The following is a 113,024-nucleotide window of genomic DNA, read 5'->3' on the forward strand; positions in this document are numbered from 1 at the left end:
TCCAGGTGGCGTACTCGGTGCCCAGGTGGCCGTCGTCCAGGGAGAGCTGGTCGATCAGGCCCTTGGAGAGCCAGGCGCCGATGCGGTCGGGGTCGAGCAGCGGGTACTTCTTGGTCATCTCGGTCTTGCAGGCGTCGTTCGCGCCGCAGCCGAACAGCGGCACCACCGTGTGCGCCGACAGCTTCTTGCCCGGCACCGCGGTACGCAGCGCGACCGTGGCCTCATTCACGAACTTGTCCAGCTCGTCCGCCGTCGCGAACGTCTTGTTGTAGCCGAGCTGCGAGGTGAACCGGATGCCGATCACCCCGGGTTGCGTGGCGACCAGCGCGGCGATCTTCTTGACGCCCTCGGCCAGCTTGCCGGCCTTGTAGTCGTCGGCCAGCTCGGTCTCGATCCACAGGCGCATGGTCGTCTGGACGGCGGCCTGCGCGGCCTTGCCGGCCGGGGTCTCCTGCGCGGACTCCTTCTCGGCGGCGCTGATGCCGGTGGGGTCGACGTAGCCGCACTGGTCGCTGTTCTGGCACTCAGGCGTGCCGCCGTCCTCGGCGCCGGGGACGTCCGGGGAGTCGACGTCGTGCATCTCGCCGTCGCCCTCGGAGTCGGTCGGGCAGGAGTTGCCCTCTTCGGTGCAGTCCACCAGGATCGAGTTCGAGGGACCGGCTTCCTGCATGTGCTCGCCGTCGTTGTCCAGCCAGAACTTCGCGATGTCCGCGGCCTCCTCGGGGGTGGCCAGCCACCGGCAGACGACGTACGCCGGGGTGTCGGCCGACATCAGGTCGTTGCAGCCTCGGGGGTCGTCCTCCGACCACGCCGGGACGCCGACACCCAGGAGCGAGAGGGCTAATCCGATGACGAAGATCTGCCGCAGCCGCTTTCGCATGGCACCTTTACTTCCAGGGGATGATCGTGGGCATATCGCACACTATCCGGACGATCAATAACGTTCAATGAGATCTATGGCTTCTTCACGCACTATTCGACGCGAAGTAGCCGCGCTTGTTACGAGAACTCAGTCGTCCACCTCGACCCACGTCCAGCCGGCGCCGCCGGGGTCGGCGCGTACCGCCCGGGTGCGCCCCGCCGCCACCTTCACCCATCCCGGCTGCGGAGGCTCGGCGGGCACCGGCACCGGATCGGTGTCCGCGCCGAAGACGGCCGGCCGTCCCTTGACGGTGATCGCGGGCCGCCCGCCCGTCAACGGGCGCCGATCGCCCTGGGGAGCGGGCGGGAGTGAGGGCCTCTCGCGGGGCGGCTCGACTTCGTGAACGCTCGCGGACGCGGCGGGGGATCGGGCGCGCAGCGGCCACCAGTTCGCCGGGCCCAGCAGCCGCAGGGCGGCGGGCACCAGCAGCAGCCGCACCAGCACGGCGTCCACCGCCACCGCCACGCACAGACCCACCCCGAGCAGCCTCACCACCGCGATCCCGGCCGTCGCGAACGCCCCGCCGGCCGCCACCGTCAGCAGCGCCGCACCGATGATCACCTCCCGCGGCTCCGCCACCGCGGAGTTCCCCGTACGCGCCTCCGAGACCAGGAACACCTGGTGGACGACCGACAGCCCGAACGCCACGACCCCGATCAGCAGCGCGACGGAGACGTCCAGGGGGCCGGCGAAACCCAGGAAGCCGCTCCGGAACACCCACCCGATCACCCCGAACGACGCAGCGGCGGACAGCAGGCTCGCGATCACCGCCGGAACGGGCAGCACCAGCGACCCGAAGGCGAGCGACAGCACCGCCGCCATCGCCGAGCACACCACCACCGCCAGCCACGGCAGCGTGCCGGAGAGCCCGGCCAGGAGGTCCAGCCGCGCCGCGACGGGCCCGCCGACCACGACCTGCCGGACGTCCGGCCCCTGGGCCGCGGACCTGATCGCGGCGACCAGGTCCCCGGCCTGCGCCGACAGGGGATCGAGGTCGTGGCGGACGGCCAGCCGCACCGCGCGGTTCGGCCGCGAGAGGCCCGCCGTCTCGACCCCGGTGACGTGCGGCAGCCGCTCCAGCCGCTCCGTGATGGGGCGGACGTCGAGCGCGGTGACGGCGGTGCCGTCCAGCGGCTCCACCACGACGTGCACGTCGATCGGCGACAAGGCGTTCCTGGCGAAGTCGCGCTCGATCGTCTCGGTCACCCGGCGGCCCTCGGAGGCGGCGGGCAGCGCCCGGTGGTCCGCGTTCCCGAACTCGACGCGCAGCAGCGGTCCCGCCAGCGCGACCAGCACGATCGTCACCGCCACCAGGTACACGACCGGCCGGCGCGCCACGCCGTCCCACAGCCCGCCGTCCCGCCGTACGGACATGGGCCTGACGCGCAGCGCGTCCACGCGCCGCCCGAGCACCCCCAGCAGGGCGGGCGCCACGAGCACCGCGACCACCGAGGCGACCAGCGCCACGGCCGCCGCCGCCAGCCCGAGCGAGCCCAGGAACGGCTGCGGGAACAGCGTCAGCCCCAGCAGCGACGCGGCCACGCTCACCCCGGCCACGCCCACGGTCCGCCCGGCCGTGGCCACCGTGCCCGCCACGGCCTGCTCGTTCGACGCGCCGCCCCCGATCTCCTCCCTGAACGCCCTGAGCAGGAGCAGCGAGTACGCCGCCGCCAGCCCGAGCCCGAGGAGCACGACGGCATAGAAGGAGTAGACGGACACCCCGGGCAGCAGCGCCAGCGCGCCGAGCACCGCGAGCAGCCCCACGACCAGCGGCAACAGGGCCGCCACCAGGCTCCCGAACACCACCACGAGCAGCACCAGCAGCACCGGCGCCGCGACCGCCCCCGCGCGGGCCAGGTCGGCGGCGGCCTCGCCGTCGAGCTCGGCCTGCACCGGCACCGGCCCGCCGACCGCGACGCGCAGGTTCTTGACGGCCCTGAGCCGCGCCGCCACCGCCGCGTAGCTCGCCCGCTTGGCGCCCTTCAGCGTGACGATCGCGTACGTCGAATGCCCGTCCCTGGACACCATCGCCTTCGACCCGGTCGTCCAGTACGTGACCACCCCGCGCACGTACTCGGCCGGCAGCCCCCGCAGCGAGTCGTGCACCGCCTTCTTGTAGCGCGGGTCGCGCACCTTGACCGCCGGGTGCCGGTAGAGGACAACCACGTCGGGGCTCTGGCCGGCGTACCACTCCGCGCTCCAGCGCGCGGCGGTCGCCGAGTCGGCGCGCGGGTCCTCGAAGCCGCCGCCCACCGCCTGCCCGGACAGCGCCAGCGGCGCGACGAGCAGGGCCGCCACCAGGCTGAGCGCCAGCAGCGTCCATCTACCGCGATAGACCAGCCGCCCCAATGGAGTCCCCTCGCCGACAGCAGGGTCCTAGCAAATTACGGGAGATCGAGGCTGGATTCTTGCCAAACGCGCACATATTCCGCTTCCAGTCTTGTCAGCGGGACCCAATATTCAGGCGACATCGGCGAGAGAACTCGGCAGAATGGCGGGGTTTGACTGTTTTCAGGGGGGCGTGCCGGTGCACAGTTATCTCAGCGATCTCGGGTTGCTCCGGGATCGCCGTTTCGCGCTGCTGCTGTCGGCGCGGACCCTGTCGGTCCTGGGCAGCGCGTTCGCCCCGGTGGCCCTGGCGTTCGGCGTGCTCGGCCTGCCCGGCGCCACCGCCGCGACCCTGTCCGTCGTGCTCACCGCCGAGTCGGTGCCCATGATCGTGTTCATCCTGTTCGGCGGGGTGCTCGCGGACCGGCTGCCGCGCAAGTGGGTGATGATGGCCGGTGAGTCCCTGATGGCGATGGGGTTCTTCGCGCTGGGCGCGATGCTGCTCGCCGGCTGGACCCCGCTGCCCGCGCTGTCCGCGGCGGCGGCGGTGACCGGGGTGGGTATTGCGATCATGTTCCCGGCGCTGACCGGGATCATCCCCGAGGTCGTGCCGCCCGACCGGCTGCAGGCCGGCAACGCCCTGCTCGGCCTGGGCCAGAACGCCTCGCGGGTGGCGGGCGCGGTGCTGGGCGGCGGCACGGTGGTGCTACTCGGCGGAGACGAGGGATGGGCCCGGGGCGGGGGCTGGGCGCTGGTCATGAGCGGCGCGATGTTCGCGGTGGCGGGCGCGCTGCTGGCGCTGCTGCGGCTGGAGCCGGTCGCGAACCGGCGGGAGCGGCACTCGGTGCTGGCCGACCTGCGGGACGGCTGGCGGGAGTTCAGCTCGCGGCAGTGGATCTGGGTGGTGGTCGCGCAGTTCTCGCTGATGGTCATGGCCATCCAGGCCGGTCACGGGGTGCTCGGCCCGCTGATCGCGAAGGAGACGCTGGGCGGGCCCGCGGCCTGGTCGGCGTTCCTGGCGGGCGAGGCGGTCGGGACGATCGTCGGCGTGCTGGTCGCGATGCGGCTGCGGCCGCGCCGGCCGATCCTGGTGGCCGTGCTGCTCTGCCTGCCGCCCGCGCTGCCGTACGTGCTGCTGGGGCTGGACGCGCCGCTCTGGGCGATCGTGGCCGGGGCGTTCGTGCTGGGCGTGTGCTTCGACGTGTTCGGCGTCCTGTGGCAGACCACGATGCAGCGCGAGGTGCCGTCCGAGTCGCTGTCGCGGGTGAGCTCGTACGACATGCTCGGGTCGATGATGTTCGGGCCGATCGGGCTGCTGGTGGCGGGGCAGGCGGCCGACCTGTTCGGCACGGAGGAGACGCTGCTCGCCTGTGCCGTCATCATCGTGCTGTCCACCCTCGCCGCCCTGCTGGCTCCCGGGGTGCGCAACCTGCGCGCCCCGGAGCGGGAGCCGATCTCAAGCTGACCTGAAGTAGGCGTTGGCCCTGGGCTGGAACATCAGCGTCACCGCCCCCAGCACGGCCACCACGTGCAGGATCCGGCTGCCCGCGAAGATCAGCCCCATCGCGTCCGTCCCGGCGACGGCCTCCGCGATCGAGCCGCCGGCCAGCAGCCACTGGACGGGGCCGATCACGAGAGAGAGCGTGCCGAAGACGCCGAGTGTCACGCCGAGGGTCCAGCGTGCCCAGTTCGCCCCGGCCTTGAGCCGCAGCGCCAGGAAGGCGGCCCCCGCGAACACCGCCAGCCGGATCCCGACCTGCGGCAGCAGTTCGGCGACCGTGGAGGCGCCCGTGTACAGCTGCTCGGAGACCACCAGCACGGTCTCCAGCGCCCCGAAGGCGACGGCGACCAGCCAGAGCATGGCGGCGGTGTGGACGACGGGCGGCGGGTCGGCTCTGCGGGGGGTGTCGAGGACGGTGGTCATGGCGTGGCCTCCAAAGGTGAATGACTACGCCTGAAGTGTCCGCTTTCGGGCGGGGTGGGGGCATGCCCGCTGGCCGCCGAGTTCCGGTGAGGCGAGCCCTACCACGCGTGCGCCGGAGGGCAGGCTCAGGCGATGATGAGCCGTACCACGACGCCCGCGCAGTTTCCCGCCACGCAGATCCGCACCGGCACCTCGGAGATGCCCGCGGCCGCGGGCACGCCGCTCACGTGGCCGTCGGGCCCGATGATCACGTCGCGGGGCAGCGTGGCGCGGTCGGTCACGGTGAACGTCGGCAGCACGCCGGACGGGCCGCCGTTGATGCCGATCTCCCCGTTCAGCGGGGTGCCGGCCCGGCCGGGGAAGGTCAGCTCGCGCGGCTCCCACGGCACGTTGCCGAGCACGACGAAGGTGAGCCGCTGGTCCTGGCACGACTGCCCCTCGCACATCCGGACGGCGGCGAGGTACGTGCCGGAACGCTGCGGCTTGCCGTACAGCAGGCCGCGCTGGTCGACCCTGATCCCGACCGCGAGGTAGCCGGGGCGGAACGTGACGCCCTTCGCGGCGGGCAGGAGCTGCTGGTGCACCTCGATGCCCTCGGTGACGTAGAAGGTGTCCTCGACCAGGCTCCCGTGCACGGGGTCGAGGGGGAGTTGCCGGGACATCGGCGTCATGGTGAGCGTGGGCACGGCGGCGGACAACGCGCACACGGCGAAGCCCGCGAGCAGGAACACCCACCACTGCCGCATAGCCACCCCCCGACCTCTCCGGGTACGTACCCTCACCAGCGCGAACAGTCACTGGATAATCAGTCGCATGGCCGCTGAATCCGCTCAGACCCTGGAACGCGGGCTTCGCCTGCTGAGACTGCTCGCCGACGGGAGGGGCGGCCGGACGCCGACCGAGCTGAGCGCTGAGCTGTCGCTGAGCCGTCCCGTGGTGTACCGGCTGCTGACGACGCTGATGAACGAGGGGTTCGTGCGGCGGGACGCCGAGGGGCGGGTGCACCTCGGGTTCGGGGTGCTGGTGCTGGCGCAGGCCGTGCAGCCGCTGCTGCGGGCCGCGGCGGTGCCGACGCTGCGGCGGCTGGCCGAGGCCGTGGGCGCGACCGCGCACCTGACCGTGGCCGAGGGCGACGACGGGCTGGCCGTGGCGGTGGTGGAGCCGTCCTGGACCGACATGCACGTGGCCTATCGCGAGGGCTCGCGCCATCCGCTGACGAAAGGCGCGGCGGGGCAGGCGATCCTGGCGCTGCGCGAGGGGCGTGACGACTACTTCGCGACGGAGGGGCAGTTGCAGGAAGGTGCGCGGGGCGTCGCCGCGCCTGTCACCGGGCTGCCCTGGTTGGAGGCGTCGGTGGGGGTGGTGACGTTCGGGCCGCTCGAGGAGTCCACGGGCCCTCGGGTGGTCGCCGCCGCCGCCGAGCTGGCCGCCGCGCTGGGTTGACATCTCCAGGCCGATGGCGGACGGTTGTTACATATAAAGGACGTATTCGTCCGATAAACGGACATCATGGAGGCAGCGGATGCCGTACTACCGCGTCGTTGGGGAGGTGCCGCGCAAGCGGCACGTGCAGTTCAGACGGCCGGACGGTGGTCTCTACGCCGAGGAGCTGATGGGTGAGGAAGGCTTCTCGTCCGACTCCTCGCTGCTCTACCACCGCTACCTGCCGACCGCGATCGTCAAGGCGGAGGCGGTCACGCCGACGGTGGAGACCCGGCTGGAGCCCAACCTGCCGCTCTCGCCGCGCCATTTCCGCACGCAGGAGCTGTCCAGCGCGGGCGACCTGGTCACGGGACGCATGCTGCTGGCGGGCAACGGCGACGTCCGATTGTCGTACGCCGTCAGCGACCGGCCGAGCGAGCTCTACCGCGACTCGATGGGTGACGAGTGCGTCTACGTGCAGGGCGGCCGGGTCCGCTTCGAGTCCACGTACGGCGTGATCGAGGCCGGTGAGGGCGACTACATCGTCATCCCGACCGGAACGATCCACCGCTGGGTGCCGGACGGCCAGGTCAGCGTGCTGGCCATCGAGGCGGCCGGGCACATCAGGCCGCCCAAGCGCTACCTGTCGCAGTACGGGCAGTTCCTGGAGCACGCCCCCTACTGCGAGCGCGACCTGCGCAGTCCCGCCGAGCCGTTCACGGTCGAGGGGGAGGAGGTGCCGGTGCTGGTGCGCACGCGGGGCGGGCTGAGCCGGCTGGTCTACCGCAACCACCCGTTCGACGTGGTGGGCTGGGACGGCTACCTCTACCCGTACGCGTTCAACATCGATGACTTCGAGCCGATCGTGAAGAAGACGCACGCGCCGCCGCCCGTCCACCAGACGTTCGAGGGGCCGGGGTTCGTCGTGTGCTCCTTCTGCCCGAGGCCGCTCGACTTCCACCCGGAGTCCGTGCCGATCCCGTACAACCACCACAATGTGGACTCCGACGAGTTCATGTTCTACGTGGGCGGCGACTACTCCGCGCGCAAGGGCTCGGGCATCGACATCGGCTCGATCTCGCTGCATCCCGCCGGGTTCACGCACGGGCCGCAGCCCGGTGCGGTCGAGGCGGTGATCGACGCGGTCTCCCGCGGCATCACGACGACGAGCGAGAAGGCCGTCATGGTGGACACGTTCCGCCCGCTCGACCTCGGGCAGGGCGCGCTGTCCTGCGAGGACACCGGCTACGCGTGGACCTGGTCACGATGAGCGTCTACACCGAACTCGTGGACGACGCGGGCCTGTTCCCGCCGACGTCCCTGCACATGGACGAGGCGCTGGCCCGCAACCGGCGCGACCAGGAGCACGGCAGCTCCGTGCTCACGCACCGGTTCCTGTGCCCGGCCAGCCGGCTGCACCGGCTGCGCGACATGGAGTACCGGCCGCGGCGGATCGGGCTGATCCTCGACCAGGAGGAGGTGCCCCCCTTCGACGACCTGCCCGTGGACTTCGTCGAGACCCGGCTGCCGCCGGGCCTGACGATCGAGGCACTGGCTGGCCGGCTCCGGCTGCCGGCGGGCGTGCGGCTCTTCGTGGAGGTGGCGGCGGGGAAGGTGAGCGTCGAGGTGCCCGACGGGGTCGGGCTGAAGGTGCGCTGCGGCGGGCTGACGGCCGACACGTTCCCGTCGGCGGAGCATCTCGCGGCGTTCATCGGGTTCTGCGTCGAGCACGACATCCCGTTCAAGGCCACGGCCGGGCTGCACCACGCCGTACGCCACTTCGACCCCGCGCTGGGCGTCGACCGGCACGGCTTCCTGAACCTGGTGCTCGCGGTCTGCGAGGCCGTGGACGGGCGCGACCCGGTGCCCGTGCTGCGGGCCACGGACGTCGGGCATCTCGTACGGCTCGCGCAGTCCGTACCGAGTGAGACCGCGAAACGGGCGCGGCGGCTGCTGGTGAGCTACGGCTCGTGCAGCACCAGCATCCCCGTCGATGACCTGCGCACCCTGGGACTGATCGCGTGACGGAGGGAAATTTCGTGAGCTGGGGAGTGGACAACCTGCCCTACGGCGTGTTCTCGCGTCCGGGCCAGGCGCCCCGCGTGGGCGTCCGGTACGGCGACAAGGTGCTCGACCTGGCGCCCGCCCTGCACGACGAGGTCTTCGACGCGCCCTCGCTCAACCCGTTCATGGCCCGCGGGCGGACGGCCTGGCACGACACCAGGACGCTGATCCGCAACAAGCTCACCGGCGACCTCGCCGTGACCGAGCGGCACCTGGTCCCGCTGGAGCAGGTGCGGCTGCACATGCCGTTCGAGGTGGCCGACTACGTCGACTTCTACTGCTCGATCGACCACGCGAGCAACATCGGCCAGATCTTCCGGCCCGGCACCGAGCCGCTGCAGCCCAACTGGCGGCACCTGCCCGTCGGCTACCACGGCAGGGCCGGGACGGTCGTGGTGTCGGGCACGCCGGTCAGGCGCCCGCACGGGCAGCTCGGACGCGGGGCGTTCGGGCCGTGCGCGAAGCTGGACATCGAGGCGGAGCTGGGGTTCGTGGTGGGTGTGCCCACCGAGCTCGGCTCGCCCGCCGGGGCCTTCGAGGACCACGTGTTCGGGGTGACGCTGGTCAACGACTGGAGCGCGCGTGACATCCAGTCGTGGGAGTACGTGCCGCTCGGGCCGTTCCTGGCCAAGTCGTTCGCCACGTCCATCTCGCCGTGGATCACGCCGCTGGAGGCGCTGCCCCGCGTCCCCGGCCGTGCCCAGGACCCGGAGCCGGCCGACTACCTGCGCAGGCGGGCGGACTGGGGGCTGGACATCTCCCTTGAGGTCCTGCTCAACGGGGAGGTCGTGTCCCGGCCCCCGTACGCGAGCATGTACTGGACGCCCGACCAGATGCTCGCGCACATGACGGTGAACGGGGCCTCCCTGCGGACCGGAGACCTGTTCGCCAGCGGCACAATCTCGGGGCCCTCGCGCGGCGAGCGCGGCTCGTTCATCGAGCTGACCTGGAACGGGACCGACCCGCTCAAGCTCGCGAACGGCGAGACGCGCTCGTTCCTGGAGGACGGGGACACGGTGACGATCCGGGCCACCGCCGGCGCCGTGATATTGGGGGAGGTTTCCGGAATTATCGTATAGGTGACTCAACGTGCTTGATCGCTGACTCGCCGCTACCCTGATGTCACCCCCCTTCCCTCGGACAGCAGGAGTGACATGCGGCGGGCCGTGCTGACTTGTGTCGCCTTCCTCCTCCTGGTCTGCGGCTGCTCCTCGGCGCCGGCCAGGCCCCCGTCCGCGCCCCCGGTCGTGCGGGTCTCGCCCGCGTTCGACTCCACCCGGGCCCGCACCGACCGCGGCCTGGTGGTCAGGGCCCGCGGCGGCACGCTCAGCCGGGTGCTGGTCTCGGAGGGCGGGGAGCAGGTGCCCGGCCGGCTCGACGGCTCCCACACGATGTGGCGCTCCGCCTGGACGCTCAAGCCCGCGGCCGAATACTCGGTGACGGTCACGGCGACCGGCGCCGGCGGTCCGGCCACGGTCGCAGTCGGCCGCTTCCACACCCGGGCCGCGGTCAGGTCGTTCCAGGTGGCCGCGACGGCGCCGCTGCCGGGCGAGACGGTCGGCGCCGGCATGCCGGTCGTCATCGACTTCGACACTCCGGTGGAGGACAAGGCGGCCGTCGAGCGGGCGCTGGAGGTCCAGGCGCAGACGCCGGTCGAGGGTGCGTGGCGGTGGATCAGCGACACCCAGGTGGTCTACCGCACCCGGCGGTTCTGGCCGCCTCACCAGCAGGTCACGGTCACCGCGCATCTGGCCGGCGTACGCGCGGGCAGCGGCCTCTACGGCACCACCGACTCCACCTTCGCCTTCACCGTCGGGCGCAGGCAGACCAGCACGATCGACACCCGGACCCACCAGATGGTCGTCCGCCGCGACGGTTCGATCGCGCAGCGGATGGCCATCAGCGCGGGCATGGCCACCACCCCCGAATACACCACGACCAGCGGCATCCACCTGACCATGGACAAGGGCAACCCGGTCCGCATGGTCTCCCCGGGGCGCGTCAAGGGCGACCCCGGCTTCTACGACATGCTGATCGACCACGCCGTGCGCATCTCCAACAGCGGCGAATACGTGCACGCGAAGGACAACGTGTGGGCGCAGGGCCGGGCCAACGTCAGCCACGGCTGCATCAACGCCAGGCCCGACCAGGCGGCCTGGTTCTACGACACCTCCCTGCGCGGCGACCCGGTCACGATCGTCGGCACCGACCGGGAGCTCGGCTGGGACAACGGATGGGGTTTCTGGCAGCTCCCGTGGGAGAAGTGGCGCGAGGGAAGCGCCCTGGTCGAAGCCGATCCCGCGGGGGCACGGGTGCCACCGGGATGATTCCGGGATTACGGTAGAGAGGGGGGAACCAGTCGCGAACTCAGGCCCGTTGTCCCATCAGGAGGGCCGGACATGGATGAATGGATCATCTGGGTAATCCTCGCGGTAGTCCTCGGCGTGGCCGAAATATTCACCCTTACGGCCTCGCTCGGGCTTTTGGGTGCGGCGGCTCTGCTCACCGCCGTCACCGCCGCCATCGGGCTGCCCGTCCCCCTGCAGTTGCTCTGCTTCGCCCTGTCGTCCGCCGCCGGTCTGATGGTGCTCAGACCGATCGCGATGCGCCACATCAAGCAGCCTCCGCTGCAGCGGTTCGGCGTGGAAGCACTCGTCGGCAAGCCCGCCTACGTGGTCTCGGAGGTGACGGGCCGCGACGGTCGTGTGCGCATCGGGGGCGAGGAGTGGTCGGCGCGCGCCTACGACGAGACGCTGGTGATCCCCACGGGGGCGACCGTCGACATCATCGAGATCGAAGGGGCGACAGCCCTCGTATATCCCCGGGAGTGACTCATGGATCCGCTGTTGCTGGTCGGACTGCTCGTCATACTCTTCGCGGTGTTCACCGTGCTCAAGGCGGTGCGGATCGTCCCGCAGGCGCGGGCCCGCAACGTCGAGCGCCTCGGCCGCTACCACCGCACGCTCAAGCCGGGGCTCAACTTCGTCATCCCTTACGTCGACCGCGTCTACCCCATGATCGACCTGCGCGAACAGGTCGTCTCCTTCCGCCCGCAGCCCGTCATCACCGAGGACAACCTGGTCGTCGAGATCGACACCGTCCTCTACTTCCAGGTCACCGACCCGCGGGCGGCGGCGTACGAGATCGCCAACTACATCCAGGCCGTCGAGCAGCTCACCGTCACCACCTTGCGTAACGTCGTCGGCTCCATGGACCTGGAGAAGACCCTCACCTCGCGCGACACCATCAACAGCCAGCTCCGCGGCGTGCTCGACGAGGCCACCGGCAAGTGGGGCATCCGCGTCAACCGCGTCGAGATCAAGGCCATCGACCCGCCCAAGACCATCAAGGACGCGATGGAGAAGCAGATGCGGGCCGAACGCGACAAGCGCGCCGCGATCCTCAACGCCGAGGGCCAGCGGCAGTCGCAGATCCTCACGGCGGAGGGCGACAAGCAGAGCCGCATCCTGCGTGCCGAGGGCCAGCGCACCGCCGCCATCCTGGAGGCCGAGGGCCAGTCGCGCGCCATCGACCAGGTCTTCCAGGCCGTGCACCGCAACGACCCCGACCCGAAGCTGCTGGCCTACCAGTACCTCCAGGTGCTGCCGCAGCTCGCGCAGGGCGACGGCAACACGTTCTGGGTGATCCCGAGCGAGGTCACCTCGGCGCTGCAGGGGGTCTCCCGGGCGTTCACGGAGGCCCTGCCCCGGTCGGCGGCGACGCGGGAGGAGGCGCCGGAGACGTCGGAGTTCGACGAGGAGGTGGCCAAGGCGTCGGAGGCTGCGGCCGAGGCGGTGGCGGACGCCCAGGACGCCGAGAGCCCCGACGGCCCGCGCCAGCTCACCCAGGGCGTCGAGGAGCCGTCCCCGTTCCCCGACCTGGACCGCAAGCACACCGAGGCCGAGCGCTGACACCCCGGACCGGGCGCCCGCCGCGAGCCGGTGGGCGCCCCCGGTTGAGGGTCGAGGAGTGAGGCTTCGCGCTCGAGGGTGAGGTGAAGTGGTCGAGGAGTGAGGTCTGAGTCAGACGGGTTCAGGCGATGACTTCGAACAGGTGGCGAAGCCCTGGCAACGTCCCCTACGTTCTGTGGTCACTCGAATGCAACGGGCCAGGCGGACATGGCGAGGGCGGCGATGTGGTGGAGGTCGGTCCGGGTGGCGCCGTCGCGGGACTGGGTGGACATGCCCTGGATGATGGCGGCGTAGAAGGTCGCCAGCCCCGCCGTGTCCGTGCCGGCCGGGAGGCGACCGGCCGCCAGGTCGTCGTCGATGCGTGCCTTGAGCGCCGCCTTGCTGCCTTCCCTGAAGCCGCGTAGCAGCTCCTCCACCTCGGCCGACTCCGGACCGCAGTTCACCGCCGCCGTGATGATCAGGCACCCCGTCGGATGCGAGCGGCTCGAATACTCGTCGGCGGCCTCGCGCAGCACACGTTCGATGGCCTGGCGGCCGGTCGGTTCCTCGGCGAGGGCCCGGGTCGTGAAGGCGCCGTACGTCTCCTGGTAGCGCCGCACCGCCTCCTCGAACAGCCGTCGCTTGTCGCCGAAGGCCGCGTACAGGCTGGGTGGGCGGATCCCCATGGCGGCGGTCAGCTCGGCGATCGAGGTCGCCTCGTAGCCGTGCCGCCAGAACGCGAGCAGCGCGGTCTCCAGCGCTGCCTCCCTGTCGAACGCCCGCTGTCTGGCCATGCCCACATTCTATAGCGATCGCTATGTTATGGTTTCTGTATCGATCGCTAAAGAAAGGTGGGGTGCCGGGATGAAGACCGCGCTCGTGACGGGAGCCAGCAGGGGCATCGGCCGCGCCATCGCGCTGCGCCTGGCCGGGGACGGCTTCCGCGTGGCCGTCAACTACGCCAGGGACGAGGCGGCGGCCGAGGAGGTCGTCGGCCTGATCGAGAAGGACGGCGGCAGCGCGTTCGCCGTGAAGGCCGATCTGGGCGAGGGGAGCCAGGCGCTGGCGGAGCGGCTGAAGGACGAGACGGACGTCCTCGACGTGCTGGTCAACAACGCCGGAATCGGGATGTCCCGGCCCATCGGCGAGGAGACCCCCGAGGCGTACGACCGGCTGTTCGACGTCAACGTCAAGGGGCTGTTCTTCCTCACCCAGCAGCTGCTGCCGCTGATCCCCGACGGCGGGCGGATCGTCAACATCACCTCGGGCGTGGCCCGCATCGCCTTCCCGGAGGGGATCGCGTACGCGATGACGAAGGGCGCGGTGCAGGTGTTCACGCTGGCCCTGGCCAAGGAGCTGGGCCCGCGCGGCATCACGGTCAACAACGTCGCCCCCGGCATCATCGACACCGACACCAACGCGGGCTGGCTGCGCGGCGACCCGCAGGCGCAGGCGTACGCGGCGAGCAGGCACGCCCTCAACCGGATCGGCCACGTGGACGAGATCGCGAACGCGGTGGCCTTCGTCGCCTCGCCGGAGGCGAGCTTCATCACCGGCAGCACCATCGACGCCACCGGCGGCGGAAACCTCTAGGAGCCTCGCATGCCCACGGTCACCCACAGCTCGGGCCCCGTCCACTACCTGCGGGCGGGCAGCGGGCCCGGCCTCGTCATGGTGCACGGCACCGGCGGCGACGCCGTCAGCAACTACGCCCACCTCGTGCCGGAGTTCACCGGCCTGCGCACGGTCATCACCCCTGACTACGCGGGCAGCGGCCAGACCGCCGACCCGGGCGGGGACCTCACGCTCGACCTGCTCGCCGGGCAGGTCGCGGCCACGTTCGAGGGCCCGTCCGACCTCGTCGGCTTCTCGCTGGGCGCGGCCGTGGCCGTGGCGGTCGCCGCCGAGCATCCGGAGCTGGTCAGGCGGCTGGTGCTGATCGCCGGCTGGACGCACGCGGAGGACTCCCGGCTGGAGCTGGGCCTGCGCACGTGGGCCAGGCTGGCGGCGACGGACCCGGAGAGCTTCGCCGCGTTCGGGCCGCTGGTGGCGTTCGGCCCGGAGTACGTGAGCGCGGTCGGCGCGCAGGCTCTCACCGCCGGAGAGCCGCCGCACGGCGTCCGCCGCCAGATCGAGCTGGACCTGCGCCTCGACATCAGGGACCTGCTGCCGAAGGTCACCGCGCCCACGCTGGTCGTCGGCAACACCCGGGACTACCTGATCCCGGTCGAGCACGCCCGGGCGCTGCACGCCGCCCTGCCCGGCAGCGAGTACGCCGAGCTGGACAGCGGCCACGTCGTCCTGCACGAGAAACCGGCCGAAGTGACGACCCTTGTCCGAGAGTTCATCACCCGCGTATCCGCCGATTGACCGTCCTGGTTACGCTCCAGCCTCATGCAGACCAAGAATCTCGCTCTCACCGGGGCCGCCGCGTTGTGCGCGCTGGTCCTGGTGGCACCCCCCGCGCAAGCCGGCGCCGCCTCGGTCACCGTCACCGTCATGGGCACGTCCGACCTCCACAGCAACGTCCTCAACTGGGACTACTTCAAGGACGCCGCGTACGCCGACAGCGCGGGCAACAGCGTCGGCCTGGCCAAGGTCTCCTCGCTGGTCAACCAGATCAGGGCCGAGCGCGGGGCGGACCGCACGCTGCTGTTCGACTCGGGTGACACCATCCAGGGCACCCCGCTGGCGTACTACTACGCCAAGGTCGAGCCGATCACCCAGACCGGCCAGATCCACCCGATGGCCAAGGCCATGAACGCCATCGGGTACGACGCCGTGACGCTGGGCAACCACGAGTTCAACTACGGTCTGCCGCTGCTGGCCACCTGGATCAAGCAGATGCGGGCACCGGTGCTCGGCGCGAACGCGGTCTACGACCGGACGGGGCTGCCCGCGTACAAGCCGTTCGTGATCAAGACCATGAAGGTCAACGGCGACAAGCCGGTCAAGGTCGGCGTGCTCGGGCTGACCAACCCCGGTGTGGCCATCTGGGACAAGGCGAACGTCGAGGGCAAGCTCCGCTTCACCGACCTGGTCGAGTCGGCGAAGAAGTGGGTGCCGGTCATCCGCGGGCTGGGCGCGGACGTGGTCGTGGTGACCGCGCACGCGGGCGACAGCGGCCTGTCGTCCTACGGCGGCGACCTGCCGGTCGAGAACGCCTCCGCGATGGTGGCCGAGCAGGTGCCGGGCATCGACGCGGTGCTGTTCGGGCACGCGCACAACGACGTGCCGCAGCGGTTCGTCACGAACAAGGTCACCGGTCAGCAGGTGCTGCTGACCGAGCCGGGCAGGTGGGGCCAGCGCCTGTCGAGGCTGGACTTCCAGCTCACCAAGCAGCACGGCAGGTGGGTGGTCACCGGCAAGTCCGCCGCCACGATCAACACCAACACGGTCCAGGAGGACCCGAAGATCGTCCAGCTGCTCAAGCCGCAGCACGACACGACCGTGGGCTACGTGAACAAGGTCGTGGCCAAGTCGGCGCAGGCGCTGTCGGCCGCGGAGTCGCCGTACAAGGACACGCCGATCCTGGACTACATCCAGCAGGTGCAGGTGGAGACGGTCAAGCAGGCGCTGCCGGACAACACGCTGCCGGTGCTGTCGATCGCGGCGCCGTTCAGCCGCAGCGCCGTCTTCCCCGCCGGGGACATCCGCGTCAGGGACGTGGCCGGCCTGTACGTCTACGACAACACCCTGCTGGCGGTCAAGCTGACCGGCGCGCAGATCAAGGACTACCTGGAGTACTCCGCCAAGTACTTCAACCAGCTCGCTCCCGGCGACCCGGTGGACGTGACCAAGCTGACGAACGCCGGCAACACCCCCGACTACAACTACGACCAGCTCTCCGGGGTGTCGTACGACATCGACATCTCCAAGCCGGTGGGCCAGCGGATCGCCAACCTGTCCTACGACGGCGCGCCGGTCCCGGCCGGCAAGGAGTTCGTGGTCGCGATCAACAACTACCGGCAGTCGGGCGGCGGCGGCTTCCCGCACGTCACCGGCGCGCCGGTGCTCTACAACGCGCAGGTGGAGATCCGGCAGGCGCTGATCGAGTACGCCACCGCGAAGGGCACCATCGACCCGAGCGGGTTCGCCGTCCAGAACTGGAAGCTGACCAGGGACGGGGTTCCCGTCTTCTGACCCGCCGTCACAGATAGGACGGCCCCGTGACCCGATGCCTGAACGTCCACCACACCCAGCCCTGGGCGGCCACCAGCAGCGGGATCAGGGTCAGGATCACCGGCACCAGCACGGGGCCGGAGGTGCCGGGCTCCAGCGGCAGCCGGAGCCCGGCCAAAATCCCCACCGCCGTCAGCGCGGCGGCCGTCAGCAGGTAGGTGCGGGCCTCGCCCGCCCCGCCCGACAGCAAGGCCGCCCGCTCCCGCAGCGTCCCGCGCAGCCGCAGGGCCGCGAACGCCAGCCCGTGCGTGGCGAACAGCACGGCCACCACGAGGGCGGACGCCATGCCGACCAGTACGTGGCTCAGCAGCGCCCCCCAGCTCAGCGCCAGCCCCCAGCTCCCGGCCACGATCGCGCCGTCCCAGAACGTCTGCCACCGCGGCCCCGGCATCCGCCCCCGCAGCCACAGCCCCATGTCACGCACGACCCACGAAAGGACCAGCGCCACGACGACCGTGTAGTTGCCGCTCAGCAGCTCGCCCTCCAGCTCGGGGAACAGCCCGGCCAGCACCCCCGCCGTGGCGACCAGCCACACCTCGTTCCCCAGGAAGAACGGCGCGATGGTGGCGATCACCTCGCGGCGCTCGGCCGCCGTCCGGCCCAGGTACGGCAGCACCATGCCGACCCCGATGTCGGCCCCGGCCAGCACGAGGTAGCCGAGCGCGAAGAAGGCCAAGACGAAGATCTCCATGACGGCTCCTCAGAAGCTCAGTGCGGGGGCGGCGGGGGCGCCCAGCGACTCCGCGCCGGGCCCGCGGCGGGCGTGCCTGGCCAGCAGCCAGTAGTTGATCTTGATCAGCACCGCGAACACCGTGGCGAAGGCGATGATCGAGAAGCGCATCTGGGCCGCGGTCACCGGTGACATCGCGTCGGCCGTCCTCAGCAGCCCGAACACGGCCCATGGCTGGCGCCCCAGCTCCCGGAAGATCCAGCCGGCCAGCATGGTCACGAACGGGACCGGGATCATCAGGGTCAGCAGCCAGTGCCACGGCCTGAACCCGCGTACGACGGGCCGGATGAGCATCAGCACGCAGCTCAGCGCCGCGACCGCGGTCATCACCAGCCAGAGCAGCATCATCGTGATGCCCGCCGCCTGCACGGGGCCCGCGGGCGGCAGGTAGTCGCCGGGACCGTGCGCCGCCACCATCTGGGCCTGCGCCTCGGCCAGCCGGTCCGGATCGCCCGTCCACGCCGCCGATTTGGTCGGCTGCAGGGTCTGGAACGAGATCCCGCCGAAGGTCACGGTGAAGAACAGCGCGGGCAGCGCCACACTGATCCCGATGCGCAGCGACTTGCGGAAGAAGTCCTGCTCGGCGGTGCGCCTACGCAGGTGGTAGGCGCTCACCCCGGCCATGAAGAACCCGCCGGTGATCATCGCCCCGCCCATCACGTGCCCGAACGCGATCAGCGCGGCCGGATTGCCCACCATGGCCCCGAGGTCCGCCAGTCGCAGCACGCCGCCGTCCGGCACGTGGCCGACCGGGTGCTGCAGGAAGCCGTTCGCGATCATGATCCAGAACGCCGACGCGTACGCGGTCAGCGTCACGACCCAGATCACCGCCAGGTGGGCCCACCGGTTCAGCTTGTCCCAGCCGAAGATCCACAGGCCCAGGAAGGTGGACTCGACGAAGAACGCCACCAGCGTCTCGATGGCCAGCGCCGACCCGAAGACGTTGCCCGCGTACTCCGTGAGCCCGCTCCACGACAGCCCGAGCTGGAACTCCATGACCAGCCCCGTGACGATGCCCATCGCGTAGTTGATGATGTAGAGCTGGCCCCAGAACCGCGTCATCCGCAGATGCACGGGATCGCCGCTGAAGGTGGCCCGGGTCTGGATGACGGCGACCAGCGTCGCCAGGCCGAGCGTCAGCGCCACGAACAGGAAGTGCGCGCCCGCCGTGAGCGCGAACTGCAGGCGGGCCAGGTCCACGGTGTCCATGCCCCAGAGCGTCCCGGTACGGCTTCGCCCGCCGCGTCATGCCCGGGCGGCAACCCGGCGTACATCCCGGGTCGCACGAGGGCTCCCGGGCTACGACTCAGGGAGTAGCCCAGCCCGGGATGATCATGCCGGCCTCGTACGCGATGATCACGAGCTGGGCCCGGTCGCGGACCGACAGCTTGGTCATGATGCGGCTGACGTGCGTCTTCGCCGTGGCGGGGCTGAGCACGAGCCGGGCCGCGATCTCGTCGTTCGACAGGCCGCAGGCGACCAGCGCCATGACCTCGCGCTCGCGTTCGGTGAGCGCGTTCAGCTCGGGGCCGGGCTCGGGGCGCTTGACCCGGCCGGCGAACTCGGCGATCAGCCGCCGCGTGATCGACGGCGCGATCAGCGCGTCGCCCCTGGCCACGACCCTGACGGCGTGGATCAGCTCGGCCGGCTCGGTGTCCTTGACCAGGAAGCCGCTCGCGCCGGCGCGCAGCGCGCCGTACACGTAGTCGTCCAGGTCGAACGTGGTCAGGATGATCACCTTGACGTTCTCGAGCCGGGGGTCGCCGGAGATCTGCCGGGTGGCCTCCAGGCCGTCGAGCTCCGGCATGCGGATGTCCATGAGCACCACGTCGGGGCGGTGCTCGCGGGCTCCGGCCACGGCCGCCGCGCCGTTGGCGGCCTCGGCGACGACCTCGAAGTCGTCCTCGTCGCTGAGTATGGACCGGAACCCGGCCCGTACCAGGGTCTGGTCGTCGGCGAGCAGTACGCGGATCATCGAGCCCCATTCCCGAGCGGCAGCCGGGCGACGACGCTGAAGCCGCCCTCGGGACGCGGGCCCGCCTCCAGGGTGCCGCCGAGCGCGGTGGCGCGCTCGCGCATGCCCTGCAGACCGAAGCCGCTGCCCCCGTCGTACGTGGCGCCCGGCCCGTCATCCTCCACACGGATCATGATATTTCCGGACGTGTTGTTGATGGTGAGGGTGGCCTGCTTCGCTCCGGAATGACGGGAGACGTTGGTCAGCGCCTCCCTCACGATGCGGGCGGCGGCCAGGTCCACCTCGGTCGGCACGGCGTCGAGCGGCCCCGACAGATCCGTGCGCACCTCCAGCCCCGACGCCGCGACCAGCGCGTCCACCCGGGACAGGCTGTCGGCGGGGGCGGTCGGCGCGTCCTCGTCCACCTGGCGCAGCACGCCCAGCGTGGTCCGCAGCTCGCGCAGCGTCTCCTTGCTGGTCTCCTTGATCGTCCGCAGTGCCGTCTCGGCGTCCTCCGGCCGCTTCCTGAGCCCGTGCAGCGCCGCCGCGGCCTGCACGTTGATCATGGAGACGTTGTGCCCGAGCACGTCGTGCAGCTCGCGCGCGATCCGCAGCCGCTCCTCGCTCGCCCGCCGCCTGGCCTCCTCCTCCTTGCTGTGCTCGGCTTCGAGCGCGCGCTGCTCGACGGCCTGCAGGTAGAGGCGGCGGCTGCGGGTGACGCTGCCGAACGCGACCGCCGCCACCTCCCAGCCGGCGATCATGAGGAACAGGCTGTTCTCGACGTGCCGGACGCCGCTGGTCTCGCCGAGCCCCATGCCCAGCAGCGACGCCGCCCCGATGGCGATGGCCGCGGTGAGGTGGCCCTTCTCGGCCGCCGTGTAGAGGTTGACGAACGGCAGGATGACGACGGGCCCGTCGAGCCCCGCGTACCGGTAGTAGGCGGCGACGCAGACCATCACCAGGAGCAGCGCCCCGACGGGATAGCGTTCCCGCAGCAGCAGGCCGCAGCAGGCGATGATCGGCAGCACCACGTCGAGGACGTTGGTCTGCGTCTGGCCCCTGGTCGCGTAGGTGATGGCCATGCCGACCAGCAGACCCGCGATCACCACGAGTGACACGATCATGCTGGTCGACGGCTTGCGCATGCTCCCATTCTGGGGGGTAATCGCCGGGGCGCATCTGGGTAGAGCACGTAAATGAGCACAAAGGACGACCTGCGGCAGGTCGAAGAGGACCTGGCCCGGCTGAGGGCCGAGAACCAGGACCTCCGCAACCAGAGTCGCGACATGGGCGCGACCGACCAGGTGGAGATCTCGGCGTTGATCAGCCAGGCGGACGAGCAGGAGGAGCTGATCGCTCAGCTCGAGGGCCGCCGCGACTCGCTGCTCAGGCGCCTTGAGTCGGAAGGGGGCGCCTGAGCGCGGCGCCGACCTCGTGCAGGTGGCGTAGTGCCTGCCCGTACGACTCGATCAGGCCGGTCTGGAGGTAGTCGACGCCGATCTCCGCGCAGTACCGCTCGACGATCGGCTGCGCCCTGCGCAGGTTGGGGGCCGGCATGTTGGGGAAGAGATGATGCTCGATCTGGTAGTTGAGCTGGCCGAGCGCCACGTCCGCGAACAGGCCGCCCCGTACGTTCCGCGAGGTCAGCACCTGCTTGCGGAGGAAGTCCAGCTTGTCCTCCGCGGTCAGGATTGGCATGCCCTTGTGGTTGGGCGCGAACGTGCACCCCAGGTAGATCCCGAACAATCCCTGGTGCACGATCAGGAACAGCAGTGCCTTGCCGACCGGCAAGATGGTGAAGACCAGGCCGAAGTAGAGCACGAAGTGCGTGAGGAGCATCGTCAGCTCCGACCCGCGCCGCTTGGCCTCGGGCTTGAACAGGGCCTTGACGCTGGCGATGTGAAGGTGCCAGGCCTCGAGCGTCAGCAGCGGGAAGAACCAGTAAGCCTGATATTTCGCGACAAATCGCGGTAGGCCGATGCTCCTGGCGACCTGCTCCTCCGACCAGACGATCACGGCGGGGGAGACGTCGGGGTCGTGGTCCTCGTGGTTGGGGTTGGCGTGGTGGCGGTTGTGCTTGGTGGTCCACCAGCCCCAGCCGAGCCCGATGGCGAGGTTGCCGATGATCAGGCCCGCGACGTCGCTGGGCCGCCGCGTCCTGAAGACCTGCCGGTGCCCGAGATCGTGGGCGAGGAACCCGAGCTGCGCGAAGACGACCGCCAGCGCGACGGCCACGAGAAGCTGCAGCCACGAGTCGCCGAGCCAGACGAACAGCGCCCAGCCGCCGAGGTAGACGGCGGCCATGATGGTCATCCGGATCGCGTAATAAAAGGGACGCCGGTCAAGAAGACCGGCGTCCGTGATCTGACGGGCTAGTCGGGCGAAGTCGCTGCCTCTGGTGTCGAGCCTGCCGGGACTGGCCACGGGTCTCCTTACAAGTGCGAGGTAGGTGACCCTAACCTTTGCGCATCAGGGACGGATCCGGAAGATAGGCTTTCCGGAGTGATCTATGCCGATATCCCGCTTACCCCGGAAATCCGTGCGGCCATGGCGCTGACCTGGGATGTCACGGGAAACGGCGAACGATTGCACGGTGGCGAAGAATCCGCCGCGTACCGGCTTGACGGCCATGTTATCCGCGTCGGACCGGTGGGGCGCACAGCCGCCGAGAGCGAGTGGTGTCACGCGATCGCCCGCCACGCCGCCGGCACGCTCCCCGAGGCCGTCGCACCCGTGCCGGCCCGCGACGGAGCGACGGTCGTCATGGTGGCGGGCCGCCCGATCTCCTGCTGGCCGTACGTCGAGGGCGAGTGGCCGGACTCCGACGTGCCCGCCCAGCGCGTGGCGGGCGCCCGCCTGCTGGCCAGGCTGCACGAGTCGCTGGCCACGTTCCGCCCGCCGCCGCGTCCGGTGCCCGCCTTCCAGGAGTCCGGCCTGTACGGCGACCCGCCCCGGGACGCCCTCGAACTGGACGACCCCGCCCTCGACCGCTGGCTGGCGGAGTTCCACGCCCGCCACCCGCTGCGCCACCCCCTCCACGGCGACTACTACACCGGCAACACCCTCGCCAGGGACGGCGGGATCGTGGCGGTGCTCGACTGGGACGAGACCTTCGTCGGCGCCCCGGAGGTGGAGCTGGCCGCCGCCGCGCTCGAATGGGGGGACGACGAGCTGGGGCCGAGCCGGGCGTTCGTGGAGGCGTACCACGAGGCCGGGGGCACCGCCGGAGAGCTGGACGAGGAGGCGCTGGCCCAGCTCATCAGGCACAAGCTCCGCAGGGAGTACGCCTACTTCCGGAAAGCCGTGCGCGCGGGGGTGCGGCACGACGAGGACGACCTCGAATACCACCGCGACCGCGTGGCGCTGTTCCACAAATTGCGTCCCTGAAAAGGCCCGGGAACGGGCATGGCAGCGGCTGACAGAGATCTGACAGTGCCCCCAGGCATCGTCCTCGGCATGACACACGTGCTGATCGTCGGCTCCGGGCCGACCGGACTGACCCTGGCCATCGAGCTGGCCCGCAGAGGCGTCGACCTCCGCATCGTCGAGAAGTCGCCGCAGCCGCCCGCGGGCGTGCGCGGCAAGGGCCTGCAGCCGCGCACGCTGGAGGTCTTCGACGACCTCGGCGTGGTCGACGAGATCCTCGCCACCGGCCGCGAGTACCCGAGCCTGCGCAGCTACCAGGGCGACCAGGTGGTCTGGGAGGGCCGGATGGACGAGATCCGCGAGCCGTCCGCCGACGTGCCGTACCCCAACCTGATCATGCAGCCGCAGTGGCGGACCGAGCAGATCCTGCGCGACCGGCTGGCCGAGCTGGGGCACGAGGTCGAGTTCGGGGCCGAGGTGACCGGCTTCGAGCAGGACGAGGACGGCGTGACCGTCACCCTGGGCAGCGGCGAGCAGGTCCGCTGCGCTTACCTGGTGGGCGCGGACGGCGGTCGCAGCGTCGTACGCAAGCAGCTGGGCGTCGGCTTCGTCGGCGACACGTTCGAGAGCGAGCGCATGCTGCTGGCCGACGTCAGGACCGGCGACCTGGACCGCGAGCACTGGCACGTGTGGGGCTCGCCGGCCGAGCAGAAGGTCCACTTCACGCTCTGCCCGCTGCCGAACACCGACGTCTTCCAGCTCGTCGCCCCGTACACCGGGGACGACGACCTGATCGCGCTCGTCGCCGAGCACGCGCCGCACGTGCGGATCGAGGAGATCCTGTGGCGGTCCGAGTACCGCGTCAACATCCGCATGGCCGACCGGTTCCGGGTCGGCCGGGTGTTCCTGGCCGGCGACGCGGCCCACGTGCACACTCCGGCGGGCGGCCAGGGGCTCAACACCGGCGTGCAGGACGCCTACAACCTGGGCTGGAAGCTGGCCGTCGGCACCGAGGCGCTGCTGGACACGTACGAGGACGAGCGGATGGCGGTGGCCGCGCACGTGCTGGGCCTCAGCACCCGCCTGTACCGGGAGCAGGACAACAAGCGCGGCGACGACACCAACCAGCTCGGCCTGGCCTACCTCGGCAGCCCGCTGTCCGTGGGCGAGCGCGGCGGCGAACGGCTCGGCGCGCTCTTCGCCGAGCAGCGCGGCACCGGCTTCCTGCTGCTGGCCGACACGGAGACGGCGTACCCGTTCACGGTGCTGCCGCCGCTCGACGGCCAGGAGGGCGTCATCCTCGTCCGCCCCGACGGCTACATCGGCTATCACGGGGACGAGAGCGGCCTCAGCGCGTACCTCTCCGGGTTCGGGATCGACGCGCCCCTCGCCGACGCCTCGCGGTAGCCGTGCTCGCCCAGCGCGGCCCGGCACCTGGCGGCCAGCTCGTTGACGTGAGGATCGGCGGACTCGCCGATCCCTCTCAGCGCCCGCGCGGCGCCGAGCAGCTCGGCGGACGCCTCCGGCTCCAGGTGCTCGGCCACCCCTTCCAGCACGGTCGCCCGCGCGGTCCTGTCGGAGCACGTGGCCATCAGCTCCAGGGCCCGGCGCAGCGGCTCGCGAGGCTCGCGGACCCGGGCGAGCTCGACGTTCATGTACGCCCTGAGCTGGGCTGACACTTCGACGTCGAGCGCCAGTGCCGTCTCCAGCAGCCGGGCGGCCTCCTCCGGGTGGCCGGTGCGCCTGGCCAGCTCGGCCCTGGCGTGCATGACCCTGGCCACGATCGCCTGGTCGTCGGACCGCACGGCCGACTCCCACGCCTGTCCGAGCGCGCGGGCCGCTCCGGCATGATCGCCCGCCCGCCCTTTGAGCTGGCCGACCCGGATCAGGAACGTCATCGGCCCGAGCGGCGTGTCGAGCCCGGACAGCTCGGCGGCCAGCCGCTCCGGCTCCTCCGCCAGGGTTACCGCCGTGGCGAAGTCCCCGTGGTTCTCCGCGACCAGCGACAACCAGAAGAGCCCGGCCCACTGCCCCCACCGGTCCCCGACGGCCCTGAACCCGTCGACCGCCGGCACCAGCAGGTCCTCGGCCCCGGCCACCGCCCCGTACTCGAACCGCACGATGCCGGTGGCCAGCAGCGCCGCCGACCTCGTCCACAGGTCGGGATGGTCGCGCAGCCGCCCCGACTGCCGCTCGGTGAGGCTCACCACGTCGGCGGGCGTCCCGACCCCGGCCAGCGCCCACGAGTTCAGGGCGGCGGGATGGTCGGACTCCAGCACCGCCTCGGTCGGCGCGAACCCCGCCAGCACCCGGCAGATCCCGTGCGCCAGCTCCCGCCCCGGCGGCGGCGTGTCGCCCACTCTTCGCAGCACCGACGCGGCCTGCTCGTTGATCTCGCGATGCCGGCCGCGGATGATCCACGACCAGAGCCGCGGCAGGATCACCCGGAGCGGGTCGTCGGAGTGGCGCAGCGCCGCGTCCAGGTTGCCCTGCTCGGCGTCCAGCACGGCCAGCCACTTGAGCTGTTCGCCGGTCCGCAGGTGGGGGTCGGCGGTCTCGGCCAGCTCGGTGTAGTAGCGGGCGTGGGCCTGGCGCAGCTCGGGGAGGTCGGCGGCGGCGTACTGCCTGATGGTCTCCAGCATGGTGTAGCGGTCGCCGGAGACCGCGATGAGCGACTTGTCCACCAGCGAGGAGAGCAGATCGAGGTCGCCGCCGCAGACCTGGGAGATCGCCTCGTACGTGGCGCCGCCCGAGAACACCGTCAGGCCCCTGAGCAGCTCGCGTTCGCGGTCGGAGAGCAGGTTCCAGCTCCAGTCGATGACCGCGCGCATGGTGCGGTGGCGCGGCTCCGCCGTACGGCCGCCGCGGAAGGCCAGCCGGTCGCCGAGTTGCCGCACCAGGACGGACAGCGGCATCGTACGCAGGCGCGCGGCGGCCAGCTCGATGGCCAGCGGGATGCCGTCCAGCTCGCGGCAGATCCGCGCTGCCTCTTCCGGCTCTACCCGCAGGTCGGGCCGGGCGGCGGCGGCCCGCTCCGCGAACAGCTCGGCCGCCTTCCCCTCGGGCAGCGGCAGCACGTGGTGCAGGGTCTCGCCGGGGATGTCGAGCGGCTCCCTGCTGGTGGCGAGGATCCGCAGGCCCGCCACCTCGGACAGCAGCGTACGGGCCGTCGTGGCGGCCTCCTCGATCACGTGCTCGCAGTTGTCCAGCACGATCAGCGGCGCGGTGCCGCGCAGGGCCCTGACCGGGTCGGTCGTCCTGAGCGCGCCCTCCAGGGCGGCCCGTACGCCGGTGGCGGTGGCGAGCTCGACCAGCCAAACGCCGTCCGGCACGTGCAGGCCCGCGGCCACCTCCACGGCCAGCCGCGTCTTCCCCGCGCCGCCCGGCCCGACGAGCGTGACCAGCCTGGCCCTGCCGAGCCGGTCCTTCAGCCGGGACATGTCCTCGGAGCGGCCCACGAAACTCGTGAGGCGGGCGGGCAGGTTGCTCTTCGGCTCGGCGTCCCGCAGCGCCTCCAGGTGGGCTTCCCGCAGCTCGGGCCCCGGGTCCACGCCCAGCTCCTCGGCCAGGGCCGCCTTGATCCGCTCGAAGAGCGCGAGCGCTTCTGCGCGTCGGCCCTGGGTGGTGAGGGCGCGCATGAGCAGGGCGTGGAACGGCTCCCGTAAGGGATGCGCGGCAACCAACCCCTCCAACTCCGCCACCAGCCCAGCCCCCCGTTCGGGGTGGTCGGGGTGGTCGGCGGTTGTGGCGCCCTGGGCAGCGGCCGGATCGGTGGTGATCGTCGCGCTCAGGTCGGCGGCGATCCTCGTGGCCAGGGCGGTCAGGCGCAGCTCCTCCAGGCGGGCCGCCGGGGCCGTGGCGAAGGGCAGATCGGCCGCGTCGGCCAGCGCCGGACCCCGCCACAACGCCAGTGCCCGGCGCACGTCACCGGCCCGTACGAGCCGCTCGAACGCCCACGCGTCCACCTCACCCGGCGGAACATCCAGCACGTATCCGGCGGGATGGGACGAGATCACGCCCGGCGCCTCCCTGCGCGCCCTGGACACCAGCGACTGCAGCGCCGCCATCGGATGCGCCGGCGCCTCACCCGGCCACAGGTCGTCGATCAGCCTGTCCGTGGTCACGACGCGTCCGGGGTCGAGCGCCAGCCGCACCAACAGCGCCCGCACCCGGGCACCGCCGACCGCGCCCCCCGCCACCTGAAGCGGCCCCAGAATCCCGACCCGCATCCACCCTCCCCGCCCGGACCCCAGCGTACGCACCCCACACCCTCCCACCGCAGCCCCATCCCCCTCCGCACTTCGGCCGGGGCCCTTGGGGAGGAGGTTGGGTGGCCCGGCTATCGCGCCCGCGCCCCGCGCCCCGCGCTTGGGGGTTTGGGCTTCGGGGTGGGACGGGCGATCAGGGCGTGAGGTGGGAGTCGAGGAGGTCGGCGGGGAGGTGGGGGACGGTGGCTTCGGTGAACTCGGGGAGTCCCACCACCAGCCCGTCCTCCCCGACCCCCAGCCCCGCCTTGGCCGGGTGCTTGCGGATGTGCCGGGGCTCGAAGTTGTAGAAGCTGCCCGTCCCGTAGTCGATCCGTACGCTCTCCAGCGACGGCCGCGCGCTGGCCAGGCACGCCCCCATCGGCAGGCCCAGGTCGGTCGGGGAGGTCAGGGTGTGGAGGTTGCCGGCCACGACCAGCGCGGGTTCGGCGTGGGCCGCCAGCACCCGTTGCGCCATCAAGGCGTCGCGCTGCGACCAGTCGCCCGTGTTCGTCCACCCGTCGAACAAGGTGACCCGCAGCCCCGGCACGGCTCGCAGCACCGCGAGGTGGCCGGCGGTGATGGCGCCGCTGCCGAGCCACCAGAGCGGGTGGTCCAGCCCGGTCCCGTCGGTGAGGTAGCGGTCGAGCTGCGGCTTCAGCTCCTCGGGCCATTCCAGGGCCAGGCCGGTCAGGCCGAGCAGCCGCATGAGCCCGAGGATGACGAGCGGGTTCTCCCTGACCCCGTGCACCTCGCCGAGGAGCAGCAGCCCGCACGCGTCGAGCGACCGTCTGGCCCGGTCGAGCGCCGCCGCCTCGACGGGCAGCTCGTACGCGTCCGGATCGAACTCCGCGACCGCCAGCAGGAGGCCGTCCATCGTGTCGACGCCTGGCATGCCTCCACACTCTTCGCCCGGCCCCTCCCGCGCAACAGGCCGGGTCAGGAGAACACCTTGGCCTTCAGCGCAGGGAAGCGCTGGACCACCCGGAGGAAGACCTTGAACCCCGTCCGGCTCACCCTGCCGCCGCCGACGAACTGCTCGGCCGCGCGCATCGAGTCGCGGACGGCGGCGAAGCCGTACTCGCGCATCCGGGCCTCGTACCCCGCGATGGCCTCAACAGGATCGCCCCCGCTGGTGAGGGCGGCGCAGAGCAGGCGCGCGTCGCGCAGCGCGGTGTTCGCGCCGATGCCGCGCATCGGCGTCATGCTGTGGATGGCGTCGCCGAGCAGGGTGATGTTCGTGGCGGGCCAGGGGTCGATGGGGATCGAGGTACGGATCGGCAGCAGCGTGATCGTGTCGGGGTCGGACCGGCCGACCACCGTGCGCAGGTCGGGGTGCCAGGATTCGATCTTCCGGGCCACGGTTGCCTGGAGCTGCTCGCCCGACATTTCGGAAATGTTGGTGGGGAAGGCGGCGCCGGGCGCGCCGAACGCCCACAGGATGTAGCTGCTGGAGTTGTCCATCAGCGCGCCCTCCTGCTCCGTCACCCCGAACTCGCCGTACGCCACCCCGTCGCCCAGGTCGTGCGGCGCGGTGAAGAACCCCATGCCGCTGGGCGGGATGACGCTGTTCGGACCGTCGAGCAGCCGCGGCGCCACGAGCTTCCTGGTCTCGGCGGTGATCGGGAACTTGCCCGCCACCGTCGTGATCCCCGTGTCCACCCGCTCGGCGTGCGGCAGGTACTGCTTACGCACCCGCGAGTTCCCGCCGTCGGCGGCGACCACGATGTCCGCGGTCGCGCTCGTGCCGTCCGCGAAGAACAGCTCGACCCGCCCGTCGGGGAGCCGCTCGTACCTCTCGTACGTCTTCCCGAACCGTACGACGTCGTCGAGCCCCGACAGCAGCACCTGCCTGAGCGTGATGCGGCTGGCCGAGTGGTGGTCGTCGGCCGGGTCGGCCGCCGTGGGCGCCTCGATCAGCGCGAGCCGACTCAACCGCTCGGTGATGAAGCCGAAGTCCTGCCCGCCGTGCCGCCCGGTCGTGTCGAGGAACGCCTGCCACAGATGCGCGGGCAGGCAGTCGTGCAGGGCGCGGGCGCCGTTCGGGTCGATGTGCACGCGGTAGCCCTGCAGCCGGTCGGCCGGGGTCCTGTCCCGCTCGTAGACGGTCACGTCGAGCCCTGCCTTGCGCAGTCCCTGGGCCAGGCAGAGCCCGCCGATGCCGCCACCGATGATCGCGATGTTCCGTGTCATGGCTCGACTATCATCCATTCGGATGATTCTGTCAACCATCCGGATGGATGATAGAGTGCGGGCCATGAGACGAGCGCCCGAAGAGAAGCAGCGCGACCCCGAGCGCACGAAGGCCCGCATCCTGCAGGCGGCGCTGGAGGAGTTCGCGGCGAAAGGGTTTGCGGGGGCGCGTGTCAGCGAGATCGCCACCAGGGCCGGGGTGAACAAGCAGCTGATCTCGTACTATTTCGGTGGCAAGGAGGGCCTCTATGAGGCCCTGACCGCGCGCTGGCAGGCCGAGGAGAGCGGGTTCGCCGACCGGTCGGCCTCGCTCGGCTCGCTCGCCGCCGAATACGTGCGGGCCAACGCCGCCCGCCGCGACTACGGCCGGCTGATGCTCTGGCGGAGCCTCACCGACGACGGGCCGCCCGATCCTTCCTTCGTCGAGGACGTACGCCGGGATCTGGAGCTCCTGCGCGAGCGCCAGCGGGACGGGGAGATCCCCGCGGACCTCGACCCGGCGGCGGTGCTGGTGGCGCTGTTCTCGATGGCGGCGGCCGGCATCGCGTTCCCGCAGCTCGTCCAGGCGGTGTGGGGGCGGGATCCGGCGTCGCCGGAGTTCGCCGAGCACTATGCGCGGGAGGTCGAGAAGCTCGTGGGCCACCTGCGGGGTTCGTGACGGTCCGGGGTCCGGGCGGTGGTTTCCTTGTACTCATGCCTGATCTCGTGGTGGACGGCAGCGGCAAGCTCTGCGTGCAACTGCTCATCGAACTGCGCGGTCACGTGCGCCAGGCCGGTCCCGGAGCGGTGATCCATCTCATCGCCACCGATCCCGCCGCGCCCGTCGACCTGCCTGCCTGGTGTCATCTGACCGGGCACACGTACCTGGGGCCGGTGCCGGGGGCGGAGCCGCCGACGTACGCGCTGCGCGTGGCCGGGGCCGCCAAGGAGACCGAGGACGCCAAGCCCTGGCACGTGGCTTAAGCGGTTAATTCCCTTACCGAATGGGGTGGCCTAGAGTATGAGGGTTATCCGGTTCAGAGAGGGAGTCCGTGAAGCGACCCACGATCGCCGACATCGCCGGCCGGGCGGGAGTGTCCAAAGTGGCGGTCTCCTACGCGCTCAACGGGCAACCGGGCGTATCGGACGCGACGCGGGCCAGGATCGTCGCCATCGCCGAGGAGATCGGCTGGCGGCCCAACAGCGCGGCGCGAGCGCTCAACGGCGCCAGGGCCAACTGCGTGGGCCTCGCGCTCTGCCGTCCCGCCCGCATCCTGGGCGTGGAGCCGTTCTTCATGGAGCTGATCAGCGGCATCGAGGGCGTGCTCGCAGACCGCTCGTACGCGCTGCTGCTCCAGGTCGTCACGAGCCATGAGCGGGAGAGCGAGGTCTACCGGCGCTGGTGGGGCGAGAGCCGCATCGACGGTGTGTTCCTGGTCGACCTGCACTATTCGGACTCCAGAGTGGTCGAGCTGGAGCGGTTGGGGATGCCGGTCGTCGTCATCGGACATCCCACCGAGTCGGGCTCGCTGTCGGCGGTCTGGTCGGACGACGGCGAGGCCGTGCGCGAGACCGTCGGCTACCTGGTGGCGCTGGGCCACCGCCGGGTCGCGCGGGTGGCGGGGCTGCCGGAGCTGGTCCATACGACCGTCCGCGACCAGGCGTTCGAGCAGGCGTGCGAGGGCGTGGCCGAGCACGTGACCGTGCACACCGACTACACCGGCGAGGAGGGCGCCAGGGCCACCCGGCGGCTGCTCAGCTCGCCCAACCGGCCCACGGCGATCATCTACGACAACGACATCATGGCCGTGGCGGGCATGTCCGTGGCCCAGGAGATGCGGGTCGAGGTGCCGCGCGACCTGTCCATCGTGGCCTGGGACGACTCGCCACTGTCCCAGGTCGTCCGGCCGCCGCTGACCGCGCTCACCCGCGACATCCCCGCGTACGGGGCGCACGCCGCCCAGCGGCTGCTCGCGCTGATCGCGGGCGAGACCGTGCCCCCGTACGAGGACCAGGCGGCCGTGCTCACGCCGCGCGGCAGCACCGGTCCCGCTCACTCCGTGTAGCGGCGGCCTCGGCGCGTGCCGCGGGCGGGGCGGGCGGCTGGCAGACCGCCGTGTCCCGACCCGCGGCACGTGCCGTCCCCTCCTCCGCGGCACAGCCCGGAGCCGCCATGAACTCCCCCCGGCTCCAACCCTGACGGAGTACGCGGAAGAGCGCCTGAGTACCCCTATACCTGAACGAGATGAGACCGTGACCAGGCGTAGTGACCATGATCGGGGCTTAACGGCTGGTCAGGTGGGTAGGCGGGCGATATGACCCGCTGAGGGGGTAACAATGGTCGAGCCGGGCCCATGGATCGAGGGGTACGTACGTGCCTGGAACTCCAACGATCCCGACGACATCGCCGCGTTGTTCACCGAGGACGCCGTCTACTACACCGAGCCGTACAGCTCTCCGTGGCAGGGGCGGGACGAGATCGTCTCGCAGTGGCTCGGGCGGCAGGACAAGCCTGGTGAGACCGAGTTCGGGTGGCATCCGGTGAACGTGGCCGACGACGTCAGTGTTATCCAGGGGGTCACGACATATCCCGACAAAACGTACAGTAATCTATGGGTGATCAGGTTTGTGCCCGATGGCCGGTGCCGTGAATTCACCGAATGGTGGATGCGGCATGATGCCAAATGATGCAATGGGCCGAGCCGTCTTCATCCGAGGAGATCCGTTGAGAGACAACCTCGACCTCGCCGCGAGCGCCCAGGAACTGGCAGACGCCGCCCCGACGGGATCGATCGACCACGCCGCAGCGTCGTCCGTGGCCATCACGCTCGCCACCACTCGCGACATCACCGATGCCAGGAAGACGCTGGACGGGGTCTCCCCGGAAGAGGTCCGGGAGGCGGCCCTGGCCCTCTTCGAACAACTGTCGACCGGCGGCTGACGCCTGGAACCCGGGCTCGGGCGCCGCATCCGCCGCGCCCGAGCTTTCGCATGCCCTGGGACCGGTGGGAGCCGAGCGCGCCAGAGGTCAGGTGGTGAGGCGGGTCCGGATGGCGTGGCGGGCTCGGGAGGGGGCCGCCGGGTCGTGGTGGAGCTGGAGGGCGTGGTTCAGGGCCATGACCGCGCCGAGCAGCTCGAACGCGAGCTGATCCGGATCCGTCCCCGCGGGCAGCTCGCCCGCGTCCACCGCGCGCCCGGCCTCCTTGCGCAGCCGTCCGCGCCAGACGTCGAACCTGGCCTCCACCGCGTCCCGCACCGGCCCCGGCCGGCCGTCGAACTCGTGGGCCGCGGCCACGAAGAAGCACCCGCCGGGGAAGACCCCGCGCTCCAGGTAAGAGATCCACGCCTCGCACAGCACCCGCAGGCGGGTCAGCCCGGGTGCGGCGGGCCGGGCGGGCTCCCAGACCTCGGCGCGGAAGATCTCCCCGGCCCGGTCGAGGACGGCGAGCTGCAGCGCCTCCTTGGAGCCGAAGTGCCCGAGCACTCCTGACTTGCTCATGCCCAGCTCACCGGCGAGGCGGCCGATGGTCAGCCCTTCGAGCCCCTCCGCGGAGGCGATGGCGACCGAGCGCTCCAGGATGGCCGCACGCGTGCCGAGGGCCTCGGCGACGGATCTGCGGGGACTCATGCCGGCAGTTTAGCGTCCGAACGTTCGCTTGCTATAGTCCGGCCTCATGACGGGATCACGACTTGTCGCCACAGGCCACTATCAACCAGCAAAAATCCTGACAAATGATGAGCTGGCGGCCATGGTGGACACCAACGACGAGTGGATAACCAAGCGCGTCGGCATCCGTACGCGGCACGTGGCCGAACCCGACGAGACCGTGACCGACCTGGCCCAGCACGCCGCCGCGAAGGCCCTGACGGCGAGCGGCCTGGACGCCGCCGACATCGACCTCCTGCTGATCGCCACCTGCACCCAGACCGAGCGCGCCCCGAACATCGCCTCCCGCGTCGCCGCCCGGCTCGGCGTGCCCAGCGCGGGGCTGATGGACGTCGGCGTGTCGTGCTCCGGCTTCACCCACGCCCTTGCCGTCGCCGACCACGCCATCCGCGCCGGCGCGGCCACGAACGCCCTGGTCGTGGGGGCGGACAAGATGACGGCCGTCACCGACTGGACCGACCGGACCACATGCGTGCTGACCGGCGACGGCGCGGGAGCGGCCGTGATCAGCGCGGCCCCGGAGGCCGAGATCGGCCCCGTGGTGTGGGGCTCCGCGCCGGAGCTGGGCACCGCCGTACGCATCGAGGGGACCCCGACCCGCTTCTCCCAGGACGGCCAGACCGTCTACCGCTGGGCCACCACCCAGCTCCCCGACATCGCCAGGAAGGCGTGCGAGCGCGGCGGCGTACGGCCGGAGGACCTGGCGGCGGTGGTCTTCCACCAGGCGAACCTGCGCATCATCGAGCCCGTCGCGGCCAAGCTCGGCGCGGTCAACGCGATCGTGGCGCGCGACGTGGTCGAGTCGGGCAACACCTCGGCCGCGAGCGTGCCGCTGGCGCTGTCCAAGCTGCTGGAGCGGGGTGAGGTCCGGAGCGGGGCGCCGATGCTGCTGTTCGGGTTCGGAGGGAACCTGTCGTACGCGGGCATGATCGTCCGCTGTCCCTGACGGGCCCGCCTCGGAAGCTCCCCCTGACGGGCCCGCCTCAGGAGACGCCCGGCGGGGAGGTGGAGTCGCGGATCACGAGCTGGCAGGGCATCTTGTGCACCCCGGGCGTCGCCTTCCCGTCGATGGCGGCGAACAGGTGCTGGGCCGCGGTGCGCCCCAGCTGCTCCAGGTTCATGTCCACGGTGGTCAGGGCGGGCCGGGTCTCCGTGGACAGCACCTCCCAGTTGTCGTAGCCGACCACCGCGATGTCCTCCGGCACCCGCCGCCCGCGTTCCCTGGCCGTCTCCACGAAACCGGCCGCGATCTGGTCGCTGCCGCAGAACACCGCGTCGACCTCCGGCTCGGCCATCAGCAGCATCTCGGCCGCGTGCCGCCCCCACCGCTGCGACCACGGGCCCGACAGCGTCTGCCCCGCCTGCGGCAGCCCCGCCTGCGCGAGCGCCTGGCGCAGGCCCTCCTCGCGGTCGCGGGACGCCTTGTAGTGCGTGGGCCCCGTGATGTGCGCGATCCTGCGCCGGCCCATCGCCAGCAGGTGGTTCACGGCCATGGCGGCCGCGCCGACGTCGTCCGGCACGAAGGACACGTCCGACGGGTCGTCCGAGGGGCCGTAGGCGTACACGACCGGCACCGGCAGGTCCTTGCTCACCGACGGCCGCGGGCTCGTGCTCTCGCCCACCACGATCAGCCCGTCCACCCGGCGCGACAGCAGCGCCCGTACGTGGTGCTGCTCCCTGATCGCGTCGCCGCGCGCGTCGCAGAGCAGCACGGCCATCTCGCCGGCCCCGAACGCGTCCTCCGCCCCGAGGAGCACCGGAATGCCGAACCGGCCGACGCTGTCGGAGGTCAGCAGGCCGACCGTGCGCGTCTGTCCTGAGATCAGCCCCCTGGCCAGGGCGTTCGGCTGGAAGGAGAGCTCCGCCGCGGCGGCGAGCACCCGCTCGCGCGTCGCGGCCCGCACGTCCTGGCGCCCGTTGAGTGCTTTGGACGCCGTGGCGATCGAGACCCCCGCCAGCGAGGCCACATCGGAGATGGTCGCCCGCTTACTCGCCATGTTTCGAAACCCTTTTCGTCACCTGTGAACTGCATAGAACCCTAGCACCCATTGACATGGACTCTTGTTTCTTCTACGTTTCCGAAAACCTTTAAGTCCAGGAGCACAACATGAGACGAAGGCTGGCCGGGATCTCCCTCCTCGGTGTGTTAGCGCTCACAGCGGCGGCCTGCGGCAGCGGCGGCGGTGGTGGTGGGGGCAGCACGCCGTCGGCGGAGAGTCCCGTGACGATCACCATGTGGACCCGTGCGGCCACCCAGACGCAGAGCGAGCGGCTGGTCAAGGCCTACAACAGCAGTCACAAGAACATTCAGGTCAAGCTCACCGTCATCCCGACCGACAACTATCAGCCGCGCATCGCCGCGGCGGCCGGTGCCAAGCAGCTCCCCGACGTGTTCGCGGCCGACGTCATCTTCGTCCCGAACTACACCTCTCAGGGTCTGTTCATGGACATCACGGACAGGGTCGCGAAGCTGCCGTTCAAGGACGGCCTGGCCCCCTCTCACATGAAGCTCGGAACGCTCGACGGGAAGATGTACACGCTCCCGCACACGCTCGACCTGTCGGTCTGGTTCTGGAACAAGGACCTCTACCAGAAGGCCGGGCTCGACCCGGAGCAGGGGCCGAAGTCGCTGAAGGAGTTCGCCCAGCAGGCGACCACGATCCAGGAGAAGCTCGGCAAGGACGGCAAGGTCCACGGCACCTTCTTCGGCGGCAACTGCGGCGGCTGCTACGTCTTCACATTCTGGCCCTCCGTCTGGGCCGCCGGCGGCCAGGTCATGAACGCCGAGGGCACCCAGTCGCTCAACGACCAGGCCGCGATGACCGACGTGTTCAAGATCTGGCGCGACCTGTACGACAAGAAGGTCACCGGGCCGACCGCCAAGGAGGAGCAGGGCCCGACCTGGACCGGTTTCTTCCCCAAGGGCGAGATCGGCGTCATGCCGATGCCCTCCACCACGCTCGGTCTCATGCCCAAGGACATGAAGATCGGCGTCACCCCGATCGCCGGCCCCGACGGCGGCGAGTCCACGTTCGTGGGCGGCGACTCCGTCGGCATCTCCGCCACGTCCAAGAACCCGGACGCGGCCTGGGACTTCCTGTCCTGGACGGTCTCCGACGACGCCCAGGTCGAGGTCATGGCCAAGAACAAGGACGTGCTCGCGCGTACCGACCTGGCCAGCAACAAGTACTCCGCTGAGGACCCGCGCGTGGTGCTGATCAACTCGCTGGTGGCCAAGGGCCAGACGCCGTACGCGCTGCGCTTCGGCCAGACCTTCAACGACCCGCAGGGTCCGTGGCTGCGCTACGCGCGCGAGGCCGTGTTCGGTGACGCCTCGAAGCTCCCGCAGCTCAACGCCGAGATCACGAAGTCACTTCAACAATGACTCTGACGATGAACCGAACCGGGCGGCGGGCGGCGCACTCCGCGCCTTCCGCCCGGTGGCGGAGCAGGAAGGTACAGGGTTGGCTGTACACGGCTCCGACGGCCGTCATCGTGGGCGTGCTCTTCATCGCGCCCCTCGTGCTGGTCGTCTGGATGTCACTGAACCGCTGGCCCCTGCTCGGTCAGGCCACGTTCAACGCCCCCGCCAACTACCTCAAGATCGGCGACAACCCGCTCTTCATCGACGCGATCCTCTTCACGCTCAAGTACACGGCCATCACGACCGTCCTGCTGTCGGCCGTGGCGCTCGGACTCGCCATGCTGGTGCAGGACCGCAAGCCGGGCATCGGCTTCTTCAGGACCGCGTTCTTCCTGCCCGGCGCCGTGGGCTTCGCCGCCGCCGGTCTGCTCTTCTACGGGATGCTGAACAACGACTTCGGCCCCATCGACCCCCTGCTCCAGGCGCTGCACATCACCAGCGAGCCGGTCAAGTGGATCGGCACGCCGAACATGGCGCTGTTCTCCACGATCACGCTGGTGCTGTGGCGCTTCGCCGGGTTCAACATGCTCATCCTGCTGACCGGCCTGCAGGCCATCCCGACCGAGGTGTACGAGGCCGCGAGGAGCGACGGCGCCAACCGCTGGCAGATCTTCACCAAGATCACGCTCCCGCTGCTGCGCCCGACGCTGGCCCTGATGCTGATCCTCAGCGTCACCGGCTCGCTGCTGGCCTTCGACCAGTTCTTCGTCTTCACCAACGGCGGCCCCGACAACAGCACGGTCTCGATGGTCATGGTCGTCTACCGCGACGCGTTCTTCCGCTTCGACCTCGGCGGCGCGGCGGCGCTCTCGGTCGTCCTGCTGGTCGCCCTCGTCGGGCTCAACACGCTGATGATGCGGAGGCTGCGATGAGCCGTTACCTCACGCTGTCCGCCCTGGCGGTGCTGTTCCTGTTCCCCCTGGTGTGGAGCGGCTACGCCTCGTTCGAGGAGCCGGGCAACTACCTGGAGATGGCCCGCTTCGGCGAGGGGCTCGGCACGTACGCGACCAACAGCGTGCTCGTCTCGGTGATGACGGTGGCGGGCACGCTGGTCGTCTCCGCGCTCGGCGGCTACGGCTTCGCCCGCTTCGACTTCCCCGGCAAGAACCTGCTGTTCCTGGCCACGCTGGCGATCCTCATGGTGCCGTACGCGACGATCCTGATCCCGCTCTACGTGCTGCTCGGCTACCTCGGCCTGCAGAACTCCCTGGTCGGGCTCTCGCTGGTGTTCGTCATGTTCCAGCTGCCGTTCGCGCTGTTCATGATGCGCAACGCGTTCGAGGCGGTGCCGCGCGAGCTGGAGGAGGCCGCGCTGGTGGACGGCTGCGGCACGTTCAGGGCGTTCGCCAGGATCCTGCTGCACGCCGTGCGGCCGGCGCTGATCACGGTGGGCCTGTTCGCCTTCCTGGCGTCGTGGAACGACTTCTTCGCGCCGCTCATCCTGCTCAACGACGGCGCGTCGTTCACCCTGCCGGTGGCCGTGGTCAGCATGACGCAGCAGACGTTCGGCGCCATCGACTACGGCATGCTCCAGGCCGGCGTCATGGTCATGGCCTTCCCCTGTCTCATCCTCTTCATCGTGCTGCAGCGCCACTACGTGCGCGGATTCATGTCAGGAGCTCTGCGTGGCTAACCCTGTCCTGCCCTCATCGGGCGTCCTGTCCCCCCTCGGCCTCGACGCGGTACGGCTGCTCCCCGGCTTCTGGGGCGACCGGGCCGCGCTCAACCGCGAGGTCACGATCGCCCACTGCCAGGAATGGGAAGAGCGAGAAGGCTGGATCGGCAATTTCCGGGGCGAGCGGCCCCGCCGGGGGCGGGAGTTCAGCGACTCCGAGATCTACAAGCTGCTGGAGGCCATGGCCTGGGCCGACCACCCGGCGCTGCCCGAGCTGGCCGAGACCGTGGCCCAGGCCCAGGAGGGTGACGGCTACATCAACACCCGCTGGTCCGGCAGCCGCTACACCGACTTCGAGTGGGGCCACGAGCTCTACTGCTACGGGCACCTGATCCAGGCCGGGGTCGCCCGCCTGCGCATGCACGGCGAGGACCGGCTCACCCAGGTCGTGATCAAGGCCGCCGACCACGTGTGCCGCCGCTTCATGGAGGGCACCCAGACCTGCGGCCACCCGGTGATCGAGATGGCCCTCGTCGAGCTCTACCGCGTGACCGGCACCGAGCGCTACCTGGAGATGGCCCGCCGCTTCGTCGAGCGCCGCGGCCTGCCCGCGCTCGCCGACATCCCCTTCGGGCGCATCTACTACCAGGACGACATCCCGGTCAGGCAGGCCCAGGTGTTCCGCGGGCACGCGGTGCGCGCGCTCTACCTTGCCTCCGGCGTGGTGGACGTGGCGGTCGAGACCGGCGACCAGGAGCTGCTGAAGGCGATCGAGTCCCAGTGGGAGCGCACGGTGGCCCGGCGTACCCACCTGACCGGCGGCATGGGCTCGAGGCATGCCGACGAGTCGTACGGCGAGGACTACGAGCTGCCGCCGGACCGGGCCTACAACGAGACCTGCGCGAGCATCGCCTCCGTCATGCTGGCGCACCGGCTGCTGCTGGCCACGGGCGACGTCCGCTACGCCGACCTCGCCGAGCGCACCCTGTACAACATGCTCGCCACGGGGGTGGCGCTGGACGGCAAGTCGTTCTTCTACGCCAACCCGCTGCAGGTGCGGGTGCCGGCGGTGCCGCTGGAGGGGGTCAACCACGCGGCGGAGGGCGGGCTGCGCTCGCCCTGGTTCGACGTGTCCTGCTGCCCGAACAACATCGCCCGCACGATGGCCTCGCTGGCCGCGTACGTGGCCACGACCACCGCGGACGGGATCCAGATCCACCACCACACGCCGTCGGAGATCCGGCACGACGGCCTGGCGGTACGCGTGGAGACCGGCTACCCGTGGACCGGCTCGGTGAGCGTGCGGGTGCTGGAGGGCGGCGAGGGCCGGATCGGGCTGCGCGTCCCCGCCTGGGCCACGGACGCCACGCTCGCCCACGTCCCGGCCTCCTCGCCGGAGGCGCCGCTGGCGGAGAGCCCGGCGGTGCGCCCGGTGGATCCCGGTTACGCCTACGTCGAGGGGCCGTGGCGGGCCGGTGACGAGATCCGGCTGGAGCTGCCGATGGCGCCCAGGTGGACGTTGCCCGATCGGCGGATCGACGCGCTGCGGGGGAGCGCGGCGGTGGAGCGGGGGCCGCTGGTCTACTGCGCCGAGTCGGTGGCCGACGAGCCGGCGCTGGGCGACCTGACCGCGCGGGTCCAGCCGCCCGTGGAGCACCACGAGGCGGACGGCGTGGTGGAGCTGGAGGTGGAGGCGTCGTTGGGTGCCGGCGCCGGCAACGGCTGGCCGTACGCGCCCGCCTCCGACGGGCAGGCGGGTGGCGCCGACGTCAGGCTCCGGCTCGTGCCCTACCACCGGTGGGGCAACCGCGGCCCCGCGACCATGCGTGTCTGGCTACCGATCTAGGAGAGGCAAGTGCGTAAACCGTTGGTGTGCTTAGCTGTGTTAACGCTCACAGCTTCGCTTGCCGCGTCACCTTCGTACGCCGCCCAGGACGACCTGGGGATGCCGGTGTTCACGGGCGCAGACCCGGTGCCCGCCGAACCCGTGGCGTACCACCCCCGCAAGATGATGGAGGAGATCTACAAGAAGGAGAAGGGCGGCGACTCGTACTGGATCGACCGCATGCTGGCCCGCCCCGGCGACGATCCGGCGGGCCCGTGGTTGATGACGCGCGGGCGGGCGCTGTTCATGAAGGAGCACGATCCCTCGGTCATCGGCTTCGGTGGGTTCGTGGCGTATTGGGAGAGCATCGACAACCGCGGCGCGTACGAGGTCTCGCTGGGCACCCAGCTCGCCGAGGACGTCTCCAAGCGCCTGCAGATGCCCAGCCACTGGACCGGGCAGTATACGGGTGACGGCCTGTCGGTCGGGGTGAAGAAGTTCATCACCCACGAGAACGTGGCCGTGACGACGCTGGAGATCACCAACACCGGGTCCGCGGCGCGCTCCGTGCCGATCACCGTGACCTCGCCGTACACCAGGACGCCCGACGGCGACCGCGAGCTGACCGGGACCGTCTGGGCCAAGAACAAGCTGACCACGATCTTCCCCCGGCTCAGCGGTGACGGGCTGAAGGTCTCCGACGGCACGCTCAAGGGCTCGCTGACGGTCGAGCCGGGCAAGACCGTGCGCACCAAGGTGCAGATGGGCTTCGTCACCGACGAGCTGCCCGGGTCGCGGGCCGAGTACGACGGCTACAAGGGCCGCTCGCCCGAGAAGGCGCTGCGGCGCCAGCTCCAGGACTACAACGCCTGGTGGGCCGAGAACCTGCCCTACATCGACGTGCCCGACGAGAACATCAAGAAGTTCGTGTACTACCGCTGGTGGCTCATGCGCTTCAACTTCCTCGACGCCGACATCCCCGGGAACGACTTCCAGTTCCCCACGTCGGTCGAGGGGGCGCTGGGCTACAACAACGCGATCGTGCTGACCGTGCCGATGTTCGTGCAGGACCTGAAGTACCTGCGGGACCCGATCTACTCGTACGGGCCGTGGGTGTCGGCGGGCGAGGTCTCGCGCAACTCCAAGTACACCGACAATCCGGGCGACCCCGAGAACTGGTCGAACAGCTACACGCAGTACATCTCGGCCTCGGCCCTGGAGAGCTACCAGATCCACGGCGGCCAGCCGTCGATCCTGCGCAACCTGGCCCGCTACGCCGAGAAGGACGTGTACGGGCAGCTCAACGCCTATGACTCCAACAAGAACGGGGTCATCGAGTACGACCGGGAGTACATGACCGGCAACGACGCCGACGCGGTGTCGTTCCACTACTACGGGCGGGCGAACGAGCGGCTCGAAGGCGCGTACGTGTACGCCAACGCGATGGCGGCGGCGCAGGCGTACGAGCTGACCGGCGACCCGGGAGGTCGGTCGGGGTCGGTTGGTTGGGGGAACGCAGCCAAGGCGGCCGAGATGCGCGGGGTGGCCGACAAGGTCAAGAACGGCATCCTCACGCTGCTCTGGGACGAGCAGAACAAGCTGTTCAAGCACCGCGACCTCCAGACGGGCAACCTGATCCCGTGGAAGGAGTCCAACAACTACATCCCGTACGCCACCGGGCTCGTGCCGACGGACGACCCGAAGTACCGGGAGGCGCTGCGCCTGTGGACCGACCCGGCGGAATATCCGATCTTCCCGGCGTACACCGCCAACCAGAAGGACAAGGCGGAGGCCGCGGCCGCCGGTAACCCCGGCTCCAACAACTTCTCGCAGATCAACTCCACCCGGAACTTCGCGCTGTTCTCCAAGGCGCTGCGGCAGTACGCCTCGCCGTACATCACCGCCGACCAGTACAAGCAGCTCCTGTACTGGAACGCCTGGTCGCAGTACGTCGGCGGCGACACCCGCTACCCCGACGCCAACGAGTTCTGGGCCGACTGGAACCAGAGCACCAAGTCCATCGGCTACCGCTCCTGGATCCACCACACGATCCTGGGCAGCAGCAACTGGACCGTCATCGAGGACGTCATGGGCCTGCGCCCGCGTTCGGACGGCAAGGTCGAGCTCTGGCCGGTGGACATCGGCTGGGACCACTTCAGCGTCAACGGCATCAACTACCGGGGCCGTGACCTGACCATCGTCTGGGACAAGCCGGGCGACGGCACCAAGCACTACGCCGGGGTGCCCGAGGGGTACTCGATCCTGATCGACGGCAAGCGCAAGGTCACCCTGTCGGGGCTGGCGCACGCCGTCTGGGACCCGGCCACGGGCAAGGTCGAGGGCGGTCAGGTCGTGTACGCCGAGAAGGCCGCCTCGATGAAGGCCCCCGCCCAGGTCGAGCTGACGGGCGACCGCGTCGAGGACCTGTTCCAGAAGGCCGGCGTGGACCTGCGCTCCACCCGCCCGAACCTGGTCAAGTCCGCCACCGCCTCCCACGGCGACCCGGCCGGCGCGGTGGACGGCTTCACGATCAACGAGCCGTACTGGGGCAGCAAGGGCTCCGGCGACGCTCAGGACTGGCTGGCGGCGGACCTCGGCTCGGCCCAGAAGGTCGACCAGGTCAAGCTGTACTTTTACAACGACCGCAAGGCGGGCGGCTACCGCGAGCCCGCCTTCTACACGGTGCAGTACCAGGACGGCGACACCTGGAAGGACGTGCCGGGCCAGGCCAGGAAGCCGGCCCACCCGCGGGCCAACCTCAACGTGGTCCGGTTCCCGGCCGTCACGACGCAGAAGCTGCGGGTGCTGGTCACGCACCAGCCCGGTTACGCGACGGGGCTGAAGGAGGTGCAGGCGTACCTGACGGGCGCCGGCGCCGGCCCGGTCGCGAACAAGGCGCCGTCCGTGGTGGTCGTGCCCGATCCCACGTTCAGCCGCCCGGGCCAGGCCAGGTTCGACGCGGTGGTCAAGGACGACGCGTTGCCGTCGGGCAAGCTCACGACCCAGTGGGCCAAGGTCGACGGGCCGGGCGAAGCGTTCTTCACCAACCCGACGGGCACCGACACGGTGGTCTCGTTCTCCGAGGCGGGCGCGTACCGGCTGAAGCTCACGGCCACGGACGGCGAGAAGAGCAGCTCCACGACCGTGACCGTGACCGCGACGCCCCAGGCCGCGCAGGTGAACGTGGCGCCCAAGGCCACGCCCACGGCCTCCTACACCTCGCCGTGGGAGAAGGTCAACGCGATCAACGACGGCATCGACCCGCCGCGCTCCAACGACGGCGCCAACCCGCGCTGGGGCACCTGGCCGCAGCAGGGCACGCAGTGGGTGCAGCTCGAATGGCCGTCGGCGGTGCGGGTCGACAAGAGCGACGTGTACTTCTTCGACGACGGCGGCGGCGTGCGCGTCCCCGCCTCGTGGAAGATCCAGTACTGGGACGGCGACTCGTTCGAGGACGTCACCGGCGCCGCCTCCTACCCGAAGGCGGCGGACGCCTACAACACGGTCGCGTTCGACACCGTGACGACCTCGAAGCTGCGCGTCCAGCTCGAGGCCGGCGGGGCATCGGTCGGCCTGCTGGAGGTCAAGGCGTACGAGGTCCCGCCGGACTCCGTGCGCCCCGTGCACGTCCCCACCCTGGCCGGCACGCTGCCGAAGCTGCCCGCCACCGTGGAGACCCTCTACGCGGACGGCACCCGCAGCTCGGCCGCCGTCACCTGGCAGCAGGTGACGCCCGACCAGGTCAAGACCGGCGGCACCAGCTTCACGGTCGCCGGCCTGGCCGAGGGCGTGCGCCAGCCCGCCCGGGCCACCGTGTACGTCCGCACGACCGCGGCGGTGACGATCACCTCGATCGCCGAGGAGGCCGTCGCCGCCCGGGCCGGGGTCGCTCCCTCGCTGCCCAGGACCGTCGTGGCGACGTACAACGACGGGTCGAAGGACGGCTCCGTCGAGGTCACCTGGGAGGCGATCAGCCCTGACAAGTACGCCCAGCCGGGCACGTTCACGGTGAACGGTCAGGTGGCGGGCACGACGGTCGCCGCCAAGGCCACGGTTACCGTCGGGTAGCACCGATGCTCCCTGCCCTGGCTCAGCGGCAATCGCGGGCCAGGGCAGGGCCCCGCGGATAACGTCCCGGAAACGCCGTACGGATTCATCCCGATTAAGGGGTCATAATCCTCTTCTACGGGAGGCGTGCCGGGGATCGGGAGAGGCGGAGCGCGGGATGGCTGGGGGATTCGCCGAGGTCGCCGATGACGAGAAGCCGGGACGGGGGGTGAGAGTCGCCTCCGTGATCATGGCGGTGGTGTCGCCGGCGCTCACCGTGGTCGCGCTGCTGATCTGGGCCGGACTGCCCGAGGCGTGGACGCCCGAACGGACGGTGTCCCCGCAGACGGCCGCCGCGCTGACGTTTCCCGCGGTCGGCGCGTTCCTCATCTTCCACCGGCCCCGCCTCAACCTGGCGTGGCTGATGTGCGCGGGCGGCCTGGCCGCCGCCGTCAGCGACTTCGCGCAGGCGATGATGTTCCACGCCGCCGCCGGCGGCGACCTCGTCCTCGCGGGCTACCTGCGGCTGCCGGGCCACCTCGGCTGGGCGGTGTGCGGCGTGACGCTCACGATGGTGCTGCCGCTGTACTCGCCCGACGGCCGCCTGCCCTCGCCGCGCTGGCGCCTCGCCCTGGCGCTGGGCGTGGCCTCCATCACGGCCGACTTCCTGCGTGCCGTGTTCCGCGTGCCGGGGCCCGTCGAGGCGTACCCGTACCCCCAGGTCATCCCGAACCCGCTGCAGATCCCCGCGCTGGCCCCGTACGCGCCGACGGTCTCGGCGATCGCCTGGACGGGCATCTACGTCGCCATGGCGCTGTCGGCGCTGTCGCTGACGGTGCGGTTGCGGCACGCGGACTCCGTCACCAGGCGGCAGATCGGCTGGCCGCTGCTGGCGTTCGCCGGCTACATCGTGTTCCTGGTCGTGGCCGCGTTCGTGCCGGCGCTCACGTGGATCGCGTTCGGCTGGGCGGCGATCATCCCGGTCGCGATGGCGTTCTCGGTGATGCGGTACCGGCTCTACGGCATCGACACGGTGATCAGCCGGGCGTTCGTGGCCGCGGGCGTGGTGGCCGTGGTCAGCGCCGTCTACTTCGGCGCGGGCGCGCTGTCCGGCCTGCTCGTCTCCGGGTACGGCCAGGTGGCCGGGATCGCCGCCGCGCTGTTCGCGGGCGCCTTCTTCCAGCCGCTGCGGCGGGCGCTGCAGCAGGCCGTGGACCGGCTCCTGTACGGCGCCGTCGGCGACCCCGGCGTGCTGGCCGAGCGCCTGACCCAGGCGGTCCGGCGCGGCGACCCGGCCAAGGCGCTGACCTCGGTGGTGAGCGTGCTGCGCGACGGCCTGGCGGTCGAGGGCGTGGCCGTGGAGGTGGCCGACGGTGAGCCCCGCTACGTGGAGAACGGCCGGGTGGGCCCGATTCCCCGCGAGGTGCCGCTGGTCTGGCACGGGGAGCGGGTCGGCCGCCTGCTCGTCGGCCCGCCGGGCCCGCGCCGCTTCCCCGCCGCGCACAACGAGCGGGTGCTGGCCACGCTCACCCCGTACGCCGCGGACGTGGCCCACGCGGTGCGGATGGCGGCGGACCTGCAACGTTCCAGGGAGCGCATTCTGACGACCAGGGAGGAGGAGCGCCGCCGCCTGCGCCGCGACCTGCACGACGGGCTCGGCCAGACGCTCTCGGCCATGGCGATGACCATCAACATGGCCAGGCTCAGCCTCAAGAAGTCCCCGGAGGCCGCCGACGAGCTGCTACGGGAGCTGCACACGGGCATGGGCGCGGTCACCGGGGACATCCGCGAGCTCGTGTACGGCCTGCGCCCGCCCGCCCTCGACGACCTCGGCCTGGTCCGCGCGATCGGCGACCTGGCCGGGCAGTCGGCGCCGCCGGCGGAGGTCGAGGTACAGGGCGAGCTGTCGGAGCTGCCCGCGGCCGTCGAGGTGGCGGTCTACCGGATCATCCAGGAGGCGCTCACCAACGTCCGGCGGCACGCCCAGGCGTCCAGCTGCCGGATCGTCCTGCAGCGGGAGCGGTCGGTGCTGCGATTGCTGATCGCCGACGACGGCAAGGGGCTGCCCGAGGAGCATCGTGCGGGCGTGGGGCTCGGCTCGATGCGCGAGCGGGCGGCGGAGCTGGGCGGGATCTGCGTGGTCGGCGGTGAGCCCGGGGCCGGGACGCGGGTGGAGGTCATGCTGCCGCTCCTGACCGCGCCTCCGGCTGACATGAGCGTTCACTCATGACGTTTGCGCAGCTCAGTATTGGTGTTCATGCCTTGGCCCCCGCATAGTGGGCGCATGAAGTCCTCGCTGAAGGTCGCGGTCGTCGGGGACCGCGACAAGACGTTCGTCCCGCACGTGGCCACCGACGACGCGCTGGGCCACGCCGCCGATCACCTGGGAATCACGGTCGAGGTCCGCTGGCTGGCCACCGAGCCGCTCGAATCCGACCTGTCCGGCGTGCGGGCCGCCGACGCGCTGTGGTGCGCCCCCGGGAGCCCGTACCGCAGCCTGCGCGGCGCGCTGGCCGCGCTCCGGCACGGTCGCGAGCACGGCGTGCCCACCCTGGGGACGTGCGGCGGCAGCCAGCACATGGTGATCGAGTACGCCCGCCACGTGCTCGGGTTCGAGGACGCGCAGCACGCCGAGTACGACCCGTACGCGTCCAACCTGTTCATTTCCGAGCTGACCTGCTCCCTCGCGGGCCGGACCATGCCGGTCACGCTCACGCCCGGCTCCACGGTCGCGGCCCTGTACGGCGAGAGCGAGGTGAAGGAGCAGTACTACTGCAATTTCGGCCTCAACCCGGCCCACCAGAGCGCCCTGCACGAGGGCGGCCTGCGCGTGACGGGCGTGGACGACAGCGGCGAGGCCCGGGTGCTGGAGCTGCCCGGCCACCCGTTCTACCTGGCCACGCTCTTCGTGCCGCAGACGAGATCGCTGCCCGGACGGCCGCACCCGCTGGTCGTGGGGTTGCTGCGCGCGGCGCTATGACGTTCACGCAGCTCAGGATCCTGCTGGCGGTCGCGCGTACCGGCAACATGACCCGCGCGGCCGAGGAGCTGAACACCACGCAGTCCGCGGTCAGCCACGCCCTGCGCGGCCTGGAGAGCGAGCTCGGCCTCTCCCTGCTCGTCAGGGGGAGCCACGGGGTGCGCCTGACCAGCGCCGGGCGGGCCGTCCGCCGCCGCGCCACGCTCATCCTCACCCAGCTCGAAGCGCTGGAGCAGGAGGTGGCCGCGGCGCGCGGGGCGGACACCGGCAGCCTGCGCGTGGGCGTCATCCCCAGCGCCAACGCGCGCCTGCTGCCGCGGATCCTGCGGCTTTACGGTGAGTCGCACCCGCGCGTGCGGCTCACCGTGATCGAGGGGTCGGACGGGGAGGTGCTCGACTGGCTCAGGACCGGCGCCGCCGACGTCGGCACCCTCACGGCCGGCGCCGTGCCCGCTGACATGGCCACCGAGGTGGCGGGGTTGGTCACGCGCCCGCTGGCCACCGACCGGATGCTGGCCGTCCTGCCCAGCGGTCACGCGCTGGCCGAACATGCTTCCGTGCCGGTCGCCGAGCTGGCCAGGCACCCGTTCATCATGTCGACGGGCGGGTGCGAGCCGCTGATCACGGCCCTGGCTCGGGCAGCGGGGACGAGCCTGCGCTGCCACTACCGCGTCCGCGACACCGGCAGCATCCTCGCCATGGTCGCCGAGGGGCTCGGCGTGACCGTCGTCCCCGAGCTGTCGCTGCCCGCCCACCACCCGGGCGTCCACGCGGTCCCTCTCGAACCGGCCTCCGAGCGCACCATCCTGCTGGCCCTCCCGGCCGACCCGCTCCCCGCGGCCACCGCGTTCGCCGAGCTGGCGGGGCTGCTCGGCACTTCCTGAAGAGGGCTTGGGCTGCGGTTTTGCGGGCAGGTTGCACTTGAGCGAACAAATCAAGCCGCAGGGGAGGCGAGATGCGTTCATCCATCCCTCTGGGCCGCATCGGGGGCGTGCGGGTGGGGCTCAACGTCAGCGTGCTGGTGATCGTCGCGATCCTGGTGTTCGGGCTGGGCTTCGGACGGTTCCCCGCGGTCTTCCCCGGCTACCCGCGGGCCGCGTACGTGCTGGCCGGGCTGGCGGCGGCGGTGCTGTTCATGGCCTCGCTGCTCGCGCACGAGCTGGCGCACGCGATCATGGCCCGGCACGAGGGCGTCGAGGTGTCGCGGATCACGCTCTGGCTGCTGGGCGGGGTCGCGGAGCTGCGCGGTGAGCCCCGGTCGCCGGGTGCGGATCTGAAGATCGCCGTGGTGGGGCCCGCGACGAGCCTGCTGGCCGGCGTGGTGTTCGGGGCGATCGCCCTGCTCATCTCTGGCCTGGTCTCCGGGGCGGCGCTGCTGGGCGGCATGTTCGCTTACCTGGCCGGGGTGAACGTGCTCCTCGCCATCTTCAACCTGGTCCCGGCCGCCCCGCTGGACGGCGGGCGGGTGCTGCGGGCGATCCTGTGGGCGCGGTGGCACGACCGGGCGCGGGCGGCGATCGCCGCGGCCCGGGCCGGGCGCTGGTTCGGATATGTGCTCATCGCGATCGGCTTCTTGCAGGTGGTCACCGGGCGTAGCTTCGACGGGCTGTGGCTGGCGCTGATCGGCCTCTTCCTGGTGAACGCCGCCAGCGCCGAGGAGCAGCAGACCCGGCTCGGCACCGCGCTGCACGGGGTCCGCGTGGCGGACGCGATGTCGGGGCACCCCGTGGTCGCCTCGCCGGACGAGACCGTGTCCGGCCTCATCGACCGGGTCGTGATGCGGCACCGGCTGTCCACGTACCCGCTGGTCGCCCCGGACGGGACCTTCGCCGGCCTGGTGACGCTCAACCGGATCCGCCGGGTCGAGCCGGAGCGCCGGGGCACGACCCGGCTCGCCGACATCGCCTGCCCGCCGGAGGAGGTGCCGCGGGCCCGGCCCGACGAGCCGCTGACCGACCTGCTGGCCAGGATGGAGGGGAGCGCCGACGGGCGCGCGGTCGTGCTCGACCCGGCCGGGCGGCTGATCGGCCTGCTGACCCCCACCGACATCAGCCGGACCATCCAGATGGCGGACCTGCGCGCCACGCTGTCGGGGCCGCGCGGCGCCGATCTCGCCCCGCCGTACCACGGCCACCACCGCGACGCCGCGTAGGCCTTAGGGAAGCCGTAAGGAATCCTTAAACGCTGTCCGCCAGGCTGAAGCCACAGAAAGACGGCAGGGCCCGCAGGGCCCTCACGGCGAGATGGAGTGGCGACAATGGCGAGCAAGCTGGTGGTTTCGACCTTCCTGTCCCTCGACGGCATCATGCAGGGCCCCGGCGGACCCGGCGAGGACGACTCCAACGACTTCCCGCACGGCGGCTGGCTGCCGCCGTACGTGGACGAGGGGTTCGGCCGCATCATGGGCGAGCAGCTCGATCGGGCGGACGGCATGCTCCTGGGCCGCCGGTCGTACGACATCCTTTCGTCGTACTGGCCGGACGTGCCCGACGAGGAGGGTGGCGCCAAGATCAACGGCATGCCGAAGTACGTCACCACGAGGACGCCGATGACCGCCGAATGGCGTAACACGCGGGTCCTGGTGGGTGAGGCGGCCGAGACGGTGGCCGAGCTCAAGAAGAGCACCGACGGCGAGATCCTCGTCCAGGGCAGCAGCGACCTCCTCCGCACGCTGCAGCGGGCCGAGCTGATCGACGAGTACCGCCTGCTGGTCTTCCCCGTCATCCTCGGCGAGGGCAAGCGGCTCTTCGCCGAGGGGACCGCTCCGGCCGGGCTGAAGCTCACCGGATCGACCGCCACCGACGCCGGCGTCGTGTACGTCACGTACGAGTGGGCCGGCAAGCCCTCCTACGGCGCAGTCGCATAGTGCGGCTTTGACGCATTTTGATATGTTCCTGATGGGTGTGCCGGGAAGTCTGGTCGGCGATCGTGCCGTCGTTCCCGGAGGTCGCCCCTCATGCTCATCGAGTCGCCATGACCGCCACCGCCTGGGTGGCGGTGGCCGCCTTCCTCTTCGCGTACACGCTGATCGCCACCGAGAAGGTGCACCGGGTCGCGGCGGCGCTCGGCGGGGCGGGGGTCATGCTGCTGATCCACGCCACCGACGGGAGCGCGGCGTTCTTCGACGAGCACACCGGGATCGACTGGAACGTGATCTTCCTGCTGCTCGGCATGATGGTCATCGTCGGTGTCCTGAAACAGACCGGGATATTCGAATATTTGGCGATCTGGTCGGCCAAGCGGGCTCGCGGGCAGCCGTTCCGGCTCATGGCGCTGCTGATCGTGATCACCGCCTCGGCCTCCGCGCTGCTGGACAACGTCACCACCGTGCTGCTGATCGCCCCCGTGACGTTCCTGGTGTGCGAGCGGCTGGCGCTGCCGGTGGCGCCGTACCTGATCGCCGAGGCCATGGCGTCCAACATCGGCGGCGCGTCCACGCTGGTCGGCGACCCGCCGAACATCATCATCGGCAGCCGCGGCGGCCTGACGTTCAACGACTTCCTCGCGCACATGGCGCCGCTGATCGTCGTGCTGGTGGTGGTGTTCGTCGGGCTGTGCCGGTGGTTGTTCAGGGCGTCGTTCAGCTACGACCCCGAGCGGGTCGCGGAGATCATGTCGCTGAACGAGCGGGAGGCCATCGCCGACCGCAAGCTCCTGTGGCAGTCGCTCGCCGTGCTGGCCCTGGTGCTGGCCGCGTTCGTGCTGCATCCCGTGCTGCACTACGCGCCGTCGGTCGTGGCGCTGCTGGGCGCGGGGGTGCTGGTGGCGGCCACCAGGGTGACGACCGAGGAGGCCATCCGCGAGGTCGAGTGGCCGACACTGGTGTTCTTCGCGGGGCTGTTCGTCATGGTGGGGGCGCTGGTGGAGACCGGGGTGATCGGCCAGATCTCGAAGGCCGCCTCCGAGGCCACCGGCGGGCGGCTCGGCCTGACCACGATGCTGCTGCTGTGGGTCTCGGCCGGGCTGTCCGCCGTCGTGGACAACATCCCGTACGTCGCCACCATGAGCCCCATCGTGGCCGACCTCGTCCAGGCCAACGGGGGCAACGGACCCGCCCAGGTGCTGTGGTGGGCGCTGGCCATCGGGGCCGACCTGGGCGGGAACGCCACGGCCGTCGGGGCGGCGGCCAACGTCGTCGTCATCGGCATCGCCGCCCGTAACGGCACCCCGATCAGCTTCTGGCAGTTCACCAAGTACGGGCTGGTCGTCACGCTCGTGACCGTCGCGCTGTCGGTGCCGTACCTGTGGCTGCGCTACCTCATCTGAGCGGCAGCACGTCCACGCCTTGCTCGTCGTCGCCGCGCGGCCCGAAGATGCGGCGCTCGCTCTCCTCGATGCGCACGTCGTTGATGCTCGCCTCCCTTCGCCGCATCAGCCCCGACTCGTCGAACTCCCACTGCTCGTTGCCGTAGCTGCGCCACCACTGCCCGGAGGCGTCGCGGCACTCGTACTGGAACCGGACCGCGATGCGGTCGCCCAGCACGCCCCACAGCTCCTTGCGCAGGGAGTAGTCCAGCTCCCGTTTCCATTTGCGGCGCAGGAAGTCCCTGATCGCGTCGCGGCCGGTCACGAACTCGTCGCGGTTGCGCCACACCGAGTCCTCCGTGTACGCGAGCGCGACGCGGTCGGGGTCGCAGGTGTTCCAGGCGTCCTCGGCGGCCTGCACTTTGACGCGCGCGGTCTCCTCGGTGAACGGCGGGACAGGCGGACGTGACATGGTCGTCTCCTCAGTATCGATCACGTGGTTCCTCCGGTGCCTTCCCGCCGGGGAGACGACGCAAGCTCACAGCGGGAGCAGCTTGTCGAGCGTGATCGGCAGGTCGGTGACGCGTTTGCCGGTGGCGTGGCGCACGGCGTTGGCCACGGCCGCGCCCACGCCCGTGATGCCGACCTCGCCCACCCCGATCAGCCCGAGCGGCATCGTCGGGTCCGGCTCGTCCAGGCAGTGCACGTCGATGCGCGGGACGTCGGCGTGCACGGGCACGTGGTACTCGGCCAGGCTCGCGTTGACGATCCGCCCGCTGCGCGGATCGACCAGCGTCTCCTCCGACAGCGCCAGGCCGATGCCCATCACGATGCCCCCGCGCAGCTGGCTGGCCACCGTCTTCTCGTTGATCACGGTGCCGACGTCGAACACGCCCGTCCAGCGCGAGACCCGTACCTCGCCGGTGTCGCGATCCACCCGCACCTCGCAGAAGTGCGCCCCGCTCGCGGCCTTCACCCACCGGCTGCGGTCGCGCACGGTCTTCGCCATGAACCTCAGCATGCCGCCCCCGGCCGCGGCCTCCAGGTGGTCGCGGCCCGCCCGGGTCAGGATCGCCGCGTACGTCTCGCCTCTGGGCCCCTGGTAGAGCCCGCCGTCGCGGGCCTGCGGATCGCGCACGCCGCGCAGCGGGGAGTCCGGCGACTTGCGCGCCAGGTCGAGCGCGGAACGCCGCAGCTTGCGGCAGGCCTCCAGCACGCTGGCCGCCGCGCTCGCCGTCTGCCCGGAACCGCCCGCCATCGGGCCCGCGGGGAGCTCGGAGTCGCCGATCTCGACGCGTACCGACTCCAGCGGCACCCCCAGCTCGTCCGCGGCGATCTGCGCCTGCACGGTCGCCGCGCCCACGCCGATCTCGTGCAGGCCGCACCGCACCACGACCCCGCCGTCCGCGCCCAGCCGTACGGTGACGCTCGCCGGGAGCTGGAACGCCGGGTGGTACGCCGACGCCACCCCCATGCCGACCAGCCACCGCCCGTCGCGCATCGAGCCGGGCCGCGGATCGCGCTCACGCCACCCGAACCGCTCCGCCCCCACCTCGTACGCCTCGCGCAACATCCGGTGCGCGAACCGTTTGCCGTCCATCGGGTTACGCGCCGGCTCGTTCAGCATCCGCAGCTCGATCGGATCCATGCCCAGCTCGCAGGCCAGCTCGTCCACGGCCGATTCCAGGGCATAGGTGCCGATGGACTCGCCCGGGGCCCGCATGAACGTGTTGGAGATCAGGTCGAGCTGGACGAGGCTCTGGCGCAGGCGGATGTTCGGGGAGTCGTACAGGTGCCGGGAGGCCGAGGTGATCTGCTCGCCGCCGCCGCCGACCCGGCCCGTCCTGGCGACGCTGGTGTGGATCAGCGCGGTCAGCTTCCCGCCGGAGTCCGCGCCCAGCGCGACCCGCTGAGTGCTCGGGGTCCGGCCGCCGACCGTGTGGTAGACACCCGCCCGGGTGAGCGCCAGCCGTACCGGGCGCTTGGTGGCCCGGGCGGCCAGCACGGCGAGCAGCGTGCCCGCCCACACCGAGCCCTTGCCGCCGAACCCGCCGCCCACGTAAGGGGACAGCACGTGGATGTTCCGCTCGGGAACGCCGAACCGCTGCGCGAGATGGCTGCGCAGCCACGTGATGCTCTGCGTGCTCTCGTGCAGGGTCAGGCGGTCGCCGTCCCACACGGCGGTCGTCGCGTGCGGCTCGATCGCGTTGTGGTTGTGCGGCGGCGTGGTGAAGCGCAGGTCCACCGAGACCGCCGCGGCCGCCAGCGCCGCCTCCGCGTCCCCCTTGTCCGCCGCCGCCGGCATCAGCGCGTTGCCCTTCTGCGGGGTGGCGTTCGGCTCCTCGGCCGCGAAGTCCACCACGGCGGGCAGCTCCTCGTACGTGATCCGCACCAGGCCCGCCGCGTGCCGCGCGGCCTCGGGCGACTCGGCCACCACGACCGCCACGGGCTGGCCGTTCCAGTGCACCTCGTCCGTGGCCAGGTAGTTGACCGACGTCCCGATGACCATCGTGCTGAGGTTCAGCAGGCTCCGGGAGGGCGGGGGCTTCATGGCGGGGGCGTTCTCGTGGGTGAGGACCTCGATCACGCCCTTCGCCGCGCGGGCCGCGTCCGCGTCGACGGCGGTGATGCGGCCGCGGGCGATCGTGGAGTGCACGAGGGCGGCGTGGGCGAGGTCCGGATAGTCGTGCTCCGCCGCGAAACGGGCCCGGCCGGTGGTCTTGTCCCGGCCGTCGAGCCGGTCGACGGGGCGGCCGACGTACTTGATGCTCATGCCGGCTCCCTCAGCGTCTCGATGCTCATGCCGGCTCCCTCAGCGTCTCGATGCTCATGCCGGCTCCCTCAGCGTCTCGATGCTCATGCCGGCCCCCTCAACGTCTTGATGCTCATGCCAGCTCCCTCAGCGTCGCCACGATCGTGGCCCTGGCCAGGTCCACCTTGAACGCGTTGCCCGGCTGGACCGTCGCGGGCGCCAGCTCGGCGTCGGCCGCGCGGCCGAACGCCTCCTCGGTCGCCGGGCCGCCGACCAGGACGTGCTCCGCCTCGAAGGCCCGCCACGGCTTGGTCGCGACGCCGCCCAGCGCCAGGCGGGCCGCCGTCACGGTCCCGTCGCGCACCTCCAGCGCCGCCGCCACCGAGACCAGGGCGAACGCGTACGACGCCCGGTCCCGCACCTTGCGGTAGCGGGAGTTGGCCGCGACCGGCGCGGGCGGCAGTTCGACCGCCGTGATCAGCTCGTCTTCGGCCAGCGCGTTCTCGACCTGCGGCGTGTCGCCCGGCAGCAGGTGGAAGTCTGCCAGGGAGATCCGCCGCGTGCCGCGCACGCTCCGCACCTCGACCGTGGCGTCCAGAGCGGCCAGCGCCACGCACATGTCGGACGGATGCGTGGCGATGCAGCTCTCGCTCACGCCCAGGACCGCGTGCCCGCGGGTGAACCCGCCGAGCGCGTCGCAGCCGCTGCCCGGCTCGCGCTTGTTGCAGGCGTGCGCCTGGTCGTAGAAGTAGTTGCAGCGGGTACGTTGCAGCAGGTTGCCGCCGACGGTGGCCATGTTGCGCAGCTGGGGGGAGGCGCCGGCGAGCACGGCCTGCGACAGGACCGGGTAGCGGGCGCGGACGCGGCGGTCGGCGGCGAGCGCGCTGTTGCGTACCAGCGCGCCGATCCGCAGGCCGCCGCCGGGCAGCTCGTCCACCTCGTCGAGCGGCAGGCCGGTGAGGTCGACCAGCGTTTCGGGATGTTCGATGCCCTCGCGCATGAGGTCGATCAGATTCGTCCCTCCGCCCAGGAACTTGACGGCGGGGCCGGCCGCTTGCAGGGCCTCGTCGATGTCGAGCGGCTTCACGTACGTGAACGGCTTCATGGCGCCTCCTGCGCGGCGACGTCCTTGATGGCGTCGAGGATGCCGTTGTAGGCGCCGCACCGGCACAGATTCCCGCTCATGCGCTCCCTGATCTCGTCATCGGTCAGCTCGATGCGCTCTGTCGTGGGGGTGACGGCACTGGGCATGCCGGCGGCGTGCTCGGTCAGCATGGCGACCGCCGAGCAGATCTGGCCCGAGGTGCAGTAACCGCACTGGAACCCGTCATGGCGCACGAACGCCTCCTGCATCGGGTGCGTGCCGTCCTCGCCCTTCGCGATCCCCTCGATCGTGGTGATCTCCTTGTCCGCGTACTGCACGGCCAGGGCCAGGCAGGCGTTGATCCGCACCCCGTCCGCGAGAACCGTGCACGCGCCGCACGCACCCTGGTCGCAGCCCTTCTTCGGGCCGGTCAGCCCGAGGTGGTCGCGCAGCGCGTCGAGCAGGCTGACCCACGGCTCGATGTCGAGGGTCCGGGTGACGCCGTTCACCCGCATTCGTAGCTCTGTCACACGTTTCTCCCCTCCGTAGGATGCCGACGCTAACAGAACGGTGTTTCCTTAACAAGAGAACGTCGTCCTCTAAAGTCTGGTCACCTATGCTGGAGCGCGACATGAAGCGGGGATTCGTCCGGGCCAGGCGGCCGGAGCACAAGCAGCAGCGGCGCGAGGAGATCCTCGCGGCCGCCCGCGATCTCGCCATGGCATCGGGGGTTCGGAACGTCAGCCTGGGGGCGGTCGCGGAGGCCGTCGGGCTGGCGAAGTCCAACATCATGCGCTATTTCGGGACTCGCGAGGAGATCTACCTCATCCTGGCCGCCGACGAGTGGCACCAGTGGGCGGCGGCCGTAACCGCCCGCCTCGATGCCGCGCCGATCGATGCCGCGGCGACCGTCACCACCGGTCTCGGAGCGTCGCCGGACGATGCCGCGGCGACCGTCACCACCCGCCTTGAAGCGTCATCGGACTATGTCGTGGCGGCCCTCGCGGAAACGCTCGCGGACCGTCCGCTCCTGTGCGACATCCTCAGCCAGACCGCGACGACCCTGGAACACAACGTCTCCATCGAGGCGGCCCGCACGTTCAAACGCGCCATCCTGGCCGTCATCGCCGACCTGGGCTCACAGGTCGCCCGGACCACGGGCTTGACGGCCGGCGAAGGGACGGAACTGGTCTCGGTCGCCACCGCCTTCGCCGGGATTCTCTATCCCATCGCGCACCCCTCGCCCACGCTGGCCGAGCTGTACGCCCAGGACCCCGTCATTGCCGCGACCTGCCCTGACTTCCTCCCCACCCTCACCCGCGCCCTCAAGGCCCTCGCCGCAGGGCTGCCCACGCTCAGAGAGGACTGAGCCTGCGGATGGTGACGGTCGGCGTCGATCTCGCCGCGGAGGCGGTGCGAACCGCGGTGGCCTGGCTCGACTGGTCGCCCGGACGCGCGCGGCTCGTCAGGGTGGTCGCCGGGGCGGACGACGCCCTGATCGTCGAGGCGGTCATGGCCGCGGACAAGGCGGGGATCGACTGCCCGCTCGGCTGGCCCGACCTGTTCGTCGACTTCGTCACCGCCCACCGCACCGGTCACGTCCAGGTGCCGCCGGACCTGGCAGGCCGGGCCTGGCGCCGCGACCTGGCGCTACGGGTCACCGACCAGGTCGTACACCAGCAGACCGGCCTGACCCCGCTGAGCGTGTCGGCCGACCGCATCGCGCATGCCACCATGCGCTGCGCCGCCCTCCTGGCCGAGCTCGCCCGCCGAGACCACCCGGTCGACCGCCGCGGCACCGGCGCCGTCGTGGAGGTCTACCCCGCAGCCTGCCTGAAGCAGTGGAGCCTGCCCCACCGCGGCTACAAGCGCACCGCGAACCTCACCGCGCTGGGCCACCTAGTGGACCGGCTCCAGGAGGCGGCGCCATGGCTGGACCTGGGCGACCACGAGCCCCTCTGCCGGGCCTCGGACCACGTCACCGACGCCGTCGTGTCGTCCCTCGCCGCCCGCGCCGCCGCCCTCGGCCTGGTCACCGTACCGACGGGGGAGCAGGCGAGCGCGGCGACCACCGAGGGCTGGATCGCCCTACCCACCACACCCCTGGACCGCCTCGTCGCGACTTGATACGGACAGGCCCAGTAACGGGCCTGGGCGGCCACGGCGTCAAGCAGCTATACAAGTTGCCTACCGGAACGGCATCGGACGGACGGACATCGCGCCGGGTCGCGTGGAGCATGCCCGCATCATCACTGACATTCGGTGTCAGTGATGATGCGGAGACTGTGCGCATGCCCGTTCAGATCCCCCATCGCACGACCATGCGGCTGCTGATCGCCGCGGCCTTCACCACCGCGCTCGGCAACAACGTCCAGCTCATCACCGGGGCGCTGCTGCTGGCCCGGGAGCAGCAGACCATGATGGCCGTGGGCTGGTTGTTCATCGCCGTCGCGCTGCCGCAGGCCGTCCTGTCTCCGTATCTGGGACGACTCGCGGACCGCCTGGATCGCCGCCTCCTGTGGATCGCCTGTGACACGGTGAGCGCGATCGTGGCCCTCGGCCTGCCGCTGTGGCTGGCCGCGGGTGGTGCGGCCGAGGCCGGCATCTATGCCGCGAACTTCGCGCTCGCCCTGGTCAGCGCGATCTTCGTGCCGGCGAGCGCGGCGCTGATCAAGGAGCGGGTCCCTGGCGGCACTGTCCTGCGCCGGTTCAACGGCCGCTACGAGATGGCCACCCAGGCCGGGATGCTGCTGTCCGCCACCGTCGGCGGGCTCGCCGTCCAGGTCTTCGGCGCCGTTCCCCTGCTCGTCTTCAACGCGGCCACGTTCGCCGTTTCCGCTCTTTGCGTGACCGCCGTCGGCCGTACCCGGGTCGTGGGCGGGCCCGCCGACGAGCCGGTGGAGGCCGCGGGCCCGGATCGGCCGCCGCTTCCGATGGGCAGCCTGATCCTTCTGTACGCGCAGGGCAGTGTCGTGGTCACCGTCTTCAACGCCCTCCTGCCGATGTATGTCCTGGTCGAGCTCAATCGCGGCCCGGGGACCTTCGGGGCCATCGACGCCCTGGGCAGCCTCGGCTTCCTCGCCGCCGCCGCCGGATACCGGCTGTTCGCCCAGCGGTACTCCGATCTGCGCATCGCCGTGGCGGGCTTCTTCGCGTGCAGCCTGCTCATCGTCACTCAGGGGCAACTGGGCGTCGCCGGACTGGCCGTGCTGGTCCCCATGGGCGCGTTCGTCTTCGGCCAGGCGAGGATCTCCTCGCGGAATCTGCTGATGGCCCGGGCCGGTCGTACGGACACAGGCCGGGTCTTCGGTCTCGCCAACGGCGGCGGGCTCGCCGCGACCATCGTCGTCATGCTGCTCGTGGCCACCGTCACCGATCACACCAGCGCGGGGGCCGGTTTCGCCACCCTCGGGGCTTTCGCGCTCCTGTCGACGATCTGGGCGCTGGTGCTCCAGCGACGTGCTGCCAGGGGTACGCGATCCGGACTCCCGAGCGCCAGGAAATCACTACGAAACGGAGCTGTGCTATGACCATCCGGACGAACGTACGTGGATGGAGGACCGCACGTGGACGACCCGCTCGGTAATTTCGCGAACATCGACGCCGAGGCGTTCCTGCGGGATTCCGAGAAACGGGTGGCCGACTTCGCCGCGGCGCAGGAAGGGGTCGCGGCGGCGGTCGGGCGGGCGGCGGCCGCCGACGGTCTCATCGCGGTCGAGTGCACCGCGCAGGGCGGGGTGAGCCGGCTGGACATCGATCCGAGGGCGAAGCGGATGAGCGTGCACGAGATGTCCGCGGCGATCCTCGCGGCCATCCGCGACGCCGACGCCGACCTCCAGCGCCAGTTGTCCGCGATCATGGCGGGCGCGTTCGGCGGAGGACTGGACCGCGCCCTGGGCGACCCGGACACCGCCCGGGCGAAGGTCGCGGAGGCGCAGCAGGCCTTCGACCGGATGATGGGTGACGCGATGGGTGAGCTGGATCGGATGCGGAGGAAGCTCGGCTACTGAGCGTCCTGGCCGGCCTCAGGCTTCCTGGGAGCGCCCCGCCGCGTACTGCGGCTTGAGGCCGTCCGTGAGGGTGCGCTCGGTCATCCAGGCGGCCCCGTACTTCAGGGCCAGGCCGAGCACGGTCCTGAGGGTGAAGTTGCGCAGCTCGACGACCCGCTTCTCGGCGGTCATCGCCTGCGACAGCGCCTCCCACGCGTAGTACACCCTTCCCGGACCGGCGAGCAGGGCCTTGGCCAGGGTGACCATGGCCAGGCTCGCGATGCCCACGTGGAGGTAGATGTACAGCGTCCAGAGGTTGGCCAGCACCCTGAGCATCCACGAGAGGCTGTGGGCGGAGTCGGCCGCGGTGTCGGACTCCATGGCGTAGCCGGCGACTCTCTGCCCGTAGAGCTCCCGCTCCGGCGCCTGCCAGCTGGCCTGGGACACGCTGTCGTGCTGCTCCCGCGCCGTCGCGCCTGCCGCGTACACACCGTCTCCGAAGGCGCTCCAGCCGTCCGCTGCCCTGTGCATCACCTGCGGGTCGGACGGGACCGACAGCCCGTACGAGACCACCACCCGCTCGAACACGGGAAAGATCACGGCGGCGAACGCGTACATGCCGAGCGTGGAGTACTGCATCCGCTTGAGGTCGCCGCCCTCGTCACCCGGCTGGAACGGGTCGGGGGTCCCGCCGGGGACGGGGATCTTAAAGCCGCCGGACATTGGCCTCGTTCCTGTTCTCCACGGTCTGGATGTTGCCGGCGACCGTGTGCAGCCGGTCCCGATGGTCGTGCAGGGCCTCGATCGTGTTGAGGACCGTGCTCTCCGCGTAACCGACGATCTTGTCGTGTTCGCTGGTCAGGGGCCATCCGAGCACTCCCATGGCCCACGGTCCCATGCGCATGTTCGAGGGGAAGTCGCTGACCTCGGCCAGGTGCGACACGGGGGAGGTGCCCGCGACGTCATCGACGAGAGCGTCGCCCAGCGCTCTGATCGCTGACAGCCGGTGGATACGTGATGCGTCGTCTTGGCTCAAAATTACTCCAAGTACGTGATCCATTACTTGGCTGGACATACTAGCCGGAACCTGGCTGGTGCTGTCCGGGCCTGGCCGGTGCGTGGACCGATTTCGGACGAGTCCGTCCGGGCCTCTGTTGGACACCTGACCGGGGTGGCTTTCCTGAGCCTGACGCCCCGCCGCGCAGCGATCCAGGGCGGTCGACCAACCAGAACAGGAGCCCGAACCATGCCAGTCCACATCAAGAAGCCGTCCCCGGTCGCCCTGCTGACCGTCCTCGCGGCCGTCAGCGCCACGCTGCTCACCGCGACCCCGGCGACCGCCGGCGTCCCCGAGCGCAGCCACCTGGCATCTGCCTGCGGCCTGTACCGGGACGGCGACGCGGCCATGTACAAGAACTGCACCGGCGCCGGCGAGAACATCTTCGTGACCTACCTGCTGGGCGGGAACACCTATTTCTGCGTGGCACCGGGAGAGTCGAAGTACGTCGGCAGGTGGAGCAACGTGTTCAGGGTGTACAACCGGGGCGGCTGCTGATTTTTTAAATGAGTATGGGGCCACGGGACGGCCGGCCCGTGGCCCCGTGTGGTGAGCTGTGTCGCCTGCTCAAAGGAATGTCGCCCGCTGCAATGCCTTCAGGCCCGCAGAACGGTGACCTGCCGCCCCGCCGGGGTGCGGTCCTGGTCGAACCGGACGCGGTCCTCCATCGGCGACGCCTCGGGACGGCGATCGAAGATCACCAGGTAACCGGTGTCGAGATCGAGCCGGTCCAGATAGCGGTCGAGCTGCGTGAGCCCCTCGTCCACCGGATCCCGCTGACCGGGCCGCCACACCTTGAGCTCCATGGCCTCCCGCTGCACCTGCCCCTCGCCGTACGGCCAGCGCAGGTAGACGTCCAGCCGACCGGTGCCCGCGGCGTACTCCCGGTCGAGGAAGCCGCCGCCGTTGACGATCCGGTGCAGGTAGGCCATGAGGATGATCTGGCATGCGGCCTCGTGGTAGGCGGCGCCCCGGACCAGGGTCTCGCCGTGTTGCTTCCAGAAGGCGGTGAACTCACGCAGCAGCTTGAGCAGGTCCAGGCGGCCGTCGGGGAAGACGAAAGACCGCGAATCTTCCCGGATGATGGCTTCCGCACCGCTACCCAGCACGCGCAGGATGGCCTCGCGGTAGATGGGGTTGGCGATTTCGAGCACTTTTCCCAGGGCCGCCAGGCCGAGGTCACGCACGTAGGAGAAGTCGTCCTCGAAGCTTTCGTCGTGGTCGACCGGCGTGCCTGCGAGCATCGGTTCGAGCACTCGCTTGACTCGGGGTTCGTGCAGCTTGGCAACAAGAGAGTCCAGGTGGGTGGCGCGGTCACGGATGAGTCGCTCTTTGGCCTGCTCCATGTGCCCGGCAGTGATCGGCTCCTCTGGGGGGACCCGCATCTCCCAGGTGATCTCCCAAGCCAGCGCGTTGATCAGCCAGGGTTGTCCGCGGGTGAATTCGAAGGCCGCTGCGATGGCTTCCTTGGTGAACTCCTGCCCGGTCTCAGCGGTGTGCTGGCCGTACAGCTCCCTGATGTCCTCCGGGGTGAAGTCGCCCAGGCGAAGCGATCTGACCGCGATGTTGAAGGGGCTGATCGCGCCGAGTCGGGCGGGGTCGCCGCCTGAGGCGATCTTGTAGTCCCGTACGTCTCTCAGTCCGCACAACACCACGGAGTTGGGGAAAGGAACGCCTTTGGGGCGATTGTTGTGACCGCGGCGTAGTTGCCGCAGGACCGCGATCAGGCTCTCCCCGTACAGCGCGTCGATCTCGTCGATGAGCAACACGAGCGGGAGCTCGCACTGGGCTGCCCACGCCCGGAGGGCGGCACCCAGCCGTTTGCCCGGAGGGGCCTCAGGCCAGGGGTTGGGCGCCGAATTGGTGCTCCACCGGAGTTCGTCCAGCAGGATCAACTCCGCGGCCTCGTAGTCGTCGCCCGCCACGGAGGCCTCCTCGCAGGAGATCGTCACCGCCACGGCGGCGCCTTCCTTGGTGAGCTCATGCTCCAGGGAATGCAGCACGGTCGTCTTGCCCGACTGACGCGGAGCGTGGATCACGAAGAAGCGATCCAGGTCGATCAACTGGCGCGCCTGCGGCAACCGGGGCTGCGACGGCAGCACGTAGTGGAGCCGGGGGTCGCACGGTCCGGTGGTGTTGAAGTACCTGGCTTTGGCCACCGTCACAGTGTGCCATCGAACGGTGACAGATTCGATCGGATCGATGCACGAGCCGAATCTCACGCTGCCCGCCCGATTGCCCATCCTCGTGCACCATTTCCCTCATCTCGCGCGGCGGCAGATCGTCGAGGAACTCAGACCACGGTCCGAGCACGCACAGCGGGCCGATGGACCATCATGGGGGGTCATCGGCCCGTGCGGCTTCGAGCCTCCGGGGCAGCCGGGACCACCATGGGGAATCATGCGGACCTTTTTCGAGCCGGACCGGGAAGAGGAGTTCGAGGCGGCCAAGGACCTGCTGATCCGCCGCTGCCTGGACTGGGCCGACGACTGCGGACTGGCCTCCGACGACCTGGTGCTGACGGCGGCCTTGGACTCCCGCCATCGCAGCAGAGACGGACGGCTCGCTTCTGGGATGCCGCCGCCGCGGCGCGAAGCGAGACCGTACGGAGGCTGGCGGCGCTGGCCGACTGGGTCGGAACGGAGGGCCGGCCGCTGACCAGCGCGGGAAACCTTCGCGTGGCCGACGCCCGCGAGCTGGCCGAGCTCCTCGGCACCGGCTTTCGAGGTCTTCCTCGGCCTCGGCCCGGTGATCGGCGCCTCCGTCTCGGGGTGGGACGTCCGGCCGCCGCCGGCGAGGGTCTTCGACGAGGTGATGGCGGACGTACTGAACAGCGTGTACGGCCTCTCGGACGGGGTCCCCGTGGCCCGCCTCCAGGAGACGGTCTGGCTGGCCTGCCGCGAATACCTGGATGCTGGACGATCGGCCGCAGAACCCGCAACGGCGGAAGGTCGACGACGACCTGGTCGCGGCGCTGGAGACCCTGGCCGAGCTCGGCGCGGTGGAGCTGAGCCATGGCGTCGCCGACGCCCTCTACCTCAGCGACCTGGGCGATGACGACGAAGAGCAACCCTTGCCGCCCGACGCACGGGCCCGGCTGCGTGCCGTGCTCACCGAGCCGGGCCTGCTCGTGAGCCTGACCCCGCTCGGCCTGCGGGGTGTGCGCGAGCGGATGCTCGCCGAGGGCCGGGACGCGCCGCTGGTGGGAGAGCTGGCGGAGGCCGCGCCTGGTGAGCTGCTCGGCGTGCTCGCGGAGCACTACCCGCCGGAGGAGGCCGCGACGGAGCTGGCGGGCTGGCTCGCGGCACACGGCGGGGACGTCGAGCCGTTGCTGGACGCCATACGGGCCTGCCCGTTCCGTACCCGCGCGTCCGTCATGCTGAGCACGCTGGTGGAGGCTCGTCCCGACGGCCGGTCGCTCCTCGCGCGTCTGCGCGGGGACCGCGTGCTCGGCCCCATCGCCGTCACCCTGCTGCACGACGTCGGAGCGGTGGGACCCGACGACCTGTCCTCCTCCGAGCAACTCCTGCTCATGACCGAAGGCCTGCTCAACCTGCTGGAGCTGGCCGGTCCGGAGGAGGTCGTGACGCAGCTCGGTCAGATGGCCGGCAGGGAGGCGCCACAGATCATCGAGGCGGTGGCGCAATCCGGTCATCCCGCCACGATCGGCATGGACGAGCTGCGCAGGCTGGTGGCCGAGCCGTTGCGTGCCCGTTCCCACACGCTTCGCTTCGTCGAGGGACCCCGGCCGGGGGCGCGCGGCCGCCGTTCCGGTCACGGCAAGAAACGCAGGCGCTGACCTGCCCCGGGTGTTTTGTACTCGTGGCGTGGTTCAGACGGTACGGGTGAGCACGGCGGTGCGGATGCCGCGGCGCAGGAGAGCGGGCAGGCACAGGATCGTGCCCAGCGCGCCGATCCACACCGTCGACTCCAGCCCGGCGAGCGCCGTGGCCGCGGAGGCGAGCAGGGCGCCGAGCGCGACCGCGCCCCACAACTGGAACCGCTGCACGGCGGACACCCGGCCGAGGAGTTCGGGCGGGGTCTGGGTCTGGCGGAGGGTCAGCGAGATGGGGCTGAACGCGCCCTCGCCCACGCAGTGCACGATGCTGCCGATGACCAGGCCGGCGGCTCCCAGGCTGCCGTGCGCCGCCCCCAGCGCGGGCATGGCCACGATGCCCAGCACCGACACGGTGGCGGCGAGCATGAGCGCGCGCGGACTGCCCAGACGCCTGATGAGGAAGGCCGAGGCGAGGTTGCCGATCGGGTAGCCGGCCGCGGCGGCGCCCACCACGATCCCGATCCACTGCGGCGACAGTCCCAGGACGTTGCGGCAGTACAGGACCAGGCTGGTCTCGACCATGGAGAGGAACAGCACGTAAACGGTGCCGCAGGCGAGGACCGGCTCCAGAACCGGATGCCCGAGCGCGAACCTGAGCCCGGCCGCCACGTCGCGTCGTACCCAGCCCCGCTCCCGCACGGTGACGGCGGGCGGCGCCTCGCGGTGCCGGATCGCGACCAGCGCCACGAGCGAGGCGGCGAAACTGACGGTGTTGGCCAGGAGCGCGCCGGCCACGCCGAGCAGCCCGATGACCGGCCCCGCGACCATCGGCCCGACCGCCTTCGCGGTCGACTCCGACAGCGCCAGGCGGGTGTTGCCGGTGTGCAGCTCGCCAGGGTCGGGGAAGAGCCCGGGCAGGTACGAGGTGTAGGCGACCTGGAAGAACACCACCGCGCAACCGCTCACCAGCACCAGCGCGAACAACAGGGGGAAACTGAGCACGCCGGTGACCGCCGTCACCCAGATCGCGCCGAACGCGACCACCTGGACGCCGTCGCAGACGAGCATGACGGTACGGCGGGGCAACCGGTCCACGATGGCGCCGGCCGGCAGGCCGAGCGGCAGGAAGGGCAGGAACATGGCGAACGGCAGCAACGCGGCCTGAGCCGGCGTCGCGCCCAGCACCGTCACCGCGAGCAGCGGCAGCGCCAGCGTCATGAACTGGTCCCCGAACAGCGACAACGACTGCCCCGCCCACAGCAGCCCGAAGCTCCGGCGGGCCGTACGTCCGGACGTCTCCGTCATGACGGTCATGCCTGCCACCAGAAGTCCCGCAGCAGCGAGTGGACGGTCTCCGTCTCCTCGACGTGGCCGAACGAGCCGCTGCGCTCCAGCATGTGGAACCGGGCCTGGGGTGCGAAGCGCCGGAAGTCGCGCTGCAGCGCCGGGTGCAGCGCCCGGTCGTGGCGGCCGGCCAGCACCATCAGGGGAACGCTGATCTCCTTGAGCCGGGGCCGGAAGTCGGGGATCCTGGCCACCTCACCTCCGATCACGAAATCGACGTCGTCGCCGCAGAAGATCGGATAAAGCTCCTGGTTCCTGGCGCCGGGCTCGTCGGCCAGCAGGGCGGCGTTGGCCGGGTCGTAGAAGCGGACCAGGGCCGCCGCCTTGGCGAACTCCCGCCTGAGCGGCTCGTCCGTGGAGCGCAGCCCGTCCAGCCGCAGCGCCTGGATCCGCTCCCACACCTCGGGGAGCTGGGTGGCCAGCTCACGGTTGATGTTGGCGTGGTTGAGGTGCCACATCTCGGGGCTGTGCAGGGTGTTGGCCAGGGTGACGGTACGCGCCACGGCGGGGTGGTCGATGGCGATCGCCTGCGCGACCAGCCCGCCGTACGAGAAGCCGTACAGGTGGGCGGGGCCCAGCTGCCCGAGCAGCGCGGCCACGTCGGCGACGTCATCGGCGAAGGTGATCTCGGACAGGTGCCGAGGACGGCCGGAGCGGCCGCGGCCGAACAGGTCGACGTAGATCACCCTGTGATCCGCCGCCAGGCCGTCGAAGTGCGGGTGGAAGATCACATGCGATCCCGCGGGGCCCAGTCCGGCGAGCAGCACCACGGCGTCGCCGTCCCCGTGCTGCTCGACCCAGATGCGCCGGCCGCCGCGGATCTCGTACGCCTGACCAGGGGGATGTTCGATCATGGCGCTCATCTTGGCCCGATCGGGGGGCGGGACGACGGCGGATATCGGACCTTTCATTTGGGGGTCGTCCGCGCGCCGGCCGAGACCCGGTGAAAATCGGCTGGGAAACTGTCGGTGCCCGGTGATAGAAAGCAGGTTCGATACTCGCGTGCTCGTGCCCGGGGGAGGGCCTGCCAGTGACCACCAGCAGTTCGGAGTTCTCTGTCTCCGGCCCGAGCTACAACCGGCGCGGCCCGGTGCGCTGGCTTTGGTCCCATCTTCGCCGGCATCCGGTGCACCTGCTCGGGTTCCTCGGCGGGTCGCTGGTCATGGTGGTGCTCAACGCCATGGTGCCGCTGTTCACCGGCGACGCCTTCGACGCCGTGCTGGGGCGGCAGGCCGAGCCGCTCGACGCGCTCGGCTTCATCGCGCTCGCGCTGCTGGCGATCGTGCTGGCGCGGGGGCTGTTCGACCTCGTGGCCAGGCTGTCGAGCGAGGTGCTGGCCAAGCGCCTTGAGCGGGACGCGCGCGACGAGCTCTACGTGAGCCTGCTCGGCAAGAGCCAGACCTTCCACAACCGCCAGCGGGTCGGCGATCTGATGGCCAGGGCTGCCAACGACATCCGGCAGCTCTCCATCATGATCACGCCCGGGGTCGATCTGATCGTGGACTCGGGGCTCACCGGGCTGGTGCCCATCTTCTTCATCGGGGCGATCGACCCGCGGCTGCTGCTGTCGCCCGGGTTGTTCGCCGTCGTGTTCACCATGGCGCTCTGGCACTACATGCGGCAGCTCAACCCGGTGGCCACGCGCATGCGCGAGCAGTTCGGCGACCTCAACGCCGGGCTCAACCAGGCCGTGCGCGGCATCGAGGTGATCAAGGTGACCGCGCAGGAGGCGCAGGAGCGGCGGCGCTTCCGCCGCGACGCGCGGCTCTACCGCGACCTCTTCGTACGCAACGGGCTGGTCCAGGCCCGCTACCTGCCCACCCTGCTGTTCTCCTTCGCCATGGCCGGGGCGCTGTGGCACGGCCTCTACCTCCAGGGCATCGGGGCGATCACCATCGGCGAGCTGGTGGCGTTCATGGGGCTCATGGGCCAGCTCGGGTTCCCCACGCAGATGTCGATCTTCACGTTCTCCCTGATCCAGATCGGCATCGTGTCCTCGCGCCGGATCCTGAGCGTCGTCACCTCCGACAGCGAGATCGAGCAGCGGGCCGAGGGGCACGCCGCGCCGATCAGCGGGGAGCTCGTCTTCGAGGACGTGACGTTCGGTTACGAGGACGACGAGGAGCCGGCGGTGCGCGGGGTGACGTTCACCGTGCGGCCGGGGGAGACGGTGGCGATCGTCGGCGAGACCGGGTCGGGCAAGAGCACGCTGACCAAGCTGGTGCCGCGGATCTACGACGTCACGTCAGGTCGGATCCTCGTCGACGGCGTGGACGTGCGCGACTGGGACCTCGACTCGCTGCGGTCCCAGATCTCCACCATCGAGCAGGACATCGTGCTGTTCTCGCGGTCCGTGTCCGAGAACATCGCCTTCAGCCTGGGGCAGCGGGCCGATCACGAGGCCGTGGTGCGGGCGGCGGAGGACGCCCAGGCCGCCGAGTTCATCTCCGAGCTGGACGACGGCTACGAGACCGTGATCGGCGAGCGCGGGGTCACGCTCTCCGGCGGGCAGCGGCAGCGGCTGGCCATCGCGCGGGCGCTGCTGACCGATCCGGCGATCCTCGTGCTCGACGACTCGACCAGCGCCATCGACTCCGCCACCGAGGACAGGATCCAGCAGGCGATCGGGCGCATCCTCGAGGGGCGCACCACGCTGCTGATCACCCACCGGCTCTCGCAGATCCGCTGGGCGGACAAGGTGCTCCTGCTCAGACGCGGCGAAGTGGTTGACTTCGGCACCCACGACGAGCTGATCGCACGCAGCCGGCTCTACCGCCGGATCTTCGCGCACTACGACGAGGTCGAGCTGGACGGTGATGGCGACGTGGACGGGGTGCTGGCCGCGGAGCAGGGAAGGGTGCGCTGATGGGCTTCGTCATGGACGGCCTCGACGCCGAGGACTACGACCGCACCTACAGCGACCGGGCCCTGCTACGCCGCATCGTGTCGTACTTCCGGCCCAAGCTGGGGTCGATGGTCCTGGTCGCCACCATGATCGTGCTGCTGTCCGCGAGCCAGGCGGCCGTGCCGGCGCTGGGCAGCCTGGCCGTCGACGCGGTCTCCGACGGCACCATCGGCTCGGTCGGCTGGCTGCTCACGGGCGGGATCCTGGTCACCGGGGTGCTCTCGTGGGTGTTCAACTTCATCCGGCAGAAATACAGCGCGCAGGTCACCGGTGACGTGGTGCTCCGGCTGCGCGAGGACGCGTTCGACGCGGTGCTGGCGCGCGACCTGTCGTTCTACGACGAGACCCCGTCCGGCAAGATCGTCAGCCGGGTGACGTCCGACACCGACGACTTCGCCACCGTGTCCACGCTGACGATGGACCTGATCAGCCAGGTGCTGATGGTCGGCTTCGTCACGGTCCTGCTGTTCGTACGCAGCGTCGAGCTGACGTTGCTGACGCTGCTGGTGGTGCCGATCGTGGTGGGCCTGGCGCTGATGTTCCGGCGGCTGGCCAGGATCAGCACGCGCAGGGCGCAGCGCTCGCTCGGCCGGGTCAACGCCAACCTGCAGGAGACCATGGGCGGCATCGCGGTCGCCAAGAACTTCCGCCAGGAGCAGCAGGTCTACGACGAGTTCCGGCCGATCAACCGGCAGAGCTACCAGGTGACGCTCCGGCAGGGGTTCGTCTTCTCCACCATCTTCCCCGTGCTCTTCCTGGTGGCCGGGCTCGCGACGGTGGGCCTGGTCCGGCTGGGCGGCGCGCAGGTGCTCGACGGCGGGCTGTCCGCGGGCGACTGGTACCTGTTCCTGCAGGGCGTGTCGCTCTTCTGGTTCCCGCTGACGTCCATCGCCGCGTTCTGGTCCCAGTTCCAGCAGGGGCTGTCCGCGTCCGAGCGCGTCTTCGCCCTGATCGACGCCCCGCCGCGGGTGGTGCAGAGCGCCGCCGAGCCGCCGGGCAGGCTGGCCGGGCGCATCGAGTTCCAGGGCGTCACCTTCGGCTACGACGCCGCCAGCCCCGTGCTGCGTGACTTCGACCTGCGCATCGAGGCCGGGGAGACCGTGGCGCTGGTCGGCCACACCGGCGCCGGGAAGTCGACGCTCAGCAAGCTGATCACCCGGTTCTACGAGTTCCAGGAAGGCCGCCTGCTGATCGACGGGCGCGACATCCGCACCCTTGAGCTGGGCGCCTACCGCAGCCAGATCGGCGCGGTGCCGCAGGCCCCGTTCCTGTTCAGCGGCACGGTCGCCGACAACATCCGCTATCCGCGGCCGGAGGCGGGCGAGGACGAGGTACGCGCCGCGGCGGCCGCGGTGGGCGGCGGCGACTGGATCGAGGCCCTGCCCCACGGGCTGGAGACGGACGTGGACGAGCACGGGCGGGCGCTGTCGATGGGGCAGCGGCAGCTCGTCGCGCTGGCCCGGCTGCTCGTCCAGGACCCGGCGATCGTGGTCCTGGACGAGGCCACGGCCAGCGTCGACCCGCTGACCGAGGCCCAGATCCAGGAGGGTCTCGACCTGGTGCTGGCCGGGCGGACGTCGATCGTCATCGCGCACCGGCTCTCGACGATCGAGCACGTCGACCGCATCATCGTGCTGGACCACGGGCGGATCGTGGAGGAGGGCGACCACGCGACCCTGCTGGCTCGCGGGGGGCGCTACTGCGAGGTCTACAACACCTACTTCCGCCACCAGTCCCCCAACTACCGCGCCGGCTCCGGCTTCGTCTCCGTGACGAGCGGCGGCTCCGGCTGACCACCCGGCTCGCCGCTGTTCAGGTCGCCAAGTACGTCGCCTTCGACCAGCGGCGCCGGCTTCAGGTGGCCAAGTACGTCGTCTTCGACCAGCGGCGCCGGCTTCAGGTCGCCAGCTCGTCGCCTTCGACCAGCCGGGTTGGCTTGGCGAGCAGCGCGAACCTCCCGGTCAGCCAATCGGCGAGCAGGTCGCGCTCGACGAGCAGCAGCCTCTGGCGCGCGTCGGTCGCCTCCTGACGGGCCTGGCGGGTGAGGCGCCCCGAGGTGATGAGCACGCCGGTGTGCCCGGTGAAGGCGTTGGCCAGGGCTCCGAGGAAGTTGCGGACCGCCGGTGCGCCGACGCTCTTGTTGTAGCGCTTGCACTGGACGGCGCAGCGCGTGCCGTCGGGCGCGACGGCGGTGATGTCCACACCGCCGTCCCCGGCGCCGCCCCGGATCCGCACCCGGCGGAACCCCTGGGCGATCATGCGCTCGGCGACCAGCTCCTCGAACTGCGGCCCGGTCATGAGGTCGACCTTCTCCAGGGCCGCGTTGGCCGCGAGGAACTGCAGGCGGCGGGCCTGGATGACCCGGTGCCGCAGGAAGAGCCCGCCGCTCAGGGCCGCGATCAGGACGACGGTTATGGCCATCGCCCATCCCGGATATTCGGTGATGAAGTAGACCACGAAAACGATCGCGACGACGGCTCCCGCCAACCCCATCAGCCGAAGATCGTCGATGCCGTTCGACTTTCGCCGCTTGTTGCCCCGCCTGGATCCCCTCGCCATGGGTCCCTCCTGGAAGACCGGTGTTTGCTGGCGAGTATGAAGCGCGGCACCGACAGAGCGGCCGATGTTGTCAGGTCGGCGGGTGCCGGTGGGCTGGGTGGTCTGTGACGATTGTCCATTTTCGTGACAGGTGTGGTAAATCTTCTCCGTCACGCTTGTCACGGAGGCCCCATGCGTACCTTGCCCATCGTCGGCTTGACCACCTTGATGCTCGGGCTGGGTACCCACGCCGCCGTCGCCGAGCCCCCGGAGGCGGATGCGCCGCTCGCGCGTCAGGTCCCGACGACGTTCGCGGCCGGGAGCGACTACTGGACGCCGGAGCGGATGCGGGCCGCTCAGCCGCTTGCCGCCCCCGATGATGCGGGGAGTGGCGCGACCAGGAGCGCGACGCCGTACGCGGCGCAGGAGCAGGTGGACATCGCGCCCACCCCGTCGGCCGGTACGAAGCGGTGGGTCACCCCGTACGTCACCTCGGCGGCCAAGCAGCGGACGTGGAAGTCCGGCGGCCTCATCGCCAAGACGGCGGGCAAGGTGTTCGGCACCGGCGGCAACGGCAAGGACTTCGTGGCCTCCGGCAACGTCGTGACCAGCGCGGACGGGGACGTCGTCGTCACCGTCGGGCACGCGATGATCGACGGCGAGGGCCGGTGGAGCACCAACCTGGTCTTCGTTCCGGCGTACAAGAACGGCGCGGCACCCTACGGCAAGTTCGTGGCGCGGACGATGTTCATCTGGTCCGGCTACTACAAGGACGGCGCTCACCAGCCGCCGTTCGACTTCGGCATGCTGGTCGTCAAGCCGGTGAAGGGCAAGACGGCCGTGCAGACCGTGGGCGGCCAGGGCCTCAGGTTCAACTCCACCGCCGCCGGCTCGTCCAACCTGCTGCTCGGCTATCCGAGCAACGGAAACGGTGGACAGACGCTGCAGTACTGCAGCGGCGCCTCGGTGACCCCGGCGTACGGGATGAAGTACGCGTTCCTGTGCGACATGGGCGGGGGGTCCAGCGGCGGTCCGTGGTTCCAGAGCTTCAACAAGATCACTGGCACCGGTTACCAGATCTCCACCCACGCGCTGCGCAACAGCACCACCAGCTACGGCTCCTACTTCGGCCCCGAGGCGCTCAAGACCTTCCGCGCCGCAGAGGCCGCCTGAGCGCGCCGCCGTCCGCGTTTGCAACTGCTGCCCAGGCGCTGCCGATCACGCTGCGGCGGTTGCCCGAGCACTGCAGACCGCGCTGCGGCGGTTGCCCGAGCGCTGCCGATCACGCTGCGGCGGCCGTTTGAGCGCGGTGCCGACCACCTTGGCCCGCCGCTGACCACCTGGCCTGCTGAAGGCTACTCTTGAGGCTTTTGTGACAATAGGGGGAAATGTGACCACACTCAGCCGCCGACGGCTCCTCCAGGCGGGCGCGGGTGCCGTGCCGGCGATCGCGCTCGGGGCGCGTCCCGCGTCGGCCGCCGTGGCCGAGCCGCTGACCACCGGTGTCGTGCCGAGCTCGATGGCCGGGTTCGACAAGGCGATGAAGACGTTCATCACGGAACGGGACATCTCCTGCGCCCAGCTCGCGGTCGCCAAGAACGGCAAGATCCTGCTCGCGCGCGGCTACGGGTTCTACTCCAAGACGGGCGCCCCCATCGTGCGGGTGCAGCCGACGTCCCTGTTCCGGGTGGCGAGCCTCAGCAAGAGCCTCACGGCGGCCGCGATCGTCCGCCTGGTCCAGGACGGCAAGCTGACCCTGGGAACCAAGGTGGCCACCGTGCTGGGGCTGTCCACCACGGCGGACCCCCGGCTGGCGAACGTCACCCTGTGGCGCCTGCTCCAGCACCTCGGCGGCTGGGACAGGAACGTGTCGAAGGACCCGCTGTGGAACGACGCCACGATCTCCGCGTCGCTGGACGCGCCGCTGCCGATCGACCACGCCGACATCATGAAGTACGTCACCGCGAGGAAGCTCGACTTCGACCCGGGCACGAAGTTCGTCTACAGCAACTACGGCTACATGCTGGCCGGGCGGATCATCGAGAAGGTCTCCGGCATGAGCTACGAGTCGTACGTGCGGCAGAAGCTCCTCGCCCCCGCCGGGATCACCCGGCCGCGGCTCGGCCGCAGCCTCCGCTCCGAGGCCTTCTCCACCGAGGTGACCTACGCCTCGAAGTACACCAACAAGAGCGTCGTGGACCAGTCGGGCGCCGTCGTGCCGTACCCCTACGGCGGGTTCAACATGCCCAACCAGGACGCGAACGGCGGCTGGCTCGCCTCGGCCGTCGACCTGGTCAAGTGGGGCTTCGTCTTCGACGCCGCCGGGCCCGTGCTCAACTCCACGTCGATCTCCCGGATTTTCGCCAAGCCCGAGACCGGCGTGACCGCCGGCGGCTCCTGGTACGGCCTCGGCTGGTACGCGCGCAACAACAACGCCGGCGGGCTGAACACCTGGCACACCGGCAGCATGCCCGGCACGTACAGCTTTCTCGCGCGGGTGCAGAACGGCGTCAGCTACTGCGCGATCTTCAACCGCAGGGAGGAGGAGGGAACGCCCGACTTCGACGCGATCGACCCCATCCTCGGCGAGGCGATCGGCACCGTGAAGACGTGGCCCACCACGGACCTGGCGCCCAAATACTTCTGAAAGCACCCTCGTGACCGCCAATGTTGCGTCATGTAACGTCGCGGGAAAGGTAAGACCTACCGAGGAGCGGTAGATGGCCGAGGAGCAGCGACTCGACGCGACAGGTCAGCAGCAGACGAGAAGGCAACTGGTCCGGGCGGTGATCGCCTCCGCCGTGGGGACCTCGATCGAATGGTACGACTTCTTCCTCTACGGCTTCGCCGCCAGCACGATCTTCGCGGAGCTGTTCTTCCCCAAGAGCGACCCGACCACGGGTCTGCTCCTGTCTCTCGGCACCTACTTCGGAGGATTCGCCGCCCGGCCGATCGGGGCGGCGATCTTCGGGCACTACGGCGACCGGATCGGCCGCAAGGCCACGCTCATCATCACGCTCGTGAGCATGGGCATCGCCACCGCGCTGGTCGGGCTGGTGCCGACGTACGAGCAGATCGGCATCTGGGGCGGCATCCTGCTGACCGTGCTGCGGCTGCTGCAGGGCATCAGCGTCGGCGGTGAGTGGGGTGGGTCCGTGCTGCTGGCCACCGAGTGGGGGAAGTCGCGCGGCGGGCGGCGGGGGTTCCTGGGGAGCTGGCCGCAGTTCGGGGTGCCCGTCGGGCTCGTGCTCGGCTACCTGGCCCTCGAGGTGTTCCAGCCGCTCGACCCCGACTGGGGCTGGCGCATCCCGTTCCTGCTCAGCATCGTGATGGCCGGCGTCGGCCTCTACATCAGGCTCGGCATCCTGGAGACGCCGGTCTTCACCAAGGTCCTCCAGGAGAACCGGGTCGAACGCGTCCCCGTACGCGAGGTCATCGTCAGGAACTGGCGGGAGATCGTGCTGAGCGCGCTGCTCCGGACCGGGCAGCAGGCGCCGTTCTACATCTTCACCGTCTTCATCCTCACGTACGCCACCAAGACCCTGGGGTTCAAGGCCGGCGACATCTACCCGTACGTCATCGCCGCCGGGATCGTGTCGCTGTTCACCGTGCCCTTCTGGGGATACGTCTCGGACATCGTGGGGCGCCGCAAGCTCTACATCATCGGCTCCGCGGCCATGGTGGTCTGGTCGTTCGTCTACTGGCCGCTGCTGGACACTCGCGTCCCCTCGCTGGTCCTGCTGGCCATCGTGCTGGCGGCGCCCATTCACGACATCCAGTACGGCCCGCAGGCCACGTTCATCGCCGAGAGCTTCACCGGGCGGCTGCGCTACAGCGGGGCCTCGCTCGGCTACCAGCTGGCCTCGGTGACGGCGGGCGGGCCCGCGCCGCTGATCGCGGTCTGGCTGTACGCGACGTACCAGAGCTCGTTCGCCATAGCCGTCTATATGGCGATATGTGCGCTGATCAGCGTGGTTGCGGCGTTCGCTTTGAAGGACCGGTCGAAGCAGGACTACGCCGTCGAGTACGACGACGTACGCGAGACCGAGACCAGCCCTTGAGTCACGCGTCGCTCGGGCCCGGCGTCCAGCCGGAGATCTGAGACCAGCCGTCGGCCTGGCGGAGCGTGTCCCAGATGAACGGCCGCTTCGCCTCGACGTATCGGTGCCGCTCGTGCCGGAACTCGGCCGCGAGACGCCGCTTGACCGCCGCGTACTCGGCCGCTGTCCCGGGGTGGGCGCGCAGGTAGTCGCGGAAGAGCAGGGAGAGCTGCTGGGAGAAACTGCCCAGCACGCGTACGTGCACATGCGTGCGGCGCTCGCCCGGCGCCTCGCGGAAGTAGCGCTTGGTCAGGTCGGGATTGTCCGCCCGGTACACCAGGCCGAGGCTCTCCAGCGGCGACCTGAACGCCTCCGGCGGCTCGAACGACCGCACCGACACCTGGACGTCGATCACCGGCTTGGCCGCCAGGCCGGGCACCGCGGTCGATCCGATGTGATCGATCCGCGGTGCCACGTCGCCGAGCCGCCGGCGCAGGGCCTCGCCGATCCTGGCGAACTCCTCGTGCCAGGCCGGGTCGTGGTCGGCTATCTCGACGGGATCTGCCATGCGCCGATTATCCAGGGTCGCCTCAGCCGAAGGCGCGGACCTCCAGGAGCCCGACCGAGCCCTGGCCGCTCTGCAGCACGACCCGCAGTCTGGTGGTGCTGACAGCGGTGAACGTGACCGGGTTGTAGGCCCCGGCCGTGATCCCGTACGCGCTCGCACCGGGCACGTCCGCGTACGCGCTGCCGTTCCAGTACTGCAGCTTCCACGAGGCGGGCACGCGCACGCCGCCGCCGTCGTCGAAGAAGTAGACCTCGGCCGACTTGATCGTCTGAGTCGAGGACCAGGTCAGCTCGGCCCACTGGGTGCCGGTCTCCGGCCAGGTGCCCCAGCGCGGGCTCGGTACGAGGCCGTCGTTGACGGCCGCGACGCTCTCCCAGGGCGAGGTGTACGAGGCCGAGGGGGTCGCGCTCGAGGCCAGGTTGACGGGCGTGGGGTTGCCGCCCCCGCCGCCGAAGGCGAGGTCGTCGTCGCTGAAGATCGGGTGGGACGGGTTGACGTCCGCCTCGCCACCGCCGCCGTCGCAGCGCCGGTCGGGGTTGAACATCAGGTACGTGCCCGACGAGCAGGCCGTGGCGGGCTCGGCGTCGCCGCCGACGACCACGCTGCCGCCGAGGTTGGCGCCGCCCTGGACCAGCGCGCTGTTCTTCACCACGGCGTTGCCGCCGACGGTCGCGCCGCTGTTGACCCAGGACAGGTCCTCGATGCGGGCGTTGCCGCTGACCGTGCTGTTGCCGTACACGGCGGCCCGGGGGCCGACGTAGGCGGTGGCGGCCACGTTGGCGCGGTTGTCCACCCAGCCGCCGCCGTTGGAGTGCCAGTGGCCGCCGCCCGGCGCGGCCGGCTTCACGTGACCGGGCTCGAAGCCCCACGGCGTGGCGCCCTGCAGGCGGAACTGGTACGGGTAGCGGTAGTTCTTCGGGTAGCCGTCGAGGAAGGCGTACTTGTGGACGGCGCTCGGGGCGCCGACGACCACGAGGTAGACGTCCTTCTCGCCCGCCTGGGTCTGGAAGGTCACCTCGCCGTTCGAGGAGTTGTAGATCGGGCTGTAGCGGGGCGTGCCATTCTTCACCGCGACGAACCCGTACGACCAGCCCGATCCGGCCGCGGAGTTGACGTGGCCCCTGAACCGCATCCGGATGAGCGCGCCGTCGCTGCTCGGGACGAGGCGGATCTTGTTGTAGCCGTAGTCGGAGGGGGCGATGGCGTCGGAGACGCGGAAGTGCCCGGCCGCCGCGTTGACCGCCTGCGCCTCCACGCCGTTGTAGGCAGTGACGAAGGGATACAGGCTGTTGATGAACGGCATGAAGTCGGCGCGGTTGGAGTAGTCCCACGTCACGTTGCGCTGGGCGTACTCACCCAGCCGCCGGTTGAGCTCCGCCTGGTCGATGCCGGCGATGCGGCGGTAGGTCTCCAGCGGGTGCTCGTTGCTCCTGGCCTCGTTCCACAGGCGGTTGAACATGGCCAGGCCGTCGCGGTCCTTGATGTACTGCAGCAGCATCCAGTTGCCGTAGTGGTGCCGGCTGCTGCTGTAGGCGAGGTTCTCGGTGCGGATGAACCTCGTCAGGTCGCCCGCGGCCGTCTTCGGGTAGACCTGCATGGCCATGAACTCGGCGCTCGTCTCCCAGAACGTGCCCGCGCTCGGGTCCGTGAACCCGTAGCCGGACCTGCCGAGGAACGTGTAGTTCTGGAACACGTGCCCCAACTCGTGCGCCAGCCCCCAGGAGCCGGGGAGCGCGGCGGCGGGGGCGATGTTGATGACGCCGACCTTGCCGTCGGTCGAGCCGCCCGTCGCCCACGCGTCGAGCGGCGCGTTCGACCACGTCCTGGTGACGATGACGATGATCTTGTACTGGGCCAGCAGCCCGGTCTCCGGCGTGAACTTCATGGTGTTCACGTAGAAGGAGTAGAGGGTCTCAAGCTGGCTGAGCATGTTGTCGGGGTCGAAGTTGTACGGGGAGGGCGCGGTCTTGGGGTTCGTGCCCGATCGGTCGCCCCATAACAAGATGAAGTTCGCGGACTCCTTCGTACGGTCGTTGGCCCACGGCACCTCGCCCGTGCTCTGCCACCGCGCGGGGATGAAGACGGCTTTTGCCGCCGCCGTGGCCGCCGGGGTGGTCGTGAGGAACGCGGTGACCAGCATCAGAAGGGCGACCGTCGCCGCCCGCAATCGTCTCATTCGGAAACCTCCGAGCCGCTCTTTTTGTTAGCGCTAACACTGTGCGTTATGTCACATATTTTGGAGCGGCATAGAGTGTTGAGGTTCGCAACAGAGGCTGTCAAGACCCGGTGAAACTTTCAGTTCCGAAAGGCTGCCTCCGCCGCGTTCGCCTGCGCGAGCTTCTCCTGCTCGGCCGTCCACCCGGCGAACTCCCGCTCCAGCGTGGTCCCGGCGGTGGTACGCGCGTCGGTGCTGATCGTGACCGCCAGCCCGTCCTCCAGGAGCGGGATCGCGGGGTGCTCCGCCAGGCCGGGGACGGCGCCGGTCAGCACGTTGCTGACCGGGCACATGTCCAGGGCGATCCGGTCGCGGCGCAGCCGTTCGAGCAGCGCGGAGTCGCCGGTGCAGCGGACGCCGTGCCCGATCCGGCGGGCGCCGAGCACGTCGATCGCCTCCCACATGCTCTCCGGGCCTGCCGCCTCGCCGGCGTGCACCGTGCAGGGGAGACCGGCCGCGTGGGCGAGGTCGAACGCGGCCCGGTGCGGCGTGGCCGCGTACAGCAGCTCGTCGCCGGCCAGGTCGAGCCCGGCCACCTTGTCGCGGTGCCGCAGCGCCGTCTCGGCGACGGCCAGGCTCTGCTCCGGCGTCTGGTGCCGCAGGCAGCACAGCAGCAGCCCGGTACGCACTCCCGTCGCCGCCTCGCCCGCCGCCAGGCCCTCGGCGACGGCCTCGACCGCCTCGTCGATGGTCATGCCCAGGCGGCCGTGCTGCTGCGGCGCGAAGCGCGCCTCGCCGTAGACCACGCCGTCCGCGCTCCAGTCCTCCACCAGCTCGCGGGCGGCCCTGCTCAGCGCGTCGGGCGTCTGCAGCACCTGGAGGGGCACCTCGATGTACGTCAGGAACCGGCCCAGGCTGCCGCACCCGGCGGGCGCCGTCACCAGCTGCTCGACGGGGGCTTCCAGGGTGATGCCCTGGCGGCGCGCGAGATCGGCGATCGTGCTCGGGCGTACCGATCCGTCGAGGTGGCAGTGCAACTCGTAACGCTGGTTCATCGCGGTCCCTCACAGGTGTCGAAGAGCAGTTGCTTGAAAGCGGTCTCGTCCACCCGCCGCACCAGTGTCAGGTTCGGGGCGGGGGCCGAGCGGCGGCGGTCGATGATGAGCTGGCCGCGGGTCTCGTCGCCGAGCGCGACGTCCACGTACGCCCGCTCCCGCTCGACGGCCAGCTCGGGCCGGAGCGCCACGGCCATGGCGACGGGGTCGGGCAGGTCGTAGCCGGACAGGCCGGTGACGTCACGGGCCCACTCGGCGACCGTACGGTTGACGCGGTGGGCGAAGGTGGCCATGGGGGTGCCGAGCTGCTCCAGCCGGAGCTGGTCCGCCGGGGTCATCACGGCATCCCGGCGCGAGACGTCCCAGCCGATCCAGGTCACCTGGTCCGGCGTGGCGGCCTGGAGCACCACGCGGGCGGCCTCGGGGTCGGCCCACACGTTGAACTCGGCGGTGGCCGAGACGTTGCCCCACAGGTCCGCGGCGCCGGCCATGCAGTACACGTGCCGGTACCGGGAGAGCAGGTCGCGGTCGCGGAGCAGGGCGGCGGCGAGGTTGGTGAGCGGCCCCAGGGTGACCAGCGTCAGCTCGCCGGGGAGGCGGCGGGGCGCGGTCAGCAGGACGTCCACGGCGTGCTCCCGCTTGGCGGCCCGCAGGGGGCCGGGCAGGCCCAGATCGCCCATCCCGTCCTGGCCGTGCACGTGCTGGGCGGTGGACAGCGGGCGGGTCATGGGGCTCTCGCAGCCCTCGTGGACGGGGATCTCCGGGCGGCCGGCCGTCTCCAGGGAGATGAGCGCGTTGCGGGTCGCGGTCGCCAGGGGCACGTTGCCCGCCACCGTCGTCACCGCACGTACGTCGGCCAGGCCGCTGGCGGCGGCCAGCAGCAGCGCCACGGCGTCATCCGAGCCGGTGTCAGTGTCGACGATCAAGGGCAGCACGGTCACCTCTTGTCTAATCGTTTAGAACTGCCAAGTGCATATCTAATCGATTAGATGCGAGAATGTAAACCGCCATGAGGAAACGTCCGAGCACTCTGGCCGACGTGGCCCGCCGAGCGGGGACCTCGACGGCGGTGGTCAGCTATGTGATGAACAACGGGCCCCGTCCCGTGGCGGCCGCCACCCGCGAGCGGGTCCTGGCCGCGGCGGCGGAGCTCGGCTACCGGCCCAACCGCATCGCCCGCGCGCTGCGCTCGCGCACCACGGGCGTGGCCGGGCTGGTGCTGGCCGACGCGTCCAACCCCTACTTCGGGGCCCTGGCCAGGCACGTCGAGCGGGCGCTCGAGGGCCGCGACCTGCTCACGCTGGTCGGCAACGCCGGCTACTCGGCGCAGCGCCAGCGGCATCTCGTCGAACGTTTCCTGGCCGCCCAGGTCGACGGCCTGGTGATCGTCTCGGCCGACTCCGTGGGCGACGTGGCCGAGGTGGCCGAGGCGGCCGGCGTACCGGCCGTCTACGTCCACAACGGGCCTCCGGGCGCGCCCGTGGCGGCGGCCGACAACCAGGACGCGGTACGGGAGGCGGTCGCGCACCTGCGCGGGCACGGGCACCGGCACATCGCCTTCCTGGCCGGCCCCGACGACGAGGGACCCGTGGGCGTGCGGCGGGCGGCCTGGCAGGCGGCCGTCCCCGGCGCCGAGCTTTTGCGCTGTGACTACTCGCGGGCCGCCGCGGACGCCCTGACCCGCCGCCTCGCCGACGCGGGCACCCTGCCACCTGCCCTGGTCACCGCCACGGACGAGCAGGCCATCGGGGTCCTGTCCGGCGCCTGGGCCCGCGGCGTCGCCGTCCCCGACCGGCTGGCCGTGATCAGCCTCGACGGGACACCGGAGAGCGCCCACACCGCTCCGGCGCTCACGGTGACCGAGCAGCCGCTCCAGGCCATGGCCGAGCAGGCCGTGGCCCTGCTGTTCGACGAGGCGGCCGCCCCGCTCGCCACTCGCGCCGCCCTGATCCCGCGGCGCAGCTGCGGCTGCGGAGGAGGAGATCTGGACCTACTCTCGTAAGAGAAGGGATAGGTCCATGGACATCAACATCGTGCTCGGAGTCATCGCCTTCTTCCTCTTCTTGGTGGTGGTCACCGGGGTGAGAGTCGTCAACCAGGTCGAACGCGGCATCGTCTTCCGCTTCGGCCGGGCACAACAGCAGATCCGCGACCCGGGCCTGAGGTTCCTGATTCCCGGGGTCGACCGCATGCGGAAGGTCAACGTCCAGATCGTCACGATGCCGATCCCCACGCAGGAGGGCATCACCAGGGACAACATCTCCGTACGGGTCGACGCCGTCGCCTACTTCCGGGTGCAGGACCCGATGCGGGCCGCGATCGAGGTGCAGAACTACCTGTTCGCCGTCGAGCAGGTGGCGCAGACCTCGCTGCGGTCCATCATCGGCAAGAGCGAGCTGGACGACCTGCTGACCAACCGCGAGGAGCTGAACAGGGGCCTCGCGCTCATGATCGACAGTCCGGCGCTCGGCTGGGGCATCCACATCGACCGGGTGGAGATCAAGGACGTGCAGCTGCCCGAGGCCATGAAGCGGTCGATCGCCCGCCAGGCCGAGGCGGAGCGCGAGCGGCGCTCCAGGGTGATCGTCGCCGACGGCGAGCTGCAGGCCGCGAGCAAGCTGGCCGACGCCTCGGGCATCATGGCCCAGACGCCGGGCGCGCTGCAGCTGCGCCTGCTGCAGACCGTGGTGGAGGTCGCCGCGGAGAAGAACTCCACGCTGATCATGCCGCTACCGGTCGAGCTGCTGCGCTTCTTCGAACGGGCGACGCAGAACGCCGCACCGGCCGAGCCCGCCACGGTTGGCTCCGAACGGGTGCGGCCCGAGCGGCCCGCGCTCACGGAGGAGGAGGGCGTTCCCGAGCTGCCGGCGCAGCGGAGCGAGAGCGAGTCGGCCCTTGAGACCGGACAGAAGTCAGGTGATCTCCCGCTGACCCGGTGAGAGCCACTCGGCGATGTCGGCGACCACGGCCGGATCGACGTGCTGCGGCGGCTCGTACTCCGCCGGGGTCGAGGGGCCCGTACCGGGGAAGAACAGGTGGTTGCCGGCGTCGTGGACGCGGAACGTGACGTCCGGCCGGTGCGCGAGCCCGGCCCGCCACCGCGCCAGGTCGTCGTCGACGGTCACCTGGTAGTCGCGGCCGCCCTGGAGGATGAGCATCGGCTTGTCCAGCGCCGCCGCGGTCGCCACGGGGTCGTAGCCGCGCATGTCCAGCCAGTACGAGCCGGAGAAGCCGAACGGCAGGTCCTCGGCCGGCGTGGCGGGCGACAGGTCCGGGCCGGCGACCGTGGCGGCCTGCCGGGTGATCATCTCGACCGCCGCCTGCCAGTCGGGATTCACCGAGGCGAGGTAGCGGACGACGCGTACGGCCGCCTCGTGCATCGGCTGGGCGTCACCGGCCATGATCACCAGACCGGCCACGGACGGCTCGGCGGCGGCGATCCGCGGGGCCGCCTTGCCGCCCATGCTGTGGCCGAGGACGAAGACCCGCCCGGGGTCCACCTCCGGCCGCCGCCGGAGCAGGTGGACGGCGGCGACCGTGTGCGGGACGTACTCGTCGGCCATCGTGAAGTCGCCGGCCAGCCGGTCGGCGTGGACGTGGGTGACCTTGTCGTAGCGCAGCACCGCCACACCCCGGCTCGCCAGGCCCCAGGCCAGATCCTTGAGCGGCTTGTTCGGCCCGCTGGTGGCGTCGCGGTCGAACGGCCCGCCGCCGCTGAGCAGCACCACACCGGGCCACGGGCCTGGACCGCGCGGCAGGCTCAGCGTCCCGGGCACGGCCGACGGGCCGGAGCCGACGGTGACCTCGTGCTCCTCGAACCGCTCCGGGCGGGCGTAGGCCGGCGGCTCCCACACCGCGGTGTCCAGGGGTGCGAGGCGCAGGCCGTTCAGCAGGCCGGCGTCGTCCACCGACATGACGACCGCGAGCCCTCCGCGCTCGCACGTCACCGGAACGCTCACCCTGACCAGCCCCGCCCGGATCGGCTCGCAGGCCGGCTCTCCGACGGCGGAGACGGGCCCGATCTCGGCGGCCCAGACGGCCCGCAGCGCCTCGGCGGACACCTGAGCCCGCAGCGGCCCCGCGAACAGGCCCTCGATTTCCGTGAAGCGTCCCTCGCGGGCCATCTCGACGACCGTCGTGGCGGTCGCCGCCGGGTCGGCTGCCATCACGTCCCAACCTTTCTCGATTTATGCGAAAGGTAGCACAGGATGAGATCGTAGAAAATGCCTACTCTGGACCTAACGGGGAGGACGCCATGGCATCTGCGGAGTTCGCCAGCTATTGGCGTTATCGCGGTCTCGGCGGTCTGGATCTGATGCGGGCGCGTTTCGTCCGGCGCCGGTTCGCCCGGCACAGCCATGAGACGTACGCGATCGGGACGCTGGAGGCGGGCCTGGAGGAGATCCGTTTCGCCGACGGCGTCGAGTACGCGGGCATGGACGACGTCGTGCTGATCGAGCCCGGCATCGTCCACACCGGCGAGCCCCCGACCGCCGACGGGTGGACGTATCGGGTGCTGTACCCGAGCGTCGAGCAGGTGCGAGAGGTCGCGGACGAGCTCGGCCTGCCCGCTGGGATCCCGTCGTTCGACCGGAGGGTGGTGTCCGACGTACGGGTGGCCCGGCGGGTGACGGCGGCCCATCGCGCGGCGGAGTCCGGCCCGTCGCTGGCCGCCGACTCCCTGCTGCACGCACTGCTGACCCTCGTGCTCGGCGCGTACGGCACGCGACTCCCGAGGCGCCCGGCCCGCTCGGCCGGGCGGAGGAGCATGGCCCGGATCCGCGACCTGCTGCACGCGACCATGCCGGACCCGCCCGGCCTGAACGAGCTGGCCGCCGCGGCCGGGGTCACGCCGTTCGCGCTGTTGCGCTCGTTCCGGCGCGCGTACGGCATACCGCCGCACGCGTACGTGACCCAGCTGCGCGTCGCAAAGGCCCGCGAGCTGCTGCGACAGGGCGTGCCGCCGGCCGAGGCCGCGGTGGCGGTGGGGTTCTGCGACCAGTCGCACCTTTCGCGGCACTTCCGGAGCCTCGTCGGCGTCCCGCCCCGCGCCTACCAGCGCGGGGTGCAATAACGTCCAATCCTTGACGTCCGCCACCGGTCTACGGTGCCTCGCGTGACGACCGACGAAAGTGCTCTTCCCCTCGAACTCGACCGATCCGCCGTCGCCCGGCTGGGCCGCCAGGCGGTGGACTTCCTGGCCGACTGGGTCGCCGAGCTGGACTCGGCGCCCGCGAGCGACTACGGGCGGGCGGACCGGCCGGCCACCGAGCTGCTCCGGCCGCCTGCCGACGGCCCCGGCGACTTCGGCGCGCTCCTGGAGACGTTCCGCCAGGCGGCCGGGCAAGGCGTGAACACGGCGGGGCCCGGCTATCTGGCCTACTTCCCGGCGGGCGGGCTGGTCACCGCGGCGCTGGCGGAGCTGCTCGCCCAGACCGCCAACCGCTTCACCGGCGTGGCCCAGATGTCACCCGCCCTGGTCGCCATGGAACACGGGGTGCTGACCTGGTTCTGCGACCGCTTCGGCCTGCCCGCGGGCGCGGGCGGGCTGGTCACGACGGGCGGCTCGCCGGCCACGTTGTCGGCGCTGCTCGCCGCCCGGCACGGCCGCCCCGGCGACGGCACGTTGTACGTGACCGAGCACACGCACTACTGCGTCGCCAAGGCCGCCCGCATCGCGGGCCTGCCTCCGGAGCGGATCCGCGTCGTGCCCGCCACCGCGGACCTGCGCATGGACGTCGCGGCGGCGGCCAGGATGATCGCCGACGACCGCGCGGCGGGACTGCACCCGTTCCTGCTGGTCGCCACCGCCGGAACCACCAGCTCCGGCACCGTCGATCCCCTGCCCGAGCTGGGCGAACTGGCCCGCCGCGAAGGGCTCTGGTTCCACGTGGACGCCGCTTACGGCGGCGGCTTCCAGCTCACCGAACGCGGCCGGACCCGGCTCGCCGGGATCGAGGCCGCCGACTCGATCGTGCTGGACCCGCACAAGAGCCTCTTCCTCCCGTACGGCACCGGCCTGCTGCTGGTACGCGACCCGGCCGTGCTCCACGCCGCCCACGCGGCCGACGGCCGGTACCTTCAGGACCTGCGGGCGCTGGACGGCCTGCCCGACTACGGGCACCTCGGGGTGGAGCTGACCAGGGAGTTCCGCGGCCTGCGGCTGTGGCTGCCGCTGCACCTGCACGGCGTTGGCGCCTTCGAGCGGGAGCTGGACGAGAAGCTCGACCTCGCCGGCCACGTCCACCGCCGGCTGGCCCAGGACCCGCGCTTCGAGGTGCCGTGGCGGCCGGACCTGACGGTCGTGCTCTTCCGGCTGCGCGGCACGGACGAGCGCAACCGGCGGCTCCTGGCGGACGTCAACGAGACCCGGCGCGTGTTCCTGAGCAGCACCACCGTCGACGGGCGGTTCTTCCTGCGCCTGTGCGTGCTCAGCTTCCGCACCCACGCCGACCGCGTCGAGGAGGCCCTGGGCATCATCGGCACGGCGGCGTGAGCGACGGGCCTAATGCTTGATGGGCAGGTCCTTGCGGGCCTGCTCCAGGTCCTTCTTCCAGATCCACAGCCGGTTCGGCGGCGGGACCTGGTGGTAGCCGAACAGGCCGACCTCGGTCAGGGTGCGCAGGTCCACGCACACGCGCTCGTAGGCGTTCGCGACGGCCTCGGCGGGGTTCTTCAGGTCATTGGTGCCGAGCTTGACGCAGGCCCGGTACTCGTAACCCAGCAGCAGCTCCGGGCCGAACTGCGCCCACGCGCCGCGCTTCTGCTGCCAGGCCACCTCGGCCTCGTCGAGCATCAGGTTCAGGTCGAACGAGGGCGGGATGGAGGGGTAGATGAGGAAGCTGGCGGCCCACCCGAGGGACAGCAGGTCGAGGTTGAAGGTGCGGCGCTGCGGGTCGTCGCGGGGCGGCATCGGGTCCGACGTCCCGCCGGCGAACCAGGGCGCGGTGTAGGCCAGCAGGCGGCCGTGGTTCTCGACGAGCTCGCCGGTGGCGATGACGGCCAGCTTGCGCTGGGTGCCGTCCGGGCGGGTCAGGCGGGTCTTCACCATGGTCTTGTGCGCCTCGGCCGCCAGCTGGCCGGCGGTCATGTGGTGGTCCGCGGCGTTCGGGGTGATGCGCGAGATGAGGTATTCGCGTAGGTGCTCGGGGATGGCGTCGTACGTGCCGTCCTGCAGCCGGGCCTTGGTGCGATCGAGCGCGGCCTGGGCCGTGACCGGGGTGCCCCCGAAGTGGGTTTCCGGGGTGTCGATGGACACCATGCGGACCGACATTTCGATCTTCGGGGTGTCACCGTCGACCACGTCGGTGAGCTTGTAGTCATTGGCGGGACGGCTGGGCCCGACGAAGCCGAGATTGATCATTTTGCGCTCCAACACCGGGTGAGACCTGGAGCGCCAACATCGCAGCCGATCGGTCTTCCCCGGCGACTGACACGCTGACCTGGGACGACGTAGATCGAAAACATTGACCAAGATCTACCTGGGTGGCCTTGCGCGTGGGGGTCAGGTGCTCGGGCCCCAGGTGAGGGAGAGGCCGGTGGCGGCCCGTTCTGTGCGGATCTCCATCATGCTGCCCAGGATGGTGGCGTGGTCGGCGACCAGCGCGGTGGCGTCGAGCGCGTACGTGATCCGCTCGCTGAGGAAGACCGGGCTGCCGGGCGGCTCCCCGAGGTGCGCCGCGACGGCCGGGTCGAGCCGGCCGGGCCGGATCTTCTCCGAGGCGCGCGCCACCGCCACGCCGCAGTCGGCGAGGGCGCCGTAGAGGGAGACGGCGGTGAAGTCGCGGTCGCGGATCTGCTCGGCCGCCGGCCGCCGGATCCAGGAGACCTGGTGGATCGCGGGGCGGCCGGCGAACTCGCGCACCCGTTCCAGTCGCAGCGCGCTCTCGCCGGGTGCGGTGCGCAGCTGCGTGGCGACCCCGGCCGGGACCCGGCGCAGCGAACGCCCGAGCACGACCGTGCGTACCTCGTGGCCCTGCTTCCTGAGGTCGTCGGCGAGGCTCTGCAGGGAGCCCAGCTGGTAGGCCAGGTGCGGCGGGGACACGAACGTGCCCCGGCCGGCCTGCTGCACGATCAGCCCTTCGTCGCTGAGCTGCCGGAGCGCCTGGCGGAGGGTCATCAGGGTGACCCCGTACGAGGCGCTCAGCTCGCGTTGGGGCGGCAGCGCCGCGCCGGGAGCGTAATGTCCCGACCGGATCTTCGCGGCGAGGTCGGCGGCTATGGCGCGGTACCTCGCCTCGTGTCCGGCGTCGCGGGCCATCGTGTCTCGTCACGCTCCTGGTCAAGGGCCCGCCGCAGGCCCGTCAGGTAGGCGCCGACGTCGTCCGGCGCCGCCCCGTCGAGGATCCGGCGCATGATCGCGGCACCGATGACGACACCGTCGGCGCGCCGGGTGGCTTCCACGGCCTGTTCCGGCGTGGAAATGCCAAATCCTAGCAAGACCGGCCGGTCGCTGCCCTGCTTGATCCGTTCGGTGAGGGCCGCGGCGGGCTCGGCGAGCGCGGCCCGCTCGCCGGTGGTGCCCATCACCGAGACGGCGTAGACGAAGCCCCGGCTGCGGCGCGCGATCTCGTCCAGCCGTCGCCGCGGAGTCGCGGGGGAGGCGAGCAGGACCAGGTCGACGCCGGTGGCGGCGGCCGCGTCCGCCAGCTCGCCGGCCTCGTCCAGCGGCAGGTCGGGCACGATGAGCCCGGCGATCCCCGCCCGGCGCAGCGCCCGGCAGAACTCCTCGGGCCCGTCGCGCAGCACCAGGTTGTAGTAGGTGCTGGCGACCAGCGGCACGTCCAGGCGCAGCTCGGCGACCTCGGCCAGGATGCCGTGGGCCGTCGCGCCCCGGGCCAGCGCCGCGTCCGACGCCTCCTGGATGGTGGCGCCGTCGAGCGTCGGGTCGGAGAACGGCAGGCCGAGCTCGATCGCGTCCGCGCCGGCGGCGGCGAACGCCCGCAGGTAGCCGGTCCAGCCGGGGGTGATGCCGCCGGTCACGTACGGCATGAGCAGCTTGTGGCCGCCGTCGCGCCGGGCGCGCAGCGAGCTTTCGAGCAGGCCGGTGCTCATACCAGCTCCTTCAGGGTCGAGATGTCCTTGTCGCCCCTGCCGGACAGGGTGAGCAGGACCGTCGCACCCGGCGGCAGCTCGCCCGTACGCGCCGCGCGGATCACCCACGCGACCGCGTGCGCCGACTCCAGCGCCGGCACGATGCCCTCGGTACGGGCCAGCCGCACCGCCGCGTCCACCACCTCCTCGTCGGAGACCGTGACATAGCGCGCCCGGCCGAGGTCGCGCAGGTGGGCGTGCTCCGGCCCGACCCCCGGGTAGTCGAGGCCGGCGGCGATGGAGTGCGCCTCGGTGATCTGCCCGTGGTCGTCCTGGAGGAACAGCGAGCGGAAGCCGTGCAGCACGCCGAGGCTGCCCCTGGCAGCCCCGGCGCCTCCCTCCGCCTCCACCCCGACCAGCCGGGCGGCGGTGTCGACGAACCCGGCGAACGTGCCCGCCGCGTTGGAGCCGCCTCCCACGCAGGCCACGACGTAGTCGGGCACGGCGGCCGGGAGCGCCCCGGCGCACTGCCCGCGCGCCTCGTCGCCGATGACCCGCTGGAACTCGCGCACCATCCACGGGTACGGGTTGGGCCCGATGACCGAGCCGACGCAGTAGTACGCCTCCTCTGTCGCCGTCACCCAGTGGCGCATGGCCTCGCTGGTGGCGTCCTTGAGGGTACGGCTGCCGGTGCCGACCGGTACGACCTCGGTGCCCAGCATGCGCATCCGGAACACGTTCAGCTCCTGCCGCTCGACGTCCCGTTCCCCCATGAACACGGTCGCCGGCAGCCCCAGCACCGCGGCGGCGGTCGCGACGGCCACGCCGTGCTGCCCCGCGCCGGTCTCGGCGATCAGCCGCTTACGGCCCATCCGGAGCGCGAGCAGGGCCTGGCCCAGCACGTTATTGATCTTGTGGGAGCCGGTGTGGGCGAGATCCTCCCGCTTGAGCAGCAGGGTCACGCCCAGCTCCGCCGACAGCCGCCGCGCCGGGGTCAGCGGCGTGGGCCGCCCCACGTGCAGGGCCAGCGACTCCGCGAGGCTCTCGCGGAACGCCGGGTCGGTCCGGGCCTCCCGGAAGGCCGCCTCCACCTCCCGGCAGGCCGCGACCAGCGACTCCGGCACGTAGAGCCCGCCGTACTCCCCGAACCTGCCCCGCTCCCCGGGATCCTCCATCACACCTGGCCGCGTCGCCAGGACTCCTGCCGTCATGCGCCTCACCCATCTATAACTCTTCCAACTATTCTATAACTGTGGCACAGATGCCGTGGAAGCGCTACGCCGCCCCGGCGACGAGCCGCAGTCCGTCGTGTCCGTAGGCCCTGGCGAGGTGGGTGAGGGGCTGGCCGAAGAAGTCGGTGACCGCGAGGGCCTGTTCCTGCGAGGTGAGCGCGTGCCAGCCGAGGAACCGCTCGTCGCCGTACCAGGAGACGAAGGCGTCCGGCTCGAAGGGGATCCGGGCGGCCCGGGCGCCGTCGGCGGTCCGCCAGAGGCAGGTCTGGCTCGTGCGTCCGGGGCAGTGGGTGGCGAAGAGCAGGCCGGAGGGGGACGCCCACTTCTGTCCGTCGATCAGCTTCCCGACGTTCTGGAGGCGCCGTTCGACGGTGCCGCCGAGGTCGAAGAACGTGACGTCGAGATCGTCGTCCGCGGTCTCGTAATCGCTTTCGGGGCCGGACTGCACGGCGACGGTCCTGGCGTCGCCTCCCCAGCGGAACGCGCCCGAGTAACGCTCTCCGTGGGTGACGCGGACGAACCGGGGTCGCATCGTGGCCAGGTCGATGATCACGAACCCGGTGATCACGCCCCGGTCGGTGGCGGTCAGCAGCAGCAGCCGGCCGTCCGGCGACCAGACGGGCGAGGCCACGCCCATAGGAGCCTTGACCGTGGGGATCCGCCGGACCGACCGCGTCCCGGTGTCCAGGAGCGTCACCGGGTCCCGGCCGCGCGCGGGGTAGTTCTCCGTCGTCCGGGCTCCCCAGGCGCCGCTCGGCGAGAGCGCGTGCACCTTCGTGCCCAGCCGGGTGAAGGTCCCCTTCGCGCGGACGTAGGGGTGCCCGTCCAGCAGGTACGCGGTGACCACGGGTGGGGCCGTGACATCTTGGGCCACCGTCACCTTCGTCCCCGGCAGGCGGGACAGGCCGAGCCGCCGCGAAGGCGCGACGGGAAGCGTGGTCCGCGCCTGGACGCCGGGGCCCGCGTCGCGTGTCCGGTCGGCGATCGAGCCGGCGAGTGCCGTCAACCGGCGCCGGACGGAGAGGTCGCCCGACGCCACGGCCACCACCGCCGGGCCGGTCCGGAAGTAGATCCTGGCCGGCGGGGAGGAGTCCGCCACGGCCTGATCCCCGATCCCGGCGGCGGGCCGATACGCGTAGACGTCTCCCAGCGTCTCGACCATGTCCGCGGCCTCGTCCGCGTCGCCGGCGATCCAGAGCACGCGGACGCTGAAGGAGCCGCCGCCCGGCTCGGCGTAGCGGCAGGAGACGGATCTGGGCAGCGTGTACCCGTACAGGGTGGTCTGGGGTGGGCCGGGGGAGAACGTCCCTCCCGGCAGGAGCGCGCAGGCGTCCGGCCAGCGGCCCGGGTCCACGCCCCCGAGCAGCGAGGGGCCTCTGGCCGGCGGGAGGCGCCGCAGGGCCGAGAAGCGCACGCGGCGCGTCTGTCCCGCCGCCGGAATGACGCTCCCGACGTAGAGCCGCTGACCGGCCGACGCCAGCACCTCGGCCGGGACGGGCAGGGTGTACGAGGTCGCCGCGCCGGTCCCGGGATCGATCGCATCGACGACCGGGAAACCGCCGAGCCCTGCCCGGGCTGCGATGCCGCCCTCGACCAGCTTCGCGTACACCGGGGCGGGCCTCACCTGCCACAGGGGCGCGCCGTCCGGCCAGGACGTCGCCGCCAGGACGTCGTCCTCGCCGCTGTGATAGGTCGTCAGCACGAGGCCGGGCCCTCGGACCACGGCGCATCGCGGCCAGCATTCGCCGTGATGGAGCACGGCCCGCCCGCGGTCGTCGAACAGGGTCATCGCGCGGTCGCCGGAGACCGCGATCATCCCCTCGGCCACCTGGAAGTCCGGGGAGGTCCCCGCGGGGAGCGGGATAGAGCGGAGCGTCGTACCCGTGGCGGCGTCCAGCAGGAGCACGCGCGGCGACCGGCCGCAGGCGAGGAACAGCACCACGTCGGCGGCGCGGGCCGCCGAGCCGGAGACGTCGCACCCGGCGGGCATGCGGAAACTCCACATGTCGCGGCCCGCTCCGGTCGAGATCCCCCTGATCGCGCCGGTTTCCAGATCCTTGACGGCGAACACCGGCGAGCCAGCCCGGGGAGCCGACGATCTCCGCCAGCCCGGCGGGAGGGACGTCCGCTGCCTGCGCCAGAGCTCCTTGCCGGTGGTGCTCGACACCGCGACCAGCTCGTGCCTGCCGCTCGCCCGCTCGGCCGGCCGGTAGTAGTCGATCACGACGACGTCCGAGGCGAGGTCCCAGCCCGTGGCGGACGCCGTGGTGAGCTGGTGCTTCCACCTCGGGCGCCCGTCGTCCACCCCGAACGCGAGCACGCCCCGCGCGGTGCGTACGAGGAGGTCGCGGGAGGTCAGGGCGTGCTCGTAGCCGTCGCGCGTGATGGGCACGTCGGCGTGCCAGAGGGGGACGAGCCGCGCGCTCGGCAGGGCGCCGGCCGGCGCGCTCGCCGGCACCGGGACCAGGCCCAGGAGGAGGGCGGCCAGGAGGGCTAGTCTGCTCGTTGCTCGTGGCACGGCCGGTTCCTCTTCCAGGCCCGATAGCCCGCGCCGAGAGTGGGATCGCCGTAAACGACGGCGTACTTCTTGGCCTCTCCCGTGACCCTGAACGGCTGCCCGTCGGCCTCGCCGAAGAACGCGCTGGTGGGCTGCCCGTCGGCCTTGTAGACGTAGACCACCTCGATGTCCCACTCGTACCAGCGGTGCTCGGCCCGCACGGTGAAGTCGACCGTGACGCGCTCGCCATCGGCCAGGTCGATGCTCTTGGGCAGGTACCGCGAGCCTCCGCCTTCAGGCGCCTGGAGGTCGAGGTTCACATCGATCTTGTACTCGGTTCCCTCCCCCTGGGCGGGAATGGTGAGGCAGGTGCCCGTCGGAACGGGACCGGACCGGAGGACCCGGGGCCGGACGTCGATGATCCTGATCGGCTCGCTGCGCTGCCCTTGGAGGACGATGACCACGTTCATCTTCCCCACGCGCGCCGCGTGATTGCGTGACAGCATCTCGACCAGCTGCTTGAAGCTCGGGCCTCGCATCAGCAGGGCATGATCGACGGGCGGCAGCCGGTCGCGCGTCGCCACGGACTCCGTCACGTAGAGCCTCGACGTGACCGTGCCGGCCAGCGCCGGTGCGCCGGTCAGATCCCGGGCCGCGTCCACCAGAGTGGGCCACATGCCGGCCACCACGCCGCAGAGCACCAGCACGACCCCGGCGGCGATCAGCCGGGGGAGCCTGGGGGTGCCCCGTGAGTTGATCGTCACGTCCCGTGCGGACGTGATCTGGATGTTGTCCCCGCCGACCACCGCATCGCGCAGCACCGGGGCCGCGGCGGCCGGCTGATCCGGCTCCGTGCCGGGCAGGCGGGTCATGCTGCCACCCGGAGGCTACCGGCCACCGCGCGGGCGAGCCGCATCGTGACGTCGCGGTCCCCCGCGCCGTCCATGCGGACCAGTGCGCCGCCCACTCGTACGACCGCCGCGTCGGTCATCGAGCTGTTGACGTACAACCGCACCCCGGGCTCGGGGCTGGAAATCCCGCTGAAGTCATCCTCGCCGAACCTGACGACGATGGCTTCGAGCGTCGTCTCCGCCTCGCCCGCCGTCGCGCTCACCCACAGGACGCTGAGCGTGAGCACGGGGTGCTTCGCGTCGTCGGGGACCAGGTCACAGCCGGTGGGTGTGTTCAGGCCGAGTTCGGGCGGGCCCGGCCGGGGGAGGGGCCGGTAGCGGGCCTTGGGGAACTCGGCCGCCAGCGCCGAGGCTGGGACGAGTGAGCAGGCGTCCGGCCATCTCCGGCGCTCGACGCCGCCTCTCGCCGTGAGGCCGGGGTCGGTCACCGGCGGCGGGACCGTCTTGTATGCCAGCACCGGCTTCATGTCCTTGTCCGTCTCGGGGGCGACGAGCAACGCGTACCGGCTGATGCCGATCACTTCCTCGTAGATCGGGATCGTGGCAACAGGTGTCTGCTTCCCCGTCGCCGGATCCACCGCCACGATGACGGACCTTTGGAGTGCGGCGAGCCGCCTCGTCCCGTAGATCCGCCCGTCGACCGCCACGACCGTCTCGAACTCTCCCGCCTCACCGTGGATGGGCGTGACGCGGCGCGCACGGCGGTCCACCGCGTCCGCCACCACGGACTTGCTGACGTCGTCCTGCCGCACGACCAGCAGGCCCTCGGCCGTGGCGACCCACGAGCACGAGCACGTCTCCCCTGCGAGGTGCTCGTAGAGCAACCGCCCGTCGGCGTCGTAGACGGTGAAGGCGTTGTCGCTCTCCACTCCGATCGCCCGGCCGAAGACCGAGATCAGGGGAGTCCCCGAGGGGAAGACCTCCCGTTCCCAGAGGAGACGCCCGGTGGAGACCTCCAGCGCGCGCAGGCGGGCATGTCCGGCGCAGTTCATCAAGAACGCGGCCACCGACTCGTCCGCGCTTCCCGAGGCGAGGTGGCATCCGGGGGAGACGGCGGACTCCCACCGCGGCTGCCCGTCCGCGGCGTCGAGAGCCCGCACCACGTCGACGGAGGGAATGTGGATCAGCACCCGTTGCCCGCCTGTACCGAGGTACGTGAAGTAGGGATCAGGCAGGTCGGAGCCGTAGAACCCGGACGTGAGGTTCCAGAGGACCGCCCCGGTGCGCCCGTTGAAGGCGAGCAGGCTGTCGCCCTGAGGGACCTCGTCGTCGTTCTCGTCGTCGCGCTGGGCCACCGCGATGACGTAGTCACCGGTGACATCGAGCCGTTCGTCCAGCGGCGTGTAGCCGTCGATGTCCGACGTGCTGAAGGACCACAGGCTCTGACCCGTCGCGGCGTTCCTGGCTTGGATCTGCTCGCCGTGCGTCAGGATCAGGACGTCGTCCAGGAAGAGCGCGCCGGGCCAGTCGTCGCGGAAATGGGCCTGCCATAACAGGGAACGAATCCCGGCAGGAATGGCCGGTCCCGGCTGCTCCACGGGAAAACGCGGGGCCGGTGGGGCGAGAATCGCGAGGCAGAGGAGGCACAGCAGGGCGTGCCACACCCACGACTCGCGAATCCGCCATCCCGTGATCACGAGATATGCCTGGTAAACGCTTCAGCGCCGGCGGATGTCGATATCCCGCGCCTGCCCTATCTGGATGTTGTCACCGGATATCGAGCTGCCGGAGACTATCTGGCTGCCGTCGTTGGCGACGATCGCGCCGGCGGGGGCCGTCCGCAGCAGCTCCGTGACGTCTCTGACCAGCTCGGGATCGGCGGCCATGGCCCTTTTCAGCTGGCCGCGCAGCGCGGCGACGAGGTCCTCGTCCTCGGGCGTCTCCACCACGTCCTGTACGGCGGATTCGATGCGGTCGCGACTCTCCTCCCGCTTGACGAAACGCTGCAGCAGCCGGCGCCCGAGATTCACCGACTCGTCGGCGGCCAGGTCCTGCGTTTTGGTCAGCACCGCGGCCCCGTAAGCGCCGATGGCCGCCGTTATATAGGGCATGACCTGGCCGGCGATCGCAACGATGTCCACGCGCCCCTCCTCGCTTTCTCATTTCATCAACTCCGATAAGGAAAGGGTTACATCATTCGTGATCGCCGGGCCATGGATGACGACGTGAGCATGGCTCGCGGGCGGGCGGGGATATTTCCGGTGCTCTCCCGTCAACCGGACGTGAGCCTCAGGGAGTGTCAGGAGGTGGCACGACCGACGAGAGGAGCGCGGGTGGATGCGGAATTCGTGAGTTTCGTGCGGCACCGGGGAGATCATCATCTGAAAACGGCGGTCCTGCTCACCGGCGACTGGCACACGGCTGAGGATCTGGTCCAGTCCTGCCTGGGCAAGCTGTATCGCGTGTGGCATCGGCTGGACACCAGCAGCGACCCCGACGCCTACCTGCGCCGGATCCTGGTCAACACGTACCGGTCCTGGTGGCGTGCCCGGTGGCGGCGCGAGATCCCGCGCGCCGAGTTGCCCGAGTTGCCCGGTCCCGGTGACGTGGGGGACACCCGGGCCGTGGCCGAGGACGTACGGCAGGCGCTGGCGCGACTGCCTGCCAGGCAGCGGACGGCCCTGGTGCTGCGGTTCTTCGCCGACCTGCCGGAAGCCGAGGTCGCCGAGCTGATGGGCTGCTCACCGGGGACGGTCAAGACCCACACGCATCGCGGCCTGCAGGCGATGCGGCGGCTGATCTCTCCCGACACGCTGGTCAACCGAACCGAGGACGAAGGGAGTGGGATCCGGTGAGACACCGACACGAGGAGCCGTCCATGAACGAGCACGAACTCCGCACGCTGCTCATCAAAGCGACCGAGGACCGGCCGGCGGGCATCGACCTCATGCCGGCGATGCCGAGGCGCCGGCTGGCCAGGGTCCTGGTCCCGATCGCCGCGCTGGCCGTCGCCGCCGCGGTGGCCGCGGTCGCGGTGGTGCTGCCCGCGACCCAGTCGTCGGCGCAGGCCCAGGTGATCGCCGCGGTCGAGAACACCAGCCAGGAGAGCTACCGCATCCATGTCACGTCCGATGCCAAGGTGTTCGACGGCGCCATCGACCCCGTCCGGCGGATGGGCGTCATCACGAGGCAGGACGGGGCCGAAACCCGGTTCGTCGGCGACCTGATGTACGTCCGGGAGAGCGGCGCCGCGACGTGGCTGGTCTCGCCGCGCGCCGACGCCGACCTGGCGGGCGCGCCGCCGGTCATCGCCCTGGTCAAGCTCGCTCCCATCGACCCTCATGCGGCCCTGGAGCGGCTCCGTACGGCCACTGACGTCCGCGAGGCCGGCACAGCCTCCGGGCAGGGCTGGGCCGGGCAGCGGTTCGCGTTCTCGCTGGAGGCCGGGGGCGGTGCCGACGTGAAGGCGGGCACGGCGGAGGCGGCCACGGGCACCGTGGACGTGGACGACCAGGGCCGGATCCGGCACCTGGAAGTCGCCTTCGGCGATTCCGGCAACCGGAACGTCATGGACTTCAGCGACTTCGGCACCCCCGTCTCGGTCACCGCTCCGCCCACCGACCAGGTACGGCAGCCGCCCGCCGACAAGCTCGGCAAGCCGACCGGGAAGCCGACCGACAGGGCGCGGCAGGACTCCGGTGACAAGGTCGGGGAGCCCACCACCAAGACGTCCTGACCGGCCACGCGCGAGGCCCGGACACGTCGCCGCGGGCGATGTCACATTCGCCGGCATGGAGAGCTCTCAGGAGGCGAACACCGCCTTCCAGGGAGCTCTCTTGACCACCGCCTATGTCGTCACCGCCCTCGTGACCATCGCCGCCAACACGTTCTCGGGCTTCGCCGCCATCACCCGGCTCGAACCGATCATGCGGACTCTCGGCCCCGCCCTGAAGACGGCGGGAGTGCCCGAGTCCTGGCTGGTCTTCCCGATCGGCGTCCTCAAGGTCGCGGGCGCGCTCGGGCTGGCGCTCGGCCTCCTCGGCGTGCCGCTGATCGGCACGGCCGCCGCGGCCGGGCTCATCCTCTACTTCGTCTGCGCCCTCTACACCCACCTGCGCGTCAGCGACTTCTCGCCGATGTTCTTCCTGGCGATCGGGTTTCTCGGGCTGGCGGCGGCCACGCTGGCGCTGGACCTCCTGAGGTGAAGCGGCGGCTACGAGTCTGCCGTCGCCAGCTCGGACAGGTTCATCGCCATCGCGTGGTGGACCGCGGGGACCCAGTCCAGCGCGCGCAGGGCCGTGTTGCGCAGGGAGCGCAGCGGGCCGTTGCCGACCGTCGCGATCCTCGTCATCCGGTGGGTGAAGGCGACCACGTCCTCGGCGACGGGACGGCGCTCGGTCCCGTACGTGTCCAGGATCGTCTCGGGAGCGCCGTCGCGCAGCACGGCGGTGAGCTTCCCGGCAAGGGAGAGGGCGTCCTGGATGCCGGTGTTCATGCCCTGGCCGCCGGCCGGGCTGTGGACGTGGGCCGCGTCGCCGGCCAGGAAGATCCGGCCCGCCCGGTAGCGCTCGGCCAGGCGGTGGTGGACACGGAACCGCGAGCTCCAGACGAGGTCCGTGACCGTGGCCGGCTGGGTACGCGGCCCGCGGGTGTCGAGGAGCGACTGGATGTCGGCGACGCCGGGACGCTCCGGAGCCTCCTCGACCGTCGCGACGATCCGGTGGCGGCCGCCCGGCAGCGGCGCGACGACGGTCACCCCTTCGGGGGCGAAGTACAGGGCGACCTCGTCGCTGGGACCCGCCCAGTCGAGGCGGACGTCGGCCAGCACGAACGACTGGGCGTAGGTGTCGCCCGTGAACGCGATCCCGGCCTGCTCACGCACCGTGCTGTGCATGCCGTCGGCGCCGACGGCGTACGAGGCGCGGATCTGGCGGCCGTCGGACGTCGTGGCGGTGACCCCGGTGGCGCTCTGCTCGACGGCCGTGACCGCGTACGGGCGGTGGACGGTGCCGCCCGCGGCCCGGAGCCGGTCCAGCAGCACCTGCTCGGTGATGTCCTGGGGCACCAGCAGCGTGTACGGGAAGTCGGTCGGCAGCTTGTCGAAGGCCACGGTCAGCAGGACCCGGTCGCGGTCGCGTACGGTGAAGCGGGGCACGGTGACCCCCCTCGACACCAGCTCGTCGCTGACGTCGATCGCGCGCAGCACCTCCAGGGTGCGGGCGTGCACGACCGCGGCCCGCGAGGTGTTCGCGCCGCTCGCCGCCTTGTCCACCAGGACGGCGTCCACGCCCTGCCGGGCCAGCGAGGTGGCCAGGGCCAGGCCGGCCGGGCCCGCGCCGACGATCAGGACGTCCGTGCCGGCCGGAAGTTGTGCGTTCATACCGCGAAATCCCCTTGTCTTCAGTAGTAGTTGCGCATCAGTTCGGTCGCCCAGGCCGGCTGTACGGTCTCGCCCTGCGGCCCGAACTCCGCCATGTAGGGCTTGAGATCGAGGACCGGGCTGCCGTCGATGGCGTCCAGACCGCGTACGCGCACGTCGAGGCCGTCCACGGCGAGCAGGCGGCAGCGGGAGACCCCCAGCCTGTTCGGCCGGTTCTTGGCCCGCTGCGCGAAGATGCCCACCGGCGGCCAGTCCGGATTGCCCCTCGGGCGGCGGGCCGCGGTGTGCACGGACTCCGGGTCCACCAGGTGGAAGAGGAACACCACCTCCAGGTGCGAGAACGCGTCCAGCCCCGCGAGGGAGTCCGGCTGGAAGCGCGTCCCGTCGAGGCGGATCACCGCTTCCTCGGTGTTCCAGTCGTCGTCGAACGCCTCGGTGCGCCCGCCCACGACGGTGCCCACCGGTTGCAGGGTGACGGCGTGCTCCACGGCTTCCTCCAATGTCGGGTTTCCGCTCACGACCGTACGGGCCGGGGCTCGCGGGTGAATAAGTCACGATGACCGGGTTGCTCGCGGGCGGCGGAGGCCGCTTAGGTAAGGTCGGGGCATCATGATCGGGCGAAACGCCGAGATCGCCCTACTCAGCGGGCTGATCGCCGAGTCCGGGACCGGCCGGGGCAATGCCGTCGTCGTGTACGGAGAGGCCGGGATCGGCAAGTCGGCGCTGCTGGCGGAGGCCGCGCGGGCGGCGGGCGACGACGTGCTGGTGCTGCGGATCACCGGCGTGGAGGCCGAGGCCGAGCTGCCCTTCGCCGCCCTCCACCTGCTGCTGCGGCCGGCCCGGCACCTCGTCGCGGGGCTCCCGGAGGCGCAGCGGGCGGCCCTGCTCGGCGCGTTCGGCGAGAGCCAGGGCGGGGCCCAGGACCGCTTCCTCGTCGGGCTCGCGGTGCTGACCCTGCTCGCCGAGCTCGCCGAGGAACGTCCCCTGCTGTGCCTGATCGACGACGTGCAGTGGCTGGACCGCGCGTCGGCGGACGCGCTGGTGTTCGCGGCGCGCAGGCTGGGAGCCGAGCGGATCACCATGATCCTGGCCGCCCGCGACGACGGTGCGCAGCCGCCCGTGCAGGGCGTCCCGGAGCTGCGGCTCGCCGGTCTCGGCCGGGCGGACTGCGAGCGGTTGCTCGCCGGGTCGGCCGCCGATCTGGTGCCCGAGGCGCGGGACCGGGTGATCGAGGAGGCCGAGGGCAACCCGCTCGCGCTTCTGGAGTTCGCCGCGGCCCTCGTCCCCGAGCAGCGGGCGGGGCGGCTGGCTCCGCTGCCCCTGCAGGCGCCCAGGCTCCCCCTGCCCGGACGGCTCGAACAGTCGTTGCGTGCCGCCATCCGGCGGCTCCCCGAAGCCACGCAGCTGCTGCTCCTAGTCGCCGCGGCCGAGGGTTCGGGCAGCCTGGAGCTCGTCCTGCGGGCCGCGGAGGGATTCGGGGCCGGGCTGCCCGACCTGGAGCCGGGCGAGCGCCACCACCTGGTGCAGATCTCCGACGGCCGGCTGCGCTTCCGCCATCCCCTGGTCAAGACCGCCGCGTACCACGAGGCGCCGCTCGCCCGGCGGGTGGCCGCCCATCGCGCGCTGGCGGACGCCCTCGACGGCGACGAGCACGCCGACCGCAGGGCCTGGCACCTGTCCGCCGCCACCGTCGGTCCCGACGAGGAGATCTCGGACGTGCTGGCGGCGGCCGGGGAGCGGGCCCGGCAACGGGGCAGCCACGCGTCGGCCGCGACCGCGTACGAGCGGGCGGCGCAGCTGACCGTCGATCAGGGCCGGCGGGCCCGCCGGCTGGCCGCCGCCGCCGAGTCGGCGATGGGCGCCGGGCAGCTGGCCCGCGCCGGCGCCGCGGCCGACCGGGGCCGGCGGCTGACCGGGGACCCCGTGGTGCTGGCCCGGCTGGTCGCCGTGCGGGCCGCGGTCGACTCCGAGCACGGCAGCCCGTCGCCGGCGGCGCTGATCGACGCGGCCGCCGGCATCGCCCGCACCGCGCCGGCCGACGCCGCGTCCCTGCTCGCGACCGCCGCCGCCGAGGCCTGGTTCGCCGGTGACCACGCCGCGCTCGGGCGGGCCGCGGAGCTGCTGGAATCCGTCGTGCCCGGCGACGACCCCGTGGCCGGAACGGTACGCGGCATGGAGCGGGTGGCCGCCGGCGACCCCGCCGCGGGGCTGCCGCTCATGCGCGCCGCCATCTCGCCGCGCGCCGCCACGGACCCGGTCGCCGGCACGTACGCGGTGTTCGGCGCGTTGATGACCGGTGACGACGAGGCGGCCTGCGAGCTGGCCGCGGCCCGCGTGGCCGCCTGCAGGGAGCAGGGCCTGATCGGCGCGCTGCCGCATGCCCTGCAGCTCCTCACCCAGGCGCAGCTCCTGCGGGGAAGGCACGCGGAGGCGGCGGAGTCGGGCGCCGAGGCCTGGCGGATCGCCCACGACACCGGGCAGGCGGGGCGGCTGCGGCATCTGCACGGCATCCTGGCGTGGCTCGCCGCCGTCGAGGGCGAGGACGACACGTGCGTACGGCTCGCCGGCCAAGCCGACGGCGCCGCGCGGGAACGCCACGGATCGGGATGGGGCGGTTGCGCGCTGATCCTGCTCGACCTGGTACGAGCCCGGTACGACGCGGCGGCCGAGCGGATGGCGCGGATCCTCGACGGCCCGCTCGGTCACACCGTGATCGTCACCTTCGCCATGGCCGACCACGTCGAGGCCTGCGCCCGGCTGGGCGACCCGGGCCGGGCGGCCGAGGCGTTCGCCCGGTTCGACGCCTGGGCGGCGGCCAGCGGACGGCCGGGCGCCGCCGCCGTCGCGCATCGCTGCCGCGCTCTCCTCGCCCCGCGCGGCGAGGCCGAGGCCCACTACGGCGCGGCGCTCGAGTGGCACGCCCGGGGCGGGCGGGTGTTCGAGCACGCCAGGACGGAGCTGCTGTACGGCGAATGGCTGCGGCGGGCCCGCCGGCGCTCCGACGCCGGGGCGCAGCTGCGCTCGGCGATGGGCCGCTTCGCCGCGCTGGGCGCCGCCCCCTGGGCCGAACGGGCCCGTACGGAGCTGGCCGCGACCGGCGCCCGCGCCGACCTGCCGGAGCTCGGTGTGGCGGCGAAACCGCTCGACGCGCTGACCCCTCAGGAGCTGCAGGTCGTCCGGCTCGCCGCGACGGGCGCCACCAACCGGCAGATCGGCGCCCAGCTCTTCCTCAGCCCGCGGACGGTGGGATTCCACCTGTACAAGGCGTACCCGAAGCTGGGGATCTCCTCGCGTGCCGACCTGGCGGGCCTCGACCTGGGCCGTCCCGCCTAGGGCCAGCGCCCCGACCGTACGATCACCGTCACCAGCAGGGCCAGGGCGAACGCCGCGCCCAGCATGAAGAGGCCGAACCCGGCCAGCAGGTTCCAGTTACCCAGGTCCGACAGGACCGGGAGAGTGGGGTCCACGTAGTACAGGACGATCCACGCGACGCCGACGAACCAGGACACGCCCATTGCCGCGGCCAGGCGGCGGGCCAAGCGATTGGTCGGCGCTACACGAGCTTGAAGATCGGACACCGGCATCACCCCTGTTCGGTGGATCCAGCGTAACGCGATCAGGAGCAGAGCAGGCGGGCGATCGTCAGGTCGGTGATGAGGACGTTGACCCAGCCGCCCTCGATCGCGGCCTTGATCGCGGAGAGCTTGCGCATGCCGCCCGCGACCCCGACCCGGCGCTCGACGGCGCGGAAGGTCGGCGCGTCGATGCCGATGACGCGCTGGTCGAAGCCCGAGTCGACGGGTTTGCCCGTGGTGTCGAAGAAGTGCAGGCAGACGTCGCCGACGGCGCCGAGCCCGCGCAGCTCCTCCTGGTCGGCCTGGCTGACCGCGTTGCCGCTGCTGAGCAGCAGGGGCGAGGGCTCCAGGCTGCCGATGCCGACCAGCACGACGGTCAGGTCGTGCCACTGCGCCTGTACGTCCTTCACGCTGGGGTCCTCCAGCAGCGCGTCGCGGATCGCGGTGGTCGCGACCACGCCGGGCAGGGGCACGAAGATCGGCCGGGCGTAGGTGAGGTTGGCCAGGCGGGCGACCAGCCGGGTGGCGTGCACCTGCGCCTCGGGGCTGCCGACCCCGCCGACCAGCTGGATGACGCGGTCGGCGACCTGGGAGTTCTTCTGCGGCAGGCGTTCGACCGTGGCCAGCAGGGTCTCGCTCCAGGACGAGATGCCGATCACGTCGCCGCCGGTGAAGGTGACGCCGAGGTAGGCCGCGGCCGCCGAGGCCAGCGGCGGGATCACGTCGTCCTGGTAGTCCTCGACGTCCACGACCACGGCGTCGCGCAGCCCGTAGCGCCGCTGCAGCTCCTCCTCCAGCTCGGTGTGCACCCCTTCGGGGAGCGTGACCACCGTGCGGACCATGCCCCGCGTGACCGCCTCCTTGAGCAGGCGGGACACGCGGGGCTGGGAGATGTTGAGCGTGGCGGCGATCTCGGGCTGGCGCATGTTCTGCTCGTGGTACATGCGCGCGACCCGGGCCAGGAGGCGCAGGTGATCCTTGGTCGTGTCGCGCCTACGTTCCGCGTTCTGGACCACCGCGTACTCCTTTCTATTCACTCCTGAATGAAGCCTATTGTCCGAACCACCGTGGCGGAGACGCCGGCGGGGGTCACTTCCTGGCGAACACCCCGAACTCGTCGGCGTTGTCGGCAGTGACGAGCTCGCAGTCGATGGACTGCTTCTCGTCCTTGCCCGTCTTGCCGGTCTTGATGAACTGGTCGGCCTGGTCCACGGCGCTGGTGGCGCCGAGCGCGGCGGGCTGCAGCCCGGTGGCGTGCATCTCGCCCGCCTTGATGGCGGCGATGGCGTCGGGACTGCCGTCGAAGCCGACGACCACGACCTTCTTCAGCAGTCCCGCGGCCTTCAGCGCCGCGACCGCGCCCAGGGCCATGGTGTCGTTGCCGGCGATGACGCCCTGGATGTCGCGGCTCTTCTGGATGATGGTCTCCATCTTGGTGAACGCCTCCTGCTGGTCCCAGTTGGCGCTCTCCTTGGCCACCGGCTTCATGTCCGGGTACTGGGAGATCACGTCGGCGAAGCCCTTGGAGCGGACGCTGGCGTTGGTGTCGGACTCCTTGCCGACCAGCTCGACGTAGTTGCCCTTGCTCTTCATGGCCTCCACGAACGACTGCGCGACCAGCTGGGCGCCCTGGGAGTTGTTGGAGACGATCTGGGCCTTGGCGACGCCGGTGGCGTTGATCTCCCGGTCGATCAGGAAGACCGGGATGCCGCCCTGCGCGGCCTTGCGGACCGGCCCGATGGAGGCGTCGGCGCCCGCGTTGTCCAGGATGATCGCCTTGGCCTGGCGGGAGATGGCGGCGTCGATCAGCTCGCTCTGCTTGTTGGGGTCGTCGTCGTGGGAGGCCACGGACGTCTGGTAGCCGAGCTTCTCGGCCTGCGCCTTGGCCGCCTCGGCCTCGGCCTTGAAGAACGGGTTGTCGTGCGACGGGGTGATGATCGCGATCAGGCCGCCGGCGGCCGCGGCGCTGCTGCTGCCCGCCTTCGCGGTGCTCGCGGGCTGGTCGCCGCCACCGCTGCCGCAGGCGGCGAGCGTGGTGCAACCGAGCAGGACGGAGAGTGCCAACGTGACGATGCGGGTGGGGGGCATGGTGTCTCCTTGTCGTTCAGTCGTGCTTCTTGCTTGCGGCGACCGCCGCCGCGGCGGCTCCCCGTCGCTTGAATCGCTGCTGGCCCTGGTCGAGCATCACGGCGAGGATGATGACCGCGCCCTTGATGAGGATCTGCCAGAACGTCGACACGCCCAGGATCACCAGGCCGTCGGCGAGAAAGCCGATGACGAACGCGCCGACCAGGGTGCCGCGCACGGTTCCCCGGCCGCCGCTGAGTGCGGCGCCCCCGATGACCACCGCCGCGATGGCGTTGAGCTCGTACGTCTCCCCGGCCTGCGGGGCGGCCGAAGTGAGCTCCGAGGCGATGATGAGCCCGGCGACCGCCGCGCAGGCGCCGGAGATCACGTACACGATCGTCTTGACCCGCCGGATCGGCACGCCGGACAGGTCCGCGGCCCGCTCGTTGCCGCCGGTGGCGTACAGCCAGCGGCCGAACGGGGACTTGGCCAGCAGCAGCACGGCCGCCACGGCCAGCAGGATCATGATCCAGATGGAGGTGGGCAGGCCGAGCGGCCGCCCGCTGCCGAGCAGCTCGAAGCCGGTGTTGCCGAGCGCCGGGTTGCCGCCCAGGTTGGGGTAGGTGGCGCCGTTGGAGATGAGCATCGCCGCGCCGCGGGCCACGTACAGCATGCCGAGCGTGGCGATGAACGGCGCCACGTTGAAGCGGGTGACGAGGATCCCGTTGATCAGGCCGACCGCCATGCCGACCGCGACGCACAGCACGATCACCACCCACACCGGCGGGTAGGCGATCACGCCGCCGACGTGCAGACCCTGTAGGAGCTCACCGGCGACCACCCCGGACAGGCCCACGATGGAGCCGACGGACAGGTCGATGCCGCCCTTGAGGATGACCAGCAGCATGCCGAGCGCGATCACGCCGTTGATGGCGACGTGCTTGGTCATCGTGATCAGGTTGGGGACGGTGAGGAAGGAGTCCGACAGCAGGCCGAAGATGACGATGAGCACGGCGAGCGCGATGAAGGCGCGCAGCTCGAAGGCCACGTTCAGCAGCGAGAGGCGGCGAGCCCGGGTGGCGGCCTGCTCCGGGGCCGCGGTGGTCGCCGTCGCCGTCATGACGAACCGTCCTGGGTTCCGCCGTCGGACACGCGCATCAGTTCCTCCCGGGTCAGCTCGCCGCGCCGAAACTCGCCGACGAGGGCGCCGCGGGCGAGCACGAGCAGCCGGTCGGGGATGTGCAGGGCCTCTTCGGCGTCGGATGTGGTGAACAGCACGGCCAGGCCCCGCCTGGCCTGGGCCGCCATCAGCTCGAAGATGTCGGCCTTGGCGCCCACGTCCACGCCGCGGGACGGCTCGTCCAGCAGCAGGACGCGCGGCCCGGTCAGGAGTGCCTTGCCGATGATCACTTTCTGCTGGTTGCCGCCGCTCAGCGACCCGATGGCCGCCTGGGCGCCGCTGGTCTTGACGGTGACGTCGGCGATGGTGCGGGTGACGGCGGCGCGCTCGCGCTCCTGGGAGACGAACAGGCCGCGGACGAACGTGCCGAGCGCGGACAGGGACAGGTTCTGCCCGACCGACATGGTCTGGACGAGGCCGTCGCGCTGGCGGTCCTCGGGCACCAGCACCACGCCCCGCTCGATGCGGTCGCGGATCCCGGCCTCGTGCAGGGGCGCGCCGTCCAGCAGGACCTCGCCGGAGGACGGCCGCAGGCGGCCGGCCAGCGTCTCCAGCAGCTCGGTGCGCCCGGAGCCCATCAGCCCGTAGACGCCGACGATCTCGCCCGCGCGCACGCTGAGCGACAGCCCGTTCACGGCCAGCCGGTCGGGGACGGCCGGGTCGGCCACGGTGAGCCGGCGGACGGCCAGCGCCTCCTCGCCGAGCACCGGCTCCCGGCTGGGGAACAGCGTGTCCTGGTCGCGGCCGACCATCTGCTCGACGATCCAGCGGATGTCGACCTCATCGGCCCGGGCCGTGGCGACCAGCCGCCCGTCGCGCAGCACCACGACGTCGTCGGCGATCTCCAGCGCCTCGTCCAGGTGGTGGGAGATGTAGACGACGGCGACGCCCGCGGCGGTCAGCTCCCTGATCACCCGGAAGAGCACGTCGACCTCGGGCGCGGTCAGGGCCGAGGTCGGCTCGTCCATGATGAGGACGCGGGCCTGCTGCAGCAGCGCGCGGGCGATCTCCACCAGCTGCTGCTGGCCGAGCCGCAGGTCGCCGACGAGCCGGTCCGGGTCGACGTCCTCCTCCAGCCGGCGCAGGACCGCGGCCGTGGCCTCGCGCTGTGCCTTGCGGTCGATGGAGCCGTACGCGGTGCGGACCTCGCGGGCCAGGAACAGGTTGTCCTGGATGCTGAGGTTGGGGCAGAGGCTGAGCTCCTGGTGGATGATGGAGATGCCCTGGTCGGCCGCGTCGCGGGAGGAGTGCAGCCGCACGGGCCGCCCGTCGAGCTCGACATGGCCGGTGGTGGGCCGTTCGATCCCGGCCAGGATCTTCATCAGGGTCGACTTGCCGGCGCCGTTCTCGCCGAACAGCGCGGTCACGCGGCCGGGCGCCACGTCGAAGTCGACGCCCTTGAGCGCGTGCGTGCCGCCGTACACCTTGGTGACCTCGCCGGCCCGCAGGACCGGGCCAGAGACGGGCGCGCTCATGAGATCGCCACCGGCGTGATCGTCACGGTCTGGGGTGTCAGCAGGGTGAACGCCCCGGTGACGGAGATCTGCTTGCCCTCCAGCCCGGCCGCGTCCAGCCCTTTGAGCAGTTTGTCGCGCAGCTGGTTGTTGAGGGCGGTGGCGGCGTCGGCGTACTCCACCTGGTTGGTGAACTGGCCGAACGTGATGAATCCCACCGCGTCGCGCAGCGCGGTGCCGTTGATGGCGGGTCCGGTCTGCACGGAGACCCGGGTGCCGTCCGGCAGGCCCTTGACGGTGACGGGCAGCAGCCCGGATTTGACCGCGCCGGCCTCGCCCGTCACCTTGACGGCGAAGGTGTAGGGGCCGGTGCCCTGGCGCTTGCCGTACTTCTGGCTCGCGGCGTCCTTGTCGGCGGCCAGGGCGTCGAGCAGGACGGGCAGGTCGACGGCGGCGCTCTTGACGGCGGGGACGATCTTGGCCTCGTAGTTCTGGGCCCCGAACGCGGCCGGGTCGAACTTCTTCGGAGCCGCCGCGGCCGCGGTCTCGACGGTCCTGTACTCGGTGCTGACGGCCATGAGGACGACCAGCACGGCGACGGCCGCCGTGGTGATCCAGCGGATCGGGACGCGCCGACGGGGGGTCGGCGCCGTTGCTGTCATGTGCTGCTCCCTTCACCGGAGGGGCGGGATCTGCGCACGGCCTCGTGCCAGGCGGCTTTCCTGGCCGCGCGTTCCGTCTCGTCCAGGGCGGGCTCGAACCGGTCCGCGGGTCGCGGGCGCCGTTCCAGCTCGCCGAGCGTCCACAGCTTGGCCGCGAGCCCGGCGGCGTCGGCCACGCCGAGGCATGACAGGTCGTGCTCGCCGGAGCGGGCGACGGCCCGGCCGCTGACGTCGGCCTGGAACTGCATCAAGCGGGCGCTGCGGGTGAGCCCGCCGTCGGCCATGAGCACGCTCACCTGGCCGACGGCCTGATCGACGGCGGCCACCACGTCCTCGACCTGGAAGGCGACCGCCTCCAGGGCGGCGGCGACGAGCTGGGCCCGGCGGGTGGCGAGCGTCAGCCCGATGATGACGGGGCTCGCGTCCGGGTCCCACCAAGGGGCGCCGAGGCCGCCGAAGGCGGGCACGAAGTGGACGTCGCCCGGGTCTGCGGCCTCGGCCAGCAGCACGTCGGCTGGCACGTCGAACAGCTCCGCCAGCCAGCTGACGGTGCGACCGGTCGCGCGGATGTTGCCCTCGACGGCATGAACAGGACCGTCCCCGAGGTCCCAGGCGATGCTGCGGCACAGGCCGGGCGCGTCCGGAGGGCCGCCGACGGCCATCACCGAGGAGCCGGTGCCGTAGGTGGCCTTCACCACCCCGGGCCGCCAGCCGGCGTGGGCGAACATCGCGGCGTGCGAGTCGCCCATGACCGCCAGCACCGGCACCCCGTCGGGCAGCGGCGCGAGGTCGCGGACGGCGGGGAAGGCGCCGCAGGAGGCGACCACCCTCGGCAGCACCTCGGCCGGCACCCCGAACAGCTCCAGCAGCCGCGGGTCCCACTCCCCGGTCCCGACGTCGAGCAGCTGGGTGCGCGAGGCGTTGCCGACCTCGATGACGTGCTCGCCGCCCAGGCGGCTGAGCAGCCAGGAGTCGACGGTGCCCAGGCACAGCTCGCCCGCCCGGGCCCGGCGCCGGTCCGGATCGTACGCGTCGAGCAGCCAGCGGGCCTTGAGCGCGGAGAACATCGGGTCCAGCGGCATCCCGCTCACCGACCGCACCAGGCCGGCGGCCCCGGTGGCGGCCAGTTCGTGGCACTGGGCGGCGGTGCGCTGGTCCTGCCAGCTGATCAGCGGCCCGACCGGCTCGCAGGTGCGGCGCTCCCACAGCACCAGCGACTCGCGCTGGTTGCTGAACCCCACGCCGGCGACCCGGGCGGCCTGCTCGGGGCCGACGCACTCGGCGACCGCCCGCCGCACGCTCTGCCACAGCTCGTCGGCGGACTGCTCGACCCAGCCGGGGCGGGGCTGGCTCTCGGCCACCGGTACGACGGCGCGGGAGACGACGCGGCCGCCCTCGTCCACGAGCAGCGCCTTGGTGGAGCTGGTGCCCTGGTCGATGGCCAGGATGAGCGGGCTAGCCATGGCGCAGCAGGTCTTTGACGGCGCTGACGATGCCGTCGGCGGACAGGCCGAAGTGGTCGAGCAGGAAGGCGGTGTCGCCGGTGGGGGCGAACACGCGGGGCACGCCGAGGATGCGCATGGGGACGGGGTGGCGGGTGACGACGGTGGCGGCGACGGCCGCGCCGAGCCCGCCGCTGATGGTGGCCTCCTCGGCCGTGACGATGCCGCGGGTCTCCCGCGCGGCGGCCACGATGGCCTCCTCGTCCAGCGGGTCGAGGAAGGGCATGTTGAGGACCCGCAGGTAGACGCCCTCCTCGCGGAGCCGGGCGGCCGCCTGCAGCGCGCGGGAGGTCAGCGAGCCGATGGCGATCACCGTGGCGTCGTCGCCGTCGGCGAGCAGCACCGCCCTGCGCGGCTCGAAGGGCGCGCCCTCGGGCGTGACCACGGGCACCTTGAACCGCGGGATGCGCACGTAGCTGGGCCTGCCGGAGGCCGCCGCCCAGCGGACGGCGGCGCGGGTCTGGACGGAGTCGGCCGGGACGATCACGTCGAGCCCGGCGACCGCGCGCATCCAGGACAGGTCCTCGATCGAGTGGTGGGTGGGGCCGAGCTCGCCGTAGGCCATGCCCGGGCTCTGCCCGCAGAGCACGACGTGCGCCTCGCTGTAGGCGACGTCGGCCTTGATCTGCTCCAGGGCGCGGCCGGTGAGGAACGGCGCCGCCGCGCACACGAACGGGATCTTGCCGGCGTTGGCCAGCCCCGCGCCGACTCCGACGAGGTCCTGCTCGGCGATGCCGACGTTGATCAGCCGGTCGGGGAAACGCTCCCGGAAGCCGACGAGGTTGCTGGAGCCCACGGAGTCGTTGCAGACGGCCACGATCCGCTCGTCCTCGGCGGCCAGGGCCAGGAGCTCCGCGGCGAAGTCCTGGCGGCAGTCGAAGGCGGTCTGCTGGTCGGTCACGGTCATCGTGCCAGCTCCGCGAGGGCCGCTTCGACCTGGTCGGGGCTCGGCACCTTGTGGTGCCACTCCACGCGGTCCTCCATGAACGACACTCCCTTCCCCTTGATCGTGTGGGCGATGACGGCGACCGGCCTGCCGGTCGACGAGCCGCTCATCGCCTGCAGGAGGGCGAGGTGGTCGTGGCCGTCGACCTCGCGTACCTCCCAGCCGAAGCTGCGCCATTTGTCGTCCAGCGCCCCCAGGGCGTTGGTGTCCTCCGTCCTGGCGCCCTGCTGCAGCCGGTTGCGGTCGATGACGGCGGTCAGCGACGACAGGCCGTGGTGGGCGGCCGCCATGGCCGCCTCCCAGTTGCTGCCTTCCTGCAGCTCCCCGTCGCCGAGCACGACGAACGTGCGCCAGTCCGCGCCGTCGAGCTTGGCGGCCAGCGCGCACCCGGTGGCCACGGGCAGACCGTGCCCGAGCGCGCCGGTGTTGGTCTCGATGCCGGGGACCTTGATGCGGTTGGGGTGACCGTTGAGCGCCGACAGCGGGGCCATGAAGGTGTCCAGCTCGGCCTCGGGGAAGAAGCCGCAGTGGGCGAGGGTCGAGTACAGGGCGGCGGCGCAGTGTCCCTTGCTCAGCACGAAACGGTCGCGCCCGCTCCACCGCGGACGTTCCGGATCGACGGACAACACGCCGTAGAAGCAGGTGACCAGGATGTCGGTGACCGACAGGTCACCCCCGACGTGCCCCAGCTGGGCACGGTCGATCATGCGGATGATGCTCCGGCGCACCTCCGTGGCCAGAAGCTCCAGCTCCGCGGCCGCGGCGTGCCGGTCGGCCCGGCGAATCCGCTCGGCCGCCTGGCGATAGACGGCCGAACGCGTCGGATCGGCAGCGAGCAACGACATCACCGCGCCACGCCTTGAATATCTATTCCAATATGACTAGGCATATTTTGAAGCTAAGGCCGCCATCGCGTTCATGTCAATGAGGTGCGGAAGCTTGCGACTCGCCTGCTTCTTGACGGCTGTATGTCGCCGACGTTACATTCCGCTCGAATAGACAGGCGGTATTGAATAGCTATTCAATCGCCTCCAGCCCTCTGGAGAGGCAATGAACATCCCAAGCAAAGCGGCAGCTCTGGCAGCGTCTGCGCTGCTCCTGACCGCCTGCAGCGGCCGAGTCCAAGACAACACCAGCGCGACCAGCGGGGGGCAGGTCAAGCTGAGCTGGTGGATGGTCACGCAGAACGCGGACACGGCAAACGCCGCGTTCAAGTCGATTATCGGCGACTTCGAGAAGCAGAACCCGAACATCAAGGTAGATCTTCAGTACCGCGCGGTAGATGCGCACAAGGACGCGCTGCGCACCACGGCCGGCAGTAGTTCCGGCCCGGACATCTACTACAACTGGGCCGGGCCCGGCCTCGGCGGCGAGCTCGTCAAGTCGGGCGTGAGCCTCGATCTGGGCAAGTACTACCAGCAGTACAAGTGGGCCGACCGGTTCAACCCGTCGACCCTGGCGGCGTACAAGCAGTACGGCGGTTACCACGGCGTGCCCTGGACGCAGCGCACCGAGGTCGTCTACTACCACAAGGACCAGTTCGCCAAGGCGGGCATCAGCGCGCCGCCCACCACGTACCAGGAGTGGGCCACGGCGGCGCAGAAGCTCAAGGACGCCGGGCTCACGCCGATCACCATGGGCGGCAAGGACAACTGGCACGTCATGCGCCTGCTGGACACGTTCATCGAGACCAACTGCGGCGCCGAGCTGGGCGACAAGCTCAACACCCGCTCGACGAGCTGGGCCGGGCAGCCATGCGTGGACAAGTCCTTCGAGCAGCTCAAGCAGTGGTCGGGCAACTACTTCAACAAGGGCTTCGCCGGCCTGCCGGTGGCCGAGGCGGGCGCGATGTTCCACTCGGGCAAGTCGGCCATGCAGCTCGAGGGTGACTGGTTCACCCAGCAGAACATCGACGCCGGCGACGACCAGAACAACGTGGGCGTCTTCCCGATGCCCACGGGCACCGACCGGCTCTACGGCTTCTCCGAGGGCATGTACATCAGCAAGTCGAGCAAGCACCCGGACGAGGCCGCCAAGTTCCTGGACTTCTTCACCTCCGCCGCCGTGGAGGGCAAGTACCTGGGCGTCTTCTCCTCGGTCCCGGTGAACAAGGACACCAAGGGCGCCAACCCGCTCGCGCCGATCAACACGCAGATCGCCGAGCTGACCGGCAAGGCCAAGGGGTTCTTCCTCAACAACGACCAGAACTTCCCCACCGACGTGACGACCGAGTACTGGCGCATCCAGAACGGGGTCACCAGCGGCTCGATCGCCCCCAAGGAGGCGGGCGCGCTGCTGCAGAAGTTCATCGACACCCATAAGGACTGACCAGCCGTGACCGGCCGGGGGGACCGCTCCCCGGCCGGTCCGATCACCCGAGGAGGAGCGGCCTTGGCCACCGTGTCCACCGCCCCGACCACGTCACGACCCACCCACCCCTCGCACCGCCCCCGCACGCCACGCCGCGGCCTGCCCGTCCTGGGCGCGCTGCCGTTCCTGGCGCCCGCGCTGGCGCTCTACGGGATCTTCCTGCTGTTCCCCATCGTCTCGGCGATCTACCTCAGCTTCGTGCGGTGGAACGGCTTCCCCACCGTGCCGCAGATCTGGGCGGGACTGGCGAACTACCAGGACATCTTCACCAACGACACGGTCTTCCACACCGCCCTGCGCAACAGCGTCATCTGGGTCGTGCTCTCGCTCGTCGTGCCCACGGTGCTCGCCCTGCTGCTCGCCCTGGCGCTCAACCACCGGCTCCTCGGCCGCAACCTGCTGCGCTCGGCGTTCTACATCCCGGCCGTGCTGGCCTCGATCGCCGTGGCGACCATGTGGACGTGGATCTACAACCCGAACTCCGGCCTGGTCAACAGCACGTTGACGTCCCTCGGCCTGTCGTCGTGGATCCAGGACTGGCTCGGCGACCCGCAGATCGCCCTCTACTCCGTCTTCGTCGCCTTCGTCTGGCAGACGACGGGCTTCTCGATGGTGCTGTTCCTGGCCGGGCTGCAGACGGTGCCGGCCGACCTGGTCGAGGCGGCCAAGCTCGACGGCGCCTCCGCCTGGCAGACCTTCCGGAACGTCACCCTCCCGGCGCTGCGGCCGACCTTCACCGTCGTCCTGGTGCTCACCGTGATCAGCTCGCTCAAGGTGTTCGACCTCATCGTCGGCATGACCAACGGCGGCCCGGCCCAGTCGAGCCAGGTGCTGGCCCTGTGGTCCTACAGCCAGTCGTTCATCAACCACAACTTCGGAGGGGGCAACGCGCTGGCCGTCGTGCTCCTCGTGATCACCCTGGCGCTCGTCCTGCCGTACCTGATGTGGACCTTGAAGGAGGACGAGCGATGAACGCGGTCCGCCGTGCCAACTACCCGCTCATCGGGCTGTGGATCGCGCTGGTCGTCTGCGCGCTCATCTGGCTCGCGCCGTTCGCCTTCATGGTGCTGACCTCGCTGAAGTCCACGGCCGACATCGGCCGCTCGTCCATCTGGGCGCTGCCGGAGGTGTGGCGGTGGGACAACTACGCCGCCGCCGCGGAGCGGGGCGAGCTGTGGACCGTGGCCAAGAACAGCGCCTACATCGCGCTCATCAAGGTGCCGCTCGGCCTGATGATCTCGGCCGCGGCGGCGTTCGCCATCGCGCGGCTGCGCTTCAAGCGGCAGCGGATCCTGCTCATCGTGATCACCCTGGGCGCGATGGTGCCGGTGCAGGTCGCCATCGCCCCGATGTTCACCACGCTGTCCAGCATGGGGCTGCTGAACTCCACGAACGGGATCATCCTGCCCTACCTGGCCTTCGGCATCCCGTCCCAGGTGTTCTTCCTGTACGGGTTCTTCCGCTCCCTGCCCCGCGAGCTCGACGAGGCCGCCCGCATCGACGGCTCGGGAAACTGGCGCCTGTTCGTACGGGTCATCCTGCCGCTGGCCAAGCCCGCGCTGGCCGCGCTGTTCATCCTGGACTTCGTCGCCACCTGGAACGAGTACGGGATGGCCCTGGTGCTGCTGCAGGACCAGGACGCGCGTACGGTGCCGCTGGCGCTGCAGGCCTTCCAGTCGCAGTTCGCCTCGAACTACGGGCAGCTCAACGCCTTCATCATCATGTCCATCCTCCCGGTCCTCATCGTCTATCTGATGTTCCAGCGCTTCTTCACACAAGGCGCCCTCGCCGGCGCGATCAAGGGATAGGAGACCATTCCGTATGGCAGCAGAACCACTGTTCGGCGCCGGGCTCTGGCACTTCGGGCAGTTCCGCGACCGCTACGCCACGGACGGGTACGGCCCGCCCGTCTCCACGCTGGAGGCGATCGACCGCGCGGGCCAGGTCGGCAGCCTGTCCGTGGTCGACATCAACTATCCCTTCAACCCCGCCGACCTCGACGTGGACCA

104 protein-coding genes (2 of these 104 only partly in view) are annotated in these 113,024 nt (G+C 71.0%); 55 read left to right on the forward strand and 49 right to left on the reverse strand.

The window, feature by feature from the left end; genetic code table 11:
* Positions 1-880, reverse strand: partial view of a hypothetical protein gene (locus ACWEPL_RS03300; protein WP_355209586.1) — the 5' portion only. 416 nt of this gene lie to the left of the window's left edge; 880 of the gene's 1,296 nt are visible here — the first part of the coding sequence; the start codon lies at positions 878-880; the stop codon falls past the left edge of the window.
* A gap of 129 nt (positions 881-1,009) precedes the next feature.
* Positions 1,010-3,271: an MMPL family transporter gene (locus tag ACWEPL_RS03305; protein WP_452434972.1), complete on the reverse strand. Its 2,262-nt coding sequence runs from the start codon at positions 3,269-3,271 to the stop codon at positions 1,010-1,012.
* 178 nt (positions 3,272-3,449) lie between these two features.
* Between ACWEPL_RS03305 and ACWEPL_RS03310 the strand changes: the two genes are divergently transcribed.
* Complete coding sequence (locus ACWEPL_RS03310) at positions 3,450-4,715, forward strand: MFS transporter (protein WP_363970224.1); 1,266 nt, start codon at positions 3,450-3,452, stop codon at positions 4,713-4,715.
* Here the strand turns inward: ACWEPL_RS03310 and ACWEPL_RS03315 are convergent.
* Positions 4,707-5,174, reverse strand: coding sequence for a hypothetical protein (locus tag ACWEPL_RS03315; protein WP_363970226.1), 468 nt, complete (start codon positions 5,172-5,174; stop codon positions 4,707-4,709). The two genes, ACWEPL_RS03310 and ACWEPL_RS03315, sit on opposite strands and share 9 nt — an antisense overlap.
* 125 nt (positions 5,175-5,299) lie before the next feature.
* Complete coding sequence (locus tag ACWEPL_RS03320) at positions 5,300-5,920, reverse strand: hypothetical protein (protein WP_452434973.1); 621 nt, start codon at positions 5,918-5,920, stop codon at positions 5,300-5,302.
* Between the two features lie 67 nt (positions 5,921-5,987).
* On the opposite strand from ACWEPL_RS03320, the gene ACWEPL_RS03325 reads away from it, so the two are divergent.
* The 7 genes from ACWEPL_RS03325 to ACWEPL_RS03355 all read left to right on the forward strand — a co-directional run bounded on the left by ACWEPL_RS03325 (position 5,988) and on the right by ACWEPL_RS03355 (position 12,571).
* On the forward strand, positions 5,988-6,617 hold the full coding sequence (locus tag ACWEPL_RS03325; RefSeq protein ID WP_363970230.1) for a helix-turn-helix domain-containing protein: 630 nt from the start codon (positions 5,988-5,990) through the stop codon (positions 6,615-6,617).
* A gap of 79 nt (positions 6,618-6,696) precedes the next feature.
* Positions 6,697-7,866, forward strand: coding sequence for a homogentisate 1,2-dioxygenase domain-containing protein (locus ACWEPL_RS03330; RefSeq protein WP_452434975.1), 1,170 nt, complete (start codon positions 6,697-6,699; stop codon positions 7,864-7,866).
* Positions 7,848-8,621, forward strand: coding sequence for a hypothetical protein (locus ACWEPL_RS03335; RefSeq protein ID WP_363970232.1), 774 nt, complete (start codon positions 7,848-7,850; stop codon positions 8,619-8,621). The genes ACWEPL_RS03330 and ACWEPL_RS03335 overlap by 19 nt, the downstream gene beginning before the upstream one ends.
* A gap of 14 nt (positions 8,622-8,635) precedes the next feature.
* Complete coding sequence (gene fahA / locus ACWEPL_RS03340; RefSeq protein WP_452434977.1) at positions 8,636-9,739, forward strand: fumarylacetoacetase; 1,104 nt, start codon at positions 8,636-8,638, stop codon at positions 9,737-9,739.
* Positions 9,740-9,814: 75 nt separating this feature from the next.
* Positions 9,815-10,987, forward strand: coding sequence for an Ig-like domain-containing protein (locus ACWEPL_RS03345; RefSeq protein WP_452434978.1), 1,173 nt, complete (start codon positions 9,815-9,817; stop codon positions 10,985-10,987).
* A 72-nt stretch (positions 10,988-11,059) separates the two neighbouring features.
* Positions 11,060-11,491 carry an NfeD family protein gene (locus tag ACWEPL_RS03350; protein ID WP_350738386.1) on the forward strand — a complete coding sequence of 144 codons (432 nt, stop codon included), beginning with the start codon at positions 11,060-11,062 and terminating at the stop codon, positions 11,489-11,491.
* A 3-nt stretch (positions 11,492-11,494) separates the two neighbouring features.
* Complete coding sequence (locus ACWEPL_RS03355; RefSeq protein WP_363970238.1) at positions 11,495-12,571, forward strand: SPFH domain-containing protein; 1,077 nt, start codon at positions 11,495-11,497, stop codon at positions 12,569-12,571.
* A gap of 179 nt (positions 12,572-12,750) precedes the next feature.
* Here the strand turns inward: ACWEPL_RS03355 and ACWEPL_RS03360 are convergent, their stop codons facing one another.
* On the reverse strand, positions 12,751-13,344 hold the full coding sequence (locus tag ACWEPL_RS03360) for a TetR/AcrR family transcriptional regulator (RefSeq protein ID WP_452434980.1): 594 nt from the start codon (positions 13,342-13,344) through the stop codon (positions 12,751-12,753).
* Between the two features lie 70 nt (positions 13,345-13,414).
* Here ACWEPL_RS03360 and ACWEPL_RS03365 point away from each other — a divergent pair, with 70 nt between their 5' ends.
* From ACWEPL_RS03365 to ACWEPL_RS03375, 3 genes are read left to right on the forward strand one after another with little or no spacing between them, the layout of a single operon-like run.
* Entirely contained in the window at positions 13,415-14,143 is a 729-nt protein-coding gene (locus ACWEPL_RS03365) for an SDR family NAD(P)-dependent oxidoreductase (protein WP_363970242.1), read from the forward strand.
* A 9-nt stretch (positions 14,144-14,152) separates the two neighbouring features.
* On the forward strand, positions 14,153-14,920 hold the full coding sequence (locus ACWEPL_RS03370; protein WP_452434982.1) for an alpha/beta fold hydrolase: 768 nt from the start codon (positions 14,153-14,155) through the stop codon (positions 14,918-14,920).
* 24 nt (positions 14,921-14,944) lie between these two features.
* The gene (locus ACWEPL_RS03375; RefSeq protein WP_452434983.1) at positions 14,945-16,693 is read left to right on the forward strand and encodes a bifunctional metallophosphatase/5'-nucleotidase; all 1,749 of its coding nucleotides are present in this window, start codon (positions 14,945-14,947) and stop codon (positions 16,691-16,693) included.
* A 7-nt stretch (positions 16,694-16,700) separates the two neighbouring features.
* Here the strand turns inward: ACWEPL_RS03375 and ACWEPL_RS03380 are convergent, their stop codons facing one another.
* The 4 genes from ACWEPL_RS03380 to ACWEPL_RS03395 all read right to left on the reverse strand — a co-directional run bounded on the left by ACWEPL_RS03380 (position 16,701) and on the right by ACWEPL_RS03395 (position 20,561).
* Positions 16,701-17,423, reverse strand: coding sequence for a cytochrome d ubiquinol oxidase subunit II (locus ACWEPL_RS03380; protein WP_452434984.1), 723 nt, complete (start codon positions 17,421-17,423; stop codon positions 16,701-16,703).
* Positions 17,424-17,432: 9 nt separating this feature from the next.
* On the reverse strand, positions 17,433-18,671 hold the full coding sequence (locus ACWEPL_RS03385) for a cytochrome ubiquinol oxidase subunit I (protein WP_452434986.1): 1,239 nt from the start codon (positions 18,669-18,671) through the stop codon (positions 17,433-17,435).
* 97 nt (positions 18,672-18,768) lie between these two features.
* Complete coding sequence (locus tag ACWEPL_RS03390) at positions 18,769-19,437, reverse strand: response regulator transcription factor (RefSeq protein ID WP_363970252.1); 669 nt, start codon at positions 19,435-19,437, stop codon at positions 18,769-18,771.
* Positions 19,434-20,561 (reverse strand): sensor histidine kinase, encoded by a 1,128-nt coding sequence (locus tag ACWEPL_RS03395; protein WP_452434988.1) that lies wholly within the window; start codon positions 20,559-20,561, stop codon positions 19,434-19,436. The genes ACWEPL_RS03390 and ACWEPL_RS03395 overlap by 4 nt, the downstream gene beginning before the upstream one ends.
* A 51-nt stretch (positions 20,562-20,612) precedes the next feature.
* Between ACWEPL_RS03395 and ACWEPL_RS03400 the strand changes: the two genes are divergently transcribed.
* The gene (locus tag ACWEPL_RS03400) at positions 20,613-20,834 is read left to right on the forward strand and encodes a hypothetical protein (protein ID WP_350738358.1); all 222 of its coding nucleotides are present in this window, start codon (positions 20,613-20,615) and stop codon (positions 20,832-20,834) included.
* Here the strand turns inward: ACWEPL_RS03400 and ACWEPL_RS03405 are convergent.
* Entirely contained in the window at positions 20,803-21,729 is a 927-nt protein-coding gene (locus ACWEPL_RS03405) for a fatty acid desaturase family protein (RefSeq protein WP_363970256.1), read from the reverse strand. The genes ACWEPL_RS03400 and ACWEPL_RS03405 overlap by 32 nt on opposite strands.
* A 234-nt stretch (positions 21,730-21,963) precedes the next feature.
* On the opposite strand from ACWEPL_RS03405, the gene ACWEPL_RS03410 reads away from it, so the two are divergent.
* Together ACWEPL_RS03410 and ACWEPL_RS03415 are read left to right on the forward strand one after the other, a co-directional pair.
* Positions 21,964-22,803, forward strand: coding sequence for a phosphotransferase enzyme family protein (locus ACWEPL_RS03410; protein WP_452435158.1), 840 nt, complete (start codon positions 21,964-21,966; stop codon positions 22,801-22,803).
* A gap of 69 nt (positions 22,804-22,872) precedes the next feature.
* The gene (locus ACWEPL_RS03415) at positions 22,873-24,189 is read left to right on the forward strand and encodes an FAD-dependent monooxygenase (RefSeq protein ID WP_452434989.1); all 1,317 of its coding nucleotides are present in this window, start codon (positions 22,873-22,875) and stop codon (positions 24,187-24,189) included.
* Here ACWEPL_RS03415 and ACWEPL_RS03420 read toward each other — a convergent pair.
* The 3 genes from ACWEPL_RS03420 to ACWEPL_RS03430 all read right to left on the reverse strand — a co-directional run bounded on the left by ACWEPL_RS03420 (position 24,111) and on the right by ACWEPL_RS03430 (position 29,219).
* Positions 24,111-27,011: a BTAD domain-containing putative transcriptional regulator gene (locus tag ACWEPL_RS03420; RefSeq protein WP_452434991.1), complete on the reverse strand. Its 2,901-nt coding sequence runs from the start codon at positions 27,009-27,011 to the stop codon at positions 24,111-24,113. The genes ACWEPL_RS03415 and ACWEPL_RS03420 overlap by 79 nt on opposite strands.
* Before the next feature lie 172 nt (positions 27,012-27,183).
* Entirely contained in the window at positions 27,184-27,921 is a 738-nt protein-coding gene (locus ACWEPL_RS03425) for a hypothetical protein (RefSeq protein ID WP_363970261.1), read from the reverse strand.
* A gap of 44 nt (positions 27,922-27,965) precedes the next feature.
* Positions 27,966-29,219 carry an FAD-dependent oxidoreductase gene (locus ACWEPL_RS03430; RefSeq protein WP_452434993.1) on the reverse strand — a complete coding sequence of 418 codons (1,254 nt, stop codon included), beginning with the start codon at positions 29,217-29,219 and terminating at the stop codon, positions 27,966-27,968.
* Between the two features lie 64 nt (positions 29,220-29,283).
* On the opposite strand from ACWEPL_RS03430, the gene ACWEPL_RS03435 reads away from it, so the two are divergent.
* The 5 genes from ACWEPL_RS03435 to ACWEPL_RS03455 all read left to right on the forward strand — a co-directional run bounded on the left by ACWEPL_RS03435 (position 29,284) and on the right by ACWEPL_RS03455 (position 32,139).
* Positions 29,284-29,877: a TetR family transcriptional regulator gene (locus ACWEPL_RS03435; protein WP_363970265.1), complete on the forward strand. Its 594-nt coding sequence runs from the start codon at positions 29,284-29,286 to the stop codon at positions 29,875-29,877.
* A 35-nt stretch (positions 29,878-29,912) separates the two neighbouring features.
* The gene (locus ACWEPL_RS03440) at positions 29,913-30,182 is read left to right on the forward strand and encodes a sulfurtransferase TusA family protein (RefSeq protein ID WP_319707263.1); all 270 of its coding nucleotides are present in this window, start codon (positions 29,913-29,915) and stop codon (positions 30,180-30,182) included.
* A gap of 68 nt (positions 30,183-30,250) precedes the next feature.
* A complete protein-coding gene (locus tag ACWEPL_RS03445; RefSeq protein ID WP_363970267.1) occupies positions 30,251-31,264 on the forward strand; it encodes a LacI family DNA-binding transcriptional regulator in 1,014 nt (337 codons plus the stop codon).
* 271 nt (positions 31,265-31,535) lie between these two features.
* Complete coding sequence (locus ACWEPL_RS03450) at positions 31,536-31,886, forward strand: nuclear transport factor 2 family protein (protein WP_363970269.1); 351 nt, start codon at positions 31,536-31,538, stop codon at positions 31,884-31,886.
* 37 nt (positions 31,887-31,923) lie between these two features.
* Positions 31,924-32,139, forward strand: a complete 216-nt coding sequence (locus ACWEPL_RS03455) for a hypothetical protein (RefSeq protein ID WP_364263835.1) — start codon at positions 31,924-31,926, stop codon at positions 32,137-32,139.
* Between the two features lie 87 nt (positions 32,140-32,226).
* On the opposite strand, the gene ACWEPL_RS03460 is transcribed toward ACWEPL_RS03455, so the two are convergent.
* Complete coding sequence (locus ACWEPL_RS03460) at positions 32,227-32,826, reverse strand: TetR/AcrR family transcriptional regulator (RefSeq protein ID WP_452434996.1); 600 nt, start codon at positions 32,824-32,826, stop codon at positions 32,227-32,229.
* Positions 32,827-32,872: 46 nt separating this feature from the next.
* Between ACWEPL_RS03460 and ACWEPL_RS03465 the strand changes: the two genes are divergently transcribed.
* Positions 32,873-33,811: a beta-ketoacyl-ACP synthase III gene (locus ACWEPL_RS03465; protein WP_363970275.1), complete on the forward strand. Its 939-nt coding sequence runs from the start codon at positions 32,873-32,875 to the stop codon at positions 33,809-33,811.
* A 37-nt stretch (positions 33,812-33,848) separates the two neighbouring features.
* Here ACWEPL_RS03465 and ACWEPL_RS03470 read toward each other — a convergent pair whose 3' ends face one another.
* A complete protein-coding gene (locus ACWEPL_RS03470; RefSeq protein WP_350738322.1) occupies positions 33,849-34,862 on the reverse strand; it encodes a LacI family DNA-binding transcriptional regulator in 1,014 nt (337 codons plus the stop codon).
* Between the two features lie 110 nt (positions 34,863-34,972).
* On the opposite strand from ACWEPL_RS03470, the gene ACWEPL_RS03475 reads away from it, so the two are divergent.
* From ACWEPL_RS03475 to ACWEPL_RS03525, 11 genes are all read left to right on the forward strand, one after another.
* Positions 34,973-36,250 carry an ABC transporter substrate-binding protein gene (locus ACWEPL_RS03475; RefSeq protein WP_452434999.1) on the forward strand — a complete coding sequence of 426 codons (1,278 nt, stop codon included), beginning with the start codon at positions 34,973-34,975 and terminating at the stop codon, positions 36,248-36,250.
* 8 nt (positions 36,251-36,258) lie between these two features.
* The gene (locus tag ACWEPL_RS03480; RefSeq protein WP_363970279.1) at positions 36,259-37,161 is read left to right on the forward strand and encodes a carbohydrate ABC transporter permease; all 903 of its coding nucleotides are present in this window, start codon (positions 36,259-36,261) and stop codon (positions 37,159-37,161) included.
* A complete protein-coding gene (locus tag ACWEPL_RS03485) occupies positions 37,158-37,922 on the forward strand; it encodes a carbohydrate ABC transporter permease (protein ID WP_452435001.1) in 765 nt (254 codons plus the stop codon). The genes ACWEPL_RS03480 and ACWEPL_RS03485 overlap by 4 nt, the downstream gene beginning before the upstream one ends.
* Positions 37,915-39,750 (forward strand): glycoside hydrolase family 127 protein, encoded by a 1,836-nt coding sequence (locus tag ACWEPL_RS03490; protein ID WP_452435003.1) that lies wholly within the window; start codon positions 37,915-37,917, stop codon positions 39,748-39,750. The genes ACWEPL_RS03485 and ACWEPL_RS03490 overlap by 8 nt, the downstream gene beginning before the upstream one ends.
* A 36-nt stretch (positions 39,751-39,786) precedes the next feature.
* Positions 39,787-43,797, forward strand: coding sequence for a galactose-binding domain-containing protein (locus ACWEPL_RS03495; protein ID WP_452435005.1), 4,011 nt, complete (start codon positions 39,787-39,789; stop codon positions 43,795-43,797).
* Between the two features lie 157 nt (positions 43,798-43,954).
* The gene (locus tag ACWEPL_RS03500; RefSeq protein ID WP_452435007.1) at positions 43,955-46,006 is read left to right on the forward strand and encodes a sensor histidine kinase; all 2,052 of its coding nucleotides are present in this window, start codon (positions 43,955-43,957) and stop codon (positions 46,004-46,006) included.
* A gap of 54 nt (positions 46,007-46,060) precedes the next feature.
* Positions 46,061-46,756 carry a CTP synthase C-terminal region-related (seleno)protein gene (locus tag ACWEPL_RS03505; protein ID WP_452435009.1) on the forward strand — a complete coding sequence of 232 codons (696 nt, stop codon included), beginning with the start codon at positions 46,061-46,063 and terminating at the stop codon, positions 46,754-46,756.
* Positions 46,753-47,640 (forward strand): LysR family transcriptional regulator, encoded by an 888-nt coding sequence (locus ACWEPL_RS03510; protein WP_452435011.1) that lies wholly within the window; start codon positions 46,753-46,755, stop codon positions 47,638-47,640. The genes ACWEPL_RS03505 and ACWEPL_RS03510 overlap by 4 nt, the downstream gene beginning before the upstream one ends.
* Positions 47,641-47,711: 71 nt before the next feature.
* Positions 47,712-48,908, forward strand: a complete 1,197-nt coding sequence (locus ACWEPL_RS03515) for a site-2 protease family protein (RefSeq protein WP_363970291.1) — start codon at positions 47,712-47,714, stop codon at positions 48,906-48,908.
* A 105-nt stretch (positions 48,909-49,013) separates the two neighbouring features.
* On the forward strand, positions 49,014-49,622 hold the full coding sequence (locus ACWEPL_RS03520; RefSeq protein WP_355209686.1) for a dihydrofolate reductase family protein: 609 nt from the start codon (positions 49,014-49,016) through the stop codon (positions 49,620-49,622).
* A 107-nt stretch (positions 49,623-49,729) separates the two neighbouring features.
* Positions 49,730-51,022 carry an ArsB/NhaD family transporter gene (locus ACWEPL_RS03525; RefSeq protein WP_363970293.1) on the forward strand — a complete coding sequence of 431 codons (1,293 nt, stop codon included), beginning with the start codon at positions 49,730-49,732 and terminating at the stop codon, positions 51,020-51,022.
* Here the strand turns inward: ACWEPL_RS03525 and ACWEPL_RS03530 are convergent.
* The 4 genes from ACWEPL_RS03530 to ACWEPL_RS03545 form a co-directional block, all read right to left on the reverse strand.
* The gene (locus ACWEPL_RS03530; protein ID WP_452435012.1) at positions 51,015-51,473 is read right to left on the reverse strand and encodes a nuclear transport factor 2 family protein; all 459 of its coding nucleotides are present in this window, start codon (positions 51,471-51,473) and stop codon (positions 51,015-51,017) included. The genes ACWEPL_RS03525 and ACWEPL_RS03530 overlap by 8 nt on opposite strands.
* A 66-nt stretch (positions 51,474-51,539) precedes the next feature.
* Positions 51,540-53,774, reverse strand: coding sequence for a xanthine dehydrogenase family protein molybdopterin-binding subunit (locus tag ACWEPL_RS03535; protein WP_452435014.1), 2,235 nt, complete (start codon positions 53,772-53,774; stop codon positions 51,540-51,542).
* Positions 53,775-53,886: 112 nt separating this feature from the next.
* A complete protein-coding gene (locus tag ACWEPL_RS03540; protein ID WP_452435016.1) occupies positions 53,887-54,858 on the reverse strand; it encodes an FAD binding domain-containing protein in 972 nt (323 codons plus the stop codon).
* Positions 54,855-55,352 (reverse strand): (2Fe-2S)-binding protein, encoded by a 498-nt coding sequence (locus ACWEPL_RS03545; protein ID WP_355209710.1) that lies wholly within the window; start codon positions 55,350-55,352, stop codon positions 54,855-54,857. The genes ACWEPL_RS03540 and ACWEPL_RS03545 overlap by 4 nt, the downstream gene beginning before the upstream one ends.
* A 116-nt stretch (positions 55,353-55,468) precedes the next feature.
* On the opposite strand from ACWEPL_RS03545, the gene ACWEPL_RS03550 reads away from it, so the two are divergent.
* The 4 genes from ACWEPL_RS03550 (at position 55,469) to ACWEPL_RS03565 (ending at position 58,847) form a co-directional block, all read left to right on the forward strand.
* The gene (locus tag ACWEPL_RS03550; RefSeq protein WP_452435018.1) at positions 55,469-56,206 is read left to right on the forward strand and encodes a TetR family transcriptional regulator; all 738 of its coding nucleotides are present in this window, start codon (positions 55,469-55,471) and stop codon (positions 56,204-56,206) included.
* 8 nt (positions 56,207-56,214) lie between these two features.
* Positions 56,215-56,964, forward strand: coding sequence for a DUF429 domain-containing protein (locus tag ACWEPL_RS03555; RefSeq protein ID WP_452435020.1), 750 nt, complete (start codon positions 56,215-56,217; stop codon positions 56,962-56,964).
* A 164-nt stretch (positions 56,965-57,128) separates the two neighbouring features.
* On the forward strand, positions 57,129-58,367 hold the full coding sequence (locus tag ACWEPL_RS03560; protein ID WP_452435022.1) for an MFS transporter: 1,239 nt from the start codon (positions 57,129-57,131) through the stop codon (positions 58,365-58,367).
* Between the two features lie 36 nt (positions 58,368-58,403).
* Entirely contained in the window at positions 58,404-58,847 is a 444-nt protein-coding gene (locus ACWEPL_RS03565) for a YbaB/EbfC family nucleoid-associated protein (RefSeq protein WP_363970313.1), read from the forward strand.
* A 15-nt stretch (positions 58,848-58,862) separates the two neighbouring features.
* On the opposite strand, the gene ACWEPL_RS03570 is transcribed toward ACWEPL_RS03565, so the two are convergent.
* Together ACWEPL_RS03570 and ACWEPL_RS03575 are read right to left on the reverse strand one after the other, a co-directional pair.
* The gene (locus tag ACWEPL_RS03570; protein WP_452435023.1) at positions 58,863-59,549 is read right to left on the reverse strand and encodes a hypothetical protein; all 687 of its coding nucleotides are present in this window, start codon (positions 59,547-59,549) and stop codon (positions 58,863-58,865) included.
* Positions 59,533-59,862, reverse strand: a complete 330-nt coding sequence (locus tag ACWEPL_RS03575; RefSeq protein WP_350726177.1) for a hypothetical protein — start codon at positions 59,860-59,862, stop codon at positions 59,533-59,535. The genes ACWEPL_RS03570 and ACWEPL_RS03575 overlap by 17 nt, the downstream gene beginning before the upstream one ends.
* A 210-nt stretch (positions 59,863-60,072) precedes the next feature.
* Here ACWEPL_RS03575 and ACWEPL_RS03580 point away from each other — a divergent pair, with 210 nt between their 5' ends.
* Positions 60,073-60,381 (forward strand): DUF6355 family natural product biosynthesis protein, encoded by a 309-nt coding sequence (locus ACWEPL_RS03580; protein ID WP_363970317.1) that lies wholly within the window; start codon positions 60,073-60,075, stop codon positions 60,379-60,381.
* Positions 60,382-60,479: 98 nt separating this feature from the next.
* Here ACWEPL_RS03580 and ACWEPL_RS03585 read toward each other — a convergent pair whose 3' ends face one another.
* Positions 60,480-62,042, reverse strand: coding sequence for an ATP-binding protein (locus tag ACWEPL_RS03585; protein WP_452435024.1), 1,563 nt, complete (start codon positions 62,040-62,042; stop codon positions 60,480-60,482).
* Positions 62,043-62,283: 241 nt separating this feature from the next.
* Between ACWEPL_RS03585 and ACWEPL_RS03590 the strand changes: the two genes are divergently transcribed.
* Both ACWEPL_RS03590 and ACWEPL_RS03595 read left to right on the forward strand, forming a co-directional pair.
* On the forward strand, positions 62,284-62,541 hold the full coding sequence (locus ACWEPL_RS03590) for a hypothetical protein (protein ID WP_452435026.1): 258 nt from the start codon (positions 62,284-62,286) through the stop codon (positions 62,539-62,541).
* A gap of 253 nt (positions 62,542-62,794) precedes the next feature.
* Positions 62,795-63,682 carry a hypothetical protein gene (locus tag ACWEPL_RS03595; protein WP_452435028.1) on the forward strand — a complete coding sequence of 296 codons (888 nt, stop codon included), beginning with the start codon at positions 62,795-62,797 and terminating at the stop codon, positions 63,680-63,682.
* Positions 63,683-63,715: 33 nt separating this feature from the next.
* Here the strand turns inward: ACWEPL_RS03595 and ACWEPL_RS03600 are convergent, their stop codons facing one another.
* Together ACWEPL_RS03600 and ACWEPL_RS03605 are read right to left on the reverse strand one after the other, a co-directional pair.
* The gene (locus ACWEPL_RS03600) at positions 63,716-64,975 is read right to left on the reverse strand and encodes an MFS transporter (RefSeq protein ID WP_452435030.1); all 1,260 of its coding nucleotides are present in this window, start codon (positions 64,973-64,975) and stop codon (positions 63,716-63,718) included.
* A complete protein-coding gene (locus tag ACWEPL_RS03605; protein ID WP_452435032.1) occupies positions 64,972-65,859 on the reverse strand; it encodes an alpha/beta fold hydrolase in 888 nt (295 codons plus the stop codon). The genes ACWEPL_RS03600 and ACWEPL_RS03605 overlap by 4 nt, the downstream gene beginning before the upstream one ends.
* Before the next feature lie 176 nt (positions 65,860-66,035).
* Here ACWEPL_RS03605 and ACWEPL_RS03610 point away from each other — a divergent pair, with 176 nt between their 5' ends.
* Positions 66,036-67,871: an ABC transporter ATP-binding protein gene (locus ACWEPL_RS03610; protein ID WP_452435034.1), complete on the forward strand. Its 1,836-nt coding sequence runs from the start codon at positions 66,036-66,038 to the stop codon at positions 67,869-67,871.
* Positions 67,871-69,703 (forward strand): ABC transporter ATP-binding protein, encoded by a 1,833-nt coding sequence (locus ACWEPL_RS03615; protein ID WP_452435036.1) that lies wholly within the window; start codon positions 67,871-67,873, stop codon positions 69,701-69,703. Before ACWEPL_RS03610 ends, ACWEPL_RS03615 begins: the two co-directional genes overlap by 1 nt.
* A gap of 103 nt (positions 69,704-69,806) precedes the next feature.
* Here the strand turns inward: ACWEPL_RS03615 and ACWEPL_RS03620 are convergent, their stop codons facing one another.
* Positions 69,807-70,469 (reverse strand): restriction endonuclease, encoded by a 663-nt coding sequence (locus ACWEPL_RS03620; RefSeq protein ID WP_363970335.1) that lies wholly within the window; start codon positions 70,467-70,469, stop codon positions 69,807-69,809.
* A 171-nt stretch (positions 70,470-70,640) separates the two neighbouring features.
* Between ACWEPL_RS03620 and ACWEPL_RS03625 the strand changes: the two genes are divergently transcribed.
* The 3 genes from ACWEPL_RS03625 (at position 70,641) to ACWEPL_RS03635 (ending at position 74,509) form a co-directional block, all read left to right on the forward strand.
* Positions 70,641-71,621, forward strand: a complete 981-nt coding sequence (locus ACWEPL_RS03625) for a trypsin-like serine peptidase (RefSeq protein ID WP_452435038.1) — start codon at positions 70,641-70,643, stop codon at positions 71,619-71,621.
* Between the two features lie 217 nt (positions 71,622-71,838).
* Positions 71,839-73,095, forward strand: a complete 1,257-nt coding sequence (locus ACWEPL_RS03630; protein WP_452435039.1) for a serine hydrolase domain-containing protein — start codon at positions 71,839-71,841, stop codon at positions 73,093-73,095.
* A gap of 73 nt (positions 73,096-73,168) precedes the next feature.
* A complete protein-coding gene (locus ACWEPL_RS03635) occupies positions 73,169-74,509 on the forward strand; it encodes an MFS transporter (RefSeq protein WP_355197786.1) in 1,341 nt (446 codons plus the stop codon).
* Position 74,510: 1 nt separating this feature from the next.
* Here the strand turns inward: ACWEPL_RS03635 and ACWEPL_RS03640 are convergent, their stop codons facing one another.
* The 4 genes from ACWEPL_RS03640 to ACWEPL_RS03655 form a co-directional block, all read right to left on the reverse strand.
* Entirely contained in the window at positions 74,511-75,056 is a 546-nt protein-coding gene (locus tag ACWEPL_RS03640) for a GrpB family protein (RefSeq protein WP_452435040.1), read from the reverse strand.
* Positions 75,057-75,078: 22 nt separating this feature from the next.
* Positions 75,079-77,232, reverse strand: a complete 2,154-nt coding sequence (locus ACWEPL_RS03645; protein WP_363970345.1) for a DUF6055 domain-containing protein — start codon at positions 77,230-77,232, stop codon at positions 75,079-75,081.
* Positions 77,233-77,351: 119 nt separating this feature from the next.
* A complete protein-coding gene (gene add, locus ACWEPL_RS03650; RefSeq protein ID WP_452435041.1) occupies positions 77,352-78,266 on the reverse strand; it encodes an adenosine deaminase in 915 nt (304 codons plus the stop codon).
* Positions 78,263-79,201, reverse strand: a complete 939-nt coding sequence (locus ACWEPL_RS03655) for a nucleoside hydrolase (protein WP_452435042.1) — start codon at positions 79,199-79,201, stop codon at positions 78,263-78,265. The genes add and ACWEPL_RS03655 overlap by 4 nt, the downstream gene beginning before the upstream one ends.
* Positions 79,202-79,275: 74 nt before the next feature.
* Here ACWEPL_RS03655 and ACWEPL_RS03660 point away from each other — a divergent pair, with 74 nt between their 5' ends.
* Together ACWEPL_RS03660 and ACWEPL_RS03665 are read left to right on the forward strand one after the other, a co-directional pair.
* Complete coding sequence (locus ACWEPL_RS03660) at positions 79,276-80,268, forward strand: LacI family DNA-binding transcriptional regulator (protein ID WP_452435044.1); 993 nt, start codon at positions 79,276-79,278, stop codon at positions 80,266-80,268.
* A 16-nt stretch (positions 80,269-80,284) separates the two neighbouring features.
* The gene (locus ACWEPL_RS03665) at positions 80,285-81,205 is read left to right on the forward strand and encodes a slipin family protein (protein WP_363970353.1); all 921 of its coding nucleotides are present in this window, start codon (positions 80,285-80,287) and stop codon (positions 81,203-81,205) included.
* On the opposite strand, the gene ACWEPL_RS03670 is transcribed toward ACWEPL_RS03665, so the two are convergent.
* A complete protein-coding gene (locus ACWEPL_RS03670; protein ID WP_452435047.1) occupies positions 81,179-82,432 on the reverse strand; it encodes an alpha/beta hydrolase family protein in 1,254 nt (417 codons plus the stop codon). The two genes, ACWEPL_RS03665 and ACWEPL_RS03670, sit on opposite strands and share 27 nt — an antisense overlap.
* An 89-nt stretch (positions 82,433-82,521) precedes the next feature.
* Between ACWEPL_RS03670 and ACWEPL_RS03675 the strand changes: the two genes are divergently transcribed.
* Positions 82,522-83,340 (forward strand): helix-turn-helix domain-containing protein, encoded by an 819-nt coding sequence (locus ACWEPL_RS03675; protein WP_452435049.1) that lies wholly within the window; start codon positions 82,522-82,524, stop codon positions 83,338-83,340.
* A 42-nt stretch (positions 83,341-83,382) separates the two neighbouring features.
* Complete coding sequence (locus tag ACWEPL_RS03680) at positions 83,383-84,762, forward strand: pyridoxal phosphate-dependent decarboxylase family protein (RefSeq protein ID WP_452435051.1); 1,380 nt, start codon at positions 83,383-83,385, stop codon at positions 84,760-84,762.
* A 9-nt stretch (positions 84,763-84,771) separates the two neighbouring features.
* On the opposite strand, the gene ACWEPL_RS03685 is transcribed toward ACWEPL_RS03680, so the two are convergent.
* The 8 genes from ACWEPL_RS03685 to ACWEPL_RS03720 all read right to left on the reverse strand — a co-directional run bounded on the left by ACWEPL_RS03685 (position 84,772) and on the right by ACWEPL_RS03720 (position 94,020).
* The gene (locus tag ACWEPL_RS03685) at positions 84,772-85,629 is read right to left on the reverse strand and encodes a thermonuclease family protein (protein WP_363970361.1); all 858 of its coding nucleotides are present in this window, start codon (positions 85,627-85,629) and stop codon (positions 84,772-84,774) included.
* Positions 85,630-85,770: 141 nt separating this feature from the next.
* Positions 85,771-86,526: a GntR family transcriptional regulator gene (locus ACWEPL_RS03690; protein ID WP_355197769.1), complete on the reverse strand. Its 756-nt coding sequence runs from the start codon at positions 86,524-86,526 to the stop codon at positions 85,771-85,773.
* The gene (gene trpA / locus ACWEPL_RS03695; RefSeq protein WP_452435054.1) at positions 86,484-87,320 is read right to left on the reverse strand and encodes a tryptophan synthase subunit alpha; all 837 of its coding nucleotides are present in this window, start codon (positions 87,318-87,320) and stop codon (positions 86,484-86,486) included. The genes ACWEPL_RS03690 and trpA overlap by 43 nt, the downstream gene beginning before the upstream one ends.
* The gene (gene trpB / locus ACWEPL_RS03700) at positions 87,317-88,510 is read right to left on the reverse strand and encodes a tryptophan synthase subunit beta (protein ID WP_363970365.1); all 1,194 of its coding nucleotides are present in this window, start codon (positions 88,508-88,510) and stop codon (positions 87,317-87,319) included. The genes trpA and trpB overlap by 4 nt, the downstream gene beginning before the upstream one ends.
* A 64-nt stretch (positions 88,511-88,574) precedes the next feature.
* A complete protein-coding gene (locus ACWEPL_RS03705; RefSeq protein ID WP_452435056.1) occupies positions 88,575-91,049 on the reverse strand; it encodes an outer membrane protein assembly factor BamB family protein in 2,475 nt (824 codons plus the stop codon).
* Entirely contained in the window at positions 91,025-91,900 is an 876-nt protein-coding gene (locus ACWEPL_RS03710; protein ID WP_452435058.1) for a hypothetical protein, read from the reverse strand. The genes ACWEPL_RS03705 and ACWEPL_RS03710 overlap by 25 nt, the downstream gene beginning before the upstream one ends.
* Positions 91,897-93,576: an outer membrane protein assembly factor BamB family protein gene (locus ACWEPL_RS03715; RefSeq protein ID WP_452435060.1), complete on the reverse strand. Its 1,680-nt coding sequence runs from the start codon at positions 93,574-93,576 to the stop codon at positions 91,897-91,899. Before ACWEPL_RS03715 ends, ACWEPL_RS03710 begins: the two co-directional genes overlap by 4 nt.
* Before the next feature lie 21 nt (positions 93,577-93,597).
* Complete coding sequence (locus ACWEPL_RS03720) at positions 93,598-94,020, reverse strand: hypothetical protein (RefSeq protein WP_363970373.1); 423 nt, start codon at positions 94,018-94,020, stop codon at positions 93,598-93,600.
* Between the two features lie 192 nt (positions 94,021-94,212).
* On the opposite strand from ACWEPL_RS03720, the gene ACWEPL_RS03725 reads away from it, so the two are divergent.
* The 3 genes from ACWEPL_RS03725 to ACWEPL_RS03735 are packed head-to-tail and all read left to right on the forward strand — an operon-like array spanning position 94,213 to position 96,084.
* Complete coding sequence (locus ACWEPL_RS03725; protein WP_452435063.1) at positions 94,213-94,734, forward strand: SigE family RNA polymerase sigma factor; 522 nt, start codon at positions 94,213-94,215, stop codon at positions 94,732-94,734.
* Positions 94,735-94,757: 23 nt separating this feature from the next.
* Entirely contained in the window at positions 94,758-95,615 is an 858-nt protein-coding gene (locus ACWEPL_RS03730; protein ID WP_452435065.1) for a hypothetical protein, read from the forward strand.
* A 55-nt stretch (positions 95,616-95,670) separates the two neighbouring features.
* A complete protein-coding gene (locus ACWEPL_RS03735) occupies positions 95,671-96,084 on the forward strand; it encodes a DoxX family protein (protein WP_452435067.1) in 414 nt (137 codons plus the stop codon).
* Between the two features lie 8 nt (positions 96,085-96,092).
* Here ACWEPL_RS03735 and ACWEPL_RS03740 read toward each other — a convergent pair whose 3' ends face one another.
* On the reverse strand, positions 96,093-97,259 hold the full coding sequence (locus tag ACWEPL_RS03740) for an FAD-dependent oxidoreductase (protein WP_452435069.1): 1,167 nt from the start codon (positions 97,257-97,259) through the stop codon (positions 96,093-96,095).
* A 20-nt stretch (positions 97,260-97,279) separates the two neighbouring features.
* Positions 97,280-97,747, reverse strand: coding sequence for an SAM-dependent methyltransferase (locus ACWEPL_RS03745; protein ID WP_452435070.1), 468 nt, complete (start codon positions 97,745-97,747; stop codon positions 97,280-97,282).
* Positions 97,748-97,868: 121 nt separating this feature from the next.
* Between ACWEPL_RS03745 and ACWEPL_RS03750 the strand changes: the two genes are divergently transcribed.
* A complete protein-coding gene (locus tag ACWEPL_RS03750; protein WP_452435071.1) occupies positions 97,869-100,592 on the forward strand; it encodes a helix-turn-helix transcriptional regulator in 2,724 nt (907 codons plus the stop codon).
* On the opposite strand, the gene ACWEPL_RS03755 is transcribed toward ACWEPL_RS03750, so the two are convergent.
* From ACWEPL_RS03755 to ACWEPL_RS03795, 9 genes are all read right to left on the reverse strand, one after another.
* The gene (locus tag ACWEPL_RS03755; RefSeq protein WP_452435073.1) at positions 100,589-100,843 is read right to left on the reverse strand and encodes a cell division protein CrgA; all 255 of its coding nucleotides are present in this window, start codon (positions 100,841-100,843) and stop codon (positions 100,589-100,591) included. The two genes, ACWEPL_RS03750 and ACWEPL_RS03755, sit on opposite strands and share 4 nt — an antisense overlap.
* Before the next feature lie 32 nt (positions 100,844-100,875).
* Positions 100,876-101,850 (reverse strand): sugar-binding transcriptional regulator, encoded by a 975-nt coding sequence (locus ACWEPL_RS03760; protein ID WP_350726117.1) that lies wholly within the window; start codon positions 101,848-101,850, stop codon positions 100,876-100,878.
* Between the two features lie 73 nt (positions 101,851-101,923).
* Positions 101,924-102,922: a D-ribose ABC transporter substrate-binding protein gene (locus ACWEPL_RS03765; protein ID WP_363970386.1), complete on the reverse strand. Its 999-nt coding sequence runs from the start codon at positions 102,920-102,922 to the stop codon at positions 101,924-101,926.
* Between the two features lie 16 nt (positions 102,923-102,938).
* A complete protein-coding gene (locus ACWEPL_RS03770) occupies positions 102,939-104,021 on the reverse strand; it encodes an ABC transporter permease (protein WP_355197748.1) in 1,083 nt (360 codons plus the stop codon).
* Positions 104,018-105,556, reverse strand: a complete 1,539-nt coding sequence (locus ACWEPL_RS03775; protein WP_452435076.1) for a sugar ABC transporter ATP-binding protein — start codon at positions 105,554-105,556, stop codon at positions 104,018-104,020. Before ACWEPL_RS03775 ends, ACWEPL_RS03770 begins: the two co-directional genes overlap by 4 nt.
* Positions 105,553-106,197 (reverse strand): DUF2291 family protein, encoded by a 645-nt coding sequence (locus tag ACWEPL_RS03780; RefSeq protein WP_449892997.1) that lies wholly within the window; start codon positions 106,195-106,197, stop codon positions 105,553-105,555. Before ACWEPL_RS03780 ends, ACWEPL_RS03775 begins: the two co-directional genes overlap by 4 nt.
* A complete protein-coding gene (locus ACWEPL_RS03785; protein ID WP_452435077.1) occupies positions 106,194-107,660 on the reverse strand; it encodes an FGGY-family carbohydrate kinase in 1,467 nt (488 codons plus the stop codon). Before ACWEPL_RS03785 ends, ACWEPL_RS03780 begins: the two co-directional genes overlap by 4 nt.
* Positions 107,653-108,606, reverse strand: a complete 954-nt coding sequence (locus tag ACWEPL_RS03790; protein WP_350726103.1) for a transketolase family protein — start codon at positions 108,604-108,606, stop codon at positions 107,653-107,655. The genes ACWEPL_RS03785 and ACWEPL_RS03790 overlap by 8 nt, the downstream gene beginning before the upstream one ends.
* Complete coding sequence (locus ACWEPL_RS03795) at positions 108,603-109,490, reverse strand: transketolase (protein WP_452435078.1); 888 nt, start codon at positions 109,488-109,490, stop codon at positions 108,603-108,605. The genes ACWEPL_RS03790 and ACWEPL_RS03795 overlap by 4 nt, the downstream gene beginning before the upstream one ends.
* A 328-nt stretch (positions 109,491-109,818) precedes the next feature.
* Here ACWEPL_RS03795 and ACWEPL_RS03800 point away from each other — a divergent pair, with 328 nt between their 5' ends.
* The 4 genes from ACWEPL_RS03800 to ACWEPL_RS03815 all read left to right on the forward strand — a co-directional run.
* The gene (locus tag ACWEPL_RS03800) at positions 109,819-110,973 is read left to right on the forward strand and encodes an ABC transporter substrate-binding protein (protein WP_452435080.1); all 1,155 of its coding nucleotides are present in this window, start codon (positions 109,819-109,821) and stop codon (positions 110,971-110,973) included.
* A 72-nt stretch (positions 110,974-111,045) separates the two neighbouring features.
* Positions 111,046-111,987, forward strand: a complete 942-nt coding sequence (locus ACWEPL_RS03805; protein ID WP_357733646.1) for a carbohydrate ABC transporter permease — start codon at positions 111,046-111,048, stop codon at positions 111,985-111,987.
* Positions 111,984-112,823 (forward strand): carbohydrate ABC transporter permease, encoded by an 840-nt coding sequence (locus ACWEPL_RS03810; RefSeq protein WP_350726097.1) that lies wholly within the window; start codon positions 111,984-111,986, stop codon positions 112,821-112,823. Before ACWEPL_RS03805 ends, ACWEPL_RS03810 begins: the two co-directional genes overlap by 4 nt.
* Before the next feature lie 13 nt (positions 112,824-112,836).
* On the forward strand, positions 112,837-113,024 hold the start of the coding sequence (locus ACWEPL_RS03815; RefSeq protein ID WP_350726095.1) for a sugar phosphate isomerase/epimerase family protein. The gene runs 805 nt beyond the window's last position; only the first 188 of its 993 coding nucleotides appear in the window; it begins with the start codon at positions 112,837-112,839; its stop codon lies off the right edge, out of view.

The sequence above is a fragment of the Nonomuraea sp. NPDC004186 genome (genome assembly GCF_053603495.1).

Coding starts and splice junctions, on each gene's coding strand:
- ACWEPL_RS03765 (WP_363970386.1), bottom strand. CDS start 102,922: ATGCCCCCCACCCGCATCGTCACGTTGGCACTCTCCGTCCTGCTCGGT.
- ACWEPL_RS03360 (WP_452434980.1), bottom strand. CDS start 13,344: ATGGCCAGACAGCGGGCGTTCGACAGGGAGGCAGCGCTGGAGACCGCG.
- ACWEPL_RS03515 (WP_363970291.1), top strand. CDS start 47,712: ATGCGTTCATCCATCCCTCTGGGCCGCATCGGGGGCGTGCGGGTGGGG.
- ACWEPL_RS03345 (WP_452434978.1), top strand. CDS start 9,815: ATGCGGCGGGCCGTGCTGACTTGTGTCGCCTTCCTCCTCCTGGTCTGC.
- ACWEPL_RS03475 (WP_452434999.1), top strand. CDS start 34,973: ATGAGACGAAGGCTGGCCGGGATCTCCCTCCTCGGTGTGTTAGCGCTC.
- ACWEPL_RS03670 (WP_452435047.1), bottom strand. CDS start 82,432: ATGGCAGCCGACCCGGCGGCGACCGCCACGACGGTCGTCGAGATGGCC.
- add (WP_452435041.1), bottom strand. CDS start 78,266: ATGAACCAGCGTTACGAGTTGCACTGCCACCTCGACGGATCGGTACGC.
- ACWEPL_RS03320 (WP_452434973.1), bottom strand. CDS start 5,920: ATGCGGCAGTGGTGGGTGTTCCTGCTCGCGGGCTTCGCCGTGTGCGCG.
- ACWEPL_RS03530 (WP_452435012.1), bottom strand. CDS start 51,473: ATGTCACGTCCGCCTGTCCCGCCGTTCACCGAGGAGACCGCGCGCGTC.
- ACWEPL_RS03550 (WP_452435018.1), top strand. CDS start 55,469: ATGAAGCGGGGATTCGTCCGGGCCAGGCGGCCGGAGCACAAGCAGCAG.
- ACWEPL_RS03775 (WP_452435076.1), bottom strand. CDS start 105,556: ATGAGCGCGCCCGTCTCTGGCCCGGTCCTGCGGGCCGGCGAGGTCACC.
- ACWEPL_RS03415 (WP_452434989.1), top strand. CDS start 22,873: ATGACACACGTGCTGATCGTCGGCTCCGGGCCGACCGGACTGACCCTG.
- ACWEPL_RS03405 (WP_363970256.1), bottom strand. CDS start 21,729: ATGACCATCATGGCCGCCGTCTACCTCGGCGGCTGGGCGCTGTTCGTC.
- ACWEPL_RS03465 (WP_363970275.1), top strand. CDS start 32,873: ATGACGGGATCACGACTTGTCGCCACAGGCCACTATCAACCAGCAAAA.
- ACWEPL_RS03425 (WP_363970261.1), bottom strand. CDS start 27,921: ATGCCAGGCGTCGACACGATGGACGGCCTCCTGCTGGCGGTCGCGGAG.
- ACWEPL_RS03810 (WP_350726097.1), top strand. CDS start 111,984: ATGAACGCGGTCCGCCGTGCCAACTACCCGCTCATCGGGCTGTGGATC.
- ACWEPL_RS03380 (WP_452434984.1), bottom strand. CDS start 17,423: ATGGAGATCTTCGTCTTGGCCTTCTTCGCGCTCGGCTACCTCGTGCTG.
- ACWEPL_RS03735 (WP_452435067.1), top strand. CDS start 95,671: ATGGAGAGCTCTCAGGAGGCGAACACCGCCTTCCAGGGAGCTCTCTTG.
- ACWEPL_RS03385 (WP_452434986.1), bottom strand. CDS start 18,671: ATGGACACCGTGGACCTGGCCCGCCTGCAGTTCGCGCTCACGGCGGGC.
- ACWEPL_RS03370 (WP_452434982.1), top strand. CDS start 14,153: ATGCCCACGGTCACCCACAGCTCGGGCCCCGTCCACTACCTGCGGGCG.
- ACWEPL_RS03435 (WP_363970265.1), top strand. CDS start 29,284: ATGAGACGAGCGCCCGAAGAGAAGCAGCGCGACCCCGAGCGCACGAAG.
- ACWEPL_RS03790 (WP_350726103.1), bottom strand. CDS start 108,606: ATGACCGTGACCGACCAGCAGACCGCCTTCGACTGCCGCCAGGACTTC.
- ACWEPL_RS03395 (WP_452434988.1), bottom strand. CDS start 20,561: ATGCGCAAGCCGTCGACCAGCATGATCGTGTCACTCGTGGTGATCGCG.
- ACWEPL_RS03645 (WP_363970345.1), bottom strand. CDS start 77,232: ATGAGACGATTGCGGGCGGCGACGGTCGCCCTTCTGATGCTGGTCACC.
- ACWEPL_RS03505 (WP_452435009.1), top strand. CDS start 46,061: ATGAAGTCCTCGCTGAAGGTCGCGGTCGTCGGGGACCGCGACAAGACG.
- ACWEPL_RS03660 (WP_452435044.1), top strand. CDS start 79,276: ATGAGGAAACGTCCGAGCACTCTGGCCGACGTGGCCCGCCGAGCGGGG.
- trpA (WP_452435054.1), bottom strand. CDS start 87,320: ATGAGCACCGGCCTGCTCGAAAGCTCGCTGCGCGCCCGGCGCGACGGC.
- ACWEPL_RS03555 (WP_452435020.1), top strand. CDS start 56,215: ATGGTGACGGTCGGCGTCGATCTCGCCGCGGAGGCGGTGCGAACCGCG.
- ACWEPL_RS03615 (WP_452435036.1), top strand. CDS start 67,871: ATGGGCTTCGTCATGGACGGCCTCGACGCCGAGGACTACGACCGCACC.
- ACWEPL_RS03730 (WP_452435065.1), top strand. CDS start 94,758: ATGAACGAGCACGAACTCCGCACGCTGCTCATCAAAGCGACCGAGGAC.
- ACWEPL_RS03375 (WP_452434983.1), top strand. CDS start 14,945: ATGCAGACCAAGAATCTCGCTCTCACCGGGGCCGCCGCGTTGTGCGCG.
- ACWEPL_RS03605 (WP_452435032.1), bottom strand. CDS start 65,859: ATGATCGAACATCCCCCTGGTCAGGCGTACGAGATCCGCGGCGGCCGG.
- ACWEPL_RS03675 (WP_452435049.1), top strand. CDS start 82,522: ATGGCATCTGCGGAGTTCGCCAGCTATTGGCGTTATCGCGGTCTCGGC.
- ACWEPL_RS03480 (WP_363970279.1), top strand. CDS start 36,259: ATGAACCGAACCGGGCGGCGGGCGGCGCACTCCGCGCCTTCCGCCCGG.
- ACWEPL_RS03690 (WP_355197769.1), bottom strand. CDS start 86,526: ATGGCCCGCGACGCCGGACACGAGGCGAGGTACCGCGCCATAGCCGCC.
- ACWEPL_RS03430 (WP_452434993.1), bottom strand. CDS start 29,219: ATGACACGGAACATCGCGATCATCGGTGGCGGCATCGGCGGGCTCTGC.
- ACWEPL_RS03640 (WP_452435040.1), bottom strand. CDS start 75,056: ATGGCAGATCCCGTCGAGATAGCCGACCACGACCCGGCCTGGCACGAG.
- ACWEPL_RS03710 (WP_452435058.1), bottom strand. CDS start 91,900: ATGACCCGCCTGCCCGGCACGGAGCCGGATCAGCCGGCCGCCGCGGCC.
- ACWEPL_RS03560 (WP_452435022.1), top strand. CDS start 57,129: ATGCCCGTTCAGATCCCCCATCGCACGACCATGCGGCTGCTGATCGCC.
- ACWEPL_RS03545 (WP_355209710.1), bottom strand. CDS start 55,352: ATGCGGGTGAACGGCGTCACCCGGACCCTCGACATCGAGCCGTGGGTC.
- ACWEPL_RS03750 (WP_452435071.1), top strand. CDS start 97,869: ATGATCGGGCGAAACGCCGAGATCGCCCTACTCAGCGGGCTGATCGCC.
- ACWEPL_RS03325 (WP_363970230.1), top strand. CDS start 5,988: ATGGCCGCTGAATCCGCTCAGACCCTGGAACGCGGGCTTCGCCTGCTG.
- ACWEPL_RS03355 (WP_363970238.1), top strand. CDS start 11,495: ATGGATCCGCTGTTGCTGGTCGGACTGCTCGTCATACTCTTCGCGGTG.
- ACWEPL_RS03770 (WP_355197748.1), bottom strand. CDS start 104,021: ATGACGGCGACGGCGACCACCGCGGCCCCGGAGCAGGCCGCCACCCGG.
- ACWEPL_RS03780 (WP_449892997.1), bottom strand. CDS start 106,197: ATGACAGCAACGGCGCCGACCCCCCGTCGGCGCGTCCCGATCCGCTGG.
- ACWEPL_RS03420 (WP_452434991.1), bottom strand. CDS start 27,011: ATGCGGGTCGGGATTCTGGGGCCGCTTCAGGTGGCGGGGGGCGCGGTC.
- ACWEPL_RS03520 (WP_355209686.1), top strand. CDS start 49,014: ATGGCGAGCAAGCTGGTGGTTTCGACCTTCCTGTCCCTCGACGGCATC.
- ACWEPL_RS03500 (WP_452435007.1), top strand. CDS start 43,955: ATGGCTGGGGGATTCGCCGAGGTCGCCGATGACGAGAAGCCGGGACGG.
- ACWEPL_RS03535 (WP_452435014.1), bottom strand. CDS start 53,774: ATGAGCATCAAGTACGTCGGCCGCCCCGTCGACCGGCTCGACGGCCGG.
- ACWEPL_RS03625 (WP_452435038.1), top strand. CDS start 70,641: ATGCGTACCTTGCCCATCGTCGGCTTGACCACCTTGATGCTCGGGCTG.
- ACWEPL_RS03600 (WP_452435030.1), bottom strand. CDS start 64,975: ATGACCGTCATGACGGAGACGTCCGGACGTACGGCCCGCCGGAGCTTC.
- trpB (WP_363970365.1), bottom strand. CDS start 88,510: ATGACGGCAGGAGTCCTGGCGACGCGGCCAGGTGTGATGGAGGATCCC.
- ACWEPL_RS03330 (WP_452434975.1), top strand. CDS start 6,697: ATGCCGTACTACCGCGTCGTTGGGGAGGTGCCGCGCAAGCGGCACGTG.
- ACWEPL_RS03590 (WP_452435026.1), top strand. CDS start 62,284: ATGCGGACCTTTTTCGAGCCGGACCGGGAAGAGGAGTTCGAGGCGGCC.
- ACWEPL_RS03800 (WP_452435080.1), top strand. CDS start 109,819: ATGGTCACGCAGAACGCGGACACGGCAAACGCCGCGTTCAAGTCGATT.
- ACWEPL_RS03525 (WP_363970293.1), top strand. CDS start 49,730: ATGACCGCCACCGCCTGGGTGGCGGTGGCCGCCTTCCTCTTCGCGTAC.
- ACWEPL_RS03350 (WP_350738386.1), top strand. CDS start 11,060: ATGGATGAATGGATCATCTGGGTAATCCTCGCGGTAGTCCTCGGCGTG.
- ACWEPL_RS03570 (WP_452435023.1), bottom strand. CDS start 59,549: ATGTCCGGCGGCTTTAAGATCCCCGTCCCCGGCGGGACCCCCGACCCG.
- ACWEPL_RS03485 (WP_452435001.1), top strand. CDS start 37,158: ATGAGCCGTTACCTCACGCTGTCCGCCCTGGCGGTGCTGTTCCTGTTC.
- ACWEPL_RS03390 (WP_363970252.1), bottom strand. CDS start 19,437: ATGATCCGCGTACTGCTCGCCGACGACCAGACCCTGGTACGGGCCGGG.
- ACWEPL_RS03685 (WP_363970361.1), bottom strand. CDS start 85,629: ATGATCAATCTCGGCTTCGTCGGGCCCAGCCGTCCCGCCAATGACTAC.
- ACWEPL_RS03440 (WP_319707263.1), top strand. CDS start 29,913: ATGCCTGATCTCGTGGTGGACGGCAGCGGCAAGCTCTGCGTGCAACTG.
- ACWEPL_RS03740 (WP_452435069.1), bottom strand. CDS start 97,259: ATGAACGCACAACTTCCGGCCGGCACGGACGTCCTGATCGTCGGCGCG.
- ACWEPL_RS03635 (WP_355197786.1), top strand. CDS start 73,169: ATGGCCGAGGAGCAGCGACTCGACGCGACAGGTCAGCAGCAGACGAGA.
- ACWEPL_RS03785 (WP_452435077.1), bottom strand. CDS start 107,660: ATGGCTAGCCCGCTCATCCTGGCCATCGACCAGGGCACCAGCTCCACC.
- ACWEPL_RS03365 (WP_363970242.1), top strand. CDS start 13,415: ATGAAGACCGCGCTCGTGACGGGAGCCAGCAGGGGCATCGGCCGCGCC.
- ACWEPL_RS03410 (WP_452435158.1), top strand. CDS start 21,964: ATGGCGCTGACCTGGGATGTCACGGGAAACGGCGAACGATTGCACGGT.
- ACWEPL_RS03595 (WP_452435028.1), top strand. CDS start 62,795: ATGCTGGACGATCGGCCGCAGAACCCGCAACGGCGGAAGGTCGACGAC.
- ACWEPL_RS03400 (WP_350738358.1), top strand. CDS start 20,613: ATGAGCACAAAGGACGACCTGCGGCAGGTCGAAGAGGACCTGGCCCGG.
- ACWEPL_RS03540 (WP_452435016.1), bottom strand. CDS start 54,858: ATGAAGCCGTTCACGTACGTGAAGCCGCTCGACATCGACGAGGCCCTG.
- ACWEPL_RS03620 (WP_363970335.1), bottom strand. CDS start 70,469: ATGGCGAGGGGATCCAGGCGGGGCAACAAGCGGCGAAAGTCGAACGGC.
- ACWEPL_RS03795 (WP_452435078.1), bottom strand. CDS start 109,490: ATGTCGTTGCTCGCTGCCGATCCGACGCGTTCGGCCGTCTATCGCCAG.
- ACWEPL_RS03665 (WP_363970353.1), top strand. CDS start 80,285: ATGGACATCAACATCGTGCTCGGAGTCATCGCCTTCTTCCTCTTCTTG.
- ACWEPL_RS03580 (WP_363970317.1), top strand. CDS start 60,073: ATGCCAGTCCACATCAAGAAGCCGTCCCCGGTCGCCCTGCTGACCGTC.
- ACWEPL_RS03450 (WP_363970269.1), top strand. CDS start 31,536: ATGGTCGAGCCGGGCCCATGGATCGAGGGGTACGTACGTGCCTGGAAC.
- ACWEPL_RS03460 (WP_452434996.1), bottom strand. CDS start 32,826: ATGAGTCCCCGCAGATCCGTCGCCGAGGCCCTCGGCACGCGTGCGGCC.
- ACWEPL_RS03315 (WP_363970226.1), bottom strand. CDS start 5,174: ATGACCACCGTCCTCGACACCCCCCGCAGAGCCGACCCGCCGCCCGTC.
- ACWEPL_RS03510 (WP_452435011.1), top strand. CDS start 46,753: ATGACGTTCACGCAGCTCAGGATCCTGCTGGCGGTCGCGCGTACCGGC.
- ACWEPL_RS03470 (WP_350738322.1), bottom strand. CDS start 34,862: ATGGCGAGTAAGCGGGCGACCATCTCCGATGTGGCCTCGCTGGCGGGG.
- ACWEPL_RS03755 (WP_452435073.1), bottom strand. CDS start 100,843: ATGCCGGTGTCCGATCTTCAAGCTCGTGTAGCGCCGACCAATCGCTTG.